Source organism: Dactylosporangium siamense, from assembly GCF_016862795.1.
Classification (GTDB): Bacteria; Actinomycetota; Actinomycetes; order Mycobacteriales; family Micromonosporaceae; genus Dactylosporangium; species Dactylosporangium siamense.
In genome coordinates this window covers 1-111639 of record NZ_BONQ01000110.1, presented here as the reverse complement: position 1 = coordinate 111639, position 111639 = coordinate 1, and the positions used below count along the sequence as shown (strand labels likewise).

The 111639-nt window shown below is 72.9% G+C and carries 109 protein-coding genes and 2 pseudogenes (1 of these 111 only partly in view); 48 read left to right on the top strand and 63 right to left on the bottom strand.

The genetic code is table 11. The annotated features are described in order from the left end of the window. Window positions 1–638, top strand: the 3' portion of a protein-coding gene (locus tag Dsi01nite_RS35130) for an SDR family NAD(P)-dependent oxidoreductase (RefSeq protein ID WP_203850655.1). 106 nt of this gene lie to the left of the window's left edge; only the last 638 of its 744 coding nucleotides appear in the window; its start codon lies beyond the left edge, outside the window; the stop codon is at window positions 636–638. 161 nt (window positions 639–799) lie between these two features. Here Dsi01nite_RS35130 and Dsi01nite_RS35125 read toward each other — a convergent pair whose 3' ends face one another. From Dsi01nite_RS35125 to Dsi01nite_RS35115, 3 genes are read right to left on the bottom strand one after another with little or no spacing between them, the layout of a single operon-like run. Continuing rightward, window positions 800–2326, bottom strand: coding sequence for an AMP-binding protein (locus Dsi01nite_RS35125; RefSeq protein ID WP_203850654.1), 1527 nt, complete (start codon window positions 2324–2326; stop codon window positions 800–802). A gap of 3 nt (window positions 2327–2329) precedes the next feature. Continuing rightward, window positions 2330–3457, bottom strand: a complete 1128-nt coding sequence (locus Dsi01nite_RS35120) for a DUF5938 domain-containing protein (RefSeq protein ID WP_203850653.1) — start codon at window positions 3455–3457, stop codon at window positions 2330–2332. 2 nt (window positions 3458–3459) lie between these two features. Then, the gene (locus Dsi01nite_RS35115; protein WP_203850652.1) at window positions 3460–4254 is read right to left on the bottom strand and encodes an SDR family NAD(P)-dependent oxidoreductase; all 795 of its coding nucleotides are present in this window, start codon (window positions 4252–4254) and stop codon (window positions 3460–3462) included. Between the two features lie 143 nt (window positions 4255–4397). On the opposite strand from Dsi01nite_RS35115, the gene Dsi01nite_RS35110 reads away from it, so the two are divergent. Beyond that, on the top strand, window positions 4398–5024 hold the full coding sequence (locus Dsi01nite_RS35110) for a TetR/AcrR family transcriptional regulator (protein ID WP_239136396.1): 627 nt from the start codon (window positions 4398–4400) through the stop codon (window positions 5022–5024). Window positions 5025–5179: 155 nt separating this feature from the next. Here Dsi01nite_RS35110 and Dsi01nite_RS35105 read toward each other — a convergent pair whose 3' ends face one another. From Dsi01nite_RS35105 to Dsi01nite_RS35080, 6 genes are all read right to left on the bottom strand, one after another. Further along, window positions 5180–5899 (bottom strand): ABC transporter ATP-binding protein, encoded by a 720-nt coding sequence (locus Dsi01nite_RS35105; protein ID WP_203850651.1) that lies wholly within the window; start codon window positions 5897–5899, stop codon window positions 5180–5182. Next, on the bottom strand, window positions 5886–6695 hold the full coding sequence (locus Dsi01nite_RS35100; protein WP_203850650.1) for an ABC transporter ATP-binding protein: 810 nt from the start codon (window positions 6693–6695) through the stop codon (window positions 5886–5888). The genes Dsi01nite_RS35105 and Dsi01nite_RS35100 overlap by 14 nt, the downstream gene beginning before the upstream one ends. After that, the gene (locus Dsi01nite_RS35095) at window positions 6688–7638 is read right to left on the bottom strand and encodes a branched-chain amino acid ABC transporter permease (RefSeq protein WP_203850649.1); all 951 of its coding nucleotides are present in this window, start codon (window positions 7636–7638) and stop codon (window positions 6688–6690) included. Before Dsi01nite_RS35095 ends, Dsi01nite_RS35100 begins: the two co-directional genes overlap by 8 nt. Continuing rightward, window positions 7635–8510 carry a branched-chain amino acid ABC transporter permease gene (locus tag Dsi01nite_RS35090; protein ID WP_203850648.1) on the bottom strand — a complete coding sequence of 292 codons (876 nt, stop codon included), beginning with the start codon at window positions 8508–8510 and terminating at the stop codon, window positions 7635–7637. The genes Dsi01nite_RS35095 and Dsi01nite_RS35090 overlap by 4 nt, the downstream gene beginning before the upstream one ends. A 21-nt stretch (window positions 8511–8531) precedes the next feature. Further along, window positions 8532–9746 (bottom strand): ABC transporter substrate-binding protein, encoded by a 1215-nt coding sequence (locus tag Dsi01nite_RS35085; RefSeq protein ID WP_203850647.1) that lies wholly within the window; start codon window positions 9744–9746, stop codon window positions 8532–8534. Between the two features lie 169 nt (window positions 9747–9915). Then, window positions 9916–10749, bottom strand: coding sequence for an LLM class flavin-dependent oxidoreductase (locus tag Dsi01nite_RS35080; RefSeq protein WP_203850646.1), 834 nt, complete (start codon window positions 10747–10749; stop codon window positions 9916–9918). A 60-nt stretch (window positions 10750–10809) separates the two neighbouring features. Between Dsi01nite_RS35080 and Dsi01nite_RS35075 the strand changes: the two genes are divergently transcribed. Further along, the gene (locus tag Dsi01nite_RS35075; RefSeq protein ID WP_203850645.1) at window positions 10810–11298 is read left to right on the top strand and encodes a MarR family winged helix-turn-helix transcriptional regulator; all 489 of its coding nucleotides are present in this window, start codon (window positions 10810–10812) and stop codon (window positions 11296–11298) included. Window positions 11299–11420: 122 nt separating this feature from the next. Beyond that, window positions 11421–13238, top strand: coding sequence for an ABC transporter ATP-binding protein (locus tag Dsi01nite_RS35070; protein WP_203850644.1), 1818 nt, complete (start codon window positions 11421–11423; stop codon window positions 13236–13238). Between the two features lie 26 nt (window positions 13239–13264). Here Dsi01nite_RS35070 and Dsi01nite_RS35065 read toward each other — a convergent pair whose 3' ends face one another. From Dsi01nite_RS35065 to Dsi01nite_RS35035, 7 genes are all read right to left on the bottom strand, one after another. Beyond that, a complete protein-coding gene (locus Dsi01nite_RS35065) occupies window positions 13265–13771 on the bottom strand; it encodes an ATP-binding protein (RefSeq protein ID WP_203850643.1) in 507 nt (168 codons plus the stop codon). A 26-nt stretch (window positions 13772–13797) separates the two neighbouring features. Beyond that, window positions 13798–14259 (bottom strand): YybH family protein, encoded by a 462-nt coding sequence (locus Dsi01nite_RS35060; RefSeq protein WP_203850642.1) that lies wholly within the window; start codon window positions 14257–14259, stop codon window positions 13798–13800. 132 nt (window positions 14260–14391) lie between these two features. Beyond that, window positions 14392–15147, bottom strand: coding sequence for a hypothetical protein (locus Dsi01nite_RS35055; protein WP_203850641.1), 756 nt, complete (start codon window positions 15145–15147; stop codon window positions 14392–14394). After that, complete coding sequence (locus tag Dsi01nite_RS35050; RefSeq protein WP_239136395.1) at window positions 15144–15650, bottom strand: RNA polymerase sigma factor; 507 nt, start codon at window positions 15648–15650, stop codon at window positions 15144–15146. Before Dsi01nite_RS35050 ends, Dsi01nite_RS35055 begins: the two co-directional genes overlap by 4 nt. Before the next feature lie 91 nt (window positions 15651–15741). Beyond that, a complete protein-coding gene (locus Dsi01nite_RS35045; RefSeq protein WP_203850640.1) occupies window positions 15742–16098 on the bottom strand; it encodes a hypothetical protein in 357 nt (118 codons plus the stop codon). Window positions 16099–16112: 14 nt separating this feature from the next. After that, a complete protein-coding gene (locus Dsi01nite_RS35040; protein ID WP_203850639.1) occupies window positions 16113–17819 on the bottom strand; it encodes an ABC transporter ATP-binding protein in 1707 nt (568 codons plus the stop codon). After that, entirely contained in the window at window positions 17816–19414 is a 1599-nt protein-coding gene (locus Dsi01nite_RS35035; RefSeq protein ID WP_203850753.1) for an ABC transporter transmembrane domain-containing protein, read from the bottom strand. The genes Dsi01nite_RS35040 and Dsi01nite_RS35035 overlap by 4 nt, the downstream gene beginning before the upstream one ends. 217 nt (window positions 19415–19631) lie before the next feature. Between Dsi01nite_RS35035 and Dsi01nite_RS35030 the strand changes: the two genes are divergently transcribed. Beyond that, complete coding sequence (locus Dsi01nite_RS35030; protein WP_203850638.1) at window positions 19632–20225, top strand: hypothetical protein; 594 nt, start codon at window positions 19632–19634, stop codon at window positions 20223–20225. A 4-nt stretch (window positions 20226–20229) separates the two neighbouring features. Here Dsi01nite_RS35030 and Dsi01nite_RS35025 read toward each other — a convergent pair whose 3' ends face one another. From Dsi01nite_RS35025 to Dsi01nite_RS35020, 3 genes are all read right to left on the bottom strand, one after another. Further along, window positions 20230–21351, bottom strand: a complete 1122-nt coding sequence (locus tag Dsi01nite_RS35025; RefSeq protein WP_203850637.1) for an FAD-dependent oxidoreductase — start codon at window positions 21349–21351, stop codon at window positions 20230–20232. An 84-nt stretch (window positions 21352–21435) separates the two neighbouring features. Continuing rightward, a complete protein-coding gene (locus Dsi01nite_RS58455) occupies window positions 21436–21561 on the bottom strand; it encodes a hypothetical protein (protein ID WP_275423437.1) in 126 nt (41 codons plus the stop codon). Window positions 21562–21599: 38 nt separating this feature from the next. After that, the gene (locus Dsi01nite_RS35020) at window positions 21600–22865 is read right to left on the bottom strand and encodes a hypothetical protein (RefSeq protein ID WP_203850636.1); all 1266 of its coding nucleotides are present in this window, start codon (window positions 22863–22865) and stop codon (window positions 21600–21602) included. A 25-nt stretch (window positions 22866–22890) separates the two neighbouring features. Between Dsi01nite_RS35020 and Dsi01nite_RS35015 the strand changes: the two genes are divergently transcribed. Then, the gene (locus tag Dsi01nite_RS35015; RefSeq protein ID WP_203850635.1) at window positions 22891–23376 is read left to right on the top strand and encodes a PaaI family thioesterase; all 486 of its coding nucleotides are present in this window, start codon (window positions 22891–22893) and stop codon (window positions 23374–23376) included. Between the two features lie 74 nt (window positions 23377–23450). Here the strand turns inward: Dsi01nite_RS35015 and Dsi01nite_RS35010 are convergent, their stop codons facing one another. Next, complete coding sequence (locus tag Dsi01nite_RS35010) at window positions 23451–24101, bottom strand: tyrosine-protein phosphatase (RefSeq protein ID WP_203850634.1); 651 nt, start codon at window positions 24099–24101, stop codon at window positions 23451–23453. A gap of 41 nt (window positions 24102–24142) precedes the next feature. On the opposite strand from Dsi01nite_RS35010, the gene Dsi01nite_RS35005 reads away from it, so the two are divergent. Next, window positions 24143–24496, top strand: a complete 354-nt coding sequence (locus Dsi01nite_RS35005) for a hypothetical protein (RefSeq protein WP_203850633.1) — start codon at window positions 24143–24145, stop codon at window positions 24494–24496. A gap of 35 nt (window positions 24497–24531) precedes the next feature. Here Dsi01nite_RS35005 and Dsi01nite_RS35000 read toward each other — a convergent pair whose 3' ends face one another. Next, window positions 24532–26085 (bottom strand): hypothetical protein, encoded by a 1554-nt coding sequence (locus tag Dsi01nite_RS35000; RefSeq protein WP_203850632.1) that lies wholly within the window; start codon window positions 26083–26085, stop codon window positions 24532–24534. Window positions 26086–26372: 287 nt separating this feature from the next. On the opposite strand from Dsi01nite_RS35000, the gene Dsi01nite_RS34995 reads away from it, so the two are divergent. Continuing rightward, window positions 26373–26870, top strand: coding sequence for a hypothetical protein (locus Dsi01nite_RS34995; RefSeq protein ID WP_203850631.1), 498 nt, complete (start codon window positions 26373–26375; stop codon window positions 26868–26870). A gap of 9 nt (window positions 26871–26879) precedes the next feature. Here the strand turns inward: Dsi01nite_RS34995 and Dsi01nite_RS34990 are convergent, their stop codons facing one another. Beyond that, window positions 26880–28541 carry a protein kinase domain-containing protein gene (locus Dsi01nite_RS34990; protein WP_203850630.1) on the bottom strand — a complete coding sequence of 554 codons (1662 nt, stop codon included), beginning with the start codon at window positions 28539–28541 and terminating at the stop codon, window positions 26880–26882. Window positions 28542–28607: 66 nt separating this feature from the next. Here Dsi01nite_RS34990 and Dsi01nite_RS34985 point away from each other — a divergent pair, with 66 nt between their 5' ends. Continuing rightward, window positions 28608–29162: an Rv0361 family membrane protein gene (locus Dsi01nite_RS34985; RefSeq protein WP_203850629.1), complete on the top strand. Its 555-nt coding sequence runs from the start codon at window positions 28608–28610 to the stop codon at window positions 29160–29162. On the opposite strand, the gene Dsi01nite_RS34980 is transcribed toward Dsi01nite_RS34985, so the two are convergent. Beyond that, window positions 29150–30748 (bottom strand): amidohydrolase family protein, encoded by a 1599-nt coding sequence (locus Dsi01nite_RS34980; RefSeq protein WP_203850628.1) that lies wholly within the window; start codon window positions 30746–30748, stop codon window positions 29150–29152. The two genes, Dsi01nite_RS34985 and Dsi01nite_RS34980, sit on opposite strands and share 13 nt — an antisense overlap. Window positions 30749–30878: 130 nt before the next feature. Here Dsi01nite_RS34980 and Dsi01nite_RS34975 point away from each other — a divergent pair, with 130 nt between their 5' ends. The 6 genes from Dsi01nite_RS34975 to Dsi01nite_RS34950 are packed head-to-tail and all read left to right on the top strand — an operon-like array spanning window position 30879 to window position 36674. After that, the gene (locus tag Dsi01nite_RS34975; RefSeq protein WP_203850627.1) at window positions 30879–32420 is read left to right on the top strand and encodes a phenylacetate--CoA ligase family protein; all 1542 of its coding nucleotides are present in this window, start codon (window positions 30879–30881) and stop codon (window positions 32418–32420) included. Then, window positions 32417–32860, top strand: a complete 444-nt coding sequence (locus Dsi01nite_RS34970) for a DUF4188 domain-containing protein (RefSeq protein WP_203850626.1) — start codon at window positions 32417–32419, stop codon at window positions 32858–32860. The genes Dsi01nite_RS34975 and Dsi01nite_RS34970 overlap by 4 nt, the downstream gene beginning before the upstream one ends. Then, complete coding sequence (locus Dsi01nite_RS34965) at window positions 32857–33936, top strand: GNAT family N-acetyltransferase (protein ID WP_203850625.1); 1080 nt, start codon at window positions 32857–32859, stop codon at window positions 33934–33936. The genes Dsi01nite_RS34970 and Dsi01nite_RS34965 overlap by 4 nt, the downstream gene beginning before the upstream one ends. Next, window positions 33933–34886, top strand: a complete 954-nt coding sequence (locus Dsi01nite_RS34960) for a nitroreductase family protein (protein ID WP_239136394.1) — start codon at window positions 33933–33935, stop codon at window positions 34884–34886. The genes Dsi01nite_RS34965 and Dsi01nite_RS34960 overlap by 4 nt, the downstream gene beginning before the upstream one ends. Before the next feature lie 10 nt (window positions 34887–34896). Next, window positions 34897–36042 carry a sensor histidine kinase gene (locus Dsi01nite_RS34955; RefSeq protein WP_203850624.1) on the top strand — a complete coding sequence of 382 codons (1146 nt, stop codon included), beginning with the start codon at window positions 34897–34899 and terminating at the stop codon, window positions 36040–36042. Further along, window positions 36030–36674, top strand: a complete 645-nt coding sequence (locus Dsi01nite_RS34950; protein ID WP_203850623.1) for a response regulator — start codon at window positions 36030–36032, stop codon at window positions 36672–36674. The genes Dsi01nite_RS34955 and Dsi01nite_RS34950 overlap by 13 nt, the downstream gene beginning before the upstream one ends. On the opposite strand, the gene Dsi01nite_RS34945 is transcribed toward Dsi01nite_RS34950, so the two are convergent. Next, complete coding sequence (locus Dsi01nite_RS34945) at window positions 36658–39150, bottom strand: ABC transporter permease (RefSeq protein ID WP_203850622.1); 2493 nt, start codon at window positions 39148–39150, stop codon at window positions 36658–36660. The two genes, Dsi01nite_RS34950 and Dsi01nite_RS34945, sit on opposite strands and share 17 nt — an antisense overlap. After that, a complete protein-coding gene (locus Dsi01nite_RS34940) occupies window positions 39150–39899 on the bottom strand; it encodes an ABC transporter ATP-binding protein (protein ID WP_203850621.1) in 750 nt (249 codons plus the stop codon). The genes Dsi01nite_RS34945 and Dsi01nite_RS34940 overlap by 1 nt, the downstream gene beginning before the upstream one ends. A 127-nt stretch (window positions 39900–40026) precedes the next feature. On the opposite strand from Dsi01nite_RS34940, the gene Dsi01nite_RS34935 reads away from it, so the two are divergent. After that, window positions 40027–41196, top strand: coding sequence for a DUF6461 domain-containing protein (locus Dsi01nite_RS34935; protein WP_203850620.1), 1170 nt, complete (start codon window positions 40027–40029; stop codon window positions 41194–41196). Between the two features lie 48 nt (window positions 41197–41244). On the opposite strand, the gene Dsi01nite_RS34930 is transcribed toward Dsi01nite_RS34935, so the two are convergent. The 5 genes from Dsi01nite_RS34930 to Dsi01nite_RS34910 are packed head-to-tail and all read right to left on the bottom strand — an operon-like array spanning window position 41245 to window position 49001. Beyond that, on the bottom strand, window positions 41245–43515 hold the full coding sequence (locus tag Dsi01nite_RS34930) for a glycoside hydrolase family 95 protein (protein ID WP_203850619.1): 2271 nt from the start codon (window positions 43513–43515) through the stop codon (window positions 41245–41247). After that, window positions 43512–45425 carry a beta-galactosidase gene (locus Dsi01nite_RS34925; RefSeq protein WP_203850618.1) on the bottom strand — a complete coding sequence of 638 codons (1914 nt, stop codon included), beginning with the start codon at window positions 45423–45425 and terminating at the stop codon, window positions 43512–43514. The genes Dsi01nite_RS34930 and Dsi01nite_RS34925 overlap by 4 nt, the downstream gene beginning before the upstream one ends. A gap of 5 nt (window positions 45426–45430) precedes the next feature. Next, window positions 45431–46330, bottom strand: coding sequence for a carbohydrate ABC transporter permease (locus Dsi01nite_RS34920; RefSeq protein ID WP_203850617.1), 900 nt, complete (start codon window positions 46328–46330; stop codon window positions 45431–45433). Next, window positions 46327–47304 carry an ABC transporter permease gene (locus Dsi01nite_RS34915; protein ID WP_203850616.1) on the bottom strand — a complete coding sequence of 326 codons (978 nt, stop codon included), beginning with the start codon at window positions 47302–47304 and terminating at the stop codon, window positions 46327–46329. The genes Dsi01nite_RS34920 and Dsi01nite_RS34915 overlap by 4 nt, the downstream gene beginning before the upstream one ends. Further along, window positions 47301–49001 (bottom strand): type 2 periplasmic-binding domain-containing protein, encoded by a 1701-nt coding sequence (locus Dsi01nite_RS34910; protein WP_203850615.1) that lies wholly within the window; start codon window positions 48999–49001, stop codon window positions 47301–47303. Before Dsi01nite_RS34910 ends, Dsi01nite_RS34915 begins: the two co-directional genes overlap by 4 nt. A 246-nt stretch (window positions 49002–49247) precedes the next feature. Here Dsi01nite_RS34910 and Dsi01nite_RS34905 point away from each other — a divergent pair, with 246 nt between their 5' ends. Next, the gene (locus Dsi01nite_RS34905; RefSeq protein ID WP_203850614.1) at window positions 49248–51686 is read left to right on the top strand and encodes a glycoside hydrolase family 3 C-terminal domain-containing protein; all 2439 of its coding nucleotides are present in this window, start codon (window positions 49248–49250) and stop codon (window positions 51684–51686) included. Between the two features lie 8 nt (window positions 51687–51694). Here Dsi01nite_RS34905 and Dsi01nite_RS34900 read toward each other — a convergent pair whose 3' ends face one another. The 3 genes from Dsi01nite_RS34900 to Dsi01nite_RS34890 form a co-directional block, all read right to left on the bottom strand. Further along, the gene (locus tag Dsi01nite_RS34900) at window positions 51695–53506 is read right to left on the bottom strand and encodes an EAL domain-containing protein (RefSeq protein WP_203850613.1); all 1812 of its coding nucleotides are present in this window, start codon (window positions 53504–53506) and stop codon (window positions 51695–51697) included. A 114-nt stretch (window positions 53507–53620) separates the two neighbouring features. Continuing rightward, a complete protein-coding gene (locus Dsi01nite_RS34895) occupies window positions 53621–55714 on the bottom strand; it encodes a 3-hydroxyacyl-CoA dehydrogenase NAD-binding domain-containing protein (protein ID WP_203850612.1) in 2094 nt (697 codons plus the stop codon). Then, window positions 55714–56916: an acetyl-CoA C-acetyltransferase gene (locus Dsi01nite_RS34890; RefSeq protein WP_203850611.1), complete on the bottom strand. Its 1203-nt coding sequence runs from the start codon at window positions 56914–56916 to the stop codon at window positions 55714–55716. The genes Dsi01nite_RS34895 and Dsi01nite_RS34890 overlap by 1 nt, the downstream gene beginning before the upstream one ends. Window positions 56917–57008: 92 nt before the next feature. On the opposite strand from Dsi01nite_RS34890, the gene Dsi01nite_RS34885 reads away from it, so the two are divergent. After that, on the top strand, window positions 57009–58232 hold the full coding sequence (locus Dsi01nite_RS34885; protein ID WP_203850610.1) for a TetR/AcrR family transcriptional regulator: 1224 nt from the start codon (window positions 57009–57011) through the stop codon (window positions 58230–58232). 125 nt (window positions 58233–58357) lie between these two features. Further along, window positions 58358–60172 (top strand): AMP-dependent synthetase/ligase, encoded by a 1815-nt coding sequence (locus Dsi01nite_RS34880; protein WP_203850609.1) that lies wholly within the window; start codon window positions 58358–58360, stop codon window positions 60170–60172. 54 nt (window positions 60173–60226) lie between these two features. Here Dsi01nite_RS34880 and Dsi01nite_RS34875 read toward each other — a convergent pair whose 3' ends face one another. Continuing rightward, on the bottom strand, window positions 60227–61270 hold the full coding sequence (locus Dsi01nite_RS34875; RefSeq protein WP_308442121.1) for an LLM class F420-dependent oxidoreductase: 1044 nt from the start codon (window positions 61268–61270) through the stop codon (window positions 60227–60229). Further along, a complete protein-coding gene (locus tag Dsi01nite_RS34870) occupies window positions 61255–62358 on the bottom strand; it encodes a CaiB/BaiF CoA transferase family protein (protein WP_203850608.1) in 1104 nt (367 codons plus the stop codon). The genes Dsi01nite_RS34875 and Dsi01nite_RS34870 overlap by 16 nt, the downstream gene beginning before the upstream one ends. A gap of 65 nt (window positions 62359–62423) precedes the next feature. On the opposite strand from Dsi01nite_RS34870, the gene Dsi01nite_RS34865 reads away from it, so the two are divergent. Then, window positions 62424–63086: a GntR family transcriptional regulator gene (locus Dsi01nite_RS34865; RefSeq protein WP_203850607.1), complete on the top strand. Its 663-nt coding sequence runs from the start codon at window positions 62424–62426 to the stop codon at window positions 63084–63086. 140 nt (window positions 63087–63226) lie between these two features. On the opposite strand, the gene Dsi01nite_RS34860 is transcribed toward Dsi01nite_RS34865, so the two are convergent. Further along, window positions 63227–64663, bottom strand: a complete 1437-nt coding sequence (locus tag Dsi01nite_RS34860; RefSeq protein WP_203850606.1) for an aldehyde dehydrogenase family protein — start codon at window positions 64661–64663, stop codon at window positions 63227–63229. Between the two features lie 78 nt (window positions 64664–64741). Between Dsi01nite_RS34860 and Dsi01nite_RS34855 the strand changes: the two genes are divergently transcribed. Continuing rightward, entirely contained in the window at window positions 64742–65854 is a 1113-nt protein-coding gene (locus Dsi01nite_RS34855; RefSeq protein WP_239136393.1) for an acyl-CoA dehydrogenase family protein, read from the top strand. 4 nt (window positions 65855–65858) lie between these two features. On the opposite strand, the gene Dsi01nite_RS34850 is transcribed toward Dsi01nite_RS34855, so the two are convergent. Together Dsi01nite_RS34850 and Dsi01nite_RS34845 are read right to left on the bottom strand one after the other, a co-directional pair. Next, a complete protein-coding gene (locus Dsi01nite_RS34850) occupies window positions 65859–66215 on the bottom strand; it encodes a hypothetical protein (RefSeq protein WP_203850604.1) in 357 nt (118 codons plus the stop codon). A gap of 19 nt (window positions 66216–66234) precedes the next feature. Then, complete coding sequence (locus Dsi01nite_RS34845; protein ID WP_203850603.1) at window positions 66235–68358, bottom strand: substrate-binding and GGDEF domain-containing protein; 2124 nt, start codon at window positions 68356–68358, stop codon at window positions 66235–66237. Window positions 68359–68575: 217 nt separating this feature from the next. Here Dsi01nite_RS34845 and Dsi01nite_RS34840 point away from each other — a divergent pair, with 217 nt between their 5' ends. Then, entirely contained in the window at window positions 68576–69331 is a 756-nt protein-coding gene (locus Dsi01nite_RS34840; protein WP_203850602.1) for a class I SAM-dependent methyltransferase, read from the top strand. Window positions 69332–69334: 3 nt separating this feature from the next. Here Dsi01nite_RS34840 and Dsi01nite_RS34835 read toward each other — a convergent pair whose 3' ends face one another. Both Dsi01nite_RS34835 and Dsi01nite_RS34830 read right to left on the bottom strand, forming a co-directional pair. Next, window positions 69335–70579 carry a Dyp-type peroxidase gene (locus Dsi01nite_RS34835; RefSeq protein WP_203850601.1) on the bottom strand — a complete coding sequence of 415 codons (1245 nt, stop codon included), beginning with the start codon at window positions 70577–70579 and terminating at the stop codon, window positions 69335–69337. A gap of 1 nt (window position 70580) precedes the next feature. After that, window positions 70581–71150, bottom strand: coding sequence for a copper chaperone PCu(A)C (locus Dsi01nite_RS34830; RefSeq protein ID WP_203850600.1), 570 nt, complete (start codon window positions 71148–71150; stop codon window positions 70581–70583). 117 nt (window positions 71151–71267) lie between these two features. On the opposite strand from Dsi01nite_RS34830, the gene Dsi01nite_RS34825 reads away from it, so the two are divergent. Then, a complete protein-coding gene (locus Dsi01nite_RS34825; protein ID WP_203850599.1) occupies window positions 71268–71861 on the top strand; it encodes a copper resistance CopC family protein in 594 nt (197 codons plus the stop codon). Between the two features lie 186 nt (window positions 71862–72047). Here the strand turns inward: Dsi01nite_RS34825 and Dsi01nite_RS34820 are convergent, their stop codons facing one another. Next, entirely contained in the window at window positions 72048–73499 is a 1452-nt protein-coding gene (locus Dsi01nite_RS34820) for a PepSY-associated TM helix domain-containing protein (protein WP_203850598.1), read from the bottom strand. 180 nt (window positions 73500–73679) lie between these two features. On the opposite strand from Dsi01nite_RS34820, the gene Dsi01nite_RS34815 reads away from it, so the two are divergent. Beyond that, window positions 73680–74393 (top strand): YcnI family protein, encoded by a 714-nt coding sequence (locus Dsi01nite_RS34815; protein WP_203850597.1) that lies wholly within the window; start codon window positions 73680–73682, stop codon window positions 74391–74393. A gap of 228 nt (window positions 74394–74621) precedes the next feature. Next, on the top strand, window positions 74622–75026 hold the full coding sequence (locus Dsi01nite_RS34810; RefSeq protein ID WP_203850596.1) for a cupredoxin domain-containing protein: 405 nt from the start codon (window positions 74622–74624) through the stop codon (window positions 75024–75026). Between the two features lies 1 nt (window position 75027). Here the strand turns inward: Dsi01nite_RS34810 and Dsi01nite_RS34805 are convergent, their stop codons facing one another. From Dsi01nite_RS34805 to Dsi01nite_RS34795, 3 genes are all read right to left on the bottom strand, one after another. Then, complete coding sequence (locus Dsi01nite_RS34805; protein WP_203850595.1) at window positions 75028–75843, bottom strand: alpha/beta fold hydrolase; 816 nt, start codon at window positions 75841–75843, stop codon at window positions 75028–75030. 61 nt (window positions 75844–75904) lie between these two features. Further along, complete coding sequence (locus Dsi01nite_RS34800; RefSeq protein ID WP_203850594.1) at window positions 75905–76843, bottom strand: DUF2332 domain-containing protein; 939 nt, start codon at window positions 76841–76843, stop codon at window positions 75905–75907. Continuing rightward, entirely contained in the window at window positions 76844–78001 is a 1158-nt protein-coding gene (locus Dsi01nite_RS34795) for an endonuclease (protein WP_203850593.1), read from the bottom strand. 209 nt (window positions 78002–78210) lie between these two features. On the opposite strand from Dsi01nite_RS34795, the gene Dsi01nite_RS34790 reads away from it, so the two are divergent. Both Dsi01nite_RS34790 and Dsi01nite_RS34785 read left to right on the top strand, forming a co-directional pair. Beyond that, the gene (locus tag Dsi01nite_RS34790; protein WP_203850592.1) at window positions 78211–78981 is read left to right on the top strand and encodes a DUF2334 domain-containing protein; all 771 of its coding nucleotides are present in this window, start codon (window positions 78211–78213) and stop codon (window positions 78979–78981) included. Then, entirely contained in the window at window positions 78978–80207 is a 1230-nt protein-coding gene (locus tag Dsi01nite_RS34785) for a glycosyltransferase (protein WP_203850591.1), read from the top strand. The genes Dsi01nite_RS34790 and Dsi01nite_RS34785 overlap by 4 nt, the downstream gene beginning before the upstream one ends. Here Dsi01nite_RS34785 and Dsi01nite_RS34780 read toward each other — a convergent pair. Beyond that, the gene (locus Dsi01nite_RS34780; protein WP_203850590.1) at window positions 80092–80985 is read right to left on the bottom strand and encodes a DMT family transporter; all 894 of its coding nucleotides are present in this window, start codon (window positions 80983–80985) and stop codon (window positions 80092–80094) included. The genes Dsi01nite_RS34785 and Dsi01nite_RS34780 overlap by 116 nt on opposite strands. 182 nt (window positions 80986–81167) lie before the next feature. On the opposite strand from Dsi01nite_RS34780, the gene Dsi01nite_RS34775 reads away from it, so the two are divergent. Together Dsi01nite_RS34775 and Dsi01nite_RS34770 are read left to right on the top strand one after the other, a co-directional pair. Further along, a complete protein-coding gene (locus Dsi01nite_RS34775; RefSeq protein ID WP_239136392.1) occupies window positions 81168–81956 on the top strand; it encodes an alpha/beta fold hydrolase in 789 nt (262 codons plus the stop codon). Between the two features lie 10 nt (window positions 81957–81966). Beyond that, window positions 81967–82806: a helix-turn-helix domain-containing protein gene (locus tag Dsi01nite_RS34770; RefSeq protein ID WP_239136391.1), complete on the top strand. Its 840-nt coding sequence runs from the start codon at window positions 81967–81969 to the stop codon at window positions 82804–82806. Between the two features lie 49 nt (window positions 82807–82855). Here Dsi01nite_RS34770 and Dsi01nite_RS34765 read toward each other — a convergent pair whose 3' ends face one another. Beyond that, complete coding sequence (locus Dsi01nite_RS34765; RefSeq protein WP_203850589.1) at window positions 82856–84712, bottom strand: CocE/NonD family hydrolase; 1857 nt, start codon at window positions 84710–84712, stop codon at window positions 82856–82858. A 105-nt stretch (window positions 84713–84817) separates the two neighbouring features. Between Dsi01nite_RS34765 and Dsi01nite_RS34760 the strand changes: the two genes are divergently transcribed. Then, window positions 84818–85240 carry a hypothetical protein gene (locus Dsi01nite_RS34760; RefSeq protein WP_203850588.1) on the top strand — a complete coding sequence of 141 codons (423 nt, stop codon included), beginning with the start codon at window positions 84818–84820 and terminating at the stop codon, window positions 85238–85240. A gap of 57 nt (window positions 85241–85297) precedes the next feature. Here Dsi01nite_RS34760 and Dsi01nite_RS58450 read toward each other — a convergent pair whose 3' ends face one another. Beyond that, window positions 85298–85420, bottom strand: a complete 123-nt coding sequence (locus Dsi01nite_RS58450) for a hypothetical protein (protein ID WP_275423436.1) — start codon at window positions 85418–85420, stop codon at window positions 85298–85300. Window positions 85421–85556: 136 nt separating this feature from the next. Here Dsi01nite_RS58450 and Dsi01nite_RS34755 point away from each other — a divergent pair, with 136 nt between their 5' ends. The 3 genes from Dsi01nite_RS34755 to Dsi01nite_RS34745 all read left to right on the top strand — a co-directional run bounded on the left by Dsi01nite_RS34755 (window position 85557) and on the right by Dsi01nite_RS34745 (window position 88720). Then, entirely contained in the window at window positions 85557–86111 is a 555-nt protein-coding gene (locus Dsi01nite_RS34755; protein ID WP_203850587.1) for a TIGR03086 family metal-binding protein, read from the top strand. Window positions 86112–86118: 7 nt separating this feature from the next. After that, the gene (locus Dsi01nite_RS34750; protein ID WP_203850586.1) at window positions 86119–87009 is read left to right on the top strand and encodes a S41 family peptidase; all 891 of its coding nucleotides are present in this window, start codon (window positions 86119–86121) and stop codon (window positions 87007–87009) included. Window positions 87010–87205: 196 nt separating this feature from the next. Next, on the top strand, window positions 87206–88720 hold the full coding sequence (locus Dsi01nite_RS34745; RefSeq protein ID WP_203850585.1) for a DUF7402 domain-containing protein: 1515 nt from the start codon (window positions 87206–87208) through the stop codon (window positions 88718–88720). 66 nt (window positions 88721–88786) lie between these two features. Here the strand turns inward: Dsi01nite_RS34745 and Dsi01nite_RS34740 are convergent, their stop codons facing one another. The 4 genes from Dsi01nite_RS34740 to Dsi01nite_RS34725 form a co-directional block, all read right to left on the bottom strand. After that, on the bottom strand, window positions 88787–89209 hold the full coding sequence (locus tag Dsi01nite_RS34740; RefSeq protein ID WP_203850584.1) for a hypothetical protein: 423 nt from the start codon (window positions 89207–89209) through the stop codon (window positions 88787–88789). Window positions 89210–89232: 23 nt separating this feature from the next. Further along, window positions 89233–90369: a chymotrypsin family serine protease gene (locus tag Dsi01nite_RS34735; protein ID WP_203850583.1), complete on the bottom strand. Its 1137-nt coding sequence runs from the start codon at window positions 90367–90369 to the stop codon at window positions 89233–89235. 36 nt (window positions 90370–90405) lie between these two features. After that, window positions 90406–90636, bottom strand: a complete 231-nt coding sequence (locus tag Dsi01nite_RS34730) for a hypothetical protein (protein WP_203850582.1) — start codon at window positions 90634–90636, stop codon at window positions 90406–90408. 190 nt (window positions 90637–90826) lie between these two features. Next, a complete protein-coding gene (locus tag Dsi01nite_RS34725) occupies window positions 90827–91297 on the bottom strand; it encodes a hypothetical protein (protein WP_203850581.1) in 471 nt (156 codons plus the stop codon). Window positions 91298–91374: 77 nt separating this feature from the next. Here Dsi01nite_RS34725 and Dsi01nite_RS34720 point away from each other — a divergent pair, with 77 nt between their 5' ends. Further along, window positions 91375–92064, top strand: coding sequence for a TetR/AcrR family transcriptional regulator C-terminal domain-containing protein (locus Dsi01nite_RS34720; protein ID WP_203850580.1), 690 nt, complete (start codon window positions 91375–91377; stop codon window positions 92062–92064). On the opposite strand, the gene Dsi01nite_RS34715 is transcribed toward Dsi01nite_RS34720, so the two are convergent. Further along, window positions 92028–92606 carry a hypothetical protein gene (locus Dsi01nite_RS34715; protein ID WP_203850579.1) on the bottom strand — a complete coding sequence of 193 codons (579 nt, stop codon included), beginning with the start codon at window positions 92604–92606 and terminating at the stop codon, window positions 92028–92030. The two genes, Dsi01nite_RS34720 and Dsi01nite_RS34715, sit on opposite strands and share 37 nt — an antisense overlap. A gap of 241 nt (window positions 92607–92847) precedes the next feature. Here Dsi01nite_RS34715 and Dsi01nite_RS34710 point away from each other — a divergent pair, with 241 nt between their 5' ends. Then, window positions 92848–93168 carry a hypothetical protein gene (locus Dsi01nite_RS34710; RefSeq protein WP_203850578.1) on the top strand — a complete coding sequence of 107 codons (321 nt, stop codon included), beginning with the start codon at window positions 92848–92850 and terminating at the stop codon, window positions 93166–93168. Window positions 93169–93208: 40 nt separating this feature from the next. Here the strand turns inward: Dsi01nite_RS34710 and Dsi01nite_RS34705 are convergent, their stop codons facing one another. After that, on the bottom strand, window positions 93209–93814 hold the full coding sequence (locus Dsi01nite_RS34705) for a TetR/AcrR family transcriptional regulator (protein WP_203850577.1): 606 nt from the start codon (window positions 93812–93814) through the stop codon (window positions 93209–93211). A 96-nt stretch (window positions 93815–93910) separates the two neighbouring features. On the opposite strand from Dsi01nite_RS34705, the gene Dsi01nite_RS34700 reads away from it, so the two are divergent. Then, the gene (locus tag Dsi01nite_RS34700) at window positions 93911–94321 is read left to right on the top strand and encodes a GlcG/HbpS family heme-binding protein (RefSeq protein ID WP_203850576.1); all 411 of its coding nucleotides are present in this window, start codon (window positions 93911–93913) and stop codon (window positions 94319–94321) included. 133 nt (window positions 94322–94454) lie between these two features. On the opposite strand, the gene Dsi01nite_RS34695 is transcribed toward Dsi01nite_RS34700, so the two are convergent. Continuing rightward, on the bottom strand, window positions 94455–94853 hold the full coding sequence (locus tag Dsi01nite_RS34695; RefSeq protein ID WP_203850575.1) for a hypothetical protein: 399 nt from the start codon (window positions 94851–94853) through the stop codon (window positions 94455–94457). Window positions 94854–95310: 457 nt separating this feature from the next. On the opposite strand from Dsi01nite_RS34695, the gene Dsi01nite_RS34690 reads away from it, so the two are divergent. Further along, complete coding sequence (locus tag Dsi01nite_RS34690) at window positions 95311–95604, top strand: hypothetical protein (protein ID WP_203850574.1); 294 nt, start codon at window positions 95311–95313, stop codon at window positions 95602–95604. 62 nt (window positions 95605–95666) lie between these two features. Here the strand turns inward: Dsi01nite_RS34690 and Dsi01nite_RS34685 are convergent, their stop codons facing one another. Then, complete coding sequence (locus Dsi01nite_RS34685) at window positions 95667–96617, bottom strand: L,D-transpeptidase (protein ID WP_203850573.1); 951 nt, start codon at window positions 96615–96617, stop codon at window positions 95667–95669. A gap of 144 nt (window positions 96618–96761) precedes the next feature. On the opposite strand from Dsi01nite_RS34685, the gene Dsi01nite_RS34680 reads away from it, so the two are divergent. Together Dsi01nite_RS34680 and Dsi01nite_RS34675 are read left to right on the top strand one after the other, a co-directional pair. Continuing rightward, on the top strand, window positions 96762–97601 hold the full coding sequence (locus Dsi01nite_RS34680; RefSeq protein WP_239136390.1) for a helix-turn-helix domain-containing protein: 840 nt from the start codon (window positions 96762–96764) through the stop codon (window positions 97599–97601). 66 nt (window positions 97602–97667) lie between these two features. Next, window positions 97668–98249, top strand: a complete 582-nt coding sequence (locus tag Dsi01nite_RS34675; RefSeq protein ID WP_203850572.1) for a dihydrofolate reductase family protein — start codon at window positions 97668–97670, stop codon at window positions 98247–98249. 65 nt (window positions 98250–98314) lie between these two features. Here the strand turns inward: Dsi01nite_RS34675 and Dsi01nite_RS34670 are convergent, their stop codons facing one another. Beyond that, window positions 98315–99175 (bottom strand): hypothetical protein, encoded by an 861-nt coding sequence (locus Dsi01nite_RS34670; protein WP_203850571.1) that lies wholly within the window; start codon window positions 99173–99175, stop codon window positions 98315–98317. A gap of 49 nt (window positions 99176–99224) precedes the next feature. Between Dsi01nite_RS34670 and Dsi01nite_RS34665 the strand changes: the two genes are divergently transcribed. Together Dsi01nite_RS34665 and gap are read left to right on the top strand one after the other, a co-directional pair. Next, a complete protein-coding gene (locus tag Dsi01nite_RS34665; protein WP_203850570.1) occupies window positions 99225–100163 on the top strand; it encodes a GlxA family transcriptional regulator in 939 nt (312 codons plus the stop codon). An 85-nt stretch (window positions 100164–100248) separates the two neighbouring features. After that, window positions 100249–101244, top strand: coding sequence for a type I glyceraldehyde-3-phosphate dehydrogenase (gene gap / locus Dsi01nite_RS34660; protein WP_203850569.1), 996 nt, complete (start codon window positions 100249–100251; stop codon window positions 101242–101244). On the opposite strand, the gene Dsi01nite_RS34655 is transcribed toward gap, so the two are convergent. Beyond that, entirely contained in the window at window positions 101245–102723 is a 1479-nt protein-coding gene (locus Dsi01nite_RS34655; RefSeq protein WP_203850568.1) for a beta-N-acetylhexosaminidase, read from the bottom strand. Between the two features lie 136 nt (window positions 102724–102859). Between Dsi01nite_RS34655 and Dsi01nite_RS57630 the strand changes: the two are divergent. Further along, window positions 102860–103450, top strand: a pseudogene (locus Dsi01nite_RS57630) (DUF998 domain-containing protein); the annotation flags it as partial. Between the two features lie 68 nt (window positions 103451–103518). On the opposite strand, the gene Dsi01nite_RS34650 reads toward Dsi01nite_RS57630, so the two are convergent. From Dsi01nite_RS34650 to Dsi01nite_RS34630, 5 genes are all read right to left on the bottom strand, one after another. After that, a complete protein-coding gene (locus Dsi01nite_RS34650; protein ID WP_203850567.1) occupies window positions 103519–104316 on the bottom strand; it encodes a metallophosphoesterase family protein in 798 nt (265 codons plus the stop codon). Further along, complete coding sequence (locus tag Dsi01nite_RS34645) at window positions 104313–105218, bottom strand: diacylglycerol/lipid kinase family protein (RefSeq protein WP_239136388.1); 906 nt, start codon at window positions 105216–105218, stop codon at window positions 104313–104315. Before Dsi01nite_RS34645 ends, Dsi01nite_RS34650 begins: the two co-directional genes overlap by 4 nt. A 94-nt stretch (window positions 105219–105312) precedes the next feature. Continuing rightward, window positions 105313–106050, bottom strand: coding sequence for an SDR family oxidoreductase (locus Dsi01nite_RS34640; protein ID WP_203850565.1), 738 nt, complete (start codon window positions 106048–106050; stop codon window positions 105313–105315). A 55-nt stretch (window positions 106051–106105) separates the two neighbouring features. Continuing rightward, window positions 106106–106774, bottom strand: coding sequence for an SGNH/GDSL hydrolase family protein (locus Dsi01nite_RS34635; protein WP_203850564.1), 669 nt, complete (start codon window positions 106772–106774; stop codon window positions 106106–106108). Window positions 106775–106827: 53 nt separating this feature from the next. Then, window positions 106828–107406 (bottom strand): hypothetical protein, encoded by a 579-nt coding sequence (locus Dsi01nite_RS34630; RefSeq protein WP_203850563.1) that lies wholly within the window; start codon window positions 107404–107406, stop codon window positions 106828–106830. Between the two features lie 138 nt (window positions 107407–107544). On the opposite strand from Dsi01nite_RS34630, the gene Dsi01nite_RS34625 reads away from it, so the two are divergent. Further along, window positions 107545–107946 carry a DUF6855 family protein gene (locus tag Dsi01nite_RS34625; protein WP_203850562.1) on the top strand — a complete coding sequence of 134 codons (402 nt, stop codon included), beginning with the start codon at window positions 107545–107547 and terminating at the stop codon, window positions 107944–107946. Window positions 107947–107949: 3 nt separating this feature from the next. On the opposite strand, the gene Dsi01nite_RS34620 is transcribed toward Dsi01nite_RS34625, so the two are convergent. Beyond that, a complete protein-coding gene (locus tag Dsi01nite_RS34620; RefSeq protein WP_203850561.1) occupies window positions 107950–108651 on the bottom strand; it encodes an alpha/beta fold hydrolase in 702 nt (233 codons plus the stop codon). 16 nt (window positions 108652–108667) lie between these two features. Between Dsi01nite_RS34620 and Dsi01nite_RS34615 the strand changes: the two genes are divergently transcribed. From Dsi01nite_RS34615 to Dsi01nite_RS34595, 5 genes and pseudogenes are all read left to right on the top strand, one after another. Continuing rightward, window positions 108668–109729: a DUF6183 family protein gene (locus Dsi01nite_RS34615; protein WP_203850560.1), complete on the top strand. Its 1062-nt coding sequence runs from the start codon at window positions 108668–108670 to the stop codon at window positions 109727–109729. A 28-nt stretch (window positions 109730–109757) separates the two neighbouring features. Then, the gene (locus Dsi01nite_RS34610; protein WP_203850559.1) at window positions 109758–110297 is read left to right on the top strand and encodes a histidine phosphatase family protein; all 540 of its coding nucleotides are present in this window, start codon (window positions 109758–109760) and stop codon (window positions 110295–110297) included. 67 nt (window positions 110298–110364) lie between these two features. Then, window positions 110365–110775 (top strand): phage holin family protein, encoded by a 411-nt coding sequence (locus Dsi01nite_RS34605; RefSeq protein WP_373318890.1) that lies wholly within the window; start codon window positions 110365–110367, stop codon window positions 110773–110775. Further along, a pseudogene (locus Dsi01nite_RS58970) lies at window positions 110775–110892 on the top strand (DUF3618 domain-containing protein); the annotation flags it as partial. The gene Dsi01nite_RS34605 and the pseudogene Dsi01nite_RS58970, both read left to right, overlap by 1 nt. Before the next feature lie 352 nt (window positions 110893–111244). Continuing rightward, on the top strand, window positions 111245–111517 hold the full coding sequence (locus tag Dsi01nite_RS34595; RefSeq protein WP_203850556.1) for a DUF4235 domain-containing protein: 273 nt from the start codon (window positions 111245–111247) through the stop codon (window positions 111515–111517). Window positions 111518–111639: the final 122 nt, after the last annotated feature.

The window sequence follows — 111639 nt, the reverse complement described above, 5'->3', positions numbered from 1 at the left end:
TCGCGTACCGTGGCAACGCCGAGGCCGCCACGGCACTGGCGGCTTCGCTTCCGGACGCGACCGCGCACCGGGTCGAGCTCGGCGATCCGGCGTCGTGCGCGGCGCTGATCGACGCGGCACCGGTCGTGCACACGCTCGTGCACGCCGCCGGCCCGCACGTCCCGATGCTGCACCTGAGCCGGGTGAGCCCGGAGCGGTTCGCCGCGCAGCTGACCGACGACGTGGCCGGGTTCTTCAACATCCTCGCGGCGGCGCTGCCCCGGTTGCGCGAGTCGCGGGGCAGCCTGGTCGCGGTCACCACCGCCGCCACCCGCCGCTTCCCGGTGCGCGACGGGCTGTCCGCGGCCCCGAAGGCTGCGGTGGAGGCGTTGGTACGTGGTATCGCCGCCGAGGAGGGCCGCTACGGGGTGCGGGCGAACTGCGTCGGGCCGGGCATGCTCACCGACGGCATGGCCGTCCGGTTGATGGCCGACGGCGACCTCGACGAGCGGGCCCTCGAGGCGACCCGCGCGAACATCCCGCTGCGGATGTTCGGCACGGCCGCCGACGTCGCCGAGGCGGTGTGCTTCCTCGCCAGCGACCGGGCCCGGTTCATCACCGGCCAGAAGCTCGACGTCGACGGCGGTTATGCCGCTTAGGGGCTGTATCGAAGTGGGGGTCGGAGCGAGGCGAGGCTCAGGCGTCGGCTGGGGCCGCGCCGGGCGCGCCTGGATACCGGGGTTGTATCCAGGTGTGACCGGCGTGGTTCCAGGCGACGCCTGAGTCCGCCGCAGCCCGGCCATCCACTTCGATACAGTCCCTAGGGTGCCAGGGTCGCCTTGATGTCGCGTTTCAGGACCTTGCCGACCTTGGACCGGGGCAGGTCCGGCCAGATCTCGATCTGCTTGGGCGTCTTCACCCCGCCGAGCTGCGCGCGGACGAACGAGCCGAGCTCCGCCGGATCGGCGGTGTGGCCGGCGCGCAGCTGGACCACGGCGGTGACCCGCTCGCCCCACTTGTCGTCGGGCAACCCGATGACGGCGCAGTCCTGCACGGCGGGGTGTCGCATGATCGCCTGCTCGACCTCGGTGGAGTAGACGTTGAAGCCGCCGGTGATCACCATGTCCTTGGCGCGGTCGACGATGAACAGGTAGTTGTCCTCGTCGAGGTAGCCGATGTCGCCGGTGCGGTGCCAGCCGGCGACCGTCGCCGCCGCGGTCGCCGCTGGGTCGTGGTGGTAGCCGCGCATGACCAGCGAGCCGCGCACGACGATCTCGCCGGTTTCGCGGCGGTCCAGCAGCGCGCCCTCCGCGCTCATGATCGCCACCGTGACCAGCGGCGTGGGCCGGCCGGCCGAGGCGAGCCGCTCGGTGGCGATCGTGCCGTCGGGGCGGAAGTGGTCGCGCGGCGCCATGGTCGAGATCATCATCGGCGCCTCGGTCTGGCCGAACAGCTGCGCCATGACCGGACCGATCCGCCGGAGCGCCTCTTCGAGGCGGGTCGGTGAGATCGGTGCGGCGCCGTACCAGAAGCACTGCAGCGATGACAGGTCCGTGTCGTCGAGGCACTCGTGTGCGAGCACCATGTAGATCAGCGTGGGCGGCAGGAAGGTGTGCGTGACCCGGTGGGTCTGCACCAGGTCCAGGAACACGCCGATCCCGGGGCCGCGCATCACGACGATCTCGCCGCCGAGCGCGAGGACCGGGAAGCACAGCACGCCGGCGGCGTGGGTGAGCGGCGCGAGCGCGAGATACACCGGCCGGCCCTCGAACGGGTAGCTCATCAGCGTGATGGCCGTCATCGTCTCGAGGTTCGTCCCGGTCAGCTCGACGCCCTTGGGCCGGCCGGTGGTCCCGCCGGTGCCGACGATCATCGCGAGGTCGTCGAGGGCCGGTTCGTCGACGGGCGCCACGCCGAGAGCGAGGAAGTCGTCCCAGCCGAGCGCGCCGTCGGCAGGACCGTCCAGGCAGACCAGCGTGGTGAGGCCCGGCAGGTCGGCGTGGATCTGCTTGATGAGCGGCGCGAACTGCTCCTGGAAGAGCACCGCGACGCAGCCGGCCAGGTCGAGCAGTTCGCGGTTCTCGGCCGCCTCGTTGCGCGGGTTGATCGGGCACCACACGGCGCCGGCCCGGCTGATGCCGAACACGCAGGTGAACGCCGTCGGGTCGTTGGCGGACAGGATCGCGACCCGGTCGCCGGGCCGGACGCCGCGGGCGGCCAGCGCCGCCGAGACGAGCCGGCTCAGGTGCTGGACCTCGGCGTAGGTGCGCTGCTGCCCGTCGGTGGTCAGGCAGGGCGCGCCGGCATCCAGCGACGCGCCCTTGTCCAGGTAGTCGACCAGCCGCACGGCTCAGCTCCCGACGGTGACGACGGGTTCGCGGACCAGCCCGAAGCTGCTGAGCACACCGAGCAGGTCGCGGTGCCCGAACGCCTGGCAGCCCGACGCGAAGCCGGTGCGCTTCGGCGGCCGCTGCAGCAGCGAGTACGCCGCGTATGCCTGCAGCAGGCCGGTCTGCTTGTAGTTGGAGTTGCCGTGGATCACGCAGTGGGCCCGGCCGAGCGGCCCCGACGCGTGCACCGAATCGAGGGACTTGTTGATCCGCGGGTTCTCCCGGGGCGGCATCTGGTTCATCACCTGCGCGGCGGTGGCCGTCAGCGCGGCGTACTGCTCGTCCGGCGGCAGGTCCTTCGTCGCCTCGACGGCGGCGGCCACGATCTGCGGCACGCCCAGCATCAGCGGCCGGTTGAACACGCCCCCGAGCACCTTGACGTTGGCGACGCGCGGGTCGCGGCGATACCAGACGGGGTGCGACGTGCCGCCCCAGGGCAGCGCGAGGGCCAGTTCGTGCTGGCCGGGAATGACCAGCTGGTAGAGGCCGGCCTCCGGATCCCACGGGACGTACTTGTTCTGCTCGAGGTAGTGGGCGCCGGCGAGGGCGGCGTTGACGAGGATGGTGAGGGTCGAGGCGACCGTCGGGCTGCCACCCCAGAACACCGCGATGTCGAGGGTGTCCAGGCCGGGCCGTTCCAGGCACAGTTCCGCCGCGATCTCGCCGGTGGTGTACATGTGGGCGAGGCCGGGCGCCAGCAGCAGGCCGGCCGCGGCGAAGTCGGCGCCGTACCGCTTGTCGCAGGTGATGAGCCAGTCCTGCTCGCCGGTGGTGTCGAGGTAGTGGGTGCCGTTCGCCAGGCACGCCTCGACCACCGTGGGGCCGAGCTTGGCGAACGGGCCGACGGTGTTGCACACCACCTCCGCGCCGGCGAAGAGCTCCCGCAGCGCCTCGGGTTCGTGCCCGACCTCGACGATCTCGTAGTCGGCGGTCTCGATGCCGGCCACGTTCGCCTCCATCGCGGCCTTGAGCTTGCCGGCGTTGCGGCCGGCGGCGATGAACGGCACGTTGTACTCGCGCAGGTACTCGCAGATCAGCCGGCCGGTGTAGCCGGACGCGCCGTAGACGACGACGGGCTTGTCGGTCATGGTCACATCCCCATTCCGCCGTCGACCGGCAGGCCGACGCCGTTGATGAAGCTCGCCGAGTCCGAGGCCAGGAAGACCACCGCGGAGGCCATGTCGGCGACCTCGCCGAGCCGGCCGGACGGGGTGAGCTCGATGACCGCGCCGACCGCCTCCTCCGGCGAGCCGAACAGGCCGATCCGGGCGACGTCGTTGGCCAGCCCGGCGCCCATCGCGGTCGGGACCAGGCCGGGGTAGACGCAGTTGACCCGCACGCCGTAGCCGAGCTTGCCGGACTCCATCGCCGCGACGCGGGTGAGCCGGTCGACGCCGGACTTGGTCGCCGAGTACACCCCGATGCCGGGGAACGCGATGGTCGCGGCGACCGAGGCGACGTTGATGACCACGCCGCCGTTGCCGGCCGGGCCGCCCGGGCGCATGGTGCGGAACGCGTGCTTGATGCCGAGCGCGGTGCCGAGCAGGTTGACCTCGAGCTGCTTGCGGGCGGCCGCGGCGTCCAGGTCGACGAGCAGGCTGGTGATCTCGATGCCGGCGTTGTTGACCAGGATGTCCAGGCCGCCGAGCAGGTCGGTGGCCTCGCCGACGGCGGTCTCCCAGCCGGCGTCGTCGGTGACGTCCAGATGCACGAAGCCGTGCCCTTCGCCGAGCGACTCGGCCACCTTGGGGCCGAGGTCGTGCTGCAGGTCGGCGACGACGACCGTGGCGCCGGCGGCGGCGAGAGCCCGGGCCATGCCCTCGCCCAGGCCCTGGGCGGCGCCCGTCACCAGCGCCTTACGTCCGTTGAGATCGAGGTGGGTCATGGGTGCTCTCCCAGGGGTGTGCGGCGGGCTGAGACCCCCATCACAGTCCTGCGTCTTGACGCATGTCAAGGAAAATCTTGACGAGTGTCCAACGAAATTTGGACAGCTGGTCAGAAACGCCTTCGAACGCCTAGGATGCGCCTGTGGCTCCCCCTCAGACCGCGCGCCGAGGCGCCATGCGCGCCGTGGACAAGTTCGACGCGCGCCGCGACCAGCTCGCCGAGTCGGCGCTCAAGACCCTGGGCGAGCTCGGCTATGCGCGCACCACGCTGCGGGAGATCGCGAACAACTCACCGTTCAGCCACGGGGTCGTGCACTACTACTTCCAGGACAAGCTGGAGCTGGTGATCCACAGCGTGCGCTACTACAAGGCCCGCTGCGTGACCCGGTATGACGCCGTCATCGCCGACGCCACGACCGCGGACGGCCTGGTCGACGCGTTCGCGGACAAGCTGGCCGAGACGATCCGCGACGAGGCGCCGATGCACCGGCTCTGGTATGACCTGCGCACCCAGAGCATGTTCGAGGAGCAGCTCCGCGACGCCGTCACCACGATCGACAAGACCCTCGAGGCCATGATCTGGCAGGTCGTCACCCGGTATGCCGGGCTCGCCGGCCGACCGGCGGCACTCGCGCCGCCGGTCGCCTACGGCATGCTGGACGGGCTGTTCCAGCAGGCCCTGCTCGAACACGTCGGCGGGCACGCCGAGGCGCTGCCCACCCTGGTCGACCAGGTCCACGCGGTGATGCCGCTCATGCTCCAACGCTGACCGGCCCGGGACTCAGACGTCGTGGCCGAAGAGCAGGCCGTGCCCGTCCCGTGCCGCGCGGTGCGCCATGATCCGGACGAACGACAGGGTCAGCGGTACCGCGCCCATCGACCGCTCCCCCGCCGCTCAATCGGACGGGGTGAACGGTACAGCGGTCAGTGCGCGGCGGTCTTGAGCACGCCCATGCGGGTGCGGTACTCCTCGTCCAGCGCCGCGCCGCCGTCCTCCCGGGTCGCCACGACCTCGCCGCGGACCAGGACGTAGCCACGGTCGACGGCGCCGCGGACCGCGCCCAGCGCGGGCTCCGCCATGAGGACCGCGACGCCCTCGGAGGCGAGCTGGGTGACGGTGCGCAGCAGCTCCTGCACCACGAGCGGGGCCAGGCCGGTCATCATCTCGTCCAGCAGCAGCACCCGCGGCGAGCCCATCAGCGCCCGGGACACGACGAGCATCTGCTGCTCGCCGCCGGACAGCACGCCGACCAGGCTCTTCATCCGGGTCCGCAGGATCGGGAACCGGTCGATCGCGGTCTGCGCCGCGCTGCGGGGCAGGTGCAGCAGCTCCGCCATGACCTGCAGGTTGTCGGCGACGTTCAGCTTGGGGAACAGCTGCCGGCCCTGGGGCACCACGGCGATGCCGGCGCGGGCCCGGGCGGCCGGTTTGAGCTTGCTGACGTCCTCGCCGTCGAGGAACACCCGGCCGGTCGCGGCGACGGAGCCGTACGCGGCGAGCAGGGCGCTGCTCTTGCCGGCGCCGTTCGGGCCGACCAGGGCGGTGATCACGCCGCCGGGCGCCACGATGTCGACGCCGGCCACGGCGCTGGCGTGCCCGTAGCGGACGGTGATCCCTTCCAGGCGCAGCTCATGAGCCGACACGGTCGACCTCCTCAATAGCGTCATCAGGCGTTTCGGTGACGCCGAAATACACCTGTTGCATCTGCGGGCTGTCGAGGCACTCGCGGGGCGAGCCGTCGAACACCGACTGCCCGCGGTCCAGCAGCATGATCCGGTCGACGAGACCGGCGACCAGGTCGACGTTGTGGTCCACCAGGATCACCGCGTGCCCGCGCCGCTGCACGGTGCGCACGACCTCGGAGATGCCGGTGACACCGGCCGCGTCGGAGCCGGCGAAGGGTTCGTCGAGCAGCAGCACCAGGGGGTCCTGGCCGAGGGCGCGGCCGACCTCGACGAGGCGCTGCTCCCCCAGCGACAGGTCGCCGGCGGGCCGGTCGAGGCGGTCGAGGCCGAGCTCCTCGGCGATCGCCGCGACCGCCAGCGTGTCCGCCTTGTCGTATGGGCGCAACGCGCCGCGGAACGCGCCGGCGATCATCTGCCAGACGGTGCCGTGCCGGCGGGCGACCCGGCCGAGCAGCAGGTTCTCCGCGACGGTGAGCTCGAGGGCGAGCTGCGGGTACTGGAAGGTGCGGGCCAGGCCGGCCTTGGCGCGCCGGGACGCGGGACCGGCGAGCCGCTGCCCGCGCAGCGTGAGCGAGCCCTCGGTGGCGGGCTGTGCGCCGGAGATGAGGTCGACCAGCGTGGTCTTGCCGGCGCCGTTGGGCCCGACCAGGCCGAGCACCTCACCGGCGGTGAGGGAGAACGACACGTCCTGCAGGGCGGTGACCCCGCCGTAGCGTTTCGTCAGGCCGGATCCGACGAGGAGGGTCTCAGCCACGGCGACCTCCCACAAGCTTGGTGAGCCGGCTCGCATAACCGATTACGCCTTGGGGCGCTACGAGCAGGATGACGAGGACCCCGAGGGCGAGGATCAGCGTGCCGCTGGTCTCCACGGCGGGGAAGTTCAGGGTGAGCTCGACCGCGATGACCGCGCCGAGGACGGCGCCCCAGGGGGTGGCCGAGCCGCCGATGAGCGGCATGAAGATGGCCAGGAACACCAGGTTGAGCGTGAACGTGTCGGGTGTGACGCTGCCGGCGGAGTAGGTGAACAGGCCGCCGCCGACGGCCGCGATCGCGGCACCGACGGCGAGGGACACCAGGTTCATCACCGGCACCCGCACGCCCGCGGCCTCCACGGCGCGGGGCGCGTCACGCATGGTCCGCACGATGACGCCCCACGGTGACATCCGCAACCGGTCGAGCAGGAACGCGATGACGCACACGACGACGGTGGAGCCGACGACGACGTCGTAGTGGTCGGGCTGCCAGCCGAAGAGGTTCAGCTTGCGGAGGCTGCCGAGGCCGGCCGAGCCGCCGGAGATGCCTTCGGCGTCGACCAGCCAGGCGGTGAACGCCATGCCGAACAGCAGGGTCACCGCGGCGAGGAAGAAGCCGGACAGGCGGCGGGTGGCCAGGCCGAGCAGCACGGCGACGGCGGCCGCGACGATCGGCCCGACGATCCAGGCGACGACCAGCGGCAGGCCGCTCTTGCTGGAGATCAGCCCGACGGCGTAGCCGCCGATGCCGGCGTAGGCGCCGTAGGCCATCGACAGCGAACCGGCCATCAGATACGGCACGTACATGCCGAGCGCGATCAGCGCGTAGGTGGCGGTCGTCGTGACGAGGGTCTGCTTGTAGCCGTCGGCGCCGACCCACAACAGGATCAGCACCGCGCCGATGACCCCACCCAGCAGGCTGAAGGAGCCGGGGATGCGCTTCACGCTCGTACCCTCCGCACGAACAGGCCGCTCGGTTTGAGGGCGAAGAACAACAGGGCGACGATCAGCAGCCCGTACACGTGGGACTGGCCGCCGAAGTAGTAGGGGACGAAGACCTCGACGGCGCCGAGGAGCAGCCCGCCGAAGAGCGGCGCCCACACCGAGCCGGTGCCGCCGACGACCATCGCGAGGAAGCCCGACAGCGCCCAGCTGAGCCCGGACAGTGAGCTGACGCCGGCCTTGGGGGCGAACAGCAGGCCGGTGATCCCGGCGAGCAGGCCCGACAGGACGAACGCGATGAGCCGGACCCGGTTGACGGGCAGCCCGAGGAGCCGGGCGGCGTGGGTGCTGTCGCCGACGGCACGCAGCAGCCGGCCGGTGCGGGTGCTGCGGATCCACACCGCGAGCCCCGCGAACGCGACCACGGTGAAGGCCAGCAGCACCAGCGTGCTCGGCTGCACCACGGTGTCGCCGACGCTCACGGGCTCGAACGTGAGCACGTTCTGCCCCGGCAGCGTGGTGTAGCCGAACAGGTACCCGGCGAGCTGCTGGATCGCGAACAGCACCGCGGCGACGGCGACCAGCGCGGGCAGTTCGCCGCCGCCGGAGCGGCGTTGCACCGGGCGGACCACCACCAGTTCGGTGACGACGGCGAGCGCCGCGGCGGCGGTGATCGCCACCGCCGCCGCGGCCCACACGTTCATCTCCTCGTAGAGCACCAGGTAGGAGGTGCACAGACCGCCGACCATCGCGTACGGCCCGATCGCGAAGTTGAAGAACCCCGCACCCACCAGGACCAGGTAGTAGGCCAGCGCGAGCAGGCCGAAGAAACACCCCATCTCCAGGGCGGACAACCACAGCTGCAGCTGGCCCATACCTGTTCTCCCCTTACTTGCTTACTTGGCGCACGGCGGCTGGAAGGTGGCCCAGGGTCCCTTGGGCTTGTTGTCCGCGCCGAACTCGATCAGCGAGAGCCCGCACGGCCCGTCGGCGCCGAGGTGCTTGTCGGCACCGAAGGACAGGGTGAAGTTGGCCTGGCCGAAGGTGGCAGGGTAACCCTTGATGCTCTGGATGGCCTCGTTGAGCTTCTTGGAGTCGTCGACCCCGCCGGCCTTCTCGATCGCCTGCTTGAGCACGTGCACCGAGTCCCACGCCTGCGCGTCGTACGCGGTGATGTCGTAGTCCTTGCCGTACTTGGTCTGCAGCAGCTTGACGAGCTCCTGGGTGCGCGGGTTCGCGGTGTTGATGGAGCCCATGAAGATGAGGCCTTCGAGCGCGCCGGGGGCGGCCAGCTTCCAGGAGGACGGCTGGTTGCCGATGGACGCGAGGGAGAACCGCTTGGTGCCCTTCATCTGGCTGCCGAGCGTGTTCTGGGCGAGCACCTCGAACGCGCCGCCGACGCTGGTCACCAGGATCGCGTCGGGGTTGGCGTTCTTGAGCCGGGCGACCTGTGCGGACAGGTCGGAGGCGTTGGCCGCGCCCTTCTCGGTGGCCACGATCTGCACGCAGGACAGCGCCGGCAGCAGCGCCTTGTCGAGCGCGGCGATGGTGGTCGTGTCGTCGGTGAGCACGCCGATCTTGGTGATGTTGGCGGCCTTGAAGGCGCCGCAGTACACCTGGGCCCAGTCGGTGGTCGTGTTGGCGAGCATGTAGATGAGCTCGTTGTCCGGCGGCTGGACCAGGGTGGCGGTGACGCCGGTCGGGGCGATGGCGGGCAGGCCGAGCTGGGTGAGCGTCGACTTCGCCTGGAGGATGGCGGCGCTGCCGCTCTGCAGGAACAGCGCCTTGGCGCCCTGGCTGGCGAGCTTCTGCAGCACGGCCGGCACCTTGGTCGGGTCGGACTCGTCGTTCTCGACGACCAGCTTCAGGGGCCGGCCGAGCACGCCGCCCTTGTCGTTGACGTCCTGGATCGCCAGGCGGATCGTCTTGCCGGCGATGGTGCTGTATGAGGCACCGGAGCCGGTGCTGTCCTCGTCGAGACCAATGATGATCGGAGCGCCGGACGCGGTCCCGTTGCTCGGCTTCTCATCCGCTTTGTTGCCGCAGCCGGCGACGGTGAGCGCCGCCAGCGCGAGACAGCTGACGATGCGACTCGTCGTTGAAACGCCCATTTGTACCCCTGTCACGGAATTATACGAATCGTCAGCCTCAGGAGGTGTGTTCGCGGCGAACGCCGCCGTGATCCCGTTTTCAAAACCTAACAAGCGCTTGGTTCTACATCTTGGTCACGGGCGCGCGGGGTGTCAAGAACACGGGGGACGCATGGACGTAACAGAACCGTCAAATAACCTCGGGCAGCACCTCCCGGGCCAGCCGCTCGACCGTCTCCTCCCGGCCGGGCCCGGCCGGCTTCAGGTTCAGCACCGTGAACCCCATCGCGGTCAGATCCCGCAGCCGCTCGGCGAGCCGGCCCGGCTCGTCCAGGTCGGCGGGCCGCACCTCGACGTTGAGCGCGCAGGTGATGTCGTCGATCGAGCGGCCGGCCTGATCCGCGGCGGCGGCGATCCGGTCGCGCATGACTGGCAGCTGGTCCAGCGGCGCGTACCCCAGCGACGGCATCCACCCGTCGGCCAGCCGCCCGGTGACCGCCAGGGCGCGCGGCCCGAACGTGCCGAGCCAGATCGGGATCCGCCGGGCCGGCTTCGGCTCCATCGGCGCGGCCGCGACGTGGTGCAGGCGGCCGGGGTAGGTGAACGCCGGCCCGGTCCACAACCCGCGCATGATCTCGATCGCCTCGGCGAGCCCGTCAACCTTGTCCCGCGGTGACGGCACGCCGATGCCGAACGCGCGGAACTCCTCGTCGGAGTGGCCGCCGCCGAGCCCGAGGATCAGCCGGCCGCCGCTGAGCCGGTCGAGCGTCTCGGCCATCTTGGCCACCATGGCGGGGTTGCGGTACGGCACCCCGAGCACCCGGGACATGACGCCGATCCGCGACGTGTGCGCCGCCATCCAGGCAAGCATCGTCCAGACCTCGTGGGTCGGGTCGGTCCCGCTGGGGTGGTCGGAGGTGGAGACGAAGTCGTAGCCGAGGTCCTCGGCGGCCCGGGCCGCCGCGACCGGGTCGACACCCGTCGACGCGGGGATGTCGAGACCGAAACGCAGTTTGTTTGACATGTCAAGCACGCTACGTCCGGCCTGCTTGACATGTCAAATAGATCTCGTAGTCTCAACACCATGACGCGTTGGCTCACCGATGCCGAGATGCACACCTGGCTCGGCTACCGCCGCATGCGCGCCCTGCTCGACCTGCAGCTCACCCGCGACCTCGGCGCCGACTCGGGGCTGTCCGACGCCGACTACGACGTGCTCACCTCGGTGTCGTCGGCGCCGGGCCGGCAGCTGCGGCTCGGCGAGCTGGCCGCGTCGATCCGCTGGTCGACCAGCCGCCTGTCGCACCAGGTGACCCGGATGGCGCAGCGCGGCCTGGTGGCCCGCGGCGACTCCCCCGACGACGGCCGCGGCGCGACGGTCGCCCTCACCGACGCCGGTTGGGCCACCCTCCAGGCGGCCGCTGTGCACCACGTCGCGTCGGTCCGCCGGCACTTCATCGACGTGCTCGACGAGCAGGACGTGGCCGACCTCGGCCGCATCGCCGACAAGGTGCTCGCCCACCTCACCGAGGCGACACCCCCGACCCCGCCGCGCCGGCGCCGCTCGCCGTAAACCGGGTGCGGCGCTTGCGCGAGCGCCGCTACGGTGAGCTTCCAGCCGCGTACAGAGGAGATCGACATGTCTCAGGTCGCCGTTTCGAGCGTCAGGCCGTCGTTCTCACCTGGAGGAAACGCTTGTTCCGCCTGCTCGCACGCTGGGTCGACCCGTTCCGGGACGAGGTAGCCGCCGCACCGGCCGCTACGGTCCCCACCTACCTCTGGCGCCTCCTGCGCCCGCTGCGCGCCGCCGTCGCGACCAGCGTCGCCCTCTCCTTCGGCGTCGCCGCCATCGACGTCTGGCTGATCTGGTATGCCGGGCGCCTGGTGGACCTGCTCGGCACCGCCGCGCCCGGCACCCTCTGGCGCGAGCACGGCACGGAGCTGCTCGGCGCCGCGGCGCTGGTGCTGCTCGTGCGGCCCGCGACCAACCTGCTGCGCGAGGCGATCGACGACGTCACGCTGAAGCCCAGCGCGCTGACGATGGCGACCTGGCGGATGCACCGGCACGTGTCGCGCCAGTCCGTCGGCTGGTTCCGCCGCGACCTCGCCGGCCGGATCGCCACCTGGGTCCGCGACGGGGGTGCCGCCGCGACCAGCTGCGTGTACAACACGGTGCACGCGCTGGCGTTCATCGTGGCGTACATCGCCGGCGCGGCCTGGTTGATGGCCGCCACCGACCCGCGGCTGCTGCTGCCGCTCGCCGTCTGGATCGGTTGCTACGGCGCACTGATGTGGTGGGTCGTCCCGCGCTACCGGCGCGCCTCGGCCCGGCAACAGGACGCGAACTCGGCCCTGACCGGGCTGCTGGTCGACTCGTACGCCAACGTCGACACCCTGGCCCTGCTCGCCGACCGGCCCGGCGAGGAACGAGCCGCCCGCGGGATGTTCGCCGGCGCGCGAAAGGCCCAGCTCGGCGTGCAGCGGCTCGAGGTCACCATGAACGCGAGCATGGACGCGCTCAGCGGCCTCCTGCTGGTCGGCCTGGTCGGCTACGGACTCGTGCTGTGGCGCGCGGGCGCCGCCCCGCTCGGGCTGGTCGCCGCCGCCCTGGCCCTCAGCTTCCGGATCGCCTCCCTCGCGGAGTGGCTCCTCGACGCGGTCTCGGCGCTGTTCGGTGCCGTCGGCGCGCTGCGGCAGTCCCTGACCGTCGTCGCCCAACCCCTCGACGTCGCCGACTCCCCGGCGGCGACCGCGCTGCGGGTGACCGAAGGGGCGATCACCTTCACCGGCGTCAGCCACCACTACGGCAACGGCACCGGCGGCCTGGACCGGCTGTCGCTGGACATCGCCCCCGGCGAGCGGGTCGGTCTCGTCGGCCGCTCCGGCGCCGGGAAGTCCACCCTGGTCAACCTCCTGCTGCGGTTCTACGACCCGGAGCAGGGCACGATCCTCATCGACGGCCAGGACATCACCGCGGTGACCCAGGAGAGCCTGCGCCGGCACATCGCCATGGTCACGCAGGAGACGACCCTGCTGCACCGCACCGTCCGGGAGAACATCGGCGCCGGCGCCGTGGAGACCGCGGCCCGGGCCGCCGCCGCGGACCGGTTCATCGCCACCCTCCGCGACGCCGACGGCAACCTCGGCTACGACGCCCGCGTCGGCGAACGCGGCGTCCGGCTCTCCGGCGGCCAGCGGCAACGCATCGCCCTCGCCCGGGCCCTGCACCGCGACGCGCCGGTCCTCATCCTGGACGAGGCCACCTCGGCCCTGGACTCCGAGACCGAGGCGGTCATCCAGGAGACCCTCGACCGCGTGATGGCCGACCGGACGGTCCTCGCCGTCGCGCACCGGCTGTCCACGATCGCGCGCATGGACCGCATCGTGGTCCTCGACGCGGGTCGCATCGTTGCGCAGGGCACCCACCAGGACCTGCTACGCGACCAGGGCGGGCTCTACGCGACGCTGTGGGCCCACCAGTCCGGCGGCTTCCTCGGCGCCGACACCTCGTGACGGTCGCGGCCCGTTCCCCGGCGCCGTCAGGTGCCGGGGACGTCGACGACCGGGTCGATGCCCTCGGACAGCAGCTGCCGGCGGGTGGCGTGGCGGGCCGCGAGCGCCGCGTACTCCCGGACGGTCTCCGCCGGCACCCGTGCCTGCCCCGCGCGGGCCGCGTTGCGGCGCAGCAGGACGTCCACGTCCACCAGGAACCGCAGCGCCGCCGCCGGCCGGCCGTGCCGCCGCGCCCAGGCGAGCATCCGGGCCCGGGCGTGCGGCAGGACGTTGGTGGCGTCGACGACCACGGCACGCCCGGCGGCCAGCCGCGCCGCGACCCGGCGGTCCATCTCGGCGAACACCTCGGGGTCGTCGGCGACGTCGACCCTGGCGCCGAACAGCTCGGCGCGGACCGCGTCGCAGGAGACCACACCGCCGGCGTCGATCCGGCCGCCCTCGACCCAGCCCCGGACGAACGTCGACTTGCCCGCCGCGGGCGGGCCGACCAGCAGGATGAGACCGACCGCCACATCGAAGCCGGATGTGCTCACACCACAAGGTACCCCGACCCACGACGCTACTGCGGGCCGTCGGGCCGCGATGCTCCGCGGGCCAGGACCGACAGCCGCTCGTGGTCGATCGGGTGCACCAGCGGGTCGGCGTGCCGGTGGACCAGCTTCCAGTCGCCGTCCTCGAAGCGGAACACGAGCGTGACCCGCAGCGACCAGTCCTGCTCGGGCAGGCCGCCGACCACGCCGCGCTGCCGTTCGACGGCCGCGATGACCGCCAGGTCGCCCGACCGGTCCACCCGCACGACCTCCAGCTCGGCCTCGCCGCCCTGGAACCACCGCGCCGTCGCGGCGAGCGACGCGTCGGAGTGGTCGAAGCCGTGCCGGACCTCACCGTAGGGCGGCATCAGTGTGTAGTCCCCGGCGTGCGGGAGCAGCTCGACGTAGCTCCGGACGTCACCGCGGATGAACGCCTTCGCCGCGTCCGAGGTGCGCCGGACCAGCGCCGTGAGCTCGTCTGCCTGCGTCATGTACCAGTGCACGCACCGGACGCCCGCAAGGTTCAGCGGCGCGCCAGGGCCGTGGTCAACGCACGGGCCCGGGCCTCGCCGGGCACGTCGCACGCGCAATGGTGGCCCGGACGAGCCGGGCCACCGTTGCGATCAGGACGGGAAGGCCGTCGGACCGGCGGTCTGCCGGAAGGTCGTGCCGTCCCAGGTGTACGTGCGCTGCTGGACGGTGCCGCCGTACCGCTGCTCGACCGTGGCGACCAGCCGGCCCTGGGTGACCGTGACGGTTGGGAAGTTCTCGCCCACCGGGCCGGCGTAGCCGAGGCCGACGACGGCACCGCCGGTGGCCGTGAACACGACGAGCCCGCCGCTGCCGTCTCCGCCGCCCTCACCCGTCGTGGCCTTGCAGTGCACGTAGGCGACCGCGTCGGCCCGGCCGTCGCCGGTCAGGTCACCGACGGCCAGTTTGGACACGGTCACCCGGATCCCGCCGGTGACGGCCGGCTGACCGTCGCGCAGCGTCACCGTGGCGCCCGGCGGGCAGCCGTTGCGCGCCTGCGGTGGCAGGGTGAGCGTCACGTTGCCCCAGTCGACCGTGGCCAGGTCCAGCTCGGGCGGTGCGCTCGTCGGGTCCGGCGCGGGTGCCGGGCTGGACGTCACGGGCGGTCCCGCGGTGACGGGCGGGCCGGCGGTGGCGGGCGGGTGGGACGGTCGCCCGTCGCCCGTCGCCGCGACGGCCACCCCGGTGACGACCCCCGCGACGGCGAGCCCGGCCACGGTCATGAGCGCGGTGTTGCGGGTCTGCCGGCGCCGGCCGGCGGCCTCCACGTCCGCGACCGGCGGCGGGGCGAACGCGGACGGCGCCGCCTGCGCGAACGACCGCAGTGCGTCCTCCGGTGCGATGTTCATGTGCGGTCACTCCCTTGCAGTTGGTCGGCCAGGCGGGCCCGGCCGCGGGACATCCAGCTCGCCACGCTGCCGCGCGGCGCCCCGAGGATCTCGGCGATCTCGTCGACCGGCAGGTCCGCGATGTAGTGCAGGACGAGCGCCTGCCGCTCCCGGTCCGGGAGCTGCCGCAGCGCGGCGACCAGCGCCACCCGCTCCGGGCCGAGCGCCTCGACCACGGTCACCGGCCGCTGCGTGCGCAGGCTGCGTGCGGCGACGGCGACCCGTCGCAGCCGGCTGGTGGCGAGGTTCCAGGCGACCCGCCGCACCCAGGCGACCGGGTCCGCGTAACTGCTGACGGTCTTCCAGCGTTGCCAGGCGCGCAGGTACGCCTCCTGCACCACGTCCTCGGCCTCGGCCGCGTCACCGAGGTATGCGTACAGTTGGGCGGTCAACCTGCCGTAGTCGGCGTGGTAGAACGCGGCGAAGTCCGCCGTCGTCGTCGGTTTACCGGCGGTCGTGATCACGGGGTGTCCATTTCCGGGCCTCGGCCCGCGTGGTTCCTTCCATGCCTATGACACGCCCGTGCCCTACCGCCGTTTGCAAGCGGTCAGGCGGTTACCGCAGCCGTCGCATGGCGGCGTCGGCGGTGTCCTCAGGGGTGCTGTTGAAGGCGATCTCGACGCCGGGAGCGTATCGGTGGATCAGGTTGACCACCGTCTCGAAGAGCTCCAGCAGCGGCTCGTGCTTGCGGATGCCACCGCCGACCACGACGCAGGCGTAGTCTTCGGCGGCGAGCGCCTCGACGATCGCGGCCTCGGGCGCGTCGTCGGGGGCGACCAGGCACAGGTCCGCCTCGAGGCCGTGTTCGGCGAACCGGGCCTGACCCCGCTCGATGGCCGCCACCACCGGCGCCGGGTCCCAGCCCGGGATCCGGACGGGGTCCAGGCCGATCACCAGTACTCGCTCCATCATCCGCCTCCGAGAAGTCACACGCCGCCGTGCCAGGAGTGCCACAACGCAGCGTACGGGCCGTTCGCGGCGACGAGGTCGGCGTGGGCGCCGAGCTCGATGATCCGGCCGTCGTCCATCACCGCGACCCGGTCCGCGTCGTGCGCGGTCTGCAGCCGGTGCGCGATCGCGATGACGGTGCGCTCGTGCAGCACGGCGGCCAGGGCGCGCTCCGCGGTCCGGGCGGCGGTCGGGTCGAGCAGGGCGGTCGCCTCGTCGAGGATGACCGTGTGCGGGTCGGCGAGCACCACCCGGGCGAGCGCGACCTGCTGCGCCTGCGCGCCGTCCAGGGGCTCCTCGCCGAGGTCCCGGTCCAGATCGTCGGCCCAGTACGCGCCGACGGTCTTCAGCGCCCCGCGCAGCACGTCGTCGGGCGCCGACACGATGAGGTTGTCGCGCAGGGACTCGCGGAACACGTGGTGCTCCTGGGTGACGAGGACGACCTGCCGGCGCAGCTCGTCCGGTGGAAGGTCGGCGATCGGCACCCCGCCGACGGTGACCGTGCCGGCGGTGGGGCGGTCGACGCCGGCGATCAGCATGCCCAGCGTGGACTTGCCCGCGCCGGACAGGCCCACGATCGCGAGCCGCTCGCCGGGGCGGATCGTCAGGTCGACGCCGTGCAGGACGTCGTGGCCGGGGTCGTACGCGTACCGCACGCCGCTGACCTCGATGCGTTCGTCGCTGGGCGCCGTCGAGGCGGCGGGCGGGGCGGCGGGGATCGCGGCCAGGCCCTCGACCCGGGCGAACGACGCGCTGCTGCTCTGCAGCTGCTCGATCCAGATCAGGATGCCGTCGAGGGGCCCGACCAGCTGCCGCAGGTACAGCACCGCGGCGACGACCGTGCCGAGGCTGACCCGCCCGTCGATGTAGAGCAGGCCGCCGAGCAGCAGCACGAGGACGCCGGGCACCGCGTAGGACGTCTCGACCAGCGGGAAGTACACCGAGCGCAGCGCCAGGGTGTTCAGGCGGGTCCGGCGGGTCTCGGTGATCGCCGCGTGCCCGGCGGCGAGCCGGCGCTCCCGCAGCGCGAACGCCTCGATCGTGCGGGCGCCGGCGGTGGTGGCGGTCAGGTCGTCGGCGAGCACCGAGTTCGCCGCGCCCTCGGCGAGGTACGCGTCGCGCGCCCGCCGCAGGTACCACCGGGTGACGAACCAGATCCCGGACAGCCCGGCGACGCCGACCAGCCCGAGCACCGGCTGCAGCACCACGACCGCCGACACGATGAACACGATCTGGACGGCACCGACGGCCATGCTGGGCACGAGGTCGCGCACGGTGTTGGCGACGGCGTCGATGTCGGTGGTGCCCCGCGCCGCGAGGTCTCCCGCCGGCACCCGTTCCACCACGGCCGCCGGCAGTCCCAGCGCGCGACTGAGGAAGTTCTCGCGGATGCGGTACGCCGTGCGCTCGCCGAACCGGTACGCGATGGCCAGTGCGAACCGGGTCAGCAGCGTCTGGGCGACGGCGCAGGCCAGCACCGCCAGGGCGAGCCGGTCGATGTGCCCGCCCCGGCCGGTGACCGCGTCGATGATCCGGCCCAGCAGCCACGGGGCGCCGAGCCCGGCGAGCGCGGCGAGGGAGTTGAGCGTGATGATCGTGGCGACCGAGCGGCGGTCGGCGGCCAGCAGCCGCAGCGCCGCCCGGCCGACCATGCGCTGGTCGGCGACGGGCAGGTTCGCCATCATGCGTCGTCCCCGAAGGCCCGGGTGACCAGCGCCCGGTAGCCGGGCTGTGCGGCCAGCAGCGTCCGGTGCGTGCCGGAGGCGGCGACCTTGCCGTCCACCAGGTAGTGCACCACGTCGGCGCGGTCCAGCAGCACCGGCGACGTGGTCGCCACGACGGTGCCGCGGCCGGCCCTGGCGGCGGAGAGCCGTTCGGCGATGGCCGCCTCCGTGTGCGCGTCCACCGCGGACGTCGGCTCCGCGACGAGCAGCATCTCCGGGTCCGCGTGCACGGCCCGGGCCAGCCGGACCCGTTGCCGCTGCCCGCCGGACAGGTTGCGGCCGCCCCATTCGACCGGCCGGCTCAGGTCGGCGGCCACGTCATGGGCGACGGCGGTGCGGACCGCGAGGCGGACCAGGTCGTCGTCGGGTTCGTCCGGCCCGGCGACCACCTCCCGCAGCGGCCCGGCGAACAGGTCCGCGTCGTGGTCGGCGACCAGGATCCGGGCCCGGACCTCGGCCCGCGCGATGTCCGACAGGCGCAGGCCGCCCCAGGTCGCGTCGGTCGGCCCGTAGCGCCCGAGCCGGTCGATGACTGCGGCGGCGTCCTCCGGCCGGGCCCCGGCCAGGGCGGTCAACCGGCCCGGCTCGGCGACGACCCCGGAACCCGGATCGTGCAGGGTCGCCGGCGCGGCCGGCGCGGCACCCCCGGACGGATCGTCCACCGGCAGCCGCAGGAAGTCGACCACCCGCCGGGCCGCGACCAGTCCCCGGATGACGTCGGACCCGCAGAAGATCATCACATTGACGGGGATGACGAGCATGGCGGTGTACCCGTACACGGCGACCAGCTGACCGACGGTGAGCTCCCCCGTCGCCGCGAGCCGCGCGGCGAGCCACACCACCAGCCCGAGGAACACGACCGGCAGCCCGTCGCCGAACGCGCCGATCCAGCTGTTCGGGCCGCCGACCCGGTACCCCTGATCCCGCAGCGACGCCGACTCCTTCCGGTAGCGGCCGAGGTAGGTCTCCTTGCCGCCGAGGCCGTTGAGGATGCGCAGCCCCCCGAGGATGTCGACCAGCCTGGCGTTGAGCTCGCCCTGCCGGTCCCGGTAGCGCAGCCCGGCCCGCTGGGTGCGGTGCAGCAGCGGCCCGACGATCAGCAGCAGCACCGGCAGCCCAGCGGCGACGACCACGGCGAGCAGCGGCGACGTGTGCGACAGCAGCACCGCGACGACGACGTACGCGAGCGTCGAGGCGAACCCGACACCGCCGACGTTCATCGCCCGGCCGATCGTCCACACGTCGGAGATGCCGATGGTGACCACCTCACCGGCGGTGACCCGCCGGGGCAGCGCCGCGCCGAGCCTGGTCGCGTGGGTCATCACCAGGTCGGCGGTGTGCAGCGCGGCGGCCATCCGCAGCTTCGTCATGCTCCGGTGCCGCATGATCCCCAGCCCCGCGCTGGCCACCCCGACGACCAGGACGGCCGCCGCCCACCCGACCAGCACCCCGGGCCGCCGCGACTGCAACCCCCGGTCGACGGCCTGCGAGATGAGGAACGGCGTGAACGCCAGGCTCATGAACCACAGCGACCCGAACAGCGCGCCGAGCGCCACCCGGCCCTTGACCCGCCGACCCAACCACCACAGAAAGCGCGCCGGTCCCCGTACGTCCACGCCCCCATGCTGCCTGACACCCCCCGGTGCCCGTCGCCCCAATATTCGCGACGGTCTACCACTATCGTGTCGGGCGTACAGGTTTGTGGATCTTACGGCCGGCTCTGGGCCTACCCTGCTGGCCAAGATCGTCCGTCGAGGTCAGGCAGGGCCGGCAATGGGTTTCTGGGGTAAGTATGTGGTGGTGCGTTCGGGCGAGCTGCCGGCGCAACTCCTGCCGGGGACCGCGGCGTTGGGCGACGCCGCGCCCAGCAGCGGCGGGCCGTGGCGCGCGGGCTGGCAGGTGTGGGCGGTCCGGGACTCGTCCGGGCCACTGCCGGACGATCTGCTCGACCGGCTGCGCACCGCAACCGGCGGCCCGGTGCTGCTCGGCCGGGTGCTGGACAGCAGCGCCGTCCAGGTCACCGGGGTCGGTGCGGCTCCGCCGTCGTGGGAGGTATGGCTGCAGCTCGAATCTGCGTTGGCCTACCTGATCGCGCCGCCCAGTCCGTTCGACGATGACGGGAACTTCCTCGGCAGCGATTGGCGCGACCCCGAATACGAGGCCGAGGTCGAACTGACCCGGCGCGAGATTCTCGAGGAGGCACCCGGCGGCACGGCCGGAGCCCGCACCGCGACCGCCTGGGCGCGCGCCGCCGGCCTGACTCCGGACAGCGTGGAAGCGGTGGCCGGGGTCCTGGACGGCAAGGAGACGTTCGCCGAAGACCTGTTCTTCGACCTGCTCCGGCGGCTCGGCCTCAGCACCGGGTAGCGGATCAGCCGCCGGTGAAGAAGTCGATGAGGCTGAAGGGGGCGCGGTCGCCGAGGCAGGCCTCCAGGATCTCGTGGGCGTCGGCGGCCTCGGCCGCGCTGCGGGCGAACATCGCCGCCTCGTGGGTGGCGAGGGCGGCTTCGAGGTCGCCGGGGTTGGCGGCGATCGCCTTGCCGAGTTCGGCGCCGTCGAACATGGCGAGGTTCGCGCCCTCGCCGGACGGCGGCATCAGGTGGGCGGCGTCGCCGATGAGCGTGACCCCGGGCACGCGGTCCCAGCGGTGGGCGTCCGGGAGGGCGTGAATCATGCGCGGGACCGGTGCGGACCCGGCCTCGGTGATGAGGGCCGTGAGCTCCGGTGCCCAGCCGTCGAACTCGGCCGCGACGCGGGCCTTCGCGGCGGCGGCGTCGGTGAAGTCGATGGCGGCGACCCAGTCGGCCGGTCGGTGCAGCTCGACGTACGTGTGCAGGATGCCGCCGGCCTCGCGGTGCGCGCAGATGCCCTTGCCGGGGGCGAGGGCGTACATCGCGCCGGCGCCGACCGCCTCGGCCGTCGCGGGGTGCCGCTCGTCGGCGTCGTGCAGGTAGGTCTCGACGAACGTGTAGCCGGAGTACCACGGCTGGGCGTCCGACAGCAGCGGCCGCACCTTCGACCAGGCGCCGTCGGCACCGACGAGGAGCTCGGTGGTCACCGTGGAGTCGTCGGCGAACGTCAGCTCGTGCCGGGTGCCGCCGAGGGACCGGACGCCGGTGAGCTTGCGGCCCCACTGGACCGTCCCGGCGGGCAGGGAGTCGAGCAGGATCCGGCGCAGGTCGCCGCGCAGCACCTCGGGGCGCCCGCCGTCGCCGTCGTCGGGCTCGTCGAGCAGCACCTTGCCGTGCTGGTCGAGCACCCGGGACGCGGCGCCGCCCACGTGGATGATCGCGCGGAACTCCTCGGTGAGTCCGGCCGCCTCGAGCGCGGGCTGTCCGTTGTTCTCGTGGATGTCGAGCTGCCCGCCCTGGGTGCGGGCCTCCGCCGAGGGCTCCGCCTCGTAGACGGTGGCCGGGATGCCGTGGACGTGGAGGACTCGCGCGAGGGTGAGGCCGCCGAGGCCCGCGCCGACGATCGTGACCGGTGCCGTCATCATCGTGCTCCCTACCTGGTTGGAACGTTGTTCCAGACCATCGTGGAACGGCGTTCCAGAGCTGTCAAGGTCGTACCGATGATCTCACTCCGAAAGCGGCAAATCAGGCAATACGGCCGCGATCGCGTCGAGGGCGATGTCGAGGCCGAGCTGGAACCGCACGTCCGGCGGCTGGTGCGACAGCCGGCCCGCGCGGATGCGGTTGAACATGGGGTAGCGCCCGGACGCGACCGCCCTGCTCGATCGGGTCACGTGGTGGGCGCGGGCGCTGCAGGACGCCAGAACCGTGACGCCCTACCGCGCCTGAGCGCCGGCAGCCAGGGCACGGTGCCGAAGACCGTCAGGATCAGCAGCAGCGGCAGCCGCCACCACCAGGTGATGCTCGCCGGCGGTGCGGGTGGCGGCGCCGCGACCCAGGGGCGGGCGGTCTTCGACCAGGCCAGGAACGCGTCGCCGACCGGGAGCAGGCCGAAGGCGTACCGCTTCGTCCACGGCGTGCTGAGCGGGACACCGGCGAACTCGCCGTAGCTCGCGAGGGCCCCCGCGAGCGCGTCGTCGTGGTTGACCTGGGCGGCGCCGATGGTGACCACGGTCGCGGACAGGCTCACGCCGAGCGGGAGGGGGCCCGAGTCGACGTCCGCCGGGCCGTCCATCCCGTCGGGGTACTCGCGCACGGCCGGCCCGAGCCCGAGCGGCCGCACCACGTAGCGGTCCCGGAACCGCAGGTACTGCTCGCGGGCGAAGGCGGGGTCGATGTCGGGCAGAAACCGGTGGATGATGCTCTGGGAGGTGGCCCGGGCCACCTCGGCGGGCTCGCCGGTCTCGGCGGAGACCCGGTGCGGCATCAGGCCGGTGCGCGGGTCGAGCCGGTCGCGGACCCCGCCGAGCCACCGCTGCACCGTCGCGGCGTACCGGGCCGGCAACAGGGCGTCGTGCAGGCGCAGCGACGCGACCGCCACCGTCGAGTCCACCGGCCACGCCTGCCCCGGATAGGCGGTCAGGAACGGCGACGCCGACGCGTCGAACGCGGCGCCGAGCGCGGCGGAGTCCTCGGCGAACCGGCGTTCCTCGCCCGGGTCGCGGTGCCCGGCCGGTTGCAGGCTGAGCACCCCGCCGAGCAGCCAGTTGCTCCAGCCGCGGTAGAAGACGCCGTAGGACGGGGTCAGGTCCTCGCTGAACGGCGCCCGGCCGGCCGGAGAGTCCAACCGCGTGAACGCCCACCGCGCCTCGCGCAGCGCGGTGCCGCGGTCGCCGGGCTTCGCGCGCATGCCGAGGTCGACCCAGGTCAGCCCGTACAGGACGTGCATGAAGAAATATCCCTCGGGATACAGCGCCTGCGCGTCGGTGGCGGCCCCGCCGTCGATGGCGTCGCGCAGGAACGCGAGCTGCCGCCGCACCCCGGCGTCGTCACCGGCCGTTGCGGGCGCGACCAGCCGGATCGCGCCGACCAGCGCGCACAGGCTGACGGCGACCGCGACCGACCTTCGCAGGACCCGGCGTACCGTCGACGACATCCGCTGATCTTACGGAGCGTCCAAGATGGAGCGACATGAGCCGGCGACACCCGAGGTGCGGCACCGCGTCCGGGTCAGCTTCGAGCGGCAGGGGCTGATGGCGCATCTCGGCGCCCGGCTGACGCACATCGGGCCGGGGCGGGTGCACATCGAGCTGCACAGCCGGCCCGAGGTGACCCAGCAGCACGGCTACATCCACGCCGGCGCGACCAGCGCCATCGCCGACAGCGCCGGCGGCTATGCGGCGCTCACCCTGTTCCCCGCCGACGCGGACGTCCTCACCGTCGAATACAAGCTCAACCTCCTGGCACCCGCGCGGAACCACATCGAGGCGGTCGGCACGGTCCTCAAGTCAGGACGGACGCTGACCGTGTGCCGCCTCGACGTGTTCGACGCCGGCGGCCGGCTCGTCGCCGCCGGCCAGCAGACCCTGATCCGCCTTCCCGCCGTCTCCCCGACGGGCATCGACAAGAGCGGCGATACGGGCGGCGGCGTCAGCGCAGGCGGGTGATCGCCGCCCGCAGCGTCTCGCGGAGCGCGTCGTCGCGCCAGACCCAGTCCATGGTCGCGCCGCGGACCACCCGCTCAGCCGCGCAGCCTGGTCCGGAGCGCGGTCAGCTGCGCCGGCGTCAGCCCGTGCTCGAGGAGGTACCCCTCGGCGCCGCCCCAGCGCTCGTCGACGAGTTCGAGCATGGACAGGATCGACTCCGGCTCGCACTCGAGCCCGGGATGCGTCGGCGAGTAGGCGTAGTCGTCGACGATGGCGTCGTCGGGCACCCCCGCGACCCGCAGCAGCAGCGCGACGAGCATGCCGGTGCGGTCCTGGCCGGCCTGGCAGTGCACCAGCACCGCGCCGGGCGGCGCGTCGGCCACGGCCGCGACGGCGGCCACCACCCGGCGGGCGTCACCGGCGATGCGGCACCGGTACAGCTCGTCGATGCCCGCCAGGTCCGACAGCTCGGCGGCGGGGTCATCGTCGGGATCGGTGAACGGCACCAGCCGGTACATCGGGTCATCGGCGAGCACGTTGGGCCGCATCCGCGCCTCGTCCTCGCACCGCAGGTCGATGATGCGGGTCACCCCGTGCGCGCGCAGCGCCGCGACCCCGTCCGCGGTCAGCTCGTGCGGGGAGTCCGAACGCACCACCGCCCCGTGCCGCACCCGGCCGCCGTCGACCGCCGGCAGCCCACCGAGATCCCGGGCGTTGTGCAGCCCTTCCCATCGCAGCAGTGTCACCCGTCGAGCGTAGGCGACCGCGTTGGGAGACAATCATGCTCGTGCCGGGCAGATGGAGACGCGCCAGACCACAGCCGCCGCTCGACCCGGGCACCGGCGGCTTCAGCTTCGCGGCCCTGAAAGCGATGGGCAACCCGATGCCGCTGCTCGTGCAGAACGACGGCGACGCCCTGCTGGAGCTGTTCCTCGAACCGTTCGGCCAGGACTACCTGCTGCATCCCGGCGAGGCCGTGACGGTCACGTCGTACGGCCGCTGGGACCGCTACCCGTTCGAAACCATCCACGAGCCCAACCGGATCACCATCCTGGCCACCTCCTGCTTCGCCACCGTCTCCGACGCGGGTGGCAACGAGGTGCCACCCGCGAACCGCCGCCCTCCGGGCGTGCACCAGTAGCGGTCGGCGCGGCTTCACAGGCGGGCACTGCGGCCTCACAGGCGGGCACTGCGGCGGATGACCGACGGCAGGGCCGCCCACCACTGTGCCGCGTGCCGGCTGTCCGCCGGCATGTCGGGGTGCGCGCGAACGGCGGCCAGGGTCGCGGTGTCGCCGGCGATGCCGAGTGCGTACGTCAGGCCGCGCAACGTCTCCCGCGAGTGCGCCGACCGGTGCCGCAGCCACGTGCGCCGGTAGCGGTCGAGCGCGGCGGACCAGAACGCCGGGGCGCTGTGGCCGGGGATGTGGGAGATGGTCCATGCCGCCGCCGACGATGTCGCACCGTCCAGGCCCGGTGCGAGCAGCATCGTCTCCACCAGCTGCCGGTGCCGGCGGGTCGCGATGAACGGCAGCGTCTCCAGGATGGCGCAGGCACGCACGGCGTCGCGGATCACCGGCGGTCTGCGCAGCTCCGCGCACACCGCGCCGGCCAAGGGTTCGCGGAACGGGGTGGCGCCGGCCAGTTGCGCGGCGTGCAGCCGAACGTCGAGGTTCGTGCTGAACAGCATCTCGTCGACGAGCCGGGCAAGCATCTCGTCGGGTGTCGCGTCGGTGTAGCCCGGCATGGACGACACCGCGCGGCCCACAATGCGCTGCACCATGCGGTGTGACCGGTCGGCGCCGGCGGTGCGCTGCTCGGTGACCGCGCCGGCGAGGTCGAGATCCGCGTCGAACGTCCGCCGCAGCCGGCGCACCGAGCGGTCCCGCAGCGCCGGCGGCAGGTGACCGACGAGCTCACCGGCGAGCGGGCGGGCGGCGGCGTGCAACCGCGGGTCGCCGAGCAGCTCGACCACGATGCCGGCGACCCGGCCGAGCTGGTCGGCGGTGAACTGCCGCTGCCGGACCTTGCTGATGCTCGCGAGCAGCGCGCCGCGGACGGCGCGCTCGTCGACCGGGTCGGTGAGTTGGGACAGCAGCAGCGCCGCGACGCTGGGCTCGGTCGCCAGGTCCAGGATCGCGAGGGGTTCGATGACGATCGGGCACCGCGGATCACGGACGACGGCGGCGCAGGCGGCGATGACGTGCGGCCGGCTGCGGGGGTGCCACAGCAGCCGGTGGGTGGCCTCGCCGCGCAGGCGCCACGCGCCACCGTCCGCGACGAGCTGCTCCGCCAGGAGCCGGGTGGCGAGCTCGCCCCACAGGCGGGTCGGCATCACGACGTTCTTCAGCGCGCAGAGCAGGATGGTCAGGTCGTCCCAGTCGGATCCGCTCATGGTCCCGTCGCCCAGTGCGCGGTCGAGCAGGTCTTCGGCGCGGGCATGCACGGCCCGGTCGTCCGGGTCGACGCGACGGTCGAGGCTGGACGGCGCCAGGTGCGCGGTGGCCTGCCGCAGCAGCGCGTCGACGACGCCGACCAGGCTCTTGTCCGGCAGGCCGAGGGCACGCTCGTAGCCGCTGACGACCCGGTGCGGCACCATGACCTGTCCGCTCTCCCAGCGGCTGACCTGCCCGGCCGAGGCGCGGCAGCCGTGTGCCGTGAGGCGGGCCGCGAACGAGGCGAGCCGGGCTTCCTGGGGGTCGTCGTCACCGTAGCGTCGGTTGGCGCGCAACAGCCACGCGATCCGGTCGCGGCAGTGCGGGTCCGCCGTGGTCGGCCGGAGCGGCCGGTGTGGTCGCCCTGGTCCGGCCGTCGTCCTCGCCGCACTGGACACGTCACTCAGCGTAGGAATTCGATACCCGGAGTGGAAGGGCCGATTGTTGCCATTCGCCCCCGGTGCCGCAACAACCCGACCCGACCCGGTTCCGGAGACCGTACGCTCGCCACCTTCCCGCCGAGCGCCAGGGGGTCAACATGCGCCGATCCGAACCGTCTCGCGCCGTCTGCGCGGCACTTGCCTTGACCTGGGCTGTCGCTGGATGCGACCAGGTCGGCGACGCGGGTTCGCAACCGACGCCGACGACGGTGCTGGCGGCGGTGGGGGCGTATGCCAACTGCGGCGGCCCGGCCGTGCCCAGCCCGTTTCCCGCGTACGCGTACGACATCGACAACGACGGCGCGATCGACCGGTTCGTCGCGATGCGCTGTCCCGGGAGCAAGGCCGATCAGCTGGAGGTCCTCACCGGCAAGAACCCGCAGGGCCATCCACAGCGGCTCGGCGGGGACGACGCGGGTCCGCTGATCCACCACCGCGACGAGGTCGATCTCGAACATGGATGCCTGATGTTCGCCGACCGCACCGTGCTCGTCGGTGTCGCCGGCGGCGGCAACCCGTCCGCGGTGGCGGTCAGCCGGATCGGCCACTGGGACAGCGGCACGCACCGGGTCGTCATGCGGGAGGCCCCTCACGGTCTCACCATTCCGTGTGGCGCGATCGTCCCGGCCGCCCGGACGTGATGGCAGTGGTCAGGCGGACGGGGTGGTGGTGCAGGCCCAGTCCTGCTGGGCGGGCGGCGAGTAGGCCGAGACGCCGGCCGGGTTGTGCGCGCGGACCTTGAAGCACATGTAGGTGCCGGGTGTCAGGCCGTCCCAGGTGTACGACGTCGCGTTGGTGCCCGCGCTCCGTGAGGTCTCGCCGTTGATGACGGTGAAGCCGGCCTCGTCGGTGGAGTTGTCGGTCCACTGCAGGCGGATCGCGGTGGCGCTCACCGGGGTCGCGGTGAGGCCGGACGGGGCCGCGGGGCCGGTGCCGGGCAGCGTGACGGCGCAGACCCAGTCCTGTTGCGCGGCGGGGAAGTACGCCGATCCGCCGGCGGCGTTGTCGGCGCGGACCTTGAAGCACATCCGGGTGTCGGGGGCGAGGCCGTCCCAGGTGAGGGTGGTCGCGTTGGCGGCGGCGGTGCGGGACGTGGCGCCGTTGATGACGGTGAAGCCGGTCTCGTTGCTGGACGTGTCCTTCCACTGCAGGCGGATCGTGGTGGCGTTGACCGGGGTCGCGGTGAGGTTCGCCGGCACCGACGGCGCGCCGGCCGGAGGGGTGCCGGTGGGCAGGGTCGGACGCGCGGACGCCGAGGCCGGCACCGGGGCGGCCGAGGACGGTGCCGTCGCCGGGACGGCGGCACCCGCGCCGAGGCCGGCCGAGTCCGCCGGCGCGGTGGTCGCGGCGACCCCGACGCCCCGGCCGCCGTCCCGGCCGGGCAGGAACACTGCCGCGGCGACGACCGCGGCGGCGACCAGGCCGGCGCCGGCGACGAGCAGCAGGCGGCGCCGGTTGGGGGCCGGCACCGGCACGGCCGTCTCCACCCGGGTGGTGGACAGCGCGGCGCGGGCCGCGGCGGCGAAGGCGGCACCGGAGGGCCAGCGCTGCGCCGGGTCCTTGGCGAGGGCCCGTTCGACCACGGCACGCACGCCGGGCGGCACGTCGCCGGGCAGCGGCGGCACCTCGTCGTTGGCGTGGCGCAGGGCGATCTGCAGCAGGCTCTCGCCGACGAACGGCAGGCGGCCGGCGAGGCAGCGGTACGCGACGACGCCCAGCGAGTAGATGTCCGACTGGGCCGTCGCCGGGTCGCCGGCGGCCCGCTCGGGCGCGATGTAGGACGCGGTGCCGAGCAGCAGGCCGGTCGAGGTCTGGTGAGTCGCGGCGGCGGAGCGGGCGATGCCGAAGTCGGTGAGGACCGTGCTGCCGTCGGGGCGCAGCAGGAGGTTCGCGGGTTTGATGTCGCGGTGCGTCACGCCCTTGTCGTGGGCCGCGTGCAGGGCCTCGGCCGCCTCGGCGACCAGGCGCATCGTGGCCGCGGGCGGCAGTCGCCCGTCGCGGTCCAGTGCGCGCTCCAGGGACTCGCCCTCGATGTACTTCATGACGAGGTACATGCCGGCGGCCGGGTCGTCGCCGAAGTCGTACACGTCGACGACGCCGGGGTGGCTGATCGTGGCCATGGTGCGGGCCTCGGCCACGAACCGGCCGGCGAAGGCGAACTCCGGCTCGTCCGACGGCGCGCGCAGCAGCTTGACCGCCACGGTGCGGCCGAGCACCCGGTCGACGCCCTGCCACACGTCGCCCATGCCGCCGCTGGCGATGTGCTCGCCGATCTCGTATCGGCCTGCCAGCACCGTTCCCGCGCCGATCAACGCCACATCCTCCACCCGTCAGCGACGGCACGGCCGCAACGAACCCCGTGTATATACGATGTGCCCGTGACGTATCCCGGGGGACCGCCAGAGCCGTACCAACCGCAGCCACCCTACGCACCGCAGCCGCCGGTGCAGGGTCAGCCCTACGGTCAGTACCTGCCGCAGCCCGTCCAGCAGCCGCCCCCGGGCGGTGAGCAGCGCGGCGGCAAGGGGGCGCTGCTCGTCGGTGGCGCGGTCCTGCTGCTGATCCTGGCCGTCGTCGGCGGGTACTTCACCTACCAGAAGGTGTTCGTGCAGACGCCGACCGAGGTCGTCGAGGCGTACCTGTCCGAGGTCGCCAGCGAGCATCCCGACGCGGGCAAGGTCGAGAAGTACCTGTGCAAGGAGGAAGCGGCCAAGCTGCGCAAGGACCTCGCCAACGACACGTCGTCCGGGTCGAGCCGCAGCACCATCCTGGAATGGCACGTGACCGGCGAGACGGTCAGCGGCAGCACCGCGAGCGTCTACGCGCAGTTCACCATCAAGATCACCAGCAGTGGGCGGACGTCGACGAACAACCTCACGCTGACGCTGGTGCAAGAGGACGGCGGCTGGAAGATCTGCGGCTACGGCCCCTGACGTGGCACCCCGGCGACCCAGGTCTGCGTGACGCGGGTCGCCGGGGTGAACGGGTCGCCGTCACAGATCGCCAGGTCGGCGGGCTCCCCCGCGGTCAGGCCACCGGCGCCGGGCGCGCCGATGGACGCGGCCGCCGTCGTGGTGAGGGCCCGGACCGCCTCCACCCGGGTGAGCGCCTGCGCCGGCTGGATCGTGCGGTGCACGGCGTGGCGCAGGTTGCCCAGGGGGTCCAGGGGGCCGGCCGGGTGGTCGGACGCGAGGGTCAGCGGCACGCCCGCGTCGAGCAGCTGCCGGCCGCCGAGCACGGTGAGGAACCGGTCGGTGCCGCCGTCGACGATCTGCGGGCCGAACGTGGTGAGGAACCCCGGCTGGTAGGTCGCCCACGCGCCGCTCGCGGCGACCAGGTCGACGGTGGCCGGGTCGAGCAGCACGAGGTGGTCGATGACGGCCGCGCCCGGTCCGGCGCCGGCGGCGCGCAGGGCCTCGGCGGCCTGCCGGACCGCGAGGTTGCCCAGGGCGTGCAGCCGCGGCCGGATACCCGCCTCGAGGTAGCCGGCTAGCAGCCGGGTGAGGTCGATCCCGGCGTAGCGCAGGTACTGCAGGTGCAGCTCCCGCCCGCGGACCGCGCTGCGCCGGCGCAGCGCGTCGCGCAGCGGGCCGGGGTGGCGGGCGGCGACGGTCTCGCGGACGGCCTGCAGGGTGAGCCGGCCGAGGGCACGGGCCGGCAGGCACACCGCGCACCGGTCACCGCCGTCGAGGAACAGTTTCGCCTCCCGGCTGCCGGCGCCGTAGGGGCCGTCGGGCGCTCCGGCGGGTCCCGGCGCGGGGCTGAGCAGGCCGGACCCGGCGCCGACGGCCCAGGACAGCCGGGGCGCCGCGGGCGCGGCCAGGCGCAGCATCAGCTCGTGCTGCTGCGGCGCGACGTACGCCTCGTGGGCGTGCGTGATGCCCAGCGCCAGGCACCGGTCCAGCGCCCGCCGCGTCAGGTCCTCCAGCGAGCCGGGCGCGTCGGCGAGGGCCCGGGCCAGGGCCTCGCCGTAGGCCTGTTCCCAGATCTCGCCGGTGGGCCGGCCACGCCGGTCGCGGGTGACGTCGCCGGCCTGCGCGCGCAGGGTGGTGAGGCCGAGGGTGCGCATCGCCTGGGTGGAGACGGCACCGCGGTGCACGTCGACGCCGCTGACGAGTATCTGACGGCCGGGGGCGACGGCGTCGAGCTCGGCGGCGGTCGGCAGGCGGCGCTGCGGCCACCGGAACGGCCGGGCGTTCCAGCACAGCAGCCAGGGCGCCTGCGGGTCGGCGGCGGCCGCGGCGCCGATCGCCGCCAGGGCCTGCGGCAGGTCGGTCCAGGCGGCGCCGTCGATGCCGAGCGTCTGCCACCCGACAACGGTGGTGTGCAGGTGCGTGTCGACGAACCCGGGCAGGATGTGGCAACCTGCGAGGTCGATCATGGTGCTCGCCGGTGGGGGCGGCGTGTCCTGTCCGCCGACGGCGGTGATGCTGTCGCCGGTGACCAGCAGCCAGCCGGGCTGCGGTTCGCAGGTCGGGCCGGCCCAGATCGTCGCTCCGGTCATGAGGGTCCCGGCCATGTGCCAACCATACTTACCCGGATGCGAGTACGACGGCTCAGGCGCCCGGACCGCCGCGAACCGAGGATGGTGCCGCTGCGGGCTGCTCCGATGGAGCCGCCGTTGGCGGTCTAGGAGAGAGGGAAGTGTCGTGACGTTCGTGCGGCAATGGGTGCTTCGCGTCAGCAGCTTCGGGCTGACCTGGTTGTACGCGATCTACCGCGTGCATCCGGCGGTGTGGCGGCTGATGGCCCGCAACTACCGGCCGTGGATGGCCCGGTTCGCCCGCCTGCACGCGTGGATGACCTGCCAGTTCGCCGCGATCGACGTGCCCGCCTACGGTGACTTCCTGGGCCGCAACGGCTGGCAGTTCCGCTGGTTCGACCTGACCTCCTACCCGCCGACCGACAAGCTGTCCTACGTGAAGGCGTACTCGCAGGAGCAGCGCTGCTGGCACGGCCGGTTCGAGATCGCCGGCAGTGTCGTGGACGAGTCGTCGGGCTCGTCGGGCCAGCCGTACAACTGGGTCCGCAGCCGCCGCGAGCTCAACACGGTGCACAAGAACCTGGCCGGATACACGACGCTGGTGTTCCCGTCGAAGCGGCGGTTCGTCATCAACGCCTACTCGATGGGCGCGTGGGCGACCGGCACCAACACCGGCATCGCCATGGCCCGGGTCGCGATGGTGAAGAACACCGGGCCCGACCTGGACAAGATCATCGACACGTTGCGGCACTTCGGGCCGGGCTTCGACTACGTCATCACCGCGTACCCGCCGTTCCTGAAGCACCTGCTGGACAAGATGGACGCGATCGGCTTCGACTGGGCGCCCTACCGGTTGAGCGCACTGGTCGGCGGCGAGGGGATGACCGAGGCGCTGCGGGACTACCTGGAGCAGCGGTTCACGAAGATCCGCTCCGGCTACGGCGCCAGCGACCTCACCATCGGCATGGGCGGCGAGACCGACCTCAGCGTGTGGCTGCGCCGCCGGCTGCGCACCGACCAGCGGCTGCGCGCCGCGCTGCTCGGCCCGGACGAGCACCGGCTGCCGATGGTCTTCCAGTACAACCCCCTGGAGACGTACCTGGAGACCACCGCCGAGCACGAGATCCTGTGCACGATCAACACCACCGCGGTGCTGAACCCGAAGGTCCGCTACAACATCGGCGACGAGGGCAAGCTGCTGTCCTACGACGACCTGGCGGCGATCCTGAAGACCGACCCGGCCGCGTGGGCCGAGGCGCAGCAGGCGTTCGCTGTGGACCGGATGCGGCTGCCGCTGCTGTTCCTGTACGGCCGCAAGGACAGCACGATCTCCTACATGGGCGCCAACATCTACCCGCAGGACGTCGAGAACGGCCTGTACCGGGACAACCCCCTGGCGCACCAGATCGAGAGCTTCTGCCTGACCCTGGAGGAGAGCACCGACCTGGAGAGCCGCCCGGTCGTGCACGTCCAGCTCCGCGACGGGGTCGACCTGGCCGAGGCCGAGGTGGCGCAGCTCGCCGACGTGTGCCGGCGCGGCCTGGTCCGCTACCTCGCCGAGGTGAGCCGCGACTTCGCCGAGTCCCTCGCCGAGGACCCGACCGCCGCGGACCTGCGCATCCGCGTCCACGAGCACCAGACCGGCCCGTTCGCCGGCACCACCGGAAAGATCAAGAACGTCTACCTGGCGAGGAGCACCGCCGCATGAGGACCACCGACTTCTCCAAGGTGCCACCGGTCGGCCAGGCCACCGCGATGTTCGTCGGCGCCACCCGCTACCGCGGGCCGCACTCCATCTTCATCCTCACGTTCACGTGGTTCAAGATGGTCCGCCAGATGCGGCGGCTGCCCGGGTACTGCTGGCACACCGTCTACTGGCAGTGGCCGTTCACGCTCGGCACCATCGCGTTCTTCCGCGACAAGGACGCGCTGCTGAAGTTCGCCCGGACCAAACACCACCGCGACCTCATGTGCTGGATCACCGACCACGGCAAGCGCAACGCCAGCGGCGGCTACATCCGCCTCTACAACGCCGAGGACAGCGGCTACACCAACGGCGTCTGGCGCGCGGAGGGCGACACCATGGCCCACATCGAGACCTACACGCCGCTGTCGCACGAGACCGACGGCCCGAGCGTGCACCGATGACCGTCATCGTCGCTCCGGTCACGGACCGCGCCGGGCTGCGCGCGTTCTGCGACCTGCCGCTGCGCCTGCACCCCGCCGACCGGTACGTGCCCCTCGCGGCACAGGTGATCGCCGGGTTCACCGACGTGGAGCTGTTCCTCGCCCGGGACGCGGCCGGCACCGTCGTCGGGCGCACGACCCTGCACCGCAACGCCAAGTTCGACGCCAAGCTCGGCCGCCGGCACCAGCTCTTCGGGCTCACCGAGTTTCGCGACGAGGAGACCGCCGCCGCCCTGTTCGACCTGGTCGCCGACCGCGGCCGGGACACCGACGCGCTGTTCGGCCCGGTCGGGCTGCTGCCCAACCAGACCGGCGGGGTCATCACGTCCGGCTTCGAGGAGCGCGGGTTCATCGACTCCGCCTGGAACCCGCCGTCCTACCCTTCGATCTACGAGCGGCACGGCTTCACCCGCCGGTTCGAGGCCGACACGTGGATCTGCGAACGGCTCGACGTCGACGCCGACGCGGTGTTCGCCTTCGACGACGCGCGCATCGAGGCGGAGCGGCTGGTGCTGCGGCACGGTTCCCGCCGCGGGTTCACCGCGCAGCTGCCGATCCTGCGGGAGATGCTCAACGCCTCCTTCGCGCAGCTCGGCTACTACACCGAGATCTCCGCCGACGAGCTCGCCGCGCAGACCGACGGCCTGGCGTACCTGCTCGACGAGTCGCTGCTGCTGTGGCTGGAGAAGGACGGCCGGCCGGTCGCGTTCGTCGTCACCGTGCCCGACGTGTCGGAGTTCTTCATGAAGGTCCGCGGCCGGCTCGGCGTGCTCAACCAGCTGCGGCTGCTCGCCACCCGAGGCCGCTACCGCCGCGACGCGGTGCTCATCATCAAGGGCACCGTCCCCGGCGAGCAGGGCCGCGGCTATCTCACGCTGCTGTCCCGGGAGCTGCACCGCAACCTGCGCACCGGCGGGTACCGCTCGCTGCGCAGCACCTACGTGGAGCGCGACAACCCGGCCTCTGCGGCCGGCTACCGCCGGGTGGGCGGCCGCCCGCTGCACGGATACACCTTCTACGAGCGGGGCGTCGCATGAGCTGGGCTTCCAGGTTCCGTGAGCTGGAGGACGACTGCCGGCGCGCACCCAGCGCGCACAACACCCAGCCGTGGCTGCCGCAGTACACCTCCGACAGCATCGACATCCACTGGGACCCGGCGCGGGCGCTGCCGGATTCCGACCCGACCCGGCGGGACCTGTTCCTGTCGCTGGGCGCGTTCGTGGAGACCTCCCTCATCGTCGCCGCGTCCGCCGGTCTGCCGGTGCGCGCCGAGATCGCCGTCGACCACGCCACGCTGCGGGCCGCCCGGCTGCTCCCCGCCCCGGAGGTGTACGACACCCCGTTCACCGTGGAGTCCGTGCGGCAGCGGCGCTGCGCCCGCGGCGGCTACGCGCCCGGCACCCTCGACCCGCAGACCCTCGCCGGCCTCGGCGCCGACCTGCGGCAGGTCCCCACCCGGGAGCTCGCCGGGCCGCTCGCCGAGGCCGACCGCTGGATGTTCGGCACGCCTGCGGTCGTGGACGAGCTGCGCGCCTGGATGCGCCTGTCGCCGAAGCACCCGCGGTATCACCTCGACGGCCTCACCGACCGCGCCATGGCGCTGTCCCGGGTCGAGGCGACCGGCCTGGCCGCGATGATCGGGCCGCGCGCCTACCGGCTCACCCGCCGGCTCGGCGGACCGGCGCTGCTCGCCGCCGCGTCGAAGGGTCTGCTGCGCTACGACGGCAGCGTCCTGATCCTGGTTGGCAGCGCCGTCACCCCCGAAGCGGTGATCGCTCATGGTCGCGAGCTGGTCCGGGTATGGCTGGCACTGTCCGAGCGCGGCCTGCACGTGCACCCGCTGAGCCAGCTGCTGGACTGCGCCGCCACGAGCGCCCGGCTCGCCGCCCGCCTCGACCTGGCCCCGGACGAGTCGCCCCTGGCCGTGTTCCGCACCGGCCGCCCGCTCGACACCCCGGTCCGGTCCGCCCGTATCCCGGCTGCATAGGCTTGACCCCGTGTCGGGGGCTCGGTGGGTGCAGGTGCGGCGCGGCGGGATCTACCTGCTGGTGTCCCTCGTCACCGGCGTCGCCACGGTGCTCGCCCTGCCGCTGTTCCTCGTGCCCCGGCCGGCCCGGTGGTGGGCGGACCGGCACCGTGACCGGGCCGGGCGGCTGCTGGGAGCAGCTGACCCGCGACGAACGAGCGCCGGACGCAGCCTCCTCTGGCTGCCGGTCAATGTCGTCACCGGACTGGTGCTCGGGCTGCCGGCGCTGCTGTGCGTGGGCAATGTCGTGGTCGCCGCGATCGCCACGTCCCTGTGGTGGGCGTTCACACCGCAGGAGCGGCCGCGGCTGTTCATCGACGTGCCGGTGCCCGGCTGGGGCACCGCCCTCACGCTCGGACCGCTGCAGATCCTGCTGCTCGCGGCCGTCGCATACGTCGCCTTCCCGCCCGTCGCCCGCGCGCACGCGAGGATCTGCCTGGAAGTGCTGGCGACCTCGACGACCGAGCAGCTGGCGGAGCGGGTCGCGGTGCTGACCCGCACCAGGGCGGACGTCCTCGACGCGCACGGTGCCGAGCTGCGCCGGATCGAACGCGACCTGCACGACGGGACCCAGGCCCGGCTCGTGGCGATCGCGATGCGGCTGGCCGTGGCCCGGCAGGCGCTGTCCGACACGCCACGCGACGAGCAGCTCCTGGAGGAACTGCTGCGGGACGCGCACGAGGGCACGGAAGCGGCGATGACCGAGCTCCGTGCGGTGATCCAGAGCGTGTACCCGCCGATCCTCGCCGACCGGGGCCTCGCCGGCGCGCTGACCGCCGTGACCGCCGGCGGAGGCGTGCCGACCCGGCTGGATCTGGGCGACCTGGGCCGGGTGCCGGCGGCCGTGGAGACCGTCGTGTATTTCGCCGTCGCCGAGGCACTCACCAACGTCGCCAAGCACAGCCAGGCCACCACGGCCGTGGTCCGGGTCCGGCGGGCGGCGGACCGGTTGTCGGTGGTGATCACCGACGACGGGGCCGGTGGCGCCGACGACCGGCGGGGCACCGGCATCGCCGGGATCCGCCGCCGGGTCCTCGCGCTCGACGGCACCATCGACGTCGACAGCCCGCCCGGCGGGCCGACGACCATCACCCTGGAGCTGCCGTGCGGGTCGTGATCGCCGAGGACAACGTGCTGCTGTCGAGCGGGCTGCGGCTGCTGCTCGGCCGGGCGGGCATCGACGTCGCCGCCGTCGCCGAGGACGCCTCCGGTTTCCTGTCCGCCGTGCGGGAGCACCGGCCCGACGCCACCATCGTCGACGTCCGGCTGCCGCCGTCGTTCCGCGACGAGGGCATCCGCGCCGCCCTGCAGGCCCGCCGCGAGCACCCGGGACTGCCGGTGCTGGTGCTGTCGCAGTACGTCGAGCAGCAGTACGCCGCCGAGCTGCTCTCCACCGCCTCCGGCGGCGTCGGCTACCTCCTCAAGGACCGGGTCAGCCGGGTGGACGAGTTCATCGACGCCCTGCGCCGGGTCGCCGCCGGCGGCACCGCGATGGACCCGCAGGTCATCGCGCAGCTCGTCCAGCGCGCCGGCGACCCGATCGCCGCTCTCACCCCGCGCGAACGCGAGGTCCTGGCGTTGATGGCGCAGGGCCACGACAACAAGACCATCGAACACCAGCTCGTCATCACCGACAACGCCGTGCAGAAGCACATCGGCAACATCTTCGCCAAGCTCGGCCTGGCGGTGACCGACAGCGGCCACCGCCGGGTGCTCGCCGTCCTCGCGTATCTCAACGGGAGCCGGTGACCGGCCGCATGGCGGCGCGGGTCGAGGTCATGACGGCCGCCCAGCCCAGCAGCGCGGCGACCGCGACGATCCCCACGTAGACGAGCGGCGGGATCGACGGGGTCAGGGTCCGGGTCAGCGCGATGCTGGTGCCGACCAACGACGGGACGGCGGCGGCGGTGCCGATGAGCACGGCCGCGACCACAATGATCCTGGTCTCGGCGCGCATCATCGCGTGCACCTGCTTCGGCGTCGCGCCGACCAGTTGCAGCTGCGCGAACTCGCGGGAGCGGGCGGCGGTCGCCATCACCAACGTGTTCACGACGGCGATCGCCAGGTAGCCCAGCAGCACCGCGTTGAGCATCAGCCCGACCGCCGACTCGCCGGCCATGGCCTCGCGCCGCGCGGCGGCGAACGACCCCCGGTCGTCGACCCGGACCGTCGGCAGGTCCCGGACCGCGGACCGCAGCGCCCCGACGTCGGTGCCCGCCGCCGCGATCAGCAGCGCGGCGTCCACCCGGTCGGTGGTGTGCGCCAGGACCAGGTCGTGCGGCAGCGTGACGTCACCGAAGCCGAGTCCCCGCTCGTAGATCGCCACCACGGTGGGCCGGATCGGCGTGCCGTCACCGAGGTGCATGGTGACGGTCGCGCCGACCGTGGCGCCGAGGGTGCCTGCCGCGATCCGGCTCAACGCCACGGTGTCGCCTCGCAGGTCCGCGAGGTTCCCCGCGCGCACCGCCAGGTCCAGGGTCCCGGCCAGCCGGTCCCCATCCACGCCCTGCGCCGGGTACTGCCTGATCTGCAGGTCGTCGCCATCGCGGAAGGTCGCCATGACCCGTGTCCGCACGACCGGGGTCACCGTCTCGACGCCCGGCACGGCGCGGAGCGCACCGGCGAGCTCCGGCGACACACCGGCCGACGTGGACGTGACCACATAGTCGGCGCGCAGCCCGTCGGCCGCCTGCCGCTGCGCCGCCTCGGTGGCGGTCGTGCCGCTGAAGAGCTGCGCGGCGGCCAGGGTGATCCCCATGATCAGCGGGGTGGTCGCCGCGGCCAGCCGCCGCGCGTTGGCGTGCGCGTTGCGGCCGGCGAGGAACCCGCTGACGCCCGACCCCCGGTTGAGCAGGGGACCGAGCACGGTGACGGCACCGCCGAGCAACCGCGGCCCGAGCAGCCCGACGGCCAGGATCAGCAGGAACGCGGAGAAGGCGGCGCTCTCCTCCGACCCCTCACCGGGCAACGACCACGGCAGCACGACCGCCATCGCGAGACCGGCGGGGACCAGCAGCACGCCGGCGGTCAACCGGACCCACCCCAGCTTCGGCGGCTCCAGCGCGGCCTCCCCGAGCGCGTCCACCGGCCTGAGCCCGGCCGCGCGCCGGGCCGCGATCCAACCGCCGAGGCGCGCCCCGATCAGGCACAGCACCAGCGCCGCCAATAGCGGCAGCGGACCGACCGTCAGCTTGAAGTCGGCCGGCACCGCGCCGACCGCCATGAACGCCTCCAGCAGCGCGACGCTCAGCCCGACGCCCGGCACCACCCCGCACACCGCCCCGAGCGTGCCGACCACCAGCGTCTCGGCGGCGATCATGCGCCGCACCTGCTTCGGGGTCGCGCCGATCGCCCGCAACAGCGCCAGCTCCCGCAGCCGCTGCCGCACGGACAGCGCCAGGGTGCCGCCCACGACGACCATGATGACCAGGACCATGCTGCCGCCGAACGCCAGCGACAGCTCGCTCAGGAACGACCTGGTGCCGCCGACGTCGAGGAACTCCGCCTCGGCGCGGTCCGCACCGGTGTGGCCGACCACACCTGGGACGGCCGCCTCGATGGCGCGGGCCAGCTGCCCGGCGCTCACCCCCGGTGCGGCCAGCACGCCAATGGTGTCCACCCGGTCCGGCCGGCCGGTGAGTTCCGCGGCCCGGACGTCGGTGAAGAAGACCGCGGCCCGCCGCTTACCCGGAGGCTCGGCGATCCCCACCACCCGATACGTCGACGTGGTCGAGCCGACCGCCAGCCTGACCGACCCGCCGACCGTGACGCCGGCCCTCCTCGCGAGGTCGGCGTCCAGCACCACCTCGTCCGGCCCCGCCGGTGCGCCGCCCGCCCGCACCGTGAACGGGCCGAGCACGGCCGACCGCCAGCCGTGCCCGGCAGCGGGTCCGGCGCCGGCGGTCACGACGGTCACCGCGACGCTCACGTCGCCGACCGCCGCCCGCACGCCGGGCACCGCCGCGACGTCGCCGACCCGACCGGCGGGCAGCGTGGCCCGCTCGGCGAACAGCGGGTCCACGTCGTCGGCGACCCGCAGGGCCTGCGGGGCACCCACCACCACGTCGGCGTTGCGGTACCGCTCGGCCGGCACCCCCGAACGCTCGCTGCTCTCCAGCAGGATCCCGCACGCCGTGATCACCGCCGAACCGAACACCACGGCGACGAACGCCGCGACGAACCCGCCCTTGCGCTCCTTCAGGGTGCTCCAGGCCAGTCTGAGCATCACCGCTCCCCCAGGTGGGTCATGCGGTCGTCTCCCAGGTGGGTCATGCGGTCGGCGATCTGCTCGGCGGACGGCCGGGTCAGCGCACCGGCCAACCGGCCGTCCGCGAGGAACACCACCGTGTCGGCCTGCGCGGCCACCACCGGGTCGTGGGTCACCATCAGCACCGTCTGCCCCAGCTCGTCGACGATCTTCCTGAGCAGCGCCAGCACCTGACGGCCGCTGCGACTGTCCAGCGCGCCCGTCGGCTCGTCCGCGCACACCAGGTCGGGCCGGTTGATGAGCGCCCGGGCGATCGCCACCCGCTGCTGCTGGCCACCGGAGAGCTGGCTCGGCCGCCGGTCGCGATACTCGGCGATCCCGACGGCGGCGAGGACACCCGTCAGCCGCTGCGGATCGACCGTCTTCCCGGCCAGCCGGACGGGCAACGCGACGTTGTCCGCCACCGTCAGCGCGCCGAGCAGGTTATACGCCTGGAACACGAACCCGACCCGGTCCCGCCGCAGCTCGGTCAGCTCCGTCTCCGACCGGCCGGACAGGTCCGTGTCGCCCAGCACGACCCGTCCGGACGTCGGCCGGTCCAGCCCGGCGGCGCAGTTGAGCAACGTGCTCTTCCCTGACCCGGACGGCCCCATCACCGCGGTGAACGAGCCGCGCGGAAACCCGGCCGTCACGCCGTCCAGGGCCCGCACCGCACGCCCGTACTCCTTCGACACCGACTCCAGCCGCACCGCATCGTCCGCACCCATGCACTCGACGCTAGGCCCGCCACCGGCGTGATCCGATACCGCGCGCTGCCCTAACCGGGGTACGGCAGGCTGTACCACTTCGGCGAAATCCCCAGCCCGGGGCCGGTTTCGGAGGCACGCTGAGGTGGTGACGGCGGACGAGGACCTCATGCTCCCCGACGACGCCGGGCTCCCCCTGGACTTCTGCGTCTCCTATGTGCGCGGCGTCGAGCCGGACGAGGTGTTGCGGCGGCTCGGCGGCGAGGAGCCCGTGGACCTGCACTCCGTGGGCCACTTCCAGCTGGCCGGCGACGACCTGCCCGACGGGTTCGCGGTGGTCTCGGCGTTCGCCGCCGGCGCGTGGACGGTCCTGTTCGAGGCCAACAACTTCCTCGCCACCTACGACGAGGTCATCCAGGTGCTGTCGGCGGGCGGCGAGCTCGTGTCGTTCTACCACAACGAGGACACGTCGCCGCAGTTCAACTGGGCGGTGGACGGCCGAAAGATCGTCGTCCTCGATCCGACCTGGCCGGAAGACCGGCACGGGACCGATCCCCGCCGGCTCGACGCCACGCTCACCCGGCTCGGGTTCGACCTGACCCACTCCGTGACCGACCCCGGTTTCGAGCACGACGACCTGTTCCAGAAACGCACGTTCGCGCTCATGGAGCACCTGACCGGCGTCCGGCTCACCGAGGATCTGCTGCAGGAGACGGTGTTCCGCTGCGCCGCGGTGCCCGAGCCGCCAACCGCGCGCCCGTCACCCGAGGTGTCCGCGGCGGCCCGCCGGGCGCTGCGGTACTACGCCGAGGACCCCGACCGGGACACCATGGCGGAGCGCGACTGGGACGGCCTCGGCATCGCCGACCGGCGCCTGCGCGACACCGGCCACCTCGGCCTCATGATGCACACCAACGCCAACGCCGCGTTCCAGATCCTGGCCGCGTGCGACGACGACCAGCTGCGCGCGGTCGCCCGATGGGGCCGGCAACGGATCGTCGAGGAGGCCGAACGCGACGCCCCCGCCCTGCCGGGTCCGCTCCGCGACGCCCTGCTGCACGGGGCCCCGCTGAGCCCCGCCGACCGGGAACACGCCGAACAGCAGCTCGCGCCCGACCCCGGCTTTCCACCCTTCGCCCGCGGCGGCCGGCTCCTGCTCGGCGCCCGCCAGCGCACGGCGATGCGGCTGCTGGGCGAACCCGAGCGAGCCGACCCGCTCACCACCGCCCTGCACGTCGCCAACGTCCTCGCACAGGCCCTCGGCGGCCGGTACGACGAGATGTCCGACGACCTGCGCCGCATGCTGCACGGCACCTGACCGCGGATGGCCGTGGACCATGACGGGCCGCACAGCCCGTAGGGCATCCTAGGACACCAGGTACTCGGTTGCCGCGTGCGCCTGCCAGCGGATCCGGCGGCGGTCCGGTGGGGCGCCCGGCACGATCGTCGCGTCGGGGGCGAGGACCGTGACCGTCGCTGATGAGGGCAGTTCGACGGTCAGGGGTCCGGTGGTGCCGGCGACGATCCGGGCCGAGGCCAGCCGGCCGCCGGTCCAGGAGACGTCGACGCGGTGGCCGCCGCGGCAACGGATGCCGCAGATGTGGCCGGCGGGCCAGGAGCTGGGCAGGGCCGGCAGGAGGCTGAGGACGCCGGCGTGGCTCTGGACGAGGAGCTCGGTGATGCCGGCGGGGATGCCGAGGTTGCCGTCGATCTGGAAGATCTGGCCGCTGGGGCGGGCCGCGTCGGGGTGCAGGGTCAGCAGGGACGCCGAGCACAGCCCGTCGGCGAGGGCGGTCAGGGACTGCTCGGCCAGGTCCGGGTCGCGGAGGCGGGCGGCGAGGCAGAGAACCCAGGTGCGGCTCCAGCCGGTGTGGCCGGTGCCGCTGGCCAGGCGGGTCCGCAGCGCGCGGCGGGCGGCCTCGAAGTCGGGTGAGGACTCCGTGATACGGGTGCCGGGGTACAGGCCGTAGAGATGCGACAGGTGCCGGTGGCCGGGTTCGCGGGGTTGGCGGTCGTCGTACCACTCCAGCAGCGATCCGTCAGGGCCGATCTGCACGGGGCGGAGGGCGGCGAGGGCGGCCGCGGCCTCGACGCCGAGCGCGGCGAGGGCGGGATCCGGCCACCGGTCGAGGAGGACCAGCAGGCGGGTCAGCACCTCGCGGGCGAGTTCCTGGTCGAGGGCGCAGCCCCACGAGACCGCGGTGTGGCCGCCGCCGGCGGTCACGAAATCGTGTTCGGGCGACGTGGACGGGCTGAAGACCAGCGCGCCGGAGGGGTCGGGGACGAGCATGTCCAGGGTGAACTCGGCGGCGGCCCGCAGCACCGGCAGCGCCACCTCACGGGCGAAGCCGGCGCCGGCGCCGAACTCGAGGTGGTCCCAGACGTGCGCGGACAGCCACAGCAGCGCCGACGGCCAGTTCGCCCACTGCGGGTCGCCGGGCACCGGTGCGGTGAACCGCCACAGGTCGGTGTTGTGGTGCGCCGCCGCACCACGCGCCGAGTAGTACCGCGCGGCGGTCGCCGCGCCGGAAGCGGCCAGGTCACGGGTCAGGGTCAGCAGCGGCTCGTGCAGCTCGGGCAGGCCGGTCGGCTCCGCGGCCCAGTAGTTCATCTGCGCGTTGACGTTGGTGGTCCAGTTGCCGCACCAGCCGGGCCGCACGTCGGCGTTCCAGAGGCCCTGCAGGTTCGCCGGTTGGGTGCCGGGGCGGGAGCCGGCGATCAGCAGGTAGCGGCCCAGGTGGAACAGCAGCTCGGCCCGCTCGGCGCCGGGCAGTGCCAGGTCGGCGCGGTCGAACAGCGCCCGGTGGTCCGCGACGTGCCGTTGCAGCAGTTTCGCCGTGGGTACGGCCAGCGCCTGCGCGACCCGGGCCAGCGCTTCGCCCGCGACCGCGGGAAGGTCCGCGAAGGCCTCCTCGGGGCCACGGAACCCGGTCGCGGCGGCGACGATGAGCCGGGTCTCGTGGGCGCTGTGGCGGACCGCGACGGCGACCGCGAACCCCATACCGGCGGCGTTGTACGCCACGGCCGGTGTGCGGTCGACGTAGTTGGGCAGCACGTGCGCCGGCGCGCGGCCCGTCCACAGCAGGCACGGCCCGGCGCCGGCGTCGACCACGCCGGTCGTGGCCGGGTGCGGGGTGTGCAGCACCGGCGGGACGGCGGCGGCCAGGCTGCCCGGGCCGGTGACGGACACGACGAGGACGCCGTCGGGTGCGGAGACGAACGCGGTCAGCCGCACCGGCCCCGACGCGGTGGCGTAATCGGTTACGGCGACCGCGTCGGCGAGGTCGAGGTGGCGGTGGTAGCCGCTGACGTCCTCGGCGTCGGCGTAGACCCACTCGAGGCCCCCGAGCGGCTGGAACGACTGGGTCCACGCGTCGCCCTGCAGCCGCCTGGCAAGACGGTCCGCGGCCACGTGGTCGCCCTCGGCGACGGCCTTCCGCAGCGCCGGGAGCACCTCCGGCGCCGGCCCGGAGGAAGGCCGCAGCGGGCCGCCGGACCAGAACGTGTCGGCGTTGAGGTCGATCCACTCGAGGCCGGGCCGCCCGTGCAGCATGGCGCCGAGGCTGCCGTTGCCGAGCGGGAACCCGTCGTGGAACTCCCCCGCCGGCGCCGCGAGGGAGATCCGGTGCCGGGTCACGGCGCCTCCTCCCGCCGGATCTCGACCCGGCCGGTGTCGTGGTGCAGCAGGAACACCAGGTCGCCACGGCGGACCGCCTCGACGTCCGGCGGCAGGTCCGGCAGCACCGGCGTCACCCCCGCCTCGGCGCAGACCTGGCGCAATAGCCGGCGCAGCGCGTCAGGTTCCGGCAGCGTGGCGACGTACCACGCGGTGCCCGCACGGAAACAATTGCGCAGCACCATCGGCCGGTCGTGCAGCGGGCCACCACGCACGGCCGCGACGGTCTCAGCACCCCGCGCCACGGTCCACTCCGCCCACCTGGTGGCGGTGAAGTCGCCCAACAACGGCGACGCGATGTCGAGCGGCGAACCGTCGGGCAGCGGCCAGTGTTCCTCGACCCGGACGCCGAGCAGTTCCTGCCACGGCCCGGGCCAGCCGCCGGTATGCACGCGCTCGTCCCGGTCGGTGACCCCGCTGAACGGGCCGACGACCAGGGTGCCGCCCCCGGCCACGTAATCGGTGACGCGAGCGGCGTCCGCCGCACTGACCTGATACAGGTTGGGCACGACGACGAGCCGGTAGCCGTCGAAGGGTCCGCCGGCCGGGGCGAAGTCGCAGGTGACGTTGTCCCGCCACAGCGGCGCGTAGTAGTCGAGCAGCCGGTCCACGTATCGGAACGCGAAGTGCGGCTGGTGGTCCAGTTCGACCGCCCGCCAGGCGTCCCAGTCCAGGACGAGCGCCACGTCGGCGGGGACGGCAGCACCGACCACATCGGACAGTCCGGCCAGCTCGCGGCCCAGCGCGCACACCCCCCGGAACACCCGCGAGTCCGGGCCGGCGTGCGGCACCATCGCGCCGTGCCACCGTTCGGCGCCCTGCCGGGAGGCGCGCCACTGGAAGTGCAGGACACCGTCGGCGCCGCGGGCGACCGCCTGCATCGACCACAACCGGTGCAGGCCCGGCCGCAGCGGGGTGGCGACCGGCCGCCAGCTGGCGGCTCCGGGTGACTGCTCGGCGAGCAGCCACGGCCGCCCGCCGCCGAGCGAGCGCATGATGTCCTTCGACATCGCGGCCCGCACCGCCGCACCGGGGTCGTTCGGGTCCGGGTAGGTGTCCAGGGACACCAGGTCCTCCGCGGCGGCCCACCGCCAGCCGTCGGTGTGCCGGTAGGTGTCCATGAAGTTCGTGGTGACCGGCACCGCGGGATTCACCGCGCGGACCGCGTCGCGTTCGGCGGTGAAGCACTCCAGCAGCATGGCGTCGCAGAAGCGCTGGTAGTCCAGGTCCTGCAGCGGGTTGATGACGTACTGGACGCGCCGCGGCGGCAGGACCTCGGCCCAGTCGCCGTAGCGTTGCGACCACACGGCGGTGCCCCAGGCGGTGTTGAGGCCGTCGAGGTCGCCGTAGCGGTCCCGCAGCCAGCCGCGGAACCGCTCGGCACAGTGTCCACAGTGGCAGGTGGTGCCGTACTCGTTGCCGATGTGCCACAGCCGCAGCGCCGGGTGGTGGGCGTAGCGCGCCGCCAGCAGGGAGCTGATCGCCAGCGCGGCCCGCCGGTACGCAGGCGCGCAGGGGCAGTACTGGTTGCGGGAGCCGTACAGCCGCCGGATCCCGTCGGGGCCCTGCGGGAGGGTGTCCGGGTGATGGTGGCCGAGCCACGGCGGCGGTGACGCGGTGGGCGTGGCGAGGGCGACGCCGATGCCGCCGTCGTGCAGGAGCCCGAGCACGGTGTCGAGCCAGTCGAACGTGAAGCGGTCCGGCGCCGGTTGCAGCGCCGCCCACGCGAACACCCCGACGGTCACCAGGTTCACCCCGGCGTCGCGCATGAGCCGCACGTCCTCGGTCCACACGTGCGGCGGCCACTGCTCGGGGTTGTAGTCGCCGCCGTACAGCAGCCGCCCCCGCGTCACGTCCTGCAGTCCGGGCATTCGCGTCAGCCCTTGATCGCGCCGGTGAGCATGCCCTTGGTGAAGTGCCGCTGCACGAACGGGTACGCCACCACGATCGGGATCAGGGTGAGCGTGACGACCGCCATCTGCAGCGACAGCTGGGCGATCTGCTGATGGCCGGCGTACTGGCCGGTGCCGGTGACCCCGCCGCCGGGCATCGAGCTGCCCTGCAGCGTGTACGTGTAGAGGATCATCTGCAGCGGCCACTTGCCGTTGTCGGGCAGGTACAGCAGCGCGTTGAAGAACGAGTTCCAGTAGCCGACGGCGTAGAACAGGGTGATGACGGCGGTGACGGCCCGGGAGGTCGGCAGCACCACCGACCACAGGATGCGCCACTCCCCCGCACCGTCCATGCGGGCCGCGTCGATGAGCTCCGGTGCGGTGCCGCTGAAGAAGCCGCGCATCACCAGGATGTTGAACACCGACACGGCGCTGGGCAGGATCATCGTCCAGTACTCGCCGTAGCCGCCGAGCGAGGTCACGACGAGGAACGTCGGGATCAGCCCGCCGCTGAAGAACATCGTCACGACCAGGAACAGCAGGATGCCCCGGTGGCCGAGCGACCCGTGCCGGGACAGCCCGTAGGCGCACAGGACGGTCACCACCATCGACAGTGCCGTGCCCACGGCGGTGATGGCGAGGCTGACCAGCAGCGAGTGGGTGACGAGCTGGTTGGTGAAGATCTGCCGGTACGCCTCGACCGTCAGCTCCGTCGGCACCGTGACCAGCCCGCCGGCCTCGTTGATGGCCGCCTGCGTGGAGAAGCTGGTGAGCACGATCGAGTACAGCGGCACCAGGATCACCGCCACGACGAGGAACAGCGTGATGCCCTTGCCGGCCTTGCCCACGGGCCCGAGCGGCTCTTCCCAAACAGGGGCGGTCATTTGCGATACAGTCCGTCCTCGCCGAAGGCGTGCGCGAGCTTGTTGGCGGCCAGCACCAGGATCAGGGACAGCACGCCCTTGAACAGGCCGGCGGCGGCGCCGTAGCTGAAGTTGTTGTTGACCACGCCGTAGTAGTAGGCGAAGGTGTCGAGCACCTCGGAGGCGTCCCGGCCGACCGCCTGCCGCTGGACGAGCATCTGTTCGAAGCCGACGGTGAGCGCGTTGCCCAGGCGCAGCACCAGCATGAGCACGATGACGCCGCGCATGCCGGGCAGCGTGATGTGCCACAGCCGGCGCCACCGGCCGGCACCGTCGGCGGCGGCCGCCTCGTAGAGGCTCTGGTCGATGGCGGCGAGCGCGGCGAGGAACACGATGACGCCCCAGCCGGCCTCCTTCCACACGGCCTGCGCGGTGACGAGGTACTTGAAGGCGTCGGGGTCGGTCATGATGTCCCAGGTCGCCCAGCCGTGCCGGCGCAGCATGGTGTTGAGCGCGCCGGCGCCGCCGAGCATCTCCTGGAACACGGTCACGACGAGGACCCAGGAGAAGAAGTGCGGCAGGTACACCACCGACTGCACGAACGAGCGGAGGCGGGCGTTGACGACCTCGTTGAACACCAGCGCCAGGGCGATCGGCACCGGGAAGTACAGCACGAGCTGCACGGCGCTGATGACGAGCGTGTTGGACAGCGCGTGCCAGAAGATCGGGTCGTCCAGCAGCCGCTGGAAGTTGTCGAGGCCGGTCAGTGGGCTGTGCCAGAAGCCGGAGTAGATGTCGTAGCTCTGGAAGGCGGTGACCAGGCCGAGCATCGGCACGTAGGCGAACACGGCGAGGAGCACGACCGCCGGCAGCGTCATGAGCAGCAGCGAACGGTCCCGGAGCAGCCGGATCCGCCACCGCCGCTGTGTGACGGTCGCGGCCGGAGCCGGACGCGGTGGCGCGTCCGGCTTCGTCGCGGTCCCGCCGGTCGTCATTTGCCGGTGCCGAACTTCTCGCGGATGCCGTCGTAGAACTTGCGCAGGTCGTCGCCGCCCTGCTTGCGCCAGGTGGTGACCGCCTCGGTCCACGCGGAGATCGGTTTGCGGCCGAGCTTCACGTCGGTGATCGTGTCCATCATCGGCTGGCCGAGCGAGGCGAACTGCGCCGGCTCGGACACGTTCATGCCGTAGAACAGCGGCTTCACCGTGTGCTTGACCAGGTCGGCCTGCCAGGCGGCGGCGTCCTTGACCACCTGCACGGCGCCTGACTGCACGGTGCTGGCCGACGCGGGGCAGGCCAGGAACTGGAACGTGGTGGCGATCTCCTTGCTGCCCTGCTCGGTCAGCAGCGGGTTGCCGGCGGTCATCGTGTGGTGCGTGCCGGCGGTGCCGAAGTTGACGGTGAGCCACTCGGCGGAGCCGTAGGGCGCGGCGAGGTAGTTGGCGATCGCGAGGAGTTCCTTGATCTGGCCGTCGTTGAGCTTCTTGTTCAGGTAGCTGTACATCGACGCGCCGTTGCCGAGCTGGATGGTCGGCTTGTCGCCCTTGGCGCTGAACAGTTTGAACGCCTGCCGGTTGTAGCTGGGGTTGGCGGCGGCGCCGGACTTCGCGTCGTCGCCGTTCCAGGCGCCGGTGCCGTCGGCGCACACGGCGACCTTGCCGCTCCAGAAACGTTGCTTGGCGTTCTGGCTGTTGTTGGCGACCGCGTCGGGGTGCAGGTAGCCGGCCTTGACCATCTTGGCGTGCCAGTTGAGTGCCTCGACGATGCCGTCGGTCTCGTACCGGTGCTGCAGCTTGCCGCCGGAGTCGGTGGTCCACGGGTACCCCTGGCTGGGGAAGCCGAAGATCTGGCAGATGTAGCCGGCGTCGTTGCCGAACAGGTCGTCGAACGCCCACTGCCCGGCGGCGGCGTTGGTCAGCGCCTTCCCGATCGCCTCCAGGTCGGCGATGCTCGTGACGTCGGCGGAGACGCCCGCCTTGTCGAAGATGTCCTTGCGGTAGAAGTAGGCGCCGGCGATGACGGCGTTGGAGGAGTAGATCGGCAGGCCGTAGAGCTTGCCGTTCCACACACCGGACACCCAGGCGTTGGTGGACAGCGCGGCGAGGTTCGGATACTGCTTGACCTTGTCGCCGGCCAGATACGGGGTGAGGTCGGCGAACTTGGTGCGGACCGCCTCGCCGAAGTTGAGTTTCGTGGTGGTCCAGCTGGGCACGTCGATCCAGTCCGGCAGCTTGTCCGCGGCGAACAGCGGCGGCAGCAGGTCGGCGTAGGTGTTGCCGTCGGCGGGTTGCAGCTTCAGGGTCGCGCCGAGTGCCTTGTTGACCGCGTCGTAGTAGGCGTTGCCGCTGGACGGCGGGATCGCGCCCCACAGCGGGGTCATCGTCACGTAGGTCCCGCCGGCGCCGACCGCGCCGGTCACGGTGCGGACCGGGTTGGCCGGGTACGCCAGGAACGCCGGGTCGGTGGACGCCCCGTTGGCGCCGGCGACGACCGGGATGTCGGGCTTGACCAGGTCGCTGGGCGCGTAGGCGGGCAGCGCCTTGGACAGGTCGCCCTCGCTGGTCGTGCCGGCGCCCTTCTCCTTCGGGCTGCCGCAGGCGTCCAGCAACGGCACGGCGGCGATGACGGCGATGGAGGTGAGCAGGCCGCGCCGGCTCAGCCCGCCGGCGTCTGGGATCGCTCCGCTTTGCATGGTGGTTCCACCCTCCGGGTGATCGAGGTGCACGATGCGGTGCGCGAAGTATCGAAGCGCTTCGACAGCGCGACGACTGGCCAGACCGTAGGGCATCGATGCGCGGGCGACAAGGACACGACCGGGACATCGACGTGGACCGTGCCGCCGGGCGTGAAAGTTTCGCCCAGTTTGACAGCCACCGGCCGGGCATCGATCATCGAAGCGCTTCGACTGGCCGGCTCTCCAGCAGATCGGGGACCACGCATGAGCTCGCCCGACGCCGTCGCGGACCTGCTGCGGCGGCTCACCACCGCCGAGAAGATCGCGATGCTGCACCAGCGGCAGCCGGCCGTGCCGCGGCTCGGCCTGGCCGGGTTCCACACCGGCTGCGAGGCGCTGCACGGCGTCGCCTGGCTCGGCCGGGCCACCGTCTTCCCGCAGGCCGTCGGGCTCGGCGCGAGCTGGGACCGGGCGCTACTGCGCGCCGTCGGCGAGGCCGTCTCGACCGAGGTCCGCGCGCTGCACCGGGACGGGCGTGCCTCGCTCAACGTGTGGGCGCCGGTGGTCAACCCGCTGCGCGACCCGCGGTGGGGGCGCAACGAGGAGGGCTACAGCGAAGACCCGCTCATGACCGCCGAGCTGGCCGTCGCGTACTGCACCGGGCTGCGCGGCGGGCACCCCGACGTGTGGCGGACCGCGCCCGTCCTCAAGCACTTCCTCGCCTACAACGTGGAGACCGCCCGCGACGTCGTCGACATCGCCGTGCCCGAGCGGGTCCTGCACGAGTACGAGCTGCCCGGGTTCCTCGAGCCGCTGCGCGCGGGGGTGGCGGCCGGGGTCATGCCGGCCTACAACCTCGTCAACGGCGTGCCGAACCACGTGCATCCGCTGATCGCCGGCGTGCTGCGGGCCGTCGCGCCCGACCTGGTGGTGTGCTCCGACGCGCAGGCACCGTCGAACCTGGTGGAGACCGAGCGGCACTTCCCCGATCACGCCACCTCGCACGCCGCGGCGCTGCGGGCCGGGGTGGACAGCTACACCGACAACGGTCCCGACGCGGCACCCACCGTCGCCCGGTTCACCGAGGCCCTCCGGCGCGGTCTGATCACCGAGGCGGACGTCGACGCGGCCCTGGGACGGATCCTGCTGATGCGGGCCCGGACCGGGGAGTTCGCACCGGCACGGGACCCGTACACCGGGATCCGCGACGACGTCATCGGCTGCGAAGCACACACCCGGCTGGCGGCCCGCGCCGCGCACTCGGGCGTCGTGCTGCTCAAGAACGCCGCCGGCACGCTGCCGTGGACCGGGACCGGCGGCGTCGCGGTCATCGGGCACCTCGGCGACCGGGTGCTAACCGACTGGTACAGCGGCACACCGCCCTACACGGTCACCCTCGCCGACGCGCTACGGGCCCGGCTCGGCCGGCGTTCGGTGACCACTGTGGACGGTGTCGACCGGATCCGGCTCGCCACCCCCGACGGCCGCCAGGTGCTCCTCGACCCCGACGGCACGCTGCGGCTCGGCGACGGGCCCGGCGCGACGTTCGCCCATCAGCAGTGGGGCACCAGCGTGCCGTGCCCGGTGCCGGTCCACACCCTGCGGGAGGACCGCACGGACCACTACGTCACCGTCGAGGAGTCCGGCGTCCTCGCCGCGACCGCGGTGACGCCGGACGGCTGGGTGGTGCGCGAGCTGTGGGAGCTGCACCCCGCCGGTGCCGAGGAGTTCCTGCTGCACTCCAACGCCCTCGGCCGGTACGTGACCGGGACCGCCGACGGGCGGCTGACCGTCGGCGACGGCGGCGCGCTGCGGTTCACGCGCCTCGAGGTGACCTCCGGGGTGGCGGCGGCCGTGGCGGCCGCCCGGGATGCGGCGCGGGTCGTGCTGGTGCTGGGCAACGACCCGCACATCAACGGCCGGGAGACCGTCGACCGTTCCTCGCTGCTGTTGCCGCCGGAACAGGAGACGCTGCTGCGCGCGGTCCTCGACGCCGCGCCGGCCACGGTCGTCACGCTGGTGTCCAGCTATCCCTATGCGATCGACTGGGCCCAGGAGCACGCGCCGGCGATCCTGTGGAGCAGCCACGCCGGGCAGGAGCTCGGCAACGCCCTCGCCGACGTCCTGCTGGGTGCGGCGAACCCGGGCGGGCGGCTGCCGCAGACCTGGTATCGCGGCGACACCGCGCTGCCCGCACCCACCGACTACGACATCATCGGCTCCGGGTGGACCTACCAGTACCATCGCGGCGAGCCGCTCTACCCCTTCGGCCACGGGCTGTCGTACACGACGTTCGGCTACGGCCCGCTGGACGTCACGCCCACCGCCGACGGATACACCGCGAGCGTGACCGTCACCAACACCGGCGACCGCGCCGGCGACGAGGTCGTGCGGCTGTTCGTGACCCCGCGGTGCTGGCCGGTGCCGGCGCCGGCCCGGCGGCTGGTCGGCTTCGAGCGGGTGCCCCTGGCCGCGGGCGAGTCCCGCGAGCTCCGCTTCGCCGTGCCGGTGACGGCCCTCGCCTACTGGTCCGGCGGGTTCGTCGCCGGTGGGTCCGTCGCCGGTGGGTCCGTCGCCGGTGGGTCCGTCGCCGGTGGGTCCGTCGCCGGTGGGTCCGTCGCCGGTGGGTTCGTCGCCCCGCCCGGCGAGTACGTGTTCCACGCCGGGCCGGACGCCCGGTGCACGGTGACCCGGAGCGCCTGATCCGCGACCTACGACCGGACCGCCGGGTCGCCCGGTAGCGCGTCCTGCAGCTCGGGCAACGGCTGGAGCCGGTGCCGGCCGACCGCGCCCGTCGCGGCGGCCTGCCTGCGCCCGGTGCGCAGCAGGCCGGTGAGATGGTCGGCGGGCGCGGGCATGCCGAGGTGATAGCCCTGCGCGTACGGGACCTGCAGCTGCCGCAGCCAGGTGAGCTGCTCGTCGACTTCGACCCCCTCGGCCGTCACCTCGATGCCGACGCTGCGGCCGAGATCGCCGAGCAGTTTGACGACCGCGTGGTCGTTGCGGCTGTCCAGCATCCTGGCCACGAACGACCGGTCGATCTTGATGCCGGTCACGGGCAGGACCGACAGGTGGCGCAGCGTCGCCGAGCCGGCTCCCATGTCGTCGAGCACGATGCCGACCCCGTGGTCGCGCAGTCGCCGCAGCTGGTCGACGGCGCCCCGCAGCTGGGCGAGGTCGGCCGACTCCGGCAGCTCCACCCGCAGGCGCTCCGGCGCGAGCCCGGCGCGGCGCAGCGTGGCCAGGACGCTGCCGGCGAGGTCGGCGTCGTTGAGCGTCTCGACGGTGAGGTTCACGTTGACGCACCGCGGCGCCCGGCCGCCGTAGGCCGCCTCCCAGGCGGCGAGGTCGGCGCAGGCGCGCTCGAGGACCCAGCGGTCCAGGGCGGGGAGCTGGCCCGCCTGCGACACCGCCGGCAGGAAGCGTTCGGGGGTGAGCAACCCGTGCTGGGGGTGCAGCCAGCGGACGAGCGCCTCGACGGACCAGACCCGGCCGTCGTTGACACCGATGATCGGCTGGTAGAACAGGCGCAGCTCGCCGCGGTCGATGGCACCGCGGATGCCGTCGCCGGCGCCGGGCAGCGGGTCCCCCTGGGAGCCGGTGGCCGACGCGATCCGGACTGTGCCGCCGCCGGCGCGCTTCGCCTGATACATCGCCAGGTCCGCCTCCCGCAGGAGGGTCTCCGCGTCGGAGCCCGCGCTGCCGATCGCCACGCCGACGCTGGCCGTGCTGTGCGCACCGGCCGGCAGCGCCGGATCGGGCGTCGCGACCGCCTCGCGGAACCGCTCGCCGAGCGCCGCGGCCGACAGGTCCGCGCGGGCGCCTCCGGCGATCCTCGTCAGCACCGCGAACTCGTCGCCGCCGAGCCGCGCGACCAGGTCGCCGTCGCCGGCGAGTGCGCCGAGCCGGCGGGCGACGGAGACGATGAGCCGGTCACCGACGTTGTGACCGAGCGTGTCGTTGACCTGCTTCATCCGGTCCAGGTCGAGGAACACGACGGCGATGCCCGGGTGCTCGGCGTCGCGGCAGGCCGCGGCCAGCCCACGGAGGAACTGCGCCCGGTTCACCAGGCCGCTCAGCGGATCGCGAACGGCCTGGTGGTTCATGAGATCGGCGAGCGCCTCGTAGAGCCGCGCCGCGGACACCCGGGCGAGCTGACCACCGGGCCGGCGCACCAGCACGTCGTCGTAGCGCCGGGTCCGGTCGCGCCGGCCGAGCTGCTCGCACACGTCGACGACCAGTGCGTCCTCCGCCACGATCATCGGCGCCGGGTCGGCCGTGCGACCCGCCGGCGTCTTCTCCCACAACGCCCGTCCGTAGCCGAACGGCCCGGCCATCAGCTGCGCGAACCGGTCACGGTTGATGAGGCCGACACCGCCGTCGAGATACAGCACCGCCACGCAGGGCAGTGCGGGGTCCGCACGGAAGTGTAGATCGAGCTCGCCGCAGCGCATGGTGGCGTTGACGACGGCGATCGGACGTGCGAGGGGCCCGACCACGTCAGGCGGCACCGGGGGCGACACGCAGTCCATCATCGACGAGCGGCGACTGTGGACAAAGCCCAATCTTTCCGGACGATCGCCCGCTACCTGCTGTTCATGTCGGGGGCTCGCCCCACCCGCTACCCTGCACGAGGTTCAGCGGAACTCCTCCCCGCGGACGGCCTTGTCCAGCAGCAGCCGGGGCGGGTCGAAGCGGGACCCGTAGCGCGTGGCGAGCTCGCGGGCCCGGGCGATGAAGCCGGGCAGGCCACCGTCGTACTGGTTGACGTACTGCAGCACGCCGCCGGTCCAGCCGGGGAAGCCGATGCCGAGGATGGAGCCGATGTTGGCGTCGGCGACGCAGGTGAGGACGCCCTCGTCGAGGCACCGCACCGATTCGAGGGCCTCGGCGAACAGCATCCGCTCCTGCAGGTCGATCAGCGGCGGCCGGACGCCGTCCCGGGCGAAGTGTTCGCGCAGTCCGGGCCAGAGCCTGGTGCGCTTTCCGTCGGCGTACCCGTAGAACCCGGCGCCGCCGGACCGGCCGGGCCGCCCGAACTCGTCGATCATGCGGTCGATGACCGCGTCGGCCGGATGTGGGGTCCAGGCGCCGGCGGCGGCATTCTCGCGACGGATCTTGCGCGGCAGGGTGAGGGTCAGCTCGTCCATGAGCTGCAGCACCGGCGCCGGGTAGCCGGCCTGGGCGCTGGCCTGCTCGATCGACGGCGCGGCGATGCCCTCGGCGAGCATCGCGACGCCCTCGTTGGTGAAGGTGCCGATGACGCGGCTGGTGAAGAAGCCGCGGCTGTCGTTGACGACGATCGGGGTCTTGCGCAGCTGTCGCACGACGCCCAGGGCGCGGTCGACGGCGGCGTCGGAGGTGCCGGCGCCACGGATGACCTCGACGAGAGGCATCCTGTCCACGGGTGAGAAGAAGTGCAGGCCAACGAAGTCCGCCCGGCGCCGCACGCCCTCGGCGAGCCCGGTGATGGGCAGGGTGGAGGTGTTGGAGCACAGCAGCGCGTCGGCGGCGACGATATCCTCGATCTCGGCGAACACCTTGTGCTTGAGCGCCGGGTCCTCGAACACGGCCTCGATGACCAGGTCCGCGCCGGCCAGGTCGGCCGGGTCGGCGGTCGGGATGATCCGGTCGAGGAGGTCCGGTCCGCCGCGCCCCTTGGCGACGAGGCGTTCCGAGTACGCCTTGCCGCGCCGGGCGGCCTCGACGGTGACGTCCTTGAGCAGCACCCGCATGCCGGCCCGGGCGCACACGTAGGCGATCCCGGCCCCCATCATCCCGGCGCCCAGCACCGCGACCTCGGTGCACCGCTGTGACCCGCCGCGGGCGTTGGCGGCCTGCAGGTCGAAGAAGAACGCCCGGATCATGTTCTTCGCGATCTGCCCGGTGGCCAGCTCGGTGAAGTACCGGGCCTCGATGTCGAACGCGGTCGCCAGGTCCACCTGCGCGCCCTCGACGGCGGCGGCGAGGATGTTGCGGGGCGCCGGATACGGGGCGCCCTTGAGCTCCTTGCGCAGGTTCGCCGGAAACGCGGGCAGGTTCGCGGCGAGCTTCGGGCTGCTCGGCGCGCCACCGGGGATCCGGTAGCCGGGCACGTCCCACGGCTGCACCGCGCCGGGGTTCGCCGCGATCCAGGCCTTCGCCCTGTCCAGGAGCTCCTCGTGAGGGGACACCTGGTCGACCAGGCCGATCTCGAGGGCCTTCGCCGGCCGGTGCCGCTGGCCTTTGAGCAGCACCTGCAGCAGCGCCTCGGTGAGGCCGAGGAGGCGCACCGTCCGCACGACCCCGCCGCCGGCCGGCAGCAGGCCGAGCGTGACCTCGGGGCACCCGATCTCGATCGTGCGGTCGTCGGCGACGACCCGGTGGTGGCAGGCGAGGGCCAGTTCCAGGCCGCCGCCGAGGACGGTGCCGTTGATCGCCGCGACCACGGGCCGGCCCAGCGTCTCCAGGCGGCGCAGCTGGGCCTTGACCCGCATGCTGGCCGCGTACGCCTCCGCCGCCTGGTCCGCGCCGATGCTGCCGAGCATGTCCAGGTCGCCGCCGGCGAACCAGGACCGCTTCGCCGAGGTGATGATCACGCCGGTGATGTCGGCCCGCTCCGCCTCGAGGCGGTCCAGGACGGTGTCCAGGCTCGCCAGGAACGCCGCGTTCATGGTGTTGACGCCCCGGCTGGGGTCGTCGACGGTGAGCACGACGACGCCGTCGGCGCCGCGGTCGTATCGGATGGTCATCAGAGCCGCTCCACGATCGTCGCGATCCCCATGCCGCCGCCGATGCACAGGGTGACCAGGCCGAACCGCTGGCCGCGGCGTTCCAGCTCGTCCACGATCGTGCCGAGCAGCATCCCGCCGGTCGCACCGAGCGGGTGGCCCATCGCGATCGCGCCGCCGTTCACGTTGACCTTGTCCAGGGGGAGGTCCAGGTCTTTGGCGAAGCGCAGCACGACCGCGGCGAACGCCTCGTTCATCTCGACCAGGTCGAGGTCCGCGACGGTGAGGCCGGCCTTCGCGAGGGCCTTGCGGCTGGCCGGTGCCGGTCCCGTCAGCATGATCGTCGGGTCGGCGCCGGACACGGCGGCCGCGACGATCCGCGCCCGTGGTGTCAGCCCGGCCGCCGCTCCCGCCCGTTCAGTGCCGACGAGGACGAGCGACGCGCCGTCGACGATGCCGGAGGAGTTCCCAGCGGTGTGCACGTGCTCGATCCGCTCGACCCAGTGGTACCGCTGCAACGCCACCGCGTCGAAACCGCCGAGAACCCCGAACGACGGCGGCAGCGCCGCGAGGCCTTCGGCCGTGGACGCGCGCAGGTGCTCGTCGCGGTCGAGCACCACCAGGCCGTTGCGGTCCCGGACCGGCACCACCGACCGGGCGAAGTAGCCGCCCGCCCAGGCCTTCGCCGCGCGGGTCTGCGACTCCAGGGCGTAGGCGTCCACGTCCTCGCGGCTGAAGCCCTCCATGGTCGCGATCAGGTCGGCGCCGATGCCCTGCGGGACGAACCGCGTAGCGTAGTTCGTCTCCGGGTCCAGGGCCCACGCTCCCCCGTCGGAGCCCATCGGCACCCGCGACATCGATTCCACGCCGCCGGCGAGGACGAGGTCCTCCCAACCGGCGCGGACCTTCTGCGCGGCGACGTTCACCGCCTCCAGACCGGACGCGCAGAACCGGTTCAGCTGCACCCCCGCGACGGTGTCCGGCAGGCCGGCCGCGATCGCGGCGGTCCTGGCGATGTCGGAGCCCTGGTCGCCGACGGGCGAGACGACACCCAGCACGATGTCGTCGATCGCGGCCGGGTCCAGGTCCGGGTGGCGGGCGTGCAGCTCGTCGAGCAGCCCCACGACCAGCGACACCGGCTTCACGCCGTGCAGCGCGCCGTTCTGCATGCCCCGCCCGCGCGGCGTGCGGACCGCGTCGAACACGTAGGCCTCTGGTGTCATCGCAACCTCTCCGGTCGGTGTGCGAATCTTCGTTAACTTTGTCGGAGACGCTCCGCGCCCGTCAAGGCCCGGCCTGCCGTAGGCTCCACGGTGTGCCAGCCACCGACCTCGCTCCCAGGAAGCGGCCGAAGAACCGCAAGGCCCAGATCGCGCTCGTCGCGGCCGAGTTGTTCTGCGAGCGCGGGTATCACCTGGTCGGCATCGACGAGATCGCGGCGGCGGTCGGGATCAGCGGGCCGGCGGTCTACCGGCACTTTCCCAACAAGTACGCGATCCTCGTGCACGCCACCCGCGAGCTGGTCACCGCGGCACTCGACGCGGCGCGGGAGGTGCCGGGCGACGACCCGGCCGAGGTGCTCGACGCGCAGCTGGCCGCGCTCGCCCGGTTCACCGTGGAGCGGCGCAAGGTCGGCGCGCTGTACCAGTGGGAATGGCGCTACCTCGCCGAGGAGCACCGCACCGAGTTCCGCGCCGACCTCGCCACCCTCGACGGCCGCCTCGTCGCCCCGCTGCGGCGGCTGCGCCCGGAGCTGTCCGCCGGCGGCGCCGAGTTCCTGGTGCGCGCCGCGCTGAGCACCTTCGGCAGCCTGACCACGCACCGGGCCGCCGCGCCGAAGGCCCGCGCCGAGGCGACGCTGCACCGGCTCGGCTGGGCGATGCTCCGCGCCGATGCGCCGCCCGCGGCCGCGATCCGGTCCGCCCGCGGCGCCGCGCACCTCGCCGCGCACGCCGCCGAGCCGCCCGCGCACGGGCTCGAGTCGCGCCGGGAGCTGCTGCTGGCCGCGGCGATCCGGCTGTTCCACCGGCTCGGGTATCACGCCGTCGGCATGGAGGACATCGGCGCCGCCGCCGGGATCAACGCCTCCAGTGTGTACCGCTACTTCCCGAGCAAGGGCGATCTGCTCGCCGCCGCGTACTACCGCGCCTCGGACCGGCTGGCCGCGTCGACGGCGACGGCGCTGCGGGGCGCCACCGGCCCCGGCGACGCGGTGCGCCGGCTCGTCGCGGCGTACGTCGGCTTCGCGTTCGGCGAGAGCGACCTGGTCTCGGTGTACCTCGCCGAGAACAACAACCTGCCCGAGCCGGACCGGCACGAGCTGCGCAAGGTCCAGCGGCTGCACGTCGAGGAGTGGGTGCGGCTGCTCACCCAGGCCCGCCCCGACCTGCCGGCCACCGACGCCCGGGTGCTCGTGCACGCGGCCATCAACCTGGTCACCGACCTGGGCCGGGCCGTCCGTTTCACCGGGACCGGCGGCGTGCCCGCTGCCGTCGCCCGGCTCGCGCTCGTCGCGCTGCACACCTTCCCAGAAAGTTAACCGTCGTTTACAGTGCCCACAGGAGCGACGGCGGTGTGCCCGTGCCCCGCTCCGGCGACGTCAGACGCCACGACGCTCCGGTGACCACATCCCGCGCACGGTCACCGGGTAAGGGAGGCACCACGATGACCCCTGTCACCGACACCCGGGACGACCTCGCGCGGCGGTTCGCCGCGACCGCCGCCGGCCTGACCATCCCTTCGCTGCTCGAGCGCAACGCCCGCGAGTTCGGCGACCTGCCCGCCCTCAGCACCCTCGCCGGCGCCGACACCCTGAGCTGGGCGCAGGTCCGCGACCGGGTCGCCGCCCTCACCGTCGGCCTGCACGAGCTCGGCCTGCGCCCCGGCGACCGCATGCTGACGTTGATGTCCAGCCGGCCCGAACACTGGCTGATCGACCTCGCCGCGGTGCACCTCGGCGCCGTGCCCGCCACCGCCTACGCCACGCTCAGCGGCGACCAGCTGCGCTACGTCGCCCAGCACAGCCAGGCCCGCGTGATCGTGGTCGAGAACACCGCCCAGCTCGACCGGATCCGGCCGTTCCTGCCCGACCTGCCGTCGCTGCCGCGGGTGGTCCAGCTCGACGGTCCGCCCGAGACCGGCACGGTGCCGCTGCACGACCTCGAGACGGCGGCCGACCCGGCGGCGTTCGAGCGGCTGTGGCGGGCGGTGCGCCCGGAACAGCCCGTCACACTGCTCTACACCTCGGGCACGACCGGCGATCCGAAGGGTGTGCTGCTCAGCCACCACAACGTGGTGTACCAGTCGGTGGTGCTGGAGGCGACCGTGCCGGTGCCCGACCACGCGCCGGCACTGGCGTACCTGCCGCTCGCCCACATCGCCGAGCGCATGCTGGGCATCTACAACGCGGTGTACCGGGCCGGGCACGTCACGATCTGCGCCGACCCCGCGCAGCTGGCCGCCGGGCTGCTGCGGGTCCGCCCGGTCTCGTTCTTCGGCGTGCCCCGCGTGTGGGAGAAGATGGTCGCCGGCATCCAGGCCTTCGTCGCCGCCGCCGACCCCGCCGTCCGAGCCGCCTTCGAAGCGGCCCGGTCCGCCGCGTTGGAGCGTCATGTACTGCGGGAGGCCAGCCTGCCGGTGCCCGCCGAACTCGCCGCCCGGGTGTCCACCCTGGACGAACAGGTCCTCCGGCCGGTGCGGGCGCGCCTCGGGCTGGACCGCACGAGCTGGGCCGGCAGCGGCTCGGCGCCGATCCCGGTCGCGGTGCTGCGGTTCCTCGCCGGCTGCGGCCTCGACGTGCTGGAGGTCTGGGGCATGACCGAGACCACCGGCACCGCCACGATCAACGCACCGGACGCGTTCCGCACCGGCACCGTCGGGCGGATCAACCCAGGCATGCGGCTGCGGCTGGCCGACGACGGCGAAATCCTGGTCCGCGGCCCCCTGGTCTGTCTCGGCTACCTGCGCGCCGACGGTGGCGTGGAGCCGGCCACCGACGCCGACGGCTGGCTCGCCACCGGCGACGTCGGGGTGCTCGACGACGACGGGTACCTCACCATCACCGACCGCAAGAAGGAACTCATCATCACGTCCAGCGGCAAGAACATCGCGCCGGCGCAGATCGAGAACCTGCTGCGGGCGCATCCGCTGATCGGGCAGGCGGTGGCGATCGGCGACCGCCGCCCGTACGTGACCGCCCTCGTCGTCCTCGACGAGGAGATGGCGCCGATGTGGGCCCGCGCCCGCGACCTCCCCCTGGAGCTGGCCGCGCTCGCGACCGACCCGCTGCTGCTGGCCGAGATCCAGGCAGCGGTCGACGCGGCGAACGCCAAGCTGTCCCGGCCCGAGCAGATCAAGACGTTCCACGTGCTGCCGGCGGCCTGGTCCCCGGTGACCGGCGAGGTGACCCCGACCCTGAAGCTGCGCCGCCGCGTGATCGTCGATCGCTACGCCGACGTCATCGACGGCCTGTACCACTGACGCACGACGCCCGCCCCGCTCACGGACGGGGCCGGCGCAGCCAGGTCCAGCCGCTCAATCCAGCATGTCCTTGACGGCGGCGAGCTGCCGCTGCGGGTCGGGGCCGAGCGGTGTGACGTTGAGCGTCGTGACGCCGCTGTCCCTGAAGGCCGCGATCCGGTCCCGCACGTATCCCGCCGGTCCGATGAGGGTCGACAGCTCCACGAGCTCGTCGGGGACGGCGGCGGCCGCGGCCTCCTTCCGGCCCGACAGGTACAGGTCCTGGATGCGGTCCGCGGCGGCGCCGAAGCCGTACCGGGTGACCACGTCGTGGTAGAAGTTGCGGCCGCGGGCACCCATCCCGCCGACATAGAGCGCGATCACGGGACGCGCGACCGAGCGCAGGTGGGTGACGTCGGCGCCGATCGCGAGGGGGCCGCCGGCCACGATGTCGAGCGGGCCGAGCGCCGGGTCGCGGAGGGCCGCACCGGCGGCCAGGGCGTCACCCCAGACCTGGCCGGCGCGCTCCGGCAGGTACAGGAACGGCAGCCAGCCCTCGGCCAGCTCGGCGGTCATCGTCACGTTACGGTCGCCGAGCGCGGCGAGATAGATCGGGATCCGGTCGCGGACCGGGTGGGTGAGCATCTTCAACGGCTTGCCCAGGCCTGTGCCCTGGCCCGATGGCAGCGGCAGCCGGTAGATGCCGTCGTGCGCCAGGGGTTCGCGGCGCCAGGCCTGCCGGCAGATCTCGATGATCTCGCGGGTCCGGGCGAGCGGCTTGTCGTACGGCACGCCGTGCCAGCCCTCGACGACCTGCGGGCCGGACGCGCCGAGGCCGAGCATGGCCCGGCCGCCGGACAGCGCGTCGAGCCCGGCCGCGGTCTGCGCGAGCAGCGCCGGGGTGCGGGAGTAGATCGGCAGAATCGCCGAGCCGATCGCGAGTCGTTCGGTGCGGGCGGCGAGGTATCCGAGGATGGTCGGGGCGTCGAACCCGTAGGCCTCGGCGACCCAGATCGCGTCGAGCCCGGCCGATTCCCATCCGGCGGCCTGATCCGCGGCGGTCCTTGGGTCTGCGGCGTACTGCAGGGTCGTGGCGAGGCGCATCAACGGACCTTCCATTCGTCGAGGATCTGCCGGCCGTGCTGGCCGGGCAGCGGCGGCGGGCCGGACAGCTGCGCCGGGGTGGCCGAGAACCGGGGCGCCAGCGCCGGCTGGATCGTGCCGTGCCGCTCCACGAACGTCCCGCGGGTGGCCAGGTGCGCGTCCCGGGTCGCCTCGTCCAGGGTCAGCACCGGGGTGACGCAGGCGTCGCCGCCGGCGAAGTGGTGTGTCCATTCCTCCCGGGTACGGGTGGCGAAGCGCGCTGCGAACACGCGGCGCAGCCGCGGCCAGCCGGCCGGGTCGTACTGGTCGGGCAGATCGGGCTCACGGTCCAGGTCGAGGCGGCGCAGCAGCTCCGCGTAGAACTGCGGCTCGAGCGCGCCGACCGCCAGGTGCCCGGCGTCGGCGGTCTCGTAGACGGCGTAGAACGGCGCACCGCCGTCGAGCAGGTTCGCGCCCCGCCGGTCCTGCCACCGGCCGGCCGCGCGCAGGCCGTGCAGCAGCGTGGTGAGGTGCGCGGTGCCGTCGACGATCGCGGCGTCGACGACCTGCCCCCGGCCGGTGCGGTCCGCCTCGCGCAGCGCGGCGAGGATCCCCACGACCAGATACAGCGAGCCGCCGCCGAAGTCGCCGACCAGGTTCACCGGGATCTGCGGCGGGCCATCGGCCGGCCCGATCGGCTGCAGCGCGCCGGCGAGGGCGATGTAGTCGACGTCGTGCCCGGCCGTGGTGGCGAGCGGGCCGTCCTGACCCCAGCCGGTCATCCGCCCGTAGACCAGTCCCGGGTTGCGGGCCAGGACCGCGTCTGGGCCGACGCCGAGCCGTTCGGCGACGCCGGGGCGCCAGCCCTCGATGAGGGCGTGGGCCCGGCCGGCGAGGCCCAGGACCGTCTCGACGCCGTCGGGCTGCTTGAGGTCGACCGCGATCGAGCGCTTGCCCCGGTTGAGCAGGTCACCGGCGGGGTCGGCGCCGATCGGCGAGCCGCCGCCGGCCCGGTCGACCCGGACCACGTCCGCACCCAGGTCGGCGAGCAGCATCGCGGCGAACGGCCCCGGCCCGATGCCGGCCAGCTCGACGACGCGCAGCCCGTGCAGTGGGCCAGTCATAGGATCTCCCGGAAGCCCGATAGTTTGATATTTGATAGAGTCAGCCGCTTTCGGGAGGAGACACCATGGCCGTCGAGCGGCCGCAGCTGGCCGACGAGGTCGTGGCGCACCTGCGGGACCGGATCATGTCGGGCGACCTGCGCCCTGGCGAGCGGATCCGCCTCGAGGAGGTCGCCGAGCAGCTCGGGGTCAGCATCACCCCGGTCCGGGAGGCACTGCTGACGCTGCGCGGCTATGACATGGTCGAGCTGCAGCCGCGCCGGGGTTACGTGGTGGCGCCGCTGTCCCGGCAGGACATCGTCGACGTATTCCAGCTGCAGGCGCACATCGCCGGCGACCTGGCCACGCGGATCGCCGAGCGGGCGACGGCGGAGGACCTGGCCGAGCTGTCGGCCGTGCACACGGCGATCCGGCGCGCCGCGCAGGGCCGGCGCGCCGACATCGCCGAGCTGGAGCGGCTCGAGTTCGAGTTCCACCGGGCCGGCAACCGGATCGCCGGCGCCCGCAAGCTGGCCTGGCTGCTGCACTGGGCGACGCGCTACACGCCGGCCCGGTTCCTCGCCGGCGACCCGGCCTGGCGGGCCGGGATGCTCGCCGACCACGAGGCGCTGCTCGCCGCGCTCACCGAGCGGGACGCGGCGGCGGCCCGGGCCGCGATGGCCCGGCACTTCACCGACGGCGCCGACCGCCTCATCAAGCACCTGGACGAGCTCGGCAACTGGGCGTAAACCCGCTGCCATTGCTCTAGCCGTTGCTCTAGCCGTTGCTCTAGCCGTTGCTGCTGCTCGTGCCGCCGCTGTTGCCGTTGCTCTTGCTCTTACCGCCGCTATTGCTCGTGCCGCCGCTGTTGCTCGTGCCGTTGCGCCCGTCATCCGCGCGCGTGCCGGAGCCGGAACAGCCGGGTCGCGCGGGCGAGCGCGGCCGGCCGGCGGTCGAGCCGCAGCAGGTCGATCGGCGCCGCGAACCGCTGCCGGGTCACCGACTTGGGCCGGGAGAACTCGCGCAGCCCGTCCGCGCCGTGGACGCGGCCGAACCCGGAGTCGCCGACCCCGCCGAACGGCAGCGCCGGGGCGGCGGCGAAGCCGAGGACGGCGTTCACCGACACCGCGCCGGCCCGCAGCCTGGCCGCCAGGTCCGCCGCCGTGCGCCGGCTGCCGGTGAAGACCGAGGCGGCCAGCCCGTAGCGTGAGGCGTTGGCCCGCTCAACCGCCTCGTCCAGGTCGCGGACCGGGTTCACCACCACCGTCGGGCCGAAGGTCTCCGCGGTCACCGCCAGGCTGTCCTCCGGCACCTCGGCGAGGACCACCGGGTCGACGAACGGCGGGCGCACCGCGGCCGGGCCACCGACGACCGCCCGGCCGCCCCTGGCCAGGGCGTCCTCGATGTGCGCGGCGACGACCGCGGTCTGCGCCGGTGTGGTCATCCGGCCATACCGCGCGTCGGGCTCCTCGCCCGGCCGGGTGGCCCGGGCCAGTTCGGCCAGCCGGTCCAGGAACGGCTCGTAGACGCTCCGCTCGACGTAGACGCGCTCGACGCCCGCGCAGGTCTGCCCGGCGTTGCCGAACCCGCCGAACGCGGCCGCCCGGGCGGCCGCGTCCAGGTCGGCGTCGGCGGCGACGATGAGCGCGTCCTTGCCGCCGGCCTCGATCACGACCGGGGTGAGGGTGACGGCGCACGCGGCCATCACCGTGCGGCCGGTCGCGGTGGAGCCGGTGAACGCCAGCTTGTCGACGCCGGCCCGGCACAGCGCCGCGCCGGTCTCGCCGTCCCCGGTCACCGCCTGGAACACCGCCGGGCCCGGCACCGCCTCGGCCCACCGCTCGGCCAGCCACCGGCCGACGCCGGGGGTGTGCTCGCTGGGCTTGAAGACGACCGCGTTGCCGGCCGCGAGGGCGTAGGAGATCGAGCCGAGCGGCGTGTACACCGGGTAGTTCCACGGGCCGATCACGCCGATCACGCCGAGCGGCTCGTAGCCGACGCTGGCCGCCTGGTTGGCGGCGAGCAGCCCGGCCGGCACCCGCCGCCGGCGCAGGACACCCCGGGCGTGCCGGGCGGCCCAGTCGAGGTGCTCGACGGCGAGCATCACCTCGAGGACGGCGTCGCCGTGCGGCTTGCCGGTCTCGGCGCGGATCTGCCCGGCGAGCTCCTCGACGCGGCCGGCGAGGGTGCGTTTCCAGGCGAGCAGCGCGCGGCGGCGGCCGTCCCATCCGAGCCCGGCCCACCAGCCGGCGGCCGCCCGGGCCGCGGCGATCGCGACCGGCACGGCGTCGGTCTCCGTCGGTGGTTTCGCGGTCTCCGTCGGCATGGCGAACCCCTCACGACAGGTGCTCCAGATTTGATATTTGATATGCTACGGTCGCTGTCAATCCCGAGGAGTGGCAGCATGCTGGATCTCACCGACGAGCAACGCGCGTTCGTCTCCGCCGTCGCCGACTTCTGCCGCCGCGAGGCCGGCACCGGCCCGCGCGAGACCCACGATCCCGAGCTCTACCGCAAGGTCGCCGCGCTCGGCTGGCTCAGCGTCGCCATCCCGGAGGACCACGGCGGCGCCGGCGGAGGCATGCTCGACTCCTGCCTGTTCCTGGAGGCGACCGCGCACGGCCAGCTCCCGATCGGCGGCTTCAGCACCTCGATCATCGTCGCCGGGACCTACGAACGCTTCGGCTCACCCGAGCAGCGCAGGACCGTGCTCGGCGGCATCGGCGCCGGCGACGTCTGGTCGATCGCGATGTCCGAACCGGAGGCCGGGTCCGACGTCGCGGCCCTGGCCTGCCGGGCCGAGCCCCGCGACGGAGGCTTCGTCGTCAACGGGCAGAAGACCTGGTGCTCCAACGCCCACATCGCCGAAGGCATCCTGCTGGTCGCCCGCACCTCCGGCGCACCCGGCCAGCACGCCGGCATGACCATGCTCCAGGTCCCGGCCGACCACCCGGGCCTGCGGATCAGCGGCATCGACACGATGGGCGGGCGGGAGGTCAACGACCTGTACTTCACGGACTGCTTCGTGCCAGCGGAGGCGGTCGTCGGTGCCGTCGACCAGGGCTGGAGACAACTCATGGCCGGACTGAACGTCGAGCGGCTGATCCTCGCGGCCATCATGCTCGGCACCGCCCAGCGCGCCTTCGACGACGTCCTCGGCTACATCAAGCAGCGCCGCCAGTTCGGCCGGCCGATCGGCAGCTTCCAGGTGCTGCGGCACCGCATCGCCGACCTCGCCACCGAGATCGAGTGCACCCGCCTGCTCGTGTACCGCACCGCCGAGCTCGTCGACCGCGACCCCGGCACCGTGCTGCCCCGCGAGACGTCGATGGTGAAGCTCAAGGCGACCGAGACCGCCCGCCGGGTCGCCCTGGACGCGATGCAGATGATGGGCGGCTACGGCTACGCCACCGAGTACGGCATGGAGCGCCTGGTCCGCTCGACGGTCGTGTCCACCGTGTACGGCGGCACCAGCGAGATCCAGCGCGAGATCATCGGCAAGACCTACGGGCTGTGACGGGTCACGGCTCGCCCCGCTGCGGCAGCAGCCACGTCACCTCGTCCCACGTCAGACCGGTGTCCTCCAGCAGCTCCGCCACCACGTCCCGCGGCTCCGGCACCGGGCCGGCGAACTGGACCACTTCAACCCCCGGGGAGGGGTCGAGCTCCACCTTCGCGAATCCGATGATCGTGCCGCCCGCCAGCCGTCCGAGGGCCATGACGGCCGGGGAGAGGTCGTGGTCCACCCCCGTGAACCACAGCCCGAACCGGCGCTCGACATCGGCCCGCTCCAACGTCAGCTTGGCGACCACCTCCGGCGCCCCGCGCGGGGTGTCGATGGGCACGGGCGTCACGGGCGTGTTCGCTGCGCGGCTCACGGGTCCAGCATGCCAGCATTCAGCGACCGATCTTTTCCCGGTACATGGCGGCGTCGGCGGCGGACAGGATCTCGTCGGCGCTGGCGCTGTCGCCGCACGGCATGCAGCCGATGCTGACGCCGACCCGCACGACCGCCCCGGCCACCGTGTACGGCGCCATGATCGACGCCCGTAGCCGCTCGGCGATGCGGCGCAACCGGTCCGGCGAGTCGATCTCGGCGAGGAACACCACGAACTCGTCGCCGCCGAAGCGGGCCGCCATGTCACCGACCCGCAGCGAACGGCGGATCCGCTCCGCCACGTAGACCAGCAGCTCGTCGCCGGCGGCGTGCCCGTGCCGGTCGTTGACCTGCTTGAAGCCGTCGAGGTCCAGGAACAGCACGGCGAATCGGCGGTCGGTGGCGCGCACCGCCCGCTCCAGGGTCTCCACCAGCGCGGCCCGGTTGGGCAGCCCGGTCAGGGTGTCCGACAGCGCCGCCCGGCGCAGCCGCTTCTCCTGCTCTCGCAGGTCCAGCCCGACGGTGAGCAGCGCCGCGCACTGGTTGACCAGCTCCCGCCCGTCCTCGACCTGGCTCTCCACGACGCCGACCACGGCGAGCAGCCCGCGGTCGCTGGCGTTGACCTTCGCGGGCACCACGAAGACGGTTTCCCCGGGGCCGGCCGCCTCGATGAGTTCGGCCGGTGGGAACGCCGGCACGGAGGTCTCGCCGGCGGCGATCGCCGGTCCCGGCAGCCGGCGCCACCCGGCGGGAACCTGCAGGCGGTCGGCACCGGCCCACAGGCCGAGCGAACCGGCGCTCGCGGGGGTGACCGCGAGCCAGCTGAGGTCGCGCGGGTCGGCCCGCCGGTGGTACAGCAGCGCCATGGACAGGTCGTAGTGCGCGCTGATCGTGGACCGCAGCCGCCACCGGTCGCCGAAGTTGGCGACCTGGCGGACCCGCACGACGGCGAGGATGAGCTCCTGCACTTCTCCGTCGAGGCGGCGGGCGGTCGCCACGTCGGCCGCCGGGATCTGTTGCGTGAACTCCTGCACCGCGCGGGCGACGATCCGCAGGCCCTCGGGCCGCGCCTGCAGGGCGAACAGGGCCAGCAGGGCGGCCGTGGCGCCGCTGTGGTCCGGGGTGCGCCCGGCGATCGCGGCGGCCGCGACGTCGACCACCGCGTCGGCCGCCTTCGCCAGCACCGCGAGATGCTCGGCGGTGCGCGTGGCACCGGGCGGCAGCAGCGTCGCCAGGCGCTCGGTGAGCCGGTCCGGGCCCGCGTCCGCCACCGCCGCCGGCAGCCGCAGCGCCGCCTCGGAGCAGCCGCACGAGCCGCGCGCGACGAACACCGTCGGGATCCGCCGGTCCCCGGCGGCGACCGGGACCCCGGCGATGCCCTGCAGCAGCAGGTCCACGGCCTTGGCCGCCATCACCTCCAGCGGCTGCCGGACACTGGCCAGGCCCGGTGTCAGGTACGCGGCGACCTCGACGTCGTCGAAGCCGGTGAGCGCGACGTCACCGGGGCAGGCCAGTCCGGACGTGGCGAGGGCGCGCAGCAGCCCGATGGCGTTGCGGTCGGTGGCCGCCACGATCGCCGTCGCGGCCAGGTCCCGCAGCGCCGCCGGGGTGGCCCAGGCGACGCCGCTCTCCAGGTTGTCGACCGCGGGCCGGAACAGCGCGGGGTCCGGGTCGATGCCGTGGGCCAGGAGGGTCTCGGTGTAGGCGCGGTGCCGCTCGGCCACGTCGGAGACGGCGGTGAATCCGGTGAAGGCGATCCTGCGGTGCCCGTGCCCGATCAGGTGCTCGACGGTGGCGCGGATCCCGGGGCCGTTGTCGGCGATCACGGCCGGCAGGTCGCAGCGGCTGGCGTTGTGCCCGAGCAGCACCACTGGCTTGCCGGCGGCGCGCAGCCGGTCGAGGTAGGCGTCGGTGATCGCGTCGGCGAGGACCACGAAGCCGTCGATGCGGTCCCACGCGACGGGTGCGGTGAAGGTCGGTGTGCCGCCGTTGACCGCCATGTCGGCGGCGGCGTCGAGGGTCTGGACCGCGACGGTCCGGCTGCCGGCCGCGGCGGCGGCGGCGCTGATCCCGGCGAGGATCGTGCCGTAGTAGGCGCCGCCGGCGAACGGCGACAGCACACCGACCACCGGCCCGTTGCCCATGCGCACCTCCACTCTGCCGTATCGGCACGATCCGCCGCCGGATTCGTGGTTCCGCTCCCGGAGGTTCCCCGCTGACTTCGATACCGGCGAGATCCAGAGTTACACGACCGGCACGCGGCACATCGCCCTCGACGGCGCCGATAACCTCAAGATCACCCCGGGCCGGCCCGGCTTCCCGGTCTTGCCCCGCTCCCGCTACGTAACTACCCTATGGCCTATGACTCCTTACATCGCGAACGCGCGGGCATGGCAGGAGAGCTGGGACCGGCAGCAGGAGGCGTACCTGCCGGACCGCGAGCACCGGCTGGCCGCGATGCTCGACGCCGTCGACGCGACCGCCGCCGGCGCGCCACGGATCCTCGACCTCGCCGGCGGGACCGGATCCATCACGCTGCGGGCCCTCCAGCGGTTCCCCCGGGCGGATGTCACGCTGCTGGACCTCGACCCGGTGCTGCTCGCGATCGCCGAGGCCTCGCTGCACGGGCGGGCCCGGATCGTGACCGCGGACCTGCGCCGGCCGGACTGGGCGGCAACGCTGCCGGCGCGCGGGTTCGACGCCGTGCTCACCGCCACGGCCCTGCACTGGCTGCCCGCCGAGCGGCTCGGCCGGCTGTACCGCGAGATCCACCGGCTCCTCGACGACGGCGGCATCTTCGTCAACGCCGATCACATGCCCGACGACGCGCTGCCCGGACTGACCGCGCGGATCACCGCCCGGGCCGACCGGGACCGCGACGCCCGCTACGCGGCCGGGGTGGTGCTGTCCTGGCGGGACTGGTGGGACCGGGTCGACACCGACCCGGCGCTCGGGCCCCTCGCCGCACTGCGGCGGGAGGTCTACCCGGCCGGGCACACCGCGGAGTGGCTGCCACCCATCTCGTGGCACCTGGACGCGCTACGCGCGGCGGGTTTCACCGAGGTCGGCACGATCTGGCGCGGCGGCGCGGACGCGGCCGTGGCCGCCGTCCGCTGACGCTCAGCCCAGCAGCCCCTCGCCGATCCAGCCGCCCGCCTCGCAGCCCGGCGGGACCGCGAAGACCGCGGAGCCGATCGGCGTGACCCACTCGTTGAGCAGGTCGGCCTCGGCGAGGTTGCGCTGGATCGGCAGGAACTGCCCGCCGACATCGCGCTGGTACGCGGCGAAGACCAGTCCGGTGTCGGCGGTGCCGTCCGGGCCGGGCGGATCGTCGTAGTTGTACGGGCGGCGGAAGATCCGCTGCCGGTCACCGGTCACGTGGGCCCGGGCCACGTGCGAGAACTCGGAGATGACGGGCAGCCCGAGGGCGTTCTTCGCGGCGAAGTCCGGCAGGTCCTGCTCGTGCCGGCCGGTCAGCGGGGCGCCGTCGGTCAGCCGGCGGCCGACCGCGAACTCCTTGCCGGCCGTGTCCGCGGCGTCCCACGACTCCAGCTCCGCGCGGATGCGGCGCAGCACCACCGTCGTCCCGCCGTGCAGCCACTGCGGGCCGCTGTCGGTCGTGGAGATCCAGACCGCGCCGTCGAACACGGCGCTGCCCGGCACCGGGTTGCCGGTCCCGTCCAGCTGGCCGAGGACGTTGCGCTGGGTCACCCCGTCGTCCTGCATGCCGCGGCTCCGGCGGAACCCGCGCTGCACCCACCGCACCGCGGCGAACGACCGGCTGTCCTTCACCAGCATGCGCTGGGCGTGGGCGACGGTGAGCGGGTCGTCGGCGCAGATCTGCAGCAGCAGGTCGCCGCCGCACCACCGTTGCTGCAGCCGGTCGATCGGGAACTCCGGCAGCTGCTGCAGCGTCGCCGGCCGCTGCTCGACCAGCCCGGCGACGTCGAACAGCCGCGGACCGAACCCGAACGTGACGGTGAGCCGGGCCGGCACCTGCGCCAGCTCCGGCTGGCCGTCGGCAAGCGGCGCGCGTCCCTGGGTGAGCCGGGCCGCGTCGTCGGACAGCAGCAGCATGAGCCGGCGCAGCGCGGCCCTGTCGACCCCGGCGGCCAGGTCCAGGGCGACGAAGGCGGCGTGCGCCTGGGCCGGGGTGGCGATCCCCGCCTGGTGCCGGCCGTGGAACGGCACCATCTGCCCACCGTAGTCCACTGTGGACGACGGCACGGCGGGCGCGCCGCCGCCGCTCTCGCGGGCCGCCACGGCAGCGACCGCGGCGGCGCCGCCGATCGCGCCGCCCACGGACAGGGCGCTGCCGGCCAGCAGGGCACGCCGGCTGAGCGGCTCCCCGGTGCGGTCGGCCACGTCAGCCCATACCCGGCATATACGTCTCGTTGCCGCCGGCGAAGTCCTTGCCGAGCGCGGTGAACCGCACCGTGCCGCCGTCCTGCAGTGTGAGCGTGAACGCCACCTGATCGCCTGCCTTCACCTCGGTCGTGACGTCCATCAGCATGAAGTGGTCACCGCCGGGCTTGAACTCGTGGGTGCCGCCGGCGGGGATGACGAACCCGCCGGCCTTGGGCCGCATCGCCATCTTCCCGTCGACCGTGGTCGTCTCGTGCAGCTCGATCATCGCCGACACCGCCGACGTCGCGGACACGACCACGACGTCCTTGCCGGTCGTGTTCTGCACCGTGCCGTACGCGGCGGACATGCCGGACTTCGCCGTCTTCACCCACGGGTCCCTCACCACGAGCGCGGCCGGCTGGCTCGGGCCGGCCGCCGGGGTGCCGGCCGCCGCAGTGCCGCCCGCAGTGCCGCCCGCAGTGCCGGCCGCGGTGCCGGCCGCCGGTTCGCCGGCACCGCAGGCGGTGGTCAGGGCGAGCACCAGCACCATGCCGGCCGCGGCCAGCGGTCCATGGTTGCGCAACGACATCAGCGATCCTTTTCCTCGTGGGAGAGCTTGCCACGGGATAGTCGGCGCCCGCGCGGGGAAAGTTCCCGGCGTACCCCCGTGCGACGGTCGCGATGCCGCAGGGTCCAGGATTGGTCCATGCGACTGCATGCGACGCTCCGCGCGACCCTCGCCGCCGCTGCGGCGGCCTTCCTGGTGATGCTGCTGCCGGCCCAGCCCGCGTGGGCGCACGCCAAGCTGGTCAAGACCGACCCGGCGGGCGGAGCCACCGTCAGCGCGCCGCTCACGGCGGTCGTGTTCACCTTCAACGAGATGGTGAAGCAGCAGTTCAGCACCGTCGTGGTCACCGGGGCCGACGGGGTGTCCTACAGCGACGGCACGCCGAAGTCGGTCGACAAGACCCTCACCCAGCCGGTGAAGCCGCTGCCGGCCGGGGCGATCAAGGTGGTGTGGCGGACCGTGTCCGGCGACGGTCACCCGCTCGAGGGGCAGTTCACGTTCACGAACGCGGCACCCGCGCCGACCAGCGCGGCACCGACCAGCGCCGCGCCGGCCACGAGTGCCGCGCCGGTGGTCCCGGACACCCCCACGCCGACCGTCGCGACGGACCGGACGGGGGATTCGAGTGACGACAGCGGGCTGCTGTGGGTGATTCTCGGTGCCGTCGCGGTGGTGCTGGTCCTGGCCGGCGGCGCCGTCTGGTGGCGCCGCCGGACCCCCGACCAGGGCTGACCGCTAGGACCCGACCCCGGCCAGGGGTGACCGCGAGCACCCGCCCCCGGCCAGGGGTGACCGCTAGGACCGACCCCGGCCAAGGCTGACCGCTAGGACCGACCCCGGCCAGGGCTGACCGCTAGGACCGGCCTGGCCGCGAGGACCAGGCCCCGGACCGAAGCGGGTCCGGGGACGGTCCGGAGCTCAGGAGCCGACCGGCGCCGCCCGCCTGCGCCGCGTCCGCTGCACGGCACCGGTCGCCGCGTCGAGCAGCAGGAACGCGACCAGGGTGACGCCGAACGCGGGCAGCGCCCACCCGATCCCGGCGACCACGACGATCCCGGCGACGAGCAGCGGCAGCCGCAGCCGGCGCCAGGCACCGCGGGCGGGCGGCGGGCCGGCGGCGGCGCGGCGGTCCGCGCGGGTCGGGCGCCGCTGCCACCACATCCGGTACCCCCACCCGATCACGCACAGCAGCCCGATCGCGAGCGCCGCCAGGAGCAGCTGGTTGACCGGTCCGAACAGGCGGCCCATGTGCGCCTGGATGCCGAGCTTCGTCAGCTGCGCCAGCACCGGCCAGTCCGCGAAGTCGGACCGGTCCACGACGGACCCGGCGACCGGGTCGACGGCGATGCGGTCCAGGTGCACCGGCCACACGTAGTCGATCTGGCTCACCGTCCAGGCCGCGCCCTCCTGCGCCGGTAGCCCGATCTCGGTCGGCCCGGTGAGCCCGGCGTCGCGGGCGAGGTGCAGCACCGCGTCGATCTGCGCCGGGTCGCCGGCGGCCGCGGCCGCCTCCCCGTGGTGGCCGGCGGGTGCCGCACCGCCGCCGCCGACGGTGGTGCTCACCTCGGGGGTGCGGGAGTCCAGGCCGTCCAGCGCGAGCCCGAAGTTCTCCCCCGCCCAGCGCGACCAGGTCAGCCCGGTCGCGGACAGGAACACCAGGCCGACGACGAGCCAGACGCCGGTCGCGGCGTGCAGGCCGCGGGTGCGGCGCACGCCCTTGGCGGCGGTGAGGTCATACAGCAGGGTCGCCTCGGCGCGGGAGCGGCGGCGTTCCCCGCGGCGGCGCCACTGCCGGTTGCACCACAGGATCAGCCCGCCCAGGACCAGGACCCACAGCCAGCTGGCGGCGGTCTCGGAGTAGGCCCGGCCGACGTCACCGAGGTGCAGGTTGCGGTGCAGGTCGTCCAGCCAGGTCGTCAGCGGGGTTGAGCCCCACCAGGTGGTCAGTTGGCCGCGGATCTCGCCGGTGTACGGGTCGACGTAGACCGTGTGCTGCTTCTCCCCCAGCTCCGGCACGCTGAAGACGACCTTCGTGGTCGCATCGGGCGCCGATGCCGGCTGCACGACGGACAGGGTGCCGGTCGGATGGGCCGCGACCGCCGCGGCGACCTGCTCCGACAGCGGCATCGGCAGCCCCGCGCCGACCTCGGCGACGTGCAGTTGCCGGTCGTAGGCGATGTCGTCGAGCTGTGGGGTGAGGACGTACAGCAGGCCGGTGACGGCGGCCAGGACGAGCAGCGGGGCGACCAGGATCCCGGCGTAGAAGTGCAGCCTGGTCAGCAGCGGCACGATCGACCAGGACCGGCCGGGCGGCGGCGGTCTCTCGGCCTCGTCCTCTGCGGTGGGTGAGACGTCGGTGTCGACGGACACGGCGGGACCTCCGGGTGAAGTGGCGGGCGGCGACTGGGGGTTCGGCACGGTAGTCGTCGCCCAGGCCCGGAAAGTTCCCGGCGATACGTGATGAAAAATCGGTATTTGGCATGTACTAGGTTGTGCGTCACTGAGTTGGTCGTTGGCAGCGCCGCCGAAGTTCCCGAAAGGACCTCATCCATGCGTCTTGTTGTCGCCCGCGCGGCCACGGCCGTCGTCGCCGCCGCGGCTGCCGCCCTCGCCCTGCCCGGGGCCGCCGCGGCCCACGTGACCGTCAACCCGGGCACCGCCACCCAGGGCGGCTACGCGAAGGTGAGCTTCCGCGTGCCGAACGAGAAGGACGACGCAAACACCGTGAAGGTCGAGATCGCGATCCCGACCGACAAGCCGATCGCGTCGGTGTCGATCAAACCGGTGCCCGGCTGGACCGCGGTGACCGAGAGCAGCAAGCTCGCCACGCCGGTCAAGACCGACGACGGCGAGATCACCGAGGCCGTCTCGAAGATCACCTGGACGGCCGACCCCGCCGCGGTCATCAAGCCGCACCAGTTCCAGGAGTTCGACGTGTCCCTGGGCCCGCTGCCCGCCACGGACCAGATCGTGTTCAAGGCGCTGCAGACGTACTCCGACGGGGAGGTGGTCCGCTGGATCGACGAGCCGGCCGCCGGCACCGAGGCCGAACACCCGGCGCCGGTGCTGAAGCTGACCAAACCCGGCGCCGCGACCAGCGCACCGGGCAACGCGAGCGCCGGGCAGGACGCCGCCGGTGCCATGAACGACGGCAAGGACAGCGACGGCACCACCATCACCCTCGCGATCCTCGGGCTGCTTGCCGGTTTCGCCGGTCTGGTCGCCGGGGTGCTCGCCTACCGCCGGGCCGGCCGCGCCGGCTGACCCCTCGCCGACGCGCGGGCGGGCCACCCGGCCCCTCGCCGCGCCGTGGACGGGCGTGCCACGTCACCCCGCGCCGAGCTGCGGACGGGCGTCCAACGTCACCTCTCGCCGAGCCGCGGGCGGGCCGCTATTGTGATCCCGTTCGCGGCTCGGCGGCCGGCGGACGTCTCAGGGATTCGGTGTGCGGCGCACCGGGGCCCTCGCCCCTGCTCGCGTTAGGAACCCGCCGTGCCCTCAACCTCCGCGCCCGCTGCCGCACCCGCCCGGTCCCGGGACGCCGTCTACCGGATCGTCGCCGTCGCCATCCTCCTCGTCGCCGGTGCGGTCGTCGCGCTGCTGCTGCGCGACGGCTCCGGCGGAGCGACGGCGCAGGACCGGTCGATCAGCGTCTCGATCACCGGCGGGAAGGTCGACCCGCCGGTCGGCCGGGTCGAGGTCGGCAAGGGCAGCACGATCCGGCTGACCGTCACCTCCGACGTGCCGGACGAGCTGCACGTCCACGGCTACGACCAGCGCGCCACCCTGGAGGCGGGCCGCCCGGCGACCGTGGAGTTCCGCGCCGACCGCACCGGCATGTTCGAGGTCGAGACCCACGCCAACCACCTGCTGCTGGTCCAGCTGGTCGTCCGCTGACTCAGGCGGCCTGCCCCGCGAAGAACCGCAGCATCGCGGCGTTGACCGCGTCGGGCTGCTCCAGGTAGCCGTAGTGGCCGGCGTCGCGGATCTCGGTGTAGCGGGCGCCCGGAATGGCCGCGGCGAGCTCGCGCCCGCGGGCGGCCGGCGCGACCAGGTCGTCGGCGAAGGAGAGCACCAGCGTCGGGGTGCTGATCCGCCGGTACGCGCCGAGCCGGTCGGTGCGCATGTCGACGTCGAGCTGCGCCCGGACGCCCCGGTCGGTGACGTCGGGTGCCGACATCTCGAAGATGTCGAGCCAGTCCTGCACCGCCTGGTCGTCCTGCAGCGTGCGCGGCGACAGGTTCCGCAGCGCGCGCATCGTGGCGTCGTAGCCGGCCGGGACCTGGACGTGCTCGTCGTGCAGCGACCGCTCGGCGGCGGCGAGTGCGCGGGAGAACGCGTCGGGCCGGCCGCGGCTGCCCATCAGCACCGCCTGGGTGGCCAGGTCGGGCCTGGTCAGCAGCAGCTCCTGCACGATGTGCGCGCCCATCGAGGAGCCGACCAGCCGGCACGGCCCGCCGGCGAGCCGCTCGACCAGCCCGGCGGTGTCGGCGACCAGGTCGGCGACGGTGAGGCCGGGTCCGGCCGGGTCGCTGGGCGGCACGCCCCGGTTGTCGACGGTGATCGCCCGGTATCCGGCCGCGACCAGTGCCGGCACCTGGTGCAGCCGCCAGGTCCGGCCGGCGGCGCCGGTGCCGGGGACGAGCACGACGGCGTCGCCCGTGCCGGTCTCCTCGTAGTGCAGGGTCGCGGCGCCGGTGTTCACGAACGGCATGGGTCGGTCCCGCGCTGCGCCACTGACGTCCTTCCGGCCGGATGAGTTAGGGCAGCCTAACTTACGATCCGATCCAGGTCATCCCCTGCCCGTGCGCACGGGTCCAGGCCAGGGGTGCACCGTCCAGCGCGAGCACGTTGTGCAGCTCGGTGCCCGGCGGCGCCGGCAGCTCCGGGTGCGGGACCACGTCGGCCCCCTCCACCGAGATCCAGTGCCCCGGCAGGCCGCGGACCAGGTCGATGAACGCGGTCCGGCGCGGTGCGGGCACCTGGTACAGCACCGACGTGTGGAACACGATCAGGGTCGCGTCCGGCGGCGCCTGGGCGGCCAGGGCCGGCAGGTCGTCGACGAGGTCGCCGCGGACGAGCACCGGTGGGTCCGCCGCGGCGATCGCAGCCGCCGCCCGCAGCCGCTCCCGCCGGTGCTCGTGTTCGGGCCAGATGAGCGCCTCCAGCCAGGCCACGTCGGCGGGATCCGTCACGTCGAGCGGGTTGAGGTCCAGCCCGGCCCGCCACACCACGCGGGGCAGCGTGGTGGGCGGCGGCGCCCCGGTGAGGTCGCACCCGAGGACCGGCCCGCCGTTGCCGACGGTGTGCCCGCCGTAGCGGTAGCGGTACCGGTCCGGGAACAGGCCCAGGCCGGCCGAGGCGCCGACCTCCAGCAGGGCCAGGGGCTGCGGCAGCCGCGCCAGGACCGGCAGCAGCAGCGCGCAGCGCCCGACCTCGTTGGTCTGCGTGGCCCGGACCCGCAGCTGCGCCTCGACCGCCGTCCAGTTCGCCACGGTGAAGTCGTGGAACGCCGCCGGGTCGTGGACCGGCCCGCCGAGCAGCCGCACCACGCCGAACAGCAGGTTCGGCTGCCGTTTCGGCGGCGGCACCGTGTCGAGCAGCCGCAGCAGCACGCCGTCGTCGCTGACCGCCAGGGCGAGCCGCTCGTACACCGGTGAGACGCCCCGCGCCTCCCCCGCGGCGAACTGGGCGAACCAGTCCCCGGTCGGCATTCAGGAGCCCCAGATCGCCGCGGCCCACTCCGGGTGGTCGATGAACGGGTTGCGGTTGTGCTGCCAGGCGGCGTAGATCCGCTCGTTGCGGCGCTTCTCGAAGGCGTCCGGGGGATCCTGCTGGTGCCACTGCAGCAGGACCGACAGCTTGCCGATGCGGGGCGCCGACCCGTTGCTGACGGAGTTGTTGATTTCCAGGTCCGGCCAGCCGTCGTCGCCCTCGTACCGGATCGCCATGTACATGATCATGCGGGCGACGTCGCCCTTCACGGCGGCCCGCGGTTCGAAGGAGTCGCTGTCGGTCAGGCAGCCGGGTGCCTCGCTGACCGTGGACCCGCCGAGGTCGAAGTCCTTGTTGCCGCGCGCGGCGTTCACCGACACGTCCTCGGGGCGCAGGTGGTGCACGTCGGTGCCGGGCCCGGTGGCGGTGCCGAAGTCGCCGTGCGACTTGGCCCACACGTGCTCGCGGTTCCAGTCGTTGGCGCCGCCGCCGTTCGTCGTCTTGCTCTGCGACCGGCCCGAGTACAACAGGATGACGTTGCTGGCGTTGTTCGGGTCCTGATCGGTGTCCTTCAACGCGTCCCACACCTGGTCATAGGTGATCTTCGTCTGCACCTTGATGATGCCGTGCAGCGCTGAGCGCAGCGCGGGACCGGTCTTGCCGGACGCCGCGGCGTAGTACGTCTCGACGGGCCCGGTCGGCGTCGGGCCGGTGGTCGGGGTCGTGGTCGGCGTGGTGCCGGCGAGACTCATCGAGGTCGGCGACTTCAGTCCACCGTGGGAGAAGTACGCCGTGAGCTGCCCGGCCACGACGAGCCGCCGGCCCATCAGCGACGGGTTGGACTGCAGCCCGAAGGCGGCGCGGTAGGCGGCGGTGATCTGCACGTACAGCATCCGCGTGGTGCCGGTCTCGCTCGCCGTGTCAGCGAGGGCCAGGGCGGTGTCGCCGGTGAACCCGGACCGCAGCACGGTGCTCGTGGCGGTCGGCTGCCCGACCACGTAGCCGACGACCGACGCGGACCGGCCGTCCTGCGCGGCCAGGGCCTGGCTCACGGACAGATCGGCGGCCACCGCCGCCGTCGAGGTCATCACGACCACGGCACCCGCCGCGGTCAAAGTCAGAGCGAGCGCCACCGCGATCCGCCGGGTTCTCAACATGCAGACATCGTAGGTTGCCGATGGATTCGACCCCAGCACGGCTATTTCACTTAACTTTCCACGGCACCCTTCGTCAGGGTCCGGTCAGGGTTGGTGATCAGGGTCCCACCGGGGTCGTCCGGGACCGGACAGGGGCACTGCGGGTGTTAGCGTCGCTTGTCGATCGAGTTCGACAGGTCGCCACGCTCCGACACGGGTGGTAGTGCGTGATGCCGAAGACTGTCAGCACCGACGCGCGGCGGGCCCCGCTGCTCGTGGTGAGTGTGCACGACGTCGCGCCGGGCAGCGCGACGGAGTCCGAGCGATGGTGCGCCGACGCCGATGCCCTGGGCATCCCGGTGTCACTGCTCGTCATCCCCGGGCACTGGCGCGGCGAGCGGCTCGCCGAGCATCCCGATTTCGCCGCGCTGCTGCGCGACCGGGCGGCCCGCGGCGATGAGCTGGTGCTGCACGGCTGGTCGCACCGGGCGGGGCCGGAGGGCGGGCGGATGCGGAGGGCCGCCGGGTATGCCGTCGCCCGCGGCGCGGCGGAGTTCGCGGCGCTGGACGAGCGGCAGGCGGCGGAGCGGCTCGGCCACGCCGGCCGGGTGCTCGACGCCCTCGGCCTGCGGATGGCGGGCTTCACCCCGCCGGGCTGGCTCGCCTCCGCCGCCGCGCAGCGCGCCCTCGCCGCGGCGGGCTACCGGTACACCACCAGTCATTTCGGCGTGAAAGACCTTCGCGACGGACGGTTGCACCGTGGTTTCGCGCTGTCACACCGCCCGGGTGGCGGGTTCGGCGAGCGGCTGGGGGCGGCGCTGGTGCGTGCGGGTGCCGGGTGGGCGAGCCGGCGGCCCGGTGTGGTCCGCATCGCGCTGCACCCCGACGACCTGCACCGGCCGGGGTTGCGCGACGTGACGCTGCGGGCGATCGAGGCCGCGCTGGCCCGCGGCGCCCAGCCGGTCACCTACGGTGCGGTGCTCGGGGCGGGTCCGCGGTGAGAGTGGCCCAGCTGGCCAACTTCTACACGCCGGTCTCCGGCGGGCTGCGCACCTGCGTGTCGCAGACGGGCCGGCACTACGTCGCCGCCGGGCACGATCGGCTGCTGGTGGTGCCGGGCACCACCGACGATGACAGCACGTCGCCGCTCGGCCGGCAGGTCACCATCCGCAGCCATGTGCTGCCGGGCTCGGGCGGTTACCGGGTCCTGACCGACGCCGCCAGGGTCCTGGCGGTGCTGGAGGACTGGCGGCCGGACGTCCTGGAGGTCAACGACAAACTCAGTGTCGCCTGGCTGGCGCCGTGGGCCCGGGCCCATCGGGTGCCGCTGGTGATGTTCTCGCACGAACGGCTCGACGAGGTGATCCGGGTCCGGGTGTCACGGTGGCTCGCCCGGCCGGGCGCCGCCGTGCTCAACCGGCGGCTGCACGCGCGGGTCGACCGGGTCGTGGTGGCGTCGGACTTCTCCGCGGAGGAGTTCCTGCCGTTCGGGGCGGCGAAGGTGCGGCGGGTCCGGCTCGGCGTCGACCTCGACGTGTTCCGGCCCTCCGCGGCGGACGCCGTGTCCCCTGCTGACCCGGTCGAGGTCCGGCTGGTCCTGGTGAGCCGGCTGTCCAAGGAGAAGTCGCCGGAGCTGGCCGTGGAAGCGGTCCGGGAGCTGTGCCGGCGCGGCATCCCGGTGCACCTCGAGGTCGTCGGGGACGGCCCGCTGCGCGCCCGGCTGCGGCGGCGCGCCGCCGGACTGCCGATCACGTTCGCCGGTCACGTCCCCGGCCGGGCCCGGCTGGCGGAGCTGCTCGCGTCGGCCGACATCGCGCTGTCACCGTCGCGGGCCGAGACGTTCGGGCTCGCCACGCTGGAGGCGCTCGCGTGCGGCGTCCCGGTCGTCGTGCCCCGGGACGGCGCGGCGGCCGAACTCATCACCGCGGCCGGTGCCGGCGCAGTGACCGACGGCACCCCGACCGGCATCGCCGACGGTGTCCAGGCCCTCCTGGCGCTGCCCGCACCGGCCCGGCGCGCCGCCGCCCGAGCCACCGCGGAACACCTGCCGTGGTCGGGCACGGCCACGGCGATGCTCGACTGCTTCACGGAGCTGCTGGCGTCCGCCGACGTCAGCGGGCCGCGGCCGCCGCGACGCGTGCTTCGGCCTTCCGCGTCGGAGAGCTCACCAGCAGCACGACGCCGATGGTCAGCACCACGCCGACGCCGGCGTACGCGGACAGGGTGAGCACGCCCAGGGTCTGCGGGTCGAACACGAGCAGGTCGATCGCGGCGCTGCTGACCGGGTCGGCGATCGACATGGCGGTCAGCACGATCGGCAGCGGGCCGGCCGCGAACGCGTCCTGGACCAGCACCGTGCCCGCCACCGTCGACGCCGCGAGCCCGGCGAGCACCCAATCCGTCGCCAGCGCCGCAACACCGCCGCGGGCGAGGTCGGCACCGGCCAGGACGACGAACACCGCGGTGAGACTGAAACACATCCCGGCGGCGCCGCCGACCACCGCGCCACGCAACCACCCGAGGCTCCGCGGCACGACCCGCGCGAGCCCGAGCAGCCCGACGATGCCCGCGGCGACGACGAACACCGCGAGCGGCACGTGCACGCGTTGCGGATCCGCCGGCACCGTCCGCCGCACGAGCAGGAGCAGCCCCAGCCCACCGGACACGGTCAGGGTGCCGGCCCAGTCCTGCCACCCGGGCCGGCGGCGCAGCAGCAGCTGCGCGAACATCAGCTGCGCCAGCAGCAGCGCCTGCACCACCGTGATCGACCCGAAGTGCAGCGCGACCGCGTGCAACCCGAACCCGGCGACGTTGACCGCCCAGCCGAGCAGCCACCGACGGTCCCGGACCAGCCGGCCGAAGACCGCGACCACCGGCAGCCACCGGCGCCGGCGCTGCGCCTCCACGGGCGCCGAGCGCAGCGCGTCACCGGCCGCCCGCTGCTGCAACGCGGCGGACACCGCGAACAACAACGCCGCGGCGAGCGACCCCACGACGGCGGTCACCTGCCCCGACAAGCCCACGCCGCAGTAGACCCGCCACGACCGAGCAGCCGGGGAGCGGCGCCCGAACACCCGCCGAACGCCCGGCCAACGACTCCCCCGCTCACGCCGTTGCTCCGATGCCCGTTTCCGCGCCTGACATTTGTCCAAGACGCACGAGCCGCGCCGCGGGCATCGTTTCGGGCATGAGCGAGCTGCATGTGGTTCACGAGGGGTCGCGGGACGCGCCACCGCTCCTGCTTGTCCACGGGTCGGGCGCCTCGGGCGCGACGTGGCGGCCGATGGTCGCGGCGCTGGCCGCCCGGCATCACGTCATCGTGGTGGACCTGCCGGGCTGCGGGCAGTCCCCACCCCCGCCGTCCTACGCCGTGCCGGCTCAGGCCGGCCAGGTGGCGGCGCTGCTGGACGAGCTCGGCCTGCGGCGGGTCGCCGTGGCCGGGCACTCCAGCGGCGGCTACGTGGCCACCGCGCTCGCCGAGCAGCGCGCGGACCTGGTGCGGTCGATCACGCTGATCAGCTGCGGCCCGAGCATGGACGCGCTGCTGCCGCAGCCGCTCATCCTGCGCGCCCTGCTGTCCCCGCCCCTCGGCCCGCTGCTGTGGGCGCGGCGCTCGGACGCGATGATCCGCAAGGGACTCAGCGCGACGGCCGTGCGCCCGATCGACGTCCCCGACGACCTGGTCGCGGACCTGCGCGGCACCGGGTACCGGACATTCCGGGCGGTGCTGCGGCGCAACGCCGAGTACATCACCGCCCGTGGTGTGCCGGAGCGGCTCGCCGCGCTCCGGGTCCCGGTGCTGGTGGTCTTCGGTGCCGCCGACCCACGCTGGAAACCGGCTTCGGCCCAGCGCTACGCCGCGCTGCCCGACGCCCGGGTGGACCTGCTGCCCGGCGTCGGGCACCTGCCCATGCTCGAGGCGCCCGAGGCGACCAGCGAGTTGTTGCTGCAGTTCACGGCGGCGGCGACCCGCTAAACTGAATGCCGTGCCGCCGAACGGGACACCACCGGACTGGTCGCGGATGGCCGTCGCGGTCCCCGGCCCGCCGGACCGGCTGCCGGGGGTCAGGATGGCCGGGTTCGAGGCCCACGGGGCCGGGCCCGTCGACATCGCGATGGTCCCCCACCCATCGGTCACCGTCCTGGTCGACCTGAGCGACGAGGGCGGGCTCGTCTACGACGTCCGCGGCCGCCGCCAGCACGGCAGCATCGTCGTCGGGCTCGCCCCCGGCGACCTGCGGGCCGGCGGCCGTGCGGGCGTATGCCTGCAGATCCGGCTGGACCCGGCCGTCGCGGCCGCGATCCTCGGCACCCCGGCGGCGCTCAGCGGGGCGGTGGTGTCCCTCGACGACGTCTGGGGTCGCGACGCCGGGCGGACCGCCGACCGGCTCCGGACCGCCGCGTCGTGGGACGAACGGTTCGGCATCGCGGCGGAGGTCCTCGCCCGGCGCCTGCGCACCCGCCCGGCGGTCGACGCGGAGGTCGCGCACATCTGGCGGCGGACGCTCGCCGGCCGGGGTCGCCTGCGGGTGGAGGACCTGGCCGGCGAGGTCGGCTGGAGCCGCAAGCGGCTGTGGTCGCGGTTCGGCGCCCAGCTCGGCATCAGCCCCAAGCGCGCCGCCCGGCTGGTGCGCTTCGACCGGGCCGCGCACCTGCTCGCGGCCGGTCACGCCGGCGCCGACGTCGCCGCCAGGTGCGGCTACGTCGACCAGTCCCACCTGCACCGCGACGTCAAGGCCTTCGCCGGCCTCACCCCGGCCGCCGTGGCCGTCGCGCCGTGGCTCGCGATCGACCACATCGCCTGGCCGACCACTCAGGTGTCGTGAGCCGTCGCACGGTGGCGCCCGCGAACTGTCGCGGACGCCACCGGCCGGATCAGGCGGGCGCGGTCGGCAGCCGCAGCAGCGAGCGGTGCAGGTCGATCTGCACGGACCCGCCGGTCGCCGCCTTCCACGTGTACGTGCTGTCGGTCAGGCTCACGACGAGGCCGAGCCGGTGCCCGGCCGGGATCACCTGGTCGGTGTCGTGCAGCCGCAGCACCACGGTCTCCCAGGTGTCCGCGGGCATCGGCGTCGGGTCGGCGAGGGACTTCCGGTGTGCCGTGTCGAGCCAGGCGCGGCTCAGGACCGACGTGTCTGTGGCGATGACGTTCTTCGTGGTTTCGTGGTAGCAGGCGTCGTCGGCCGGGGTCTGTGCGCCCCAACAGGTCTCCGGTGCCAGGGTGGTGATGCCGCTGCCGAGCTCCCAGTTGACCCGCTGCCGCGGGCCGTAGTCGACGAGCCGGACGGTGAGCGCGCTGCTGGGCACGCTGGAGCGGATGCGCAGCACCACGGTGGCGGCGCCGGCGGTGTGCAGGTCCGCGGCGAGCGGCGCGGTGAGGAACACGTGCCGCCCGGCCTTGCCGATCTCCGGTGCCGCGGCGGCGTTCGGCTCGCTGATCGCCACGTCGGTCACCGCGGCCTCGCCGCCCTGTGGGGCGCCGGTGGTGAGCTCACCGGTGACGCCGTTGCCGGACCGCACCGACCAGACGACGTTGTGCGTGCCGGTGGGCGGCCAGACGGCACTGTCGGCCCACACGTCGGCGCCGCGTTCGACGCTGCCCATCGGTTCGGACATGATGCCGGTGTCGAGGTCCTGCAGCCACTGGTCGAACCACCGGTGCAGGGTCTGCACCCACGCCGCCCGGCGGAAGTCGAACGGGTCCACGTGGCCTTCCTGCGACAGCCACACCTTGCGCGGCACGCCGTGGGCGGCGAGCTGCTGCCACCAGCGCCCGAAGTTCGAGGACTTCACGTTGAGGTCGTTCATCCCGTGTACGGCGAAGACGCTGGCCTGCACGTTGCCGGCCTGGGCGACGGGCTCGCGCTGGCCCCAGAACGCGTTGTGGTCCACGGCCGCGCCGGCGGTCTGCAGTGTGGTGCGGGTCGCCGCGCACGCCGCGGGCGGCCGGCCGGTCACCTTCAGGTGCAGGTCGTCCATGCTGCTGACGGCGGCGACGAGTCCCGCGTTCAGGCGCTCCCAGTCGTACCAGCTCGACACCGCCGAGATGGGCACGACGGTGCGCAGGCCGGGGACGCCGGTCGCGGCGACGGCGTTGGCGATCGCACCGTCCCAGGACTTGCCGATCATGCCGACCTTGCCGTTCGTCCAGGGCGCGGTGACCGGGGTGTTGTCGGCGCGGAACGCCTTGGCCTTGCCGTTGAGCCAGTCCACGACCGCCTTCGCGCCGAGGACCTCGCCGGGGCCGCCGATGTCGGCGCAGCCCTTGGACCGGCCGGTGCCGGACAGGTCGACGGCGAGGAACGCGTAGCCGCGTGGCACGAAGAAGTTGTCGTAGTACAGCGGCATCCTGCTCACCGGGCTGGCCGGGTCCGTCGTCGCGTAGAGCTTGCGTTCCAGCTCGTTGCCGCGCCCGCAGGCGTTGGTGCACGTGTAGTACGGCGACGCCTCGATGATCACGGGGACCTTGAGGTCCGGCTGGGTCGGGTCGACCGGCCGGACGATGTCCACGGCGATGCGGTCGAGAGCGCCGTCGCCGTCGCTGTCCACGCTGCTCCGCACCCAGACGACCTCGCGGGCCGCACCGGCGTAGGAGTACACCGGGATGGTCGTGTTGCCGGAGACGTGCTTCGGCGGCGGTTCCGCCCGGGCCGTGGACGGTAGTGCGAGTCCGCCGGCGATGACGATCGCGGCCGCGGTGACGAGTCTGGAAATTTGCGATATGCCTGTCATGCCCGATTGCACGGGCCAGCCTCGCGGCCGGATCGCCTTTGTCCGTTACGCGGCATATCTCTTGCCAGTGGCGGCGGCGATCGGGTAGGCGCATACGCTACGTCGATGTCGTCGATCGCTTCGCTGTACCTGCTCCGCGAACCGGACGTCCGCACCCTGGCCGAGTCCGGTCACGCACCCGACGACCTGGAACTGCGCGACGCGTTCCACTGGTCCGGGTATTTCATGCTGTACCTGCTGCTGTTCCTGGAGGAGGAGCAGGACGTGCCGGTGTCGCGGTCACGGTACGACGAGGTCCTGCCGGACCCGGCGGACGGCCTACGCTTCGTGCTCACGGCCGAACACCAGGCGCACCTGCCGCGGCTGGACGTCGCGACGTTCGATCAGGCGGCGTTCGACGACTACCTGGACGCGATGGGGGGCTCCTTCGAGGAGTCCCCCATCGCGGTCGAGGAGACGCTGACCCTGCTGCGCGATCAGGTCGCGGCGCTGCGCGACGATCAGGCGCTGGTCATCGAGATCGGCTGAAGGCCTCAGCGGGTAATGTCGGCTGAAGGCCTCAGCGGGTGACATCGGTGGAAGGCCTCAGCGGGTGACGAGGTAGATCACGACGAAGATGGCGACCGCGATGCCGATGATCGCGCCGACGCCGAGCGGTGACCGGCCGTTGCGCGGCGGCCTGGCGTAATGTCCTCTGACCCAGGGCATGACAGCTCCTTCGCTCGGTCGCCGGCGCTCCGGCGACATCCATCACGATGCATGGTGCCCAGGCCGGCATTGATCAAACGGCGTCCGTTCGCGGGAAGGGCCACGGGCGGCCGGTGCGAGGCGATACGGTGGCCGGATGACGCCAGCGGAGGAGCACCGCAGCATCGCCGGCACGTTCACCGACCGGGTCCGCGGTGTCGCGGCCGGTGGCTGGGACGCGCCGGCGCCGTGCGAGGGCTGGGTGGCCCGGGACGTCGTCGGCCACCTGGTCGAGTGGTTCACGGGGTTCCTGCAGGCCGGCACCGGCATCGAGCTGCCGAAGGGACCGAAGGTCAGCGAGGACCCGGTCGAGGCCTGGCAGGTGCACACCGACGCCGTGCAGGCGGTCCTCGACGACCCCGGCTGCGGCGACCGGGTGCTCAGCAACCCGCACATCGGCGAGCTCCCGCTCGACGCGGCGATCAGCCAGTTCTACACCGCCGACGTCTTCCTGCACACGTGGGACCTGGCCCGCGCCACCGGCCAGGACGAGCGCCTGGACCCGCACCGCTGCGCGGTCATGCTCGCCGGCATGCTGCCGATGGACGAGGTGCTGCGCGGCAGCGGCCACTACGGCCCCCGCGTCGAGGTGCCCGACGGCGCCGACGCACAGACCCAGCTCCTCGCCTTCATCGGCCGGAACCCGCTGTAGGGCCGCCGTGGGGATCACCGGCGACTGGCGGCAGCGGCGGACCCGGCGGTACCTGTTGCACGCACTCGAGATCGTCGAACGCCGCGCGTTGTTCAGGGACACCGTGGACTGGCCCGAGGTCCGCGCCGAGGCCGTGGCCGCATGTGCCGGCGCGGTCGCCTACGCCGACACCCATCAGACCCTGAAGGCCGTGGCGAAGCGGGCGGGTGGGATGCACAGCGGGCTGCGCCCGCCCAAGCCGAGCGGCGCATGGGGTGGCGCCACGATGCCCAGCGGCGAGGTCGTCGACGGCATCGGCCGGCTCCGGCTGCCCTCCTGTGGCGGCGGCGCCCGGACGTACCGCGACACCGGTCACCGGCTGATGCGGGACCTCACCGCCGCCGGGCCGCACGGATGGGTCGTGGACCTGCGCGGCAACCAGGGCGGCAACATGTGGCCGATGCTCTCCGTGGCGGGGTCGTTGTTGCCCGACGGGGTGCTCGGCTACTTCGTGCCACCGGCCGGACCCGACCTGGAGTGGCGGGTGCGGGACGGCCGGGTGCTGCTCGACAACCGCCGGGTGCGGTTCGGTGCCCGCACCACGGCCCGGACCATCGGCCCGCACCGCCCTGACGTGCCGGTGGCGGTGCTCACCGACGGGCAGACCGGCAGCTCGGGCGAGGCCGTCGCGGTGGCGTTCCGCGGGCGGCCGGACGTGCGCACGTTCGGGTCCGAGACGGCCGGCATGACCAGCTCCAACGAGACGTATCAGCTGCGCGACGGCGCCCTGCTGTCCGTGACGGCCTCCTGGTTCGCCGACCACCACCACACCGTGCACCGAGGGCCGCTGCAGCCCGACGAGTCCGGCGGCACCGACCCCCTCGCCGCGGCCGTCGACTGGATCCGCCGGGCCCGGTGAACCTTTCACCACCGAAAACCTTTCGGCCGCGCCTGAAGCGCTTTGGCGCTGCTTAAGTCCTTGGCACAAGTTGTCACATGATTGACATCTGACGATTTTCCCTGCGACAGTTCGAAAAGGTTTTCGTCAGTGTGACGCGCGCCCGCCGCCCCGGGCCGTCGCGTCGATCCCTCATCCTCGCGAAGGGAGCTTCGCCATGCCCAGATCCGCCCGACCCGGCACCACCCGGGTCGCCGTCGCGATCACCGCCGTGGTCGCCGCAGCGCTCGGACTCCTCGGCCTCAACACCTTCGCCGGCACCGCACTCGCCGGCGACCGGACCATCCGGACGACTCTCCCCGCCAATCTCCCCTCCGACGATGTCGCCAAGGGTCTGATCTACACCGGGCTGCAGCGCCGCCCGGCCGGCCCCTGCGGACCGGGCCTGCTGGAGGTCACGGGCACCAGCCCGGTCATGTGCACGCACGGCCCCGACGCGGCGCCCGCCGGGCTGTCCGTGAAGGCCGGCGTGCCGGCGCTCGCCGCCGCGGCTCCCGCCGCCCAGTCCCTGGCCGTGTGCGAGGGCGACGGGACCAGCGGCCGCCGGGTCGAGGTCTTGTACATCCACGGCTCGACCAGCCGATACACCCAGTACCTGGAGACGTTCCGGACCCTCGCCGAGGGCGTCGACACGATCTTCAACGAGAGCGCCAAGGAGACCGGCGGCGAGCGGCACGTCCGGTACGTCACCGAGACCGTCAGCGGCGCGTGCCGGCCGGTCGTGCGCGACGTGCAGATCGCCGACGCCGCGCTCAACGCCAACGACTGGGCGCCGCTGCTCAACGCCGTCAAGGCCGCCGGCTACACCAGGACGGACCGCAAGTATCTGCAGTTCGTCGACGCCAATGTGTACTGCGGCATCGGCGGCCTGGCCGGCGACACCCGCAAGAGCGACGCGAACCGGTCCAACAGCGGGCCCGAGTACGCCCGCGCCGACAACGGCTGCTGGTCAGCCGGGGTCGCCGCGCACGAGCTCGGCCACACCCTCGGCGCCGTCAACAACAACGCGCCGAACGCGTCCGGGTACGGCCACTGCACCGACGAGTGGGACGTCATGTGCTACAAGGACGGCGACAACGTGGTCGTGCGGACCGTGTGCACGAACCGGTCCCACGACGACCGGCTCGACTGCAACCACGACGACTACTACAGCACCAACCCGCCGGCCGGGTCGTACCTGTCGCAGTACTACAACGTCGCGGACAACCTGTTCCTCATCAAGGGCTCCAACCCCCAGCCCGACAGCAACCTCGCGCGGTCGGCGGTCGCGTCGGCGTCCTACACCTCGGCCTGGGAGTCGGTCGCGGCGATCAACGACGGGATCGACCCGTCGTCGTCGAACGACACCGTGCACCCGCGGTGGGGCACCTGGCCCAACAGCGGCCAGCAGTGGGCCGAGCTGACCTGGCCGGCGGCCGTGTCCGTCCGGCGGGCGCAGGTGTACCTGTTCGACGACAACCAGGGCATCGACCTGCCGTCGAGCTGGCGGCTGCAGTACTGGACGGGCAGCGCCTATGCCGACGTGCCGGGCGCCAGTGGGTACCCGGTGACCGCCAACGCGTACATCACGGTCACCTTCACCCAGGTCAGCACCGCCCGGCTGCGGGTCGTGCTGCAGTCCAACGGCACGAACTCGGTCGGGCTGCTGGAGGTCAAGGCCTACGCGAGCTGACGGTGCCGGTCCCGGGGGCGGGGGTCATGCCCCCGGGACCAGGCGCGCGCCAGGCCCGGCGGACAGTCAGGCCTGGAAGACGGTCGTGTGCCGGAACGCGCTGCTCGTGCCGTTGAAGCCGTACGTGCCGCGGTAGGCGCCGGGCTGCACGTACTCGCCGACGACGATGATCGAGTTGGCGCAGGAGCCCTCACCCGCCCGCTGGGCTTCCAGGCGCAGGTCGTCGCCGAGGACGCCGCCGGTGATGGTCCACGGCGCGCCGCAGATGCCGGCGGTGATCTGGCCGCCGGTCAGCACGAACGGGTAGGTGCCCAGGTTGATCTCGGCGGAGATCTGGAAGCTGACGCCGGCGTTGTGCAGGGTCAGCTTCACCTTGGTGCTGACGGCCTCCGGCGCGGCGAAGGCCTCCTCGCGGGACCCGACCTGGGTGCCCTTCGGGTTGAAGTACGTGCGCTGCACGTCGGTGTGTTCGGTGACGTCAGTGCTCATGGTGGTGTTCCTCCCGTCCGGGCTCAGGCCAGCAGTTCGGCGATCTCGACGCGCAGCAGGGACCGCACGGTCTCGATGTGGTTGAGGATGGTGGCCTGCGACGAGCCGGCGAACAGCAGCCCGATCGCGACGTTGTCGTAGCTCGTCACCAGCGACCCGGAGTCCCCACCGGCCGACATGGCGGTGGTGATGATCTGGTCGTGGAAGCGGGCCACGCCGGCCGAGCCGTAGTTGACGTCAACGGTCGCGTCGACGCTGATGATGCGGCCGTAGGTGGCGTTGGTCGTGCGGCCGACCTTGCGGACCCGGTCACCGACGGCCACGTTCGCCTTGCGCCGCCAGGCCCGCGGCGGCCCGTTGAAGTACACCTCGCGGGTCGCGTCGGAGAACTCGCACTGTCCGATCGCGGCGTCCACGACGTTGTTGTGCCGGTCCAGCGGCACCTGCGGCGCGAACTGGATCGGGATGAAGCGGCTGAGCGTGGCCACCCGGTCCCGGGGGTCGACGCCGCCGTCGAACGGGCCCGGCTGCACGATGGAGCTGCCGATCGGTGCGGCGTTGCTGGCCGCCAGCACGTGGTTGTTGCTCAGCACGTAGTAGCGCGGCGGCGCGCCGAGGCCGGGGGCCGGTGGGTCGGTGGTCGCGCCGGGCAGGAAGTCGTAGACGACGCTGCCGAGGGTGCCCGCGGTGATGGCCACGTTGCCGATCGAGAACCCGGCCGGGCAGGGTCGCATCCGGCGGGCGAGCAGCTGCGGCTCGGCCTCCATCGGCGCGGGGCGCTCCGGCGGCAGTTCGGTCGGGCGCCGCTCCAGCACGGTGTCCGGCACGCGGACGAAGACCTCCATGTCCGGCGGGCTCAGGACGCGTTGCTGGGCGGCGACGTGGCCGATGGCGACGACGTCGGTGAGGGTCCCGTCGTCGAGCCGGCCGGGCACGACGTCGCGGCGGCTGAGGCCCGCCTCCGGGATCTTGCTGGTGACGAAGACCAGCATTGCCGGCTGACCGGTCGGCCGGCCGTCCGTCCATTTCACGCCGAGCCCGAAACCGATGACGTTCGCGGCCGGGCCCTGCGGGTCGAGCAGTTGTTGCTGGGCCTGTTCCCGAGCGGCCTCACTGAGCCGCCCACCGGCCGGTCCGCGCATCATTTCATTCTGGGTCATGGTGTCCGCCACCTCCGGGGCGCGTGCTGACGCGCGTCAATTACCCTGGGCGGTCACCTCTCCAATGGGGACGACTCGGACCGGCACTCCCTCGAGTGCGTCGGGAATCGTCGCGCCGAGGTCCAGGTCCCGCCTGGGCACTGCACGCTGCACGTAGACGTCGATGACCTCCGCCCCCGCGTCGTCCCGACCGATGCCGACACCGATGACGTCCGGCAGGCTCAGCAACTGACTTTCGTGTCGCCGACGGACCGAACCGGCATCCATTCCGGATTCTCCCCCACGGGCCGAGGTCTTTTCCCGGTTACCGTTCTAGACCCGCCGGCCACCGATGGCAACCCTTTCAATACGACAATGCGAGATCCTTTTCTGAAGCCGAAAATTGACGCTTTCCGTGCCACTCTCCGGAGATCTTCCGTACAATTTGTCTGACGTTACTCGACGTGGTTTACGGCGGTCACAGCCGCGCCGCCGCCAGGACGGCGCAGACGCCGCCGGCGAGCATCAGGCCGTGCAGGATCATGTGCTCGACGTTGGGCCGGGGCCGGTCGCCGATGCGGGGCAGGACGATCAGGGTCTGCGCATAGGTGCGGGCGTGCAGCTCCGCCCAGGTGGTGCCGGTGCCGGCGGTCGCCCACGGCGCGGCGACACCGATGAGGTAGGGCATCCACCACAGCACCAGGCCACCGGCGGCGAAGAGCAGCTCCAGCGAACCGGCGACGTAGCCGAGCACCGGCGCGGACAGCACCGCCGCCAGCCCCAGCAGCACCGCGGGCAGCGTCATCATCGGCGCGTTGATCGCCACCTCGGTGCGCTGCTCCTCGCGCTTGGCGTCCCGCACGTTGTTGAGCGGGAACAGATCGACGAGCGTGACGAGCAGGAAGTAGGCCACGGCGGCCAGGAGCAGGGTCAACGCGAGCGCGAGCACGGGTCCTCCACGATGGTCCGACGAATGCTTACGCTGTAAGCATCCTTGCCGCTGCTATCGTGGCTTACGCCGTAAGCATGGTCAAGGGGGTTGCGTTGACGGATCGCCGCGCCGGCGCCAAGGCGGGACTGAGCCGCGAACGCGTCCTCGACGGCGCGCTGGAGTACCTCGACACCTACGGCCTGCCCGCACTGTCGATGCGCAAGCTCGGCACGCACCTGGGCGTCGAGGCGATGTCGCTCTACCGGCACGTGCCGAACAAGGGCGCCCTGCTGGACGGGCTCGTCGACCGGGTCATGCAGCTCGCGTTCGCCGACCTGCAGGACCCGCCGCCCGATGCGTGGGTGCCGTGGGTGCGGCAGTTCGCGCACAGCCTCCGGGCGGCGCTGCGCGCCCACCCCGGGGTGCTGCCCCTGGCCGCGACCCGCCCGGTGAACTCGCCCGACGCGCTACAGATGTCGGAGCGCTGGCTGGCCGCGATGCGCGCCGCCGGCCTCCCGCTGGGCATGGCGCTGGACGTGATCAACGTGATCGCCACGTTCACCATCGGGCACACCCTCGCCGAGGTCGGCCAGACCCCCGGTCACGAGGGCACCGAACCCGACCTCGACCAGCGCGCCGACGAACTGGACCCGGCCCGGTTCCCCAACCTGACCGAGGTCATCACCACCCGCGCGGGCCTCGACTTCGACACCCGCTTCACTGCTGCCATCGACATCCTGCTGGCCGGCTACGCCGCGCTCTCCAGACCCGGTGCTGCCTCGTAGGCGCCCGGTGCGGTCTCGTAGGTCATGAAGGTCTGCGAGTCGGCGGCCTCGCTGCGGACCTTGCCACCGGAGATCCGGCGCAGCCACGTGGCGATCGCCCGGTCCAGCCGGTACGCCTCGATGTTGTGCCGGCAGATGTCCAGCGAGATCACGCCCTCGTGCTCCTCGGCGTGGCGGTACATCGCCTCGATGAGCTTGACGAACACGCCGTGCTCGTGACCGGGGACGGCGACGAAGCCGCAGTACCAGATGCGGTTGCCGGCGTAGTGCGCGGGCCAGCGGCGGGCGAAGTACTCCGGCGAGATGAGCGGCCAGGCACTGAGCTGGTTGGTGTAGGTGGCGAGCCCGAGCATGACCCCGTCGTCCGAGTAGGCGAGCCACTTCTCGATCCGGCGGTCGGTCATCACGTCGTCGAACTCGGTTCGGTACATCAGGTGGCGCTGCACGGTGAGCGCGTTGAGATGGCGGAACGCGGTGCAGTACAGCAGCCACGCCTGTTCGAGCTGCTCATCGACCAGATCCATGCGGACGTCAATCTTCATCTGACCCTCCCCGAATTACGTTCGGTAAGGACTCTGTCAACAGAATGTACGTACGCATCGACGGGTGCGACAATCCGCAAAATCCGCGCCATACGGGAGGCCTGAACCAGGTGCTCAGCACTCGGAGTCCTGTACTCCGTGCAGGTCACGGTCCGCCCGCGCGGACGGACGCCCGGCGAGTGCGTCGCGGGTGCACCCGGCAACCTGCATGTTCCACGCCGGGCGGCGTTATGGTCGATGGGTGTCTCCCCTGACGCAGTTCCTGATCTACCTGCTCGCCCTGGTGATCCTGGGCGCCGTGGTCGTCAGGGTCCGAAGGACGTCGCGGCAGCAGGGCTACCGGTTCGGCAGGGACGTGATCGTGCGGTGCCGCGACGGGCACCTGTTCATGACGACGTGGATCCCGATGGTGTCGTTCAAGGCGATCCGGCTCGGCCTGGTGCGCGTCCAGCGCTGCCCGGTGGGCGACCACGTCACCGCCGTGCGCCTGATGCGCGATGACGACCTGACCCCCGACCAGCGCCTCGAAGCCCGCCGCCACCACGACAACGGCGTCCCGTAGCCAGCACCGGCACGTCCACGTCCACGTCGCCACCTTCGCGTCAGCGTTGCAGGCCGACCAGTTTGGTCAGGAAGCGGTCGAGCTGGTCGGCCAGGGGCGGCCAGGGCAGGTCGGGTTCGTTGATGCGCTGAGCCAGCATGCCGTTGACGGCGGTGCGCAGGTCGATCGTCACGGTGAGCGCGTCGTCGTGCGGGGCGGCGCCGGCGTCCATGCACCGCTGCACGGCAGTGCGGGTGCGCTCGACCATGACCTCCTTGAACGGCATGCCCAGGCGGCGGTGGACGCCGCTTTCATGCAGCACCTTGTAGAGCCCGGGGTGGGTCTGCGCCCATTCGGCCTGGGCCAGGATGCGGGCCCGTAGTTGCGCGGCGGGGTGGTGCTCGTGGGCGGCCTCGGCCGCGTCGCCGATGGCGACGAGTTCCTCATGGCAGCGTTGGGTTGCGGCAAGCACGAGTGCGTCCCGGTCGGGAAAGTAGAGGTAGACCGAGGTCGCGGCGACGGAGACGGCGCGGGCGACCGCGCGGAGCGACAGCGCCTGATCGTCGCCGAGCTCGTCGAGCATGCGCACGCCGGCCGTCAGGATCTCCTCGCGGAGCAGGTCTCCCTGCCCGCGGGTGTTCTGCTTGCGCCGGCCCTTGATGTCCATCCCGGCAAGAATAGCTGAACACCCATTGCGCTACAGCTGTACTTCAATCATGCTGGTCGGCATGACGCACTGTCCGCAACCTTCAGGGAGGCCACGATGCCGTTGACGCTCCAAGAGGCTCAGGCGGTCATCGCCGGCGCACACGAGCACGCCGCGAAGATCACCGCACCGGTGACGGTCGCGGTTGTCGACGAAGGCGGGCACCTCCAGGCCCTCGGCCGCATGACCGGCGCACCGCCGCTCTCAGCGCAGATCGCCGAGGTCAAGGCGGCCAGCGTTGCCCTCTTCCGCCGCGACGGCGCCGTGCTGCGCAAGATGCAGGAGACCTCGCCCGCGTTCTTCGCCCAGCTGGAACGGGCCGTGCGGGTGCCCATCCTCGTGGGCGCCGGCGCGGCGCTCATCACGCGAGGGGACACCATCCTCGGTGCGCTGGCAGTCAGCGGCGGCACGGTGCCCGGGCAGGACGACGAGTGCGCCGAAGCGGCGCTTGCGGCCCTCGCCCCTTAGCCGCGATCGGACGGCCGGCTCCAAAGCCATGACCGCGGTTTGCACGCGACAGCCGCAGCGATGAAACACCGGCCCGCGGCCCGGCGCTGGCGTAGGTCAGCAGGATCGCGCCGGCGCTGCCACTGCCGAGACGCTACGTGTCCCGGAACCACCCAACCGCCGGAGCGTCCGTGAAGTCGTCCTCAACCTCGGGCGGCCAACGATCGCGCAGCATATCCAGCTCCTCGGCCGTGGCACCCACGACCTCGCACGGCGGCGAGTGCAGGCATCCTGGGAGACCTGCACTCGCGAAGCCGCGATGCATACTCCACGCCTGCGCCAGTTGCTCACTCGACAGGCGGTGAACAACGTAGACGCGAGGTTCGAAGTCCCACGTCCCGCCAGGGTCCTCGTTGGCGACCATGACGAACCAGAACTCGCGCTCGTCGTGCACGGCAACGCCCGTGACGGGCCCGTCGTACCAGTCGCTGAACCAAACCTTCCGGACCTCGCTCAGCTCGGGCAGACCCGAAAGGCGGGCAGTGACATGCACGGTCTCGACCATACTGCCGGGCAGGACTCATGCTTGTGGTCGAGGCGTCCGGAGCGGGCCCTGTTAGGGTTTCGCCGCATGACCAGCCTGCTGCGGCGCTCGTGCCGGTGACGGCGAGCCGTGTCCTTCCACACCTATGGGCCGTCCGGCGACGACCTGGCCCTCCTCGACGACCTTCGCCGGGGTGACGACCGTCCGCAGCGTCCTGACGAGCCGTTCTGCCGCGCGCCGTCCTCGTTTCTGTGGTCGGCGCTGTACTGCGGCGGGACCCTGACTCCGGCCACCGTCGAGGGAGTGCGGTACCTCGTCCGGACGATCGGAGAGCCCGAGTTCGGCGGCGAGGACCCGACGCTGCGCATCGCGGCCATCCCTGCCGTACCCGGAAGCCGCGCTCGCCGAACGGCTGTGCGCGGCCGTCCGCGACGTCGACCGCCTCCTGCCGGCGGCGATCGCCGCGGTGCCGTCCGCCCCGACGTATCTCGACGTCGGCGAGCAACGCCGGGCGTTCGGCGCGCTGGCCGAGCCATACCTGCGTGTGGTCTTCCCAGACGGGCTGCCGTCGCCGGCGGCGGCCACGCCCGCCCAGCGCCGGCTCGCCGAGACGGTCGCCCGGCACGCGCCCTTCCGCGAGGCTGACATCCGGGCGCTGTCGTCCTTGGGCCGCCACCTCGAAGCCTGGGATGCGACATTCTGCCGGCTCGGCCTGCCCAACGATCGGTCGTCGTGGCAGGCCGTGGCCGGCGGTGCCTGAGCCGGTCCCGAAACGCCCCTTCAGAGTTCGCCCGGGTCAGGCCGAGTTCGCCCGCAGGAGCGTCAGCTGGCCGGCACCGCGCCACCTGCCTGCCAGGTGTTCCAGGGCACGTTCCAGTCGCCGTACCCGTCCCAGGTCGGCATCGTCGGGCCTCCGGTGTTGGTGTAGGTGATCGGGTCGCCGACCTGGGCGAAGTTGAAGTACGCCTTGGCGTTCGCCTCGGTCAGGTTGGTGCAGCCGTGGGAGGTGCTGCGCTGGCCGATGTTGCCGCCGTTCCAGCTGGCCGAGTGGACGTACTCGCCGGAGTTGGTGACCCGCACCGACCACGGCACCTGCTCGTCATAGCCGTCGCCGACCATGTGCTCGACGGCTTTCTTCTCCATGACGACCTTGGTGCCGCTGAAGGTGGGGGTGCTCGCCTTGCCCAGAGACACCGGGAAGTCGAAGACCTGCTTGCCGTCGGAGGTCACGACCATGTGCAGCGTCTTGCCGTCGACCTTGCCGATGTTCGCCGGGCCCGTCTTCATGTCGAGGGTCAGGCTGTTGTCGTACACCAGCCCGGTGCCGCCCGACTTGCCCTTGGTGTCGAGGTTCATGGCGACCTCGGCGTGCGCCGGCCAGAACTCCGCCGGGCGGTAGTGCGCCTCGATCGGATAGCCGGCGTAGATCGTGGACTTCTGGAAGTACCACGCGCCCTCGACCGGCGCCCCGTCGACGGTGACCTGGGTCGCCGCGTCGAAGTCCTTGGCGCTGGTGATCGACGCCGACAGGTACGCGATGATCGGCATGCCCACGCCGTACGTCGCACCGTCCTTCTCGTACAACCGCACGTGCACCGGCTTACCGCTCGGCGCCGGCGACACCGAAGGCGACGCGCCCCCGGCCGGCTGCTGGCCCGACGACGGCGCCCCCGACCACGCAGCCCGCGGCGTGGAGTCCCCGCCGCACGCCGTCAACCCGAGACCGACGCCGACCAGCAGCGCCACCACCCGCACCCGGTGAAAAGATCGCATAGCCACGACGATGCCCCTTATGCACGCCCGCCGCCACCGCTGTCCGGCTCGACCACGTCACAATCGGCCGGATCGACGCCGGCGGCGGCGCGGCTGGACCATCCCGGCGCGCGATGCCGGCGGGGCGTCGGCGATGCTGTGGGCGTGCAGTACGTGTCCAGAGTGCCGCGACCGCCGCTGGACGGGCTGATCGACGACCTCTACTACCTGGAGGGTGCGCCGCCGTACGCCCGGCTGATGCTGCCGCCGATGCCGGGGGCGTTGCTCATCGTCAACCTCGGGGCGCCGTTCCGCATGCGCGCCGGCACCGACATCGAGACGGCCGAGTACGCCGACGGCTGCGTGATCACCACGCCCACCCGTGCGCTGGAGTTCAGCTACCCACTCCGGACCCGGTCTGTCGGCGTGCACGTCAAACCGTGGGGGCTGGCGCCGTTCCTGCCGATGCCCGCGGCCGAGCTGTGTGACCGGCCGGTGACGGTGGAGCAGGTCTGGGGCCGGCCCGCCGTTGCTGAGCTGCGGGACCGGCTGGCCACGGCGGTCGGACCGCACGAGATGCTGACGCTGCTCGAGGAGGAGCTGATGCGACGGCTGTGCGAGACCGCCGGCCTGGGGCTGGTCCACCGCACGAGCAGCGTCATCGCGGCGACCAGCGGGGCGGTGGCGATCGGCGGCCTGAGCGTGGGGGCGGGTGTCAGCAGTACGCATCTGACCCAGCGGTTCAAGCAGCTCATCGGCGTCACACCGAAGCGGCTGGCCCGCACCCACCGCTTCGCCGCCACCTTGCTCGCGATCGACTTCGCCCAACCGATCGACTGGGGCGACATCGCCGCTGGCGCGGGCTACTTCGACCAGGCCCACTTCGGCCACGAGTTCCGGGCGTTCACCGGGCTCACGCCGACCCGCTACGCCGACGTCCGACGGCGGTTCCTGCGCGAACATCCCGGCCACGTGCTCGACGGTTGGTCGCTGCCGGCCGATTGATTTCTTACAAGAGCCACAGCTCACGACCCGCTAATTTGAGGGCATCCCCAAGCAGAGGAGAGCCCTGTGGGCAAGGTGGTCATGTACAGCTCGGTGTCGGTGGACGGCTTCATCGCGGACGAGCAGGATCAGCCCGGACCGCTGTTCGACTGGTTGACCAGCGGTGACGTCCCGTTGGACGACAGCGGCGTATTGACGGTGTCGCAGACGTCCTACGACCACACCCGGCCGTACTGGGACCAGATCGGGGTGACGATCGCCGGCCGCCACGTCTTCGACCTGACGGACGGCTGGGACGGGAAGCCTCCGGGCGGGATCGACCACGTGGTCGTCGTGACGCACCGGCCGGCGCCCGACGGCTGGGACCCCGGAGCGCCGTTTCACTTCGTCGACGGCGTCGAGGCAGCCGTGGCCAAGGCGCGGGAGCTCGCGGGTGACCGCCTGGTCGAGGTCGCCGCCGGCGACGTCGGTGGCCAGGTGCTCGCCGCGGGCCTGGTCGACGAGGTGCGCATGGACGTCGTGCCCGTCGTGTTCGGGTCCGGCAAGCGCTTCTTCGGCTCGGTCGACGCGCAGCACCTGCTGGAGGATCCTGACGTGGCGATTCAGGGCAACCGGGTGCTCCACCTGCGCTATCGGGTGCGCCGTTGACCGATCTGTGCGGGTAGGCCACTGCGAACGCTGCGTTTGCGCAGCGCTGTCCCTGGTCGGGCGGGCTATGAACGGCTGAAAGCGCCGAAACGGCGCGCGGCGGCTCGTTCCAATGCCGTGACGATCGTGCCGGTCGGTGGATACGGCCGGTTACTGAACCAGGTGCGTATCGCCCGGTGATCGGCCAGAACCTGTTGCACCTCGGCGATTGCTGCCGGATCTTCGTCGAGCGTGCGGGACACGGCGGCACAGGCGCGAACGCCTGGGTGCTCGTCCCGAAGAAGGCCGGCCGGCGAGATTCCGAGTCTGTCCAGGATGAAGGCGGCGCTCGCCCTCGCTTCAGCGACGTCTGACCGGACGGACCGAGTCAGACGGACTGCGAAACGACCACGCTGAGCGGCGAGCTCCGGTGCGCCGAGGACTTCACCGAGCACCTCCGCGGCGGTCCGGCGAACGATCGGCGCGGGATCTTCCGAACAGGTCTGGATTTTTGGCAATATGACGGAACGCGCCGCAAGAATGCCCTCGATGGTGCTGAGGTCGCCTTCCGGCCAGTGTTCGGCGCCTTCCAGTGCGATGTGGGCGCTGTATTCGACGGCGGTCACGACGACGAATCTGATCCAATCGAGCAATGCCGCTCGCAGCGGTCGCTCGTAGTCGTCCGCGTCTGCGCTGACCGCATACTGTCCGTCGATCCTCGGGTCGTCCAGGATGCTGCTCACACAAAGCAGTGCCGGCAACGCCGCCGAATAGATGGTGAGGTCGTGCGACACCTTGTCCCTCAGGAACTCGACCGCGGCGCCGCGAGCGTCCACATCGATGCGGAGAAGCGCCTCCAGGTGTCTGGGTGCGTCCTCCGCCGAGCCGAATGCGTGCTGGAGCTCGCGCCAGTCGAAATCATCGACATGGGCCAGTCGGATCCGCATCTCATCATGATGCCCTGGCGTGATCCTTGCGGCCGGTACCATTCTGGCCATGAATCATCGGGTGGCGGTGCTCGTACTGGATGGCGCGAAGCCGCTTGACGTGGGCATTCCCGCGCAGGTGTTCGCGAGCCGGCCGACCATGCCGTATGAGGTGTCCGTGTGCGGGGCCGCGCCGGGGCTGGTGGCCGGCGGGGACGGGCTGTCGTATCACGTGGCGGAGGGGGTTGCGGCGTTCGAGCGCGCGGACACGATCTTCATCCCCGGATACCGGCAGCCGGTCACCACCGAGCCGCCGGCCGCGGTCGTCGCGGCGCTGCGGGCCGCGCACCGGCGTGGCACCCGGCTCGCGGCGATCTCGACGGGTGCGTTCACGCTCGCGGCGACCGGACTGCTGGACGGCAAGCGCGCGACCACCCACTGGCACTACACGAGGGACCTCGCGGGGAAGCATCCGCTGGTGCGGGTCGACGAGAACGTGCTGTTCGTGGACGAGGGCGACGTGCTGACGTCGGCCGGCGCGGCGTCCGGCATCGACCTGTGTCTGCACCTGGTGCGGCGGGACCACGGTGTCGGGCTGTCCAACATCGTGGCGCGGCGGCTGGTCGCGGCACCGTACCGCAGCGGCGGTCAGGCGCAGTACGTGCCGCGCAGTGTCCCCGAGCCGCTCGGCGACGTCTTCGCCGGCACTCGCGAGTGGGCCCTGGCCCGGTTGGACGGGCCGCTGACCCTGGAGACCCTCGCGCGTCATGCCCGGGTGTCGGCGCGCACGTTCTCGCGGCGGTTCGTGGAGGACACCGGATACACCCCGATGCAGTGGGTGCTGCGCGCCCGCGTCGACCTCGCCCGCGAACTGCTGGAGGTGACCGGCCTCGGCGTGGAGCAGGTCGCCGCCCGGGTCGGTCTCGGCACGGCCGCCAACCTGCGGCTGCACTTCCAGCGCATCCTCGGCACCTCGCCGACGGAGTACCGGAACACGTTCTCTTCGTGAGTCTTGATCTTGATGGCGAGATCCTTGCGCATGGTGGCTCTCAAGCCACTTTCGTGCAGGAGGCGCGGCGCAGACGATCAGAGGCATGACTCGCATCGCCATCAACGGATTCGGACGCATCGGGCGCAACACCTTGCGAGCCCTGCTGCAACGCGACAGCAAACTCGAGGTCGTGGCGCTCAACGACCTCGCACCCGCCGGGACCCTCGCACACCTGCTCAAGTACGACAGCGCGCTGGGACGCTTCGGACGCCCGGTCGACGCCGACGGGACCGATCTCACGGTCGACGGCCACCGCATCCGCGTGTTCGCCGAGCGCGACCCGGCCGCCCTGCCCTGGGCCGAGCTCGACGTCGACATCGTGCTGGAATCCACGGGCCGCTTCACCGCCGCCAAGACCGCCCGGGCCCACCTGGACGCCGGTGCCCGGCGGGTGCTGGTGAGCGCTCCTTCCGAGGGCGCCGACGTCACGCTGGCCTTCGGCGTCAACACCGACGCGTACGACCCGGAGCGGCACCTGATCGTCTCCAACGCGTCCTGCACGACCAACGCGCTGGCGCCGCTGGCGTCGGTGCTGGACGACCTGGCCGTCATCGAACACGGCTTCATGACCACGGTGCACGCCTACACGCAGGAACAGAACCTGCAGGACGGGCCGCACCGCGATCTGCGCCGGGCCCGCGCGGCCGCGGTGAACATCGCGCCCACGACGACCGGTGCCGCCAAGGCGATCGGCAAGGTGCTGCCGCGGCTGGACGGCAAGCTGGACGGCGACGCGATCCGCGTGCCGGTGCCGGTGGGCTCGCTGGTGGAGCTGAACGCCACGGTCGCCCACGCCGTGAGCCGCAACGACGTGCTGGCGGCGTACCGTGCCGCGGCCGGCGGGGCACTGCACGGCATCCTCGAGTACACCGACGATCCGCTCGTCTCCAGCGACATCACCGGCAACCCGGCCTCGGCCGTCTTCGACGCCGCGCTCACCCGCGTCGCCGGCCGGCACGTCAAGGTGGTCGCCTGGTACGACAACGAGTGGGGCTTCGCCAACCGGGTCATCGACACCCTTGAGCTGATGGCCGGCTGATCAGCTGATCCACGGGATCTGCGGCGAGCGGTAGAAGTTCATCTGCTGCGCCTCCCAGCGGGGGCCGTGCGTGGCGAGCCGCCGGGCGAAGGAGTCCCAGTCGTGGGTGCTCCACGGCGACCACGCCACCTCGGCGAGGGCCGCGAGCCGGGGGAACGCCATGTACTCCACGTCGGCGTAGGAGTTCAGGGTCTCCGACCACAGTGGAGCTTCGACGCCGAGGACCGCCGGCTCGGGCACGCCGTCCATGTAGGTGCCCGGGTCCCAGTCGTAGGTGTCGGCGACGTCGATGCAGCCGGCCCACTTGTAGCCGATAGGGGTGCTGAGGTCGTACTTCATGTCGAGGTACACCCGGTGCGCCGGGGACAGCAGGACCCGGTGGCCGCCGGCGACGGCGGCGGCCATCAGCGGGTCGCTGCGCTCCCGGCCCCAGTACTGCGGGATCGCCGAGACGGGCAGGTCCGGCGAGCGGAGCAGCTCGTGCCAGCCGATGACCGTCTTGCCGTGCCGGGCGACCATGGGCAGGACCCGGTCGATGAACGCGAGGCGGCCCTCCTCCGGGGTCGCGTGCGTCTCGTCGGTGCCCAGGTGCAGGTAGTCGCCGGGGGTGAGCGCGGCGACCTCGCGCAGCACGTCGTCGACGAACCGGTAGGTGAGCTCCTTGTCGGTGGCGAGCGAGCTGAACCCGGTCGCGTTGCCCTGGCCCGTGAACAACGCCGGCGCGACCCCGTCGGCGTTGAGTTCGGGATACGAGGCGAGCGCCGCCGTGGTGTGCCCGGGCACGTCGATCTCCGGGATGACGGTGATGTGCCGGCTCGCCGCGTACGCGACCAGGTCCTGGTACTGCTCCTGGGTGTAGTGACCGCCGGGGCCGCCGCCGACCTGGGTGCTGCCGCCGTAGGTGGCCAGCCGTGGCCAGCTGCGGATCTCGATGCGCCAGCTCTGGTCGTCGGTGAGGTGCAGGTGCAGCACGTTGAGCTTGTACCGGGCGATCTGGTCGATGAACCGCTTGACCTCGGCGACGGTGTAGAAGTGCCGGGACACGTCCAGCATCGCGCCGCGGTAGGCGAACCGCGGCTGGTCGCGGATCTCGCCACCCGCGATGGTCCACGGGCCGGCGACGGCCGGGAGCAGCTGCCGCAGCGTCTGGACCCCGGCGAACAGGCCCGCCGGCGCGGCCGCGCGGAGCGTCACCTGGCGGTTCGTCACGCTCAGCCGGTACCCCTCGGGGTGCCCGACGGCGGAGTCCAGGGTGAGCGTGATCGCTCCGTCGGGTGCGGGTCCCTCGCGCACCGGGATCGGGTGGCCGGTGCAGGCGCGCAGCACCTCGGCGACATGCTCCCCCACCGACGCCGCGGCGTCGGCGGCGTGCACGGCGGTCGCCGCGGTGACGGCGAAGTCCGCGGCCGGGTCGGGACGCGCGTGGACGGGCGCCGGGATCAGCGCGTCCATTCTGGACAGTTGGGTCGGATCGAGCACCGTTGACCTCCCCGGGGTCTGCGGCCCACACCGTATCGCAGATCCGCCGGTGTCGATCCACCCTTCCGTGGTGGGGCCAGCCCCAGTGCGCATCGGCCTGCTGCCGTGACTGTGCCGCGCCGGGCGGTGGTGTTTCGTGGGACTGGTGGGATCAACCCCTGACAAAACCCTGCTGCTCGGCGGGTCCGCCGTCGTGGTGCTCGTCGGGTTGCACTGCCTGCCTGGCCATGGCGGCGTCAACCCCGTGCACGGGTGGCTGTCGGAGTATCCGCTGCGGTCGGTGGAGGTCGGCGCGCCCTACGCCCTCGCCCTGCTGAGCGGCAACCTCGCCACGGTCCGGTCCGGCATCGCCATGGCCAGGCACGGGCTCCTGCGCGGGTGGCCGGCGAAGGCGCTGCTCGGCGCGTGGTGCACGAGCCTGCTGGCGCTGACCGTGTTCCTCAAGGATCCCGCCGGCTCGGCCGGCACCTGGTACGGCGAGGTGCACAAGCTGGCCACCATGGCGAACTTCGCCTGCCTGCCGGCGCTGTGCGCGCTGCTGTGGTGGCGGTTCCGCACCGCGCCGCCGTGGCGGAGGAACGCCCGCACCGTCGGCGTCCTCGCGGCGCTGCACGTCGCCTGCGCGGTGCCGTTCGCGGCGGCGTTCCTCGTCCACAGCAACGACGCGGGAGTCGCCGGCGAGGCGCTCGGCCTGATCGAGCGCGGCATCGTGGCGATCGACATCTGGACGATCGCGACGCTGACGAGATGGTCCCGCGCCATGCAGGATCGCGGAGATCAGCCTGCCGGACGGGCTCAGACGGCGCGCCATTCGTGGCCCGCGCGGAGGTACTCGCTGCGCTGGTGGGCGGCGAAGCGGTCGCCGTTCCAGCGGCGGGTGGAGACGGTCAGGTGGTCGCCGTCGGCGTCGATCAGGTTGTAGCTGTTGGGCTCGCCCTTGTGCCGGTCGGAGCAGGCGGTGCCGCTCTGCGCCACGACCAGGCCGTTGACGACGCCGCTGTAGGCGAGGTGGGTGTGCCCGCCGAGCAGGAGATCCGCCTGCCCGCCCAGCCGCCGCAGCGCGAGGCCGGACCGGCCGACCAGCCCCCGGCCCAGGACCGGCGGCGTGAGCAGGAACGGATGATGCGCGACGAGAACCCGCAGGTCGTCGCGCGGCGCCGCGGCGAAGGCCGCCAGGATCGCGGCCAGCTGCGGGGAGTTGATCCGGCCGCGCGACCAGTCGTGGTGCGGGCCCCACCGCCGGGCGGTGGTGACACCGACGGCGACCAGCCCGTCGGCGGTGTGCGTGACCGCCTCGCCGGGATCGGTGCCGATGTGCAGCCGCCACAGCCGCCACGGACGGCCGAACCGGGACCACACCCGCCAGCCGGGCAGGTCGTGGTTGCCCGGCACGACGAGGGCGGGCGCCGGAAGCTCGTCCAGGAAGGCGCGGGCGGCCGCGAACTCCGCCGCCGTCGCCCTCTGGGTCAGATCGCCGCACACCGCGACCATGGCCGGCGCGGCCTCGCGCAGGTCGGCCAGCAGCGCCCGGGCGACGGCCGGCACGTCGCGCCCGAAGTGCAGGTCGGAGATCTGGGCGAGGCGTACCGTCACGATGCCTGCTTCGGTGCCAGGACCGCCAGTGCCCGCGGCTGCAGGTCGTAGCGCAGCGGCACGGACAGCTGGGCGATCTCGCCGTCGCTCATGACGCTCATCATCGCCGGGCCGGACGACCGCACCTGCACGGCCCTGCCCTCGTACCGGCGGATCCGCGGGTCCTGCTGCCAGTTGCCGCGGAACAGCTTGCCGGCGACCGCGAGCAGGTCCCAGTTGGTCCGGTCGTTCGTCACGTACACCGCGAGCGTGCCCGCGTCGAGCCGGTCCCGGCCGGGCATGGGCGGTGGCCCCGCCGCGAGCGGGTTGCAGGACACCACGACCGCCCTGGTCCGCGCCTGGTACTCCTGCTCGTCGACGACGATCGTGAGCCGCATCCGGGGGTACCGCCGCAGCAGCCGCACCGCACGGCCCAGCAGGCGCACCGCGCTCAGCCGGAACCGGCCGCGGGCGTGTTCGCGGAGCCGGCCCAGGTGCGGCATCATCGCCAGCATCGAGCTGCACAGGAACGGCTGGTCGTTGACGGTGGCCACGTCGATGCGTTCGACCGGCGCGGTGAGCAGCGCCGCCACCGCGCGTTCCAGGTCGTCGGGGACACCCAGGTCGCGGGCGAGCACGTTCATCGTGCCGGCCGGTAGGACGCCGAGCGGCACGTCACCGCCGAGCATGCGGGCCGCGACGGTGCGTACGGTGCCGTCACCGCCGGCGACGATCACCGCGTCCGGCCGGGCCGCGAGCAGCTGACCCATCTCGGCGCCCACGGTCTCCGGGTTGAACGCGCGGACGTCGGCGGTCACGTCCCACCGGCCGAACAGCTGCGTGAGCAGCTCCGCCGGCGAGCCGTCCGCGCCGGCCAGGAGCGCGCCGGAGCGAGCGTTGTACACCACCGCGACGCGTTTCACGGGCGCATTGTGGAGCCCGACGGCAAACGTCAGCCGACTTTCACGGACCGGGCACATGGCCGCTGACTGGCCGCTGCTGGTGACCTCCCCGGCGTCAACGGGCGGGCAGCAGCTGCTGGCCGCCGTCGATGTCGTATGTCCCGCCGGTGAGCGCGTCGTTCACCATGATGTGCACGGCGAGGGCGGCGACGTCGGCCGCCTCGACGACCCGCCGGATGGGCAGCGTGTTGCGCAGTTCCTCGCGGCGGCCGTTGAGGTCGTCGCCGAGCAGCTCCGCGGACAGTGGCGTGTCGACGAAGCCGGCGGCGATGAGGTTGACCCGGATCGGGGCGATCTCGAGGGCGAGGTTGGCGGTCACGGCGGCCAGCGCCGCCGTGCCCATCGCCGCGAACAGCAGCCCGGGTGCCGGGCGGCGGGCGCCGGTGCCGCCCATGAACAGCAGCGTGCCGCCGGGCCGGACCCGGCCGATCGCGTGCCGGGCCACGGCGACGGGCAGCCACAGGTGCTCGTCCGCGGACCGGCGCGCCGCCTCCAGGTCGACGTCGGCGAGCCCGCCGTAGTAGGGACGGCCGGCGGTGACCAGGACGTGGTCGACGGTGCGCGGCAGGCTCTGGAAGAAGCCTTCGAGCGCGACCGCGTCGGTGGCGTCGAACGCCCCGGCGTGCCGGGCGCCGACCTCGGTCGCGGCCCGGGCCAGGCGGTCCGGGTCACGGGCGGCGAGGATCAGGTCGGCGCCCGCGGCGCGGGCGTGGCGGGCCGTCTCGAGGCCGATGCCGGCGCTGCCGCCGATGACGACGACCGCCTGACCCTCCAGCGTCCTGTCGCCATGCATGCTGCGGCGTCCCCTCCCGCTCGGCTGCAGTCGTCCGCCTCCGATCGTCGAGGGGTCAGCCGGTCTCCGCATCGCCCGCAAGAGGCGAACCACCACCGTTGCCGGAGGTGATGACGCGCAGGAAGGCGTCGGCGATGACCGCGTGCCCGGGCAGGTCGGGGTGGACCCGGTCGTCGGCCCACAGGGTCGGCGGCGACACCGCGAGGACCTCGTCGAACGCCCGCTGCGTCGCCACGTGCGGTGCGCCGAGTTCCGCTGCCAGCAGGGCCACCACGGCGGCGTACCGGTCGCTCTCGGCGCGCTGCGGGTCGGCCCGGTCGGGTTCGATGAGGTACGGGTCGGCGAGCACCAGCCGGCACCCGGTCGCCTCGACCGCCCGGCGCAGCAGGGTGCGCAGCGTGGCCTCGTACTCGTCCAGCGGCACGGCGTCGTCGGGCCGGCCGGCGAACGCCCGCCACACGTCGTTGATGCCGATCATCACGAACAGCCAGTCGGGGCGTTCACCGACGGCGTCGCGCTCCCACCGGGCCGCCAGGTCGCGCACGGTGTCGCCGCCGACGCCGCGGTTGACCCAGGTCAGCGGGGTGGCCGGGAAGCGGGCCGTGACGAGCGCGCGGACCAGGTTCACGTACCCGTCGCCGTACGGCGCGCGCACGTCCCGCCGCCCGCAGTCGGTGATGCTGTCGCCGATGAAGACGATGCGTTGACCAGCCTCGAAGATCACCGATCCATGGTCTCACCAGCGCTACGCGGCGGTCGATCGCGGCGGTTCGGGGGCTAATCCTCGAAGGTCAGACCGTACGGCGCGCCGAACTGGTTCAGCAGCTCGTGTTCGGCGAAGACGGCGAAGAACCCGTACCCGTCCGGCGGTGACTCCACATGGCACCACGTTGCTGGCGAGCCGTCGGCTGTCAGCTCTCGAAGTTGGGTGGCGAAGATCAGTCGCGCCTCAAGGCCTTCGTCGTCGTCCTCCACGTGTGGGATCTCCCAGGTCTGGGGTACCCCGTTGCACAGAAACTGCAGCAGGTGGTCATCCTCGTCGTCGACGAGTGTCACGTCGGTGATGGTGAGCACGCCACCGGTGGCGGCGGCGATGGAGCGGAACTCTTCCTCGTACGCCTCCACGCCGTCCTCGCAGGCGTACTGCAGCGTCTTGTGGTCCATGCCGTATGTCATGCCCAGATCTCGGAGCAGCCCCAACGCCCCGTTCCGGGTGGGCCGGCCGAAGTAGTCCAGCGTCCTGGCGAGAACCACCGGGCTCACGCGTTCCGCAACCGCGTCCGCGGTCACCAGCCCGAGCTCGATGAGCCTGCCGACCGCCTGCCGGACGCCGACCTCGTCCGATTCGTCAACCATCGCACGACGATAGATCAATGTGCCCACCTCCGTTGCCCGCGCCGGGTGAGGCCCGGGCGAGGGCGAACCCGCGCGCCGACGGGTGCATCTCGCCCGGTCGGCGCCCGCCCCGGGCCGCCGCGGCCTACAGTCCATCGCATGGCCGCCGGTTCGAAGGACGACCCGTGGGTGTTGCGCACCCCGCCGGGCTCGTCGCAGTACACGATGCACCGCGACGAGGACGCCGACCCGCCGGCGCTGGTCTGCCAGGTCGGCAGCACCCGGCTCACCTACCGGCTGCGGGCGATCGAGGACCTGCACGGGTGGCTGACGGCGCAGGGCGACTGGGTCCCGCTCGGCGCCGCGGACGAGAACAAGCCCGCCGCCGACGGCACCGTCGAGGCGTGGGGCCGCGCCGCCGACAACCCAGTGGGCGGCTGGTACGGGCTGCGCAAGGGCTACCGCGGACGGTTCGGCATGTACCTGCCGCCGCTGCTGGAGGAGCTCGGCCTGGCGGAGCTGACCCACGAGGCCCGCAACAACCGCATCCGCGCCCGCTGACCGTCACCAGCCGCCGGTCATCGCGACCAGCTGGGCGGCGACCGGCTCCGGATCCACGAGCTGGTGCAGGTGCAGGCCGGGCACGTGCGCGACGGCCCAGCCGCGGTCCAGGGCCTCCCGCGCCGCCGGCTCGTAGTGCTCGCTGAACCGCAGGTATCCGCACGGCGCGCGGTCCCAGCCGGCCGGGACGGGAACCTGCTGGTCGTAGTAGGTCAGCGGCAGCTGCGGCTGCTCGGCCTCCACGGCCCGCCGGGTCTCCTCGTCCGGGAACAACGGCCCGGGGTCCTCGTCCCACCAGGCGCTCCACGGCGGCAGCCGGCCGTCGACGACCCTGGGCAGCAACCGGTCGAGCAGGCCCGGCGCGACAACCGGGGTCGGGCCGGTGCGGGCCGGCATGGCTCCGTCGACGATCACGCAGCCGGCGACCACGCTGCTGGTCCGCCGCACCGCCTCGGCAATCACCGGCACGAAGTAGCCGGCGTTGCTGTGCGCCACCACGACCAGCGGCCGACCTTCCGACAGGTCGGTGACTGCGCCGGCGACCCGGTCCGCGATGGACGGCCAGAACGGCGGTGGCCCGTCCGTCACCCCGAGCAGCGACGGCACCACCGCCGTCCGGTGCAGGGCCCGCAGCGCCGCGGCGACCGGAGTCCACGTCGACGGACCGACGAGCGGGCTGTGCACCAGCACGAACAGGGCATCCATCCGTACAGTTTCCGGCATGGACGACAGTCCCGAGGCCGTCGCGGCCCGGCTCGAAAGCGTGGCCGACGTGCAGGAGGTGTGGGCGCTCGCCGAGCGGCGACTCGAGGCCGGTGATGCCGCCTTCGTCGCGGATCTCGGGATCGCGATGTGGCAGCGGTACGGCCGGCAACCCGTCCCGCCGTGGCAGTATCACAGCGCGTTCGACCGGATGCTGCGGCTGCTGGCCCTGCGGGCACCGGCGGTCGACGAGGCACTCCGGCTGATCTCGGTGACCCTGGACCCGCACCGGGTCCGGTTCGCGGCCGCCCTGCTCGCCTCGGCGCACACCCCCGCGGACCTCGCCCAGGTCCTGGACGGCGCCGGGTCCGAGGAACTGCGCGCCTGCCTGGTGCACGAGCTGGTGGTGCGCGGCGCGCAGCTGCAGCACCGGCCGGCCGGCCAGCATCCGCTGTCCTGGCTGCCGCGGTCGCTGACGCCCCTCGAGGGCCGTCCCGAGCTGCCGTTCTACAGCATCACCGGCCGCAGCCACGGCACCGCCGGCATCAGCGTCTCACCCGCGCCCGGCGGCGGTCCGGCGGTCCCGGCCCGGGAGACCACCACGGACGCCGAGGCCGCCGCGCTCGGCGCCGCGGTCGCGAACTGGGCGGACTGGTCCAACGGGCGCGTCGAGGCGCGGACGTTCGCGCTCGACGGCGACCCGCACCCGGACGCGGTCGGCGCCACCCTGCTCGGCCTCGGCCTGGAAAGTGTCCCCGGCCTGCGGCAGCAACCCGGCCCGTGCACGGCACACCAGGCCTGGCGGCAGCTGTTCCTCGCGGCGTCCACCGGCGGCGCGTACAACGCCGGCGACTTCGGCGCGTACGGCAGGCTCTTCGCGTGGCGGTCGGTCGCCGCGCTCGCGGGCGCCCCGCCGGACGCGTCACCGGCCGACGTCGAGTCCGTGGCCCGGGCCGCGTCGTGGCACTCCTTCGCCGGCGCCACCGCGTGGTTCGACGAGGTCGCCTGGGACGTCGGCCTCGCGGTCGTGTCGCCGGACGGGCGCCGCCTCGCCGTCCTGGCCGCCAGCGACACCGACTGACCCGCTGCCCGCTCGGTAGGATCGCTTGATGTCGATCGAGATCGTGTACGAGACGCACGCGCTGACCGAGGACAACGAGCAGGGCTTCGCGACCGGGTGGTTGCCCGGCCGGCTCAGTGCACAGGGACGGCGGCTCGCGGCCGACATGGGACAGCGGCGGCGGGACGACGGCATCGCGGCGGTGTTCACCTCGGATCTGTGGCGGGCCGTGGAGACGGCGCAGATCGCGTTCGGCGACAGCGGCATCCCGGTCCTGCACGACTGGCGGCTGCGGGAGTGCGACTTCGGCACGCGCAACGGCTCGCCGGCGCCCGACGTGAAGGCCGACCGCCTCGACTACGTCGACCGGCCGTACCCCGGCGGGGAGAGCCACAGCCAGGCGCTCGACCGCGTCGCCGGGCTCCTCGCGGACCTGCCGAGCAGGTGGGACGGGCAGCGGGTGATGCTCATCGGGCACCTCGCCACGTATCGGGCCCTGGAGCGGATGCGCACCGGGCTCAACGTGCGCGACCTCGTCGCCGCGGACTTCGAGTGGCAGCCGGAGGGTTGGGAGTACCGGCTCGGGTGAGATCGGTGCGTTTGGCGGTGGGCGGGCGCGGGCACCTTGGCGGCAAAAGTCGAAGGAGGTGACTGCCGTGCCATCCGAACAAGCACCCGACGTGTCCACCGGTGAGCTGGTGAGCCGGGTCGCCGAGCAGCTCTCGACGCTGGTGCGGGACGAGCTCGCGCTCGCGAAGGTGGAGCTGGTCGAGAAGGGTAAGCACGCCGGCCTCGGCGGCGGCCTGTTCGGCGGCGCGGCGGCCCTCGGCCTGTATGGGCTCGGCCTGACGCTCGCCCTCGCGGTCGTGGCGCTGGACCTGGTCTGGCCGCTGTGGCTGGCGCTGCTGGCCGTCACGGTGGTCGTGTTCGCCGCGGCCGGTGTCGCGGCGCTGCTCGGCCGGCGGCAGTTCGCCGCCGCCACCCCGCTGGCGCCGAGCGCCACGCTCGCCAGCGTCAACCAGGACGTGGACGCGGTCAAGGCCGCCGTCCGGGAAGGACGGTCGTGATGCCGGCAGACACCCCGACGGACCCGGAGCTGTTGCGGGCCGAGATCGCCCGGACCCGCGCCGAGCTCGGCGAGACCGTCGAGGCCCTGGCCGCGAAGGCGGACGTGAAGGCGAGGGCGAAGGAGGCCGCCGGGCAGGCCGCCGACCAGGTGAAGGCGCAGGTCGGTGCGGCCCGGGACCAGGCGGTCCAGCTCGCCGGCACCGCTGCGGTGAAGGTCGGCGAGGCAGCCGGCACCGCCGCCGGCAAGGTCACGAAGGCCTCCTCGGCGGCGGCCGGCACGGTTTCCAGGGCTTCCTCGGCGGCGGCCGGGACGGTTTCCAGGGCTTCCTCGGCGGCGGCCGGGACGGTTTCCAGGGCTTCCTCGGCGGCGGCGGGGACGGCGCGACGGCGGCCGGTGCCGCTGGCCGCGATCGCCCTGGCGGCCGTGTTCATCGGGGTGGTCGTCGTCGTGGTGCGCAGGAGGCGGGCATGAGCCGCATCGTCGGGAAGCTCGCGTACAAGCCGGTCGGGCTGCTGCTCGGCGCCGGCGCCGGTCTTGCGGCCGGGCTGATCTTCAAGCAGGTGTGGAAGGTCATCGGCGACGACCGGGACGCACCGAACGCCACCGACGAGGACCGCGGCTGGACCGAGATCCTGATCGCGGCGGCGTTGCAGGGCGCGATCTTCGCCGTCGTGAAGGCGGCCGTGGACCGCGGCGGCGCCGTCGGGGTCCGCAAGGCCACCGGCCGCTGGCCGACCTGAGCACGTCCTCACCCCCGGGCGTCACCGTTCCGTGGCGCCCGCCCGCGGTCCGTGGCGCCCGCCCGCGGTCCGTGGCGCCCGCCCGCGGTCCGTGGCGCCCGCCCGCGGTCCGTGGCGCGAGC

Coding starts and splice junctions, on each gene's coding strand:
- Dsi01nite_RS35120 (WP_203850653.1), bottom strand. CDS start 3,457: ATGACCGACAAGCCCGTCGTCGTCTACGGCGCGTCCGGCTACACCGGC.
- Dsi01nite_RS35115 (WP_203850652.1), bottom strand. CDS start 4,254: ATGACCCACCTCGATCTCAACGGACGTAAGGCGCTGGTGACGGGCGCC.
- Dsi01nite_RS35090 (WP_203850648.1), bottom strand. CDS start 8,510: ATGGGCCAGCTGCAGCTGTGGTTGTCCGCCCTGGAGATGGGGTGTTTC.
- Dsi01nite_RS35085 (WP_203850647.1), bottom strand. CDS start 9,746: ATGGGCGTTTCAACGACGAGTCGCATCGTCAGCTGTCTCGCGCTGGCG.
- Dsi01nite_RS35080 (WP_203850646.1), bottom strand. CDS start 10,749: ATGTCAAACAAACTGCGTTTCGGTCTCGACATCCCCGCGTCGACGGGT.
- Dsi01nite_RS35075 (WP_203850645.1), top strand. CDS start 10,810: ATGACGCGTTGGCTCACCGATGCCGAGATGCACACCTGGCTCGGCTAC.
- Dsi01nite_RS35060 (WP_203850642.1), bottom strand. CDS start 14,259: ATGACGCAGGCAGACGAGCTCACGGCGCTGGTCCGGCGCACCTCGGAC.
- Dsi01nite_RS35055 (WP_203850641.1), bottom strand. CDS start 15,147: ATGAACATCGCACCGGAGGACGCACTGCGGTCGTTCGCGCAGGCGGCG.
- Dsi01nite_RS35045 (WP_203850640.1), bottom strand. CDS start 16,098: ATGATGGAGCGAGTACTGGTGATCGGCCTGGACCCCGTCCGGATCCCG.
- Dsi01nite_RS35040 (WP_203850639.1), bottom strand. CDS start 17,819: ATGATGGCGAACCTGCCCGTCGCCGACCAGCGCATGGTCGGCCGGGCG.
- Dsi01nite_RS35030 (WP_203850638.1), top strand. CDS start 19,632: ATGGGTTTCTGGGGTAAGTATGTGGTGGTGCGTTCGGGCGAGCTGCCG.
- Dsi01nite_RS35025 (WP_203850637.1), bottom strand. CDS start 21,351: ATGACGGCACCGGTCACGATCGTCGGCGCGGGCCTCGGCGGCCTCACC.
- Dsi01nite_RS58455 (WP_275423437.1), bottom strand. CDS start 21,561: ATGTTCAACCGCATCCGCGCGGGCCGGCTGTCGCACCAGCCGCCGGAC.
- Dsi01nite_RS35020 (WP_203850636.1), bottom strand. CDS start 22,865: ATGTCGTCGACGGTACGCCGGGTCCTGCGAAGGTCGGTCGCGGTCGCC.
- Dsi01nite_RS35015 (WP_203850635.1), top strand. CDS start 22,891: ATGGAGCGACATGAGCCGGCGACACCCGAGGTGCGGCACCGCGTCCGG.
- Dsi01nite_RS34980 (WP_203850628.1), bottom strand. CDS start 30,748: ATGGCCGGGACCCTCATGACCGGAGCGACGATCTGGGCCGGCCCGACC.
- Dsi01nite_RS34970 (WP_203850626.1), top strand. CDS start 32,417: ATGAGGACCACCGACTTCTCCAAGGTGCCACCGGTCGGCCAGGCCACC.
- Dsi01nite_RS34965 (WP_203850625.1), top strand. CDS start 32,857: ATGACCGTCATCGTCGCTCCGGTCACGGACCGCGCCGGGCTGCGCGCG.
- Dsi01nite_RS34960 (WP_239136394.1), top strand. CDS start 33,933: ATGAGCTGGGCTTCCAGGTTCCGTGAGCTGGAGGACGACTGCCGGCGC.
- Dsi01nite_RS34945 (WP_203850622.1), bottom strand. CDS start 39,150: ATGCTCAGACTGGCCTGGAGCACCCTGAAGGAGCGCAAGGGCGGGTTC.
- Dsi01nite_RS34940 (WP_203850621.1), bottom strand. CDS start 39,899: ATGGGTGCGGACGATGCGGTGCGGCTGGAGTCGGTGTCGAAGGAGTAC.
- Dsi01nite_RS34925 (WP_203850618.1), bottom strand. CDS start 45,425: ATGCCCGGACTGCAGGACGTGACGCGGGGGCGGCTGCTGTACGGCGGC.
- Dsi01nite_RS34920 (WP_203850617.1), bottom strand. CDS start 46,330: ATGACCGCCCCTGTTTGGGAAGAGCCGCTCGGGCCCGTGGGCAAGGCC.
- Dsi01nite_RS34915 (WP_203850616.1), bottom strand. CDS start 47,304: ATGACGACCGGCGGGACCGCGACGAAGCCGGACGCGCCACCGCGTCCG.
- Dsi01nite_RS34910 (WP_203850615.1), bottom strand. CDS start 49,001: ATGCAAAGCGGAGCGATCCCAGACGCCGGCGGGCTGAGCCGGCGCGGC.
- Dsi01nite_RS34905 (WP_203850614.1), top strand. CDS start 49,248: ATGAGCTCGCCCGACGCCGTCGCGGACCTGCTGCGGCGGCTCACCACC.
- Dsi01nite_RS34895 (WP_203850612.1), bottom strand. CDS start 55,714: ATGACCATCCGATACGACCGCGGCGCCGACGGCGTCGTCGTGCTCACC.
- Dsi01nite_RS34890 (WP_203850611.1), bottom strand. CDS start 56,916: ATGACACCAGAGGCCTACGTGTTCGACGCGGTCCGCACGCCGCGCGGG.
- Dsi01nite_RS34880 (WP_203850609.1), top strand. CDS start 58,358: ATGACCCCTGTCACCGACACCCGGGACGACCTCGCGCGGCGGTTCGCC.
- Dsi01nite_RS34875 (WP_308442121.1), bottom strand. CDS start 61,270: ATGGAAGGTCCGTTGATGCGCCTCGCCACGACCCTGCAGTACGCCGCA.
- Dsi01nite_RS34870 (WP_203850608.1), bottom strand. CDS start 62,358: ATGACTGGCCCACTGCACGGGCTGCGCGTCGTCGAGCTGGCCGGCATC.
- Dsi01nite_RS34865 (WP_203850607.1), top strand. CDS start 62,424: ATGGCCGTCGAGCGGCCGCAGCTGGCCGACGAGGTCGTGGCGCACCTG.
- Dsi01nite_RS34860 (WP_203850606.1), bottom strand. CDS start 64,663: ATGCCGACGGAGACCGCGAAACCACCGACGGAGACCGACGCCGTGCCG.
- Dsi01nite_RS34855 (WP_239136393.1), top strand. CDS start 64,742: ATGCTGGATCTCACCGACGAGCAACGCGCGTTCGTCTCCGCCGTCGCC.
- Dsi01nite_RS34845 (WP_203850603.1), bottom strand. CDS start 68,358: ATGGGCAACGGGCCGGTGGTCGGTGTGCTGTCGCCGTTCGCCGGCGGC.
- Dsi01nite_RS34840 (WP_203850602.1), top strand. CDS start 68,576: ATGACTCCTTACATCGCGAACGCGCGGGCATGGCAGGAGAGCTGGGAC.
- Dsi01nite_RS34830 (WP_203850600.1), bottom strand. CDS start 71,150: ATGTCGTTGCGCAACCATGGACCGCTGGCCGCGGCCGGCATGGTGCTG.
- Dsi01nite_RS34825 (WP_203850599.1), top strand. CDS start 71,268: ATGCGACTGCATGCGACGCTCCGCGCGACCCTCGCCGCCGCTGCGGCG.
- Dsi01nite_RS34815 (WP_203850597.1), top strand. CDS start 73,680: ATGCGTCTTGTTGTCGCCCGCGCGGCCACGGCCGTCGTCGCCGCCGCG.
- Dsi01nite_RS34805 (WP_203850595.1), bottom strand. CDS start 75,843: ATGCCGTTCGTGAACACCGGCGCCGCGACCCTGCACTACGAGGAGACC.
- Dsi01nite_RS34800 (WP_203850594.1), bottom strand. CDS start 76,843: ATGCCGACCGGGGACTGGTTCGCCCAGTTCGCCGCGGGGGAGGCGCGG.
- Dsi01nite_RS34795 (WP_203850593.1), bottom strand. CDS start 78,001: ATGTTGAGAACCCGGCGGATCGCGGTGGCGCTCGCTCTGACTTTGACC.
- Dsi01nite_RS34790 (WP_203850592.1), top strand. CDS start 78,211: ATGCCGAAGACTGTCAGCACCGACGCGCGGCGGGCCCCGCTGCTCGTG.
- Dsi01nite_RS34775 (WP_239136392.1), top strand. CDS start 81,168: ATGAGCGAGCTGCATGTGGTTCACGAGGGGTCGCGGGACGCGCCACCG.
- Dsi01nite_RS34765 (WP_203850589.1), bottom strand. CDS start 84,712: ATGACAGGCATATCGCAAATTTCCAGACTCGTCACCGCGGCCGCGATC.
- Dsi01nite_RS34760 (WP_203850588.1), top strand. CDS start 84,818: ATGTCGTCGATCGCTTCGCTGTACCTGCTCCGCGAACCGGACGTCCGC.
- Dsi01nite_RS58450 (WP_275423436.1), bottom strand. CDS start 85,420: ATGCCCTGGGTCAGAGGACATTACGCCAGGCCGCCGCGCAACGGCCGG.
- Dsi01nite_RS34755 (WP_203850587.1), top strand. CDS start 85,557: ATGACGCCAGCGGAGGAGCACCGCAGCATCGCCGGCACGTTCACCGAC.
- Dsi01nite_RS34745 (WP_203850585.1), top strand. CDS start 87,206: ATGCCCAGATCCGCCCGACCCGGCACCACCCGGGTCGCCGTCGCGATC.
- Dsi01nite_RS34740 (WP_203850584.1), bottom strand. CDS start 89,209: ATGAGCACTGACGTCACCGAACACACCGACGTGCAGCGCACGTACTTC.
- Dsi01nite_RS34735 (WP_203850583.1), bottom strand. CDS start 90,369: ATGACCCAGAATGAAATGATGCGCGGACCGGCCGGTGGGCGGCTCAGT.
- Dsi01nite_RS34730 (WP_203850582.1), bottom strand. CDS start 90,636: ATGGATGCCGGTTCGGTCCGTCGGCGACACGAAAGTCAGTTGCTGAGC.
- Dsi01nite_RS34720 (WP_203850580.1), top strand. CDS start 91,375: ATGGTCAAGGGGGTTGCGTTGACGGATCGCCGCGCCGGCGCCAAGGCG.
- Dsi01nite_RS34715 (WP_203850579.1), bottom strand. CDS start 92,606: ATGAAGATTGACGTCCGCATGGATCTGGTCGATGAGCAGCTCGAACAG.
- Dsi01nite_RS34705 (WP_203850577.1), bottom strand. CDS start 93,814: ATGGACATCAAGGGCCGGCGCAAGCAGAACACCCGCGGGCAGGGAGAC.
- Dsi01nite_RS34700 (WP_203850576.1), top strand. CDS start 93,911: ATGCCGTTGACGCTCCAAGAGGCTCAGGCGGTCATCGCCGGCGCACAC.
- Dsi01nite_RS34685 (WP_203850573.1), bottom strand. CDS start 96,617: ATGCGATCTTTTCACCGGGTGCGGGTGGTGGCGCTGCTGGTCGGCGTC.
- Dsi01nite_RS34670 (WP_203850571.1), bottom strand. CDS start 99,175: ATGCGGATCCGACTGGCCCATGTCGATGATTTCGACTGGCGCGAGCTC.
- Dsi01nite_RS34665 (WP_203850570.1), top strand. CDS start 99,225: ATGAATCATCGGGTGGCGGTGCTCGTACTGGATGGCGCGAAGCCGCTT.
- gap (WP_203850569.1), top strand. CDS start 100,249: ATGACTCGCATCGCCATCAACGGATTCGGACGCATCGGGCGCAACACC.
- Dsi01nite_RS34640 (WP_203850565.1), bottom strand. CDS start 106,050: ATGCATGGCGACAGGACGCTGGAGGGTCAGGCGGTCGTCGTCATCGGC.
- Dsi01nite_RS34630 (WP_203850563.1), bottom strand. CDS start 107,406: ATGGTTGACGAATCGGACGAGGTCGGCGTCCGGCAGGCGGTCGGCAGG.
- Dsi01nite_RS34625 (WP_203850562.1), top strand. CDS start 107,545: ATGGCCGCCGGTTCGAAGGACGACCCGTGGGTGTTGCGCACCCCGCCG.
- Dsi01nite_RS34620 (WP_203850561.1), bottom strand. CDS start 108,651: ATGGATGCCCTGTTCGTGCTGGTGCACAGCCCGCTCGTCGGTCCGTCG.
- Dsi01nite_RS34615 (WP_203850560.1), top strand. CDS start 108,668: ATGGACGACAGTCCCGAGGCCGTCGCGGCCCGGCTCGAAAGCGTGGCC.
- Dsi01nite_RS34610 (WP_203850559.1), top strand. CDS start 109,758: ATGTCGATCGAGATCGTGTACGAGACGCACGCGCTGACCGAGGACAAC.
- Dsi01nite_RS34595 (WP_203850556.1), top strand. CDS start 111,245: ATGAGCCGCATCGTCGGGAAGCTCGCGTACAAGCCGGTCGGGCTGCTG.